Below are 114839 nucleotides of genomic sequence, written 5' to 3' on the forward strand. Positions count from 1 at the left end.
ACAATGACGATTACCGACTTCTGCAGGTACTAGTTCCACCGATTTCTGAGCAGAGAAGAATCGTCGAATACCTCGGTGTTGAGATCGCAAAGATTGACAGACTCATCGAGGAGTCGGAGAGGATTATCAAACTGTCCCGCGAGCGGCGGTCTGTACTGATCACTGCAGCCGTCACCGGTCAGATCGACGTCCGGGACGAGGTAGAGTGAGATGGCGCAGACCAACGAGATCGAGTTCGAGAAGGAGATCGCCGAATACCTCGCTGCGCACGGGTGGGAGTACTCGCCCAACGGGCAGGGCTACGACAAGGAACGTGCGCTGTTCCGCGGCGACGTGCTTGCCTGGCTTGCCGAGACCCAGCCCGATCAGCTCGAGAAAGTGATCAAGCCAGGATCGAAAGACGATGTCAAACAGCAGGATCAGCTACTTGACCGGATAGTGAAGGTTCTCGACACGCCACTGGAGAACAGCGGCGGCACGTTGAACCTGCTGCGTAAGGGCTTCTCTCACCTCTCGGCCAAGTTCTCAATGTGCGTGTTCCGGCCGGAAACCACGCTGAACGAGAAGCGCAACGCCGGCTACGGCGCCGTGAAACTACGGGTGATGCGGCAGGTGTACTTCTCCACTGCCGATAACCGCTCGGTCGACCTCGTCTTCTTCGTCAACGGACTCCCCGTCGCGACCGCGGAACTGAAAACCGACTTCAAGCAGACCGTCGGGGATGCGATGACGCAGTACCGCACCTCGCGGCTGCCGAAGGATCCGAAGACGGGAAACCCGCAGCCGCTGTTCGTCTCCGGCGCCCGCGCACTCGTTCACTTCGCCGTCTCCAACGACGAAGTGTGGATGACCACCAAGCTCGCAGGCGAGAAGACCCACTTCCTGCCCTTCAACCGCGGAGCCGAGGACGGCGGCGCCGGCAACCCCGTGAGCACCCAGGGCTCGCGTTCTGCGTACCTCTGGGAGCGGGTGCTGCAGCGCGACGCCTGGCTCAACATTCTCGGCCGCCTGATGTACATCAAGCACGAGTCGAACACCGACCCCATCAGCGGCAAGACCACCAAGACGTCGTCGCTACGGTTCCCGCGGTTCCACCAGTGGGAAGCAGTCAGCGAACTCACCGCTGCTGTCACAACCGAAGGTGTCGGAAAGCGTTACCTGATCCAGCATTCGGCCGGCTCGGGTAAGACCGACTCCATAGCCTGGACCGCACACCGGATGGCAAGGCTGCAGGTCGAGAACACGAAGGTCTTCGACTCGGTCATCGTCGTCACCGACCGCAACGTCCTCGATGCGCAGCTGCAGGACGCGATCAAACAGATCGACAACGATCAGGGCATCGTCGTCGCCATCGACCGCGACGCAGCCAGCAAGGTCGGCGGGTCGAAATCGGGGATGCTGGCGCAGGCACTCACCGACGGCAAGCTGATCATCGTCGTCACCATCCAGACGTTTCCCTTCGCGATGGAAGAGATCCGGAAGAACAAGGGGTTGAAAGGCAAGACCTTCGCAGTGATTGCCGACGAAGCGCACTCGTCGCAGTCCGGGCAGGTCGCCGGCAAACTCAAGGCCGTTCTCACCGCTGATGAGTTGCAGGAGATCGATGACGGCGGAGAGGTATCCGTCGAGTCGGTGCTCGCGGCCGAGGCCACTGAACGCGCCTCGTCAGCGAACATCTCCTACTTCGCGTTCACCGCGACACCGAAGGGCAAGACGCTCGAGCTGTTCGGCCGCAGACCAACCCCAGACGAGGCACCCGCGCCGTTCCACGTCTACACGATGAAGCAGGCCATCGAAGAGGGCTACATCCTCGACATCCTCACCGGCTACCACTCCTTCAAGCTCGCCTTCCAGATCGGGCAGAACGCCGCCGTCACCGGCGACGAGGTCGATCAGTCCGAGGCCACGAAGGCCGTGATGAAGTGGGTGAAACTGAACCCACAAACCATCGCGCAGAAGGCCGCGATCATCGTCGAGCATTTCCACGCGAACGTGAGCGGCTTGCTCGACGGTCACGCGAAAGCGATGGTGGTCGCCGACTCCCGCAAGGCCGCAGTCCGTTTCAAGCTCGCGATCGACGGTTACATCGCCTCGAAAGGCTATGGGTACGGCACGCTGGCGGCGTTCTCCGGAGCGGTGCAGGATCCCGAGTCCGGCCCCGACGACTTCACCGAGGCCACCATGAACCCGGGCGTGCGAGACCTGCGCAGAGCATTCACCGGAGATCAGTACAAGGTCATGATCGTGGCCAACAAGTTCCAGACCGGTTTCGACCAGCCGCTGCTGTGCGCGATGTACGTTGACCGCCGACTGTCGGGTGTCACTGCGGTCCAGACACTTTCGCGTCTCAACCGCACCTACCGGACGCCGAACGGTACGCCGAAGACCGCAGCGATGACCCAGGTTGTCGATTTCGTCAACGAACCTGCCACCATTCAAGAATCGTTCGAGCCGTACTTCACCGACGCATTCCTCGAAACCGAGACCGACCCGGACCTGGTGCATGACCTGTCGGCAAAGCTCGACACGGCCGCCATCTACACCCAGGCCGAGATTGACGAGTGCGCCAAGCGGTACCTCGAGGGTAAGGGGAACAACTCGCTGGCCGGCGCCGTCGATGCCGGCAAGAAGCGATTCGCCGAGCGGTATCAGGCGGCGCTCATCCACAACGGCGGCGAGGGTGACAAAGCCGCGCTGGCCGAGCTCGACATGTTCCGCAAGGATGTCGGATCCTTTGTGCGGCTGTATGACTTCATGTCGCAGATCATCGACTACGGCGATCCGGAGCTCGAGAAGAAGCAGATCTACCTGCGTGCGCTCGAGGCTGTGATCCGGCCCGACAACTACACGGCGCCGATCGACCTGTCGGGGGTGGTGCTGCAGCACGTCAAGCAAGTCGATCGCGGCCGCGCCGACATCGGATTCGGCACCCGCGTAGGGCTCAAAGGGATCACCGCGGCCGGCTCGGGTGAGAAGCGCGACCCGACCATGGTCGCGTTCCAGGTTGTCCTCGATCGGCTCAACGACCTGTTCGGTTCCGAGGACTTCACCGAGGGCCAGAAGGTGTCGTTTATCGAGTCACTTCTGCGGACTCTCCTCGACAACGAGTCACTTATTCGGCAGGCAAAGGTGAACACGCCCAAGCAGTTCACCGAGTCGCCCGACTTCGACGACGCCGTCACAGGGGCAGTCGCCGACAACCAGGGCGCTCACCAGAAGATGAGCGACTACTTCTTCACCAACAGCCCTGGTCGCGCTCACCTGATCTCCGATATTGCCAAGTGGTTCTACCAAGTTGTCGCAGAGGAGAGCGGAAATGCGTAACCCCCAGTATTGGGACGACCTGATGAACGAGGGACGAGGTCTTACGCAAGAAGCGGAAGGCCAAGCCCGTGACCTACGCGTCCCCCGACATCCTGACGACCGTTCGCGAATTCACGATGTCGCGCAGCAATGGCGCGATTCGATCAAGGACAAGCGTCATCGGGAGCGCGAACGTCCGGAGCATCAACTCCAGGACGTCATCGACGCATACCGCAGCCTGCACCCCCACGCCAGCAGGGTGATCGGGCCGCGGGGCGAGCCTCGGAACTGAACCCGCTGAAACAGCGGCGGAGCTCGTCGAGCAGCGTCAGTCGACGTCGACGCCGAAGTCACGCGCGATGCCTGCCAGCCCGCTCGCGTAGCCCTGGCCCACCGCGCGAAACTTCCACTCGGAGTTGCGTCGATACAGCTCGCCGAAGACCATCGCCGTCTCGGTGGAGGCGTCCTCGCTGAGGTCGTAGCGCGCGAGCTCCACACCGTCGTCGATGTTGACGACGCGGATGAAGGCGTTGACCACCTGACCGAAGGTCTGTCGGCGGTTGTCCGCATCGTGGATGGTGACCGCGAAGATCATCGACTCGACCCGGGGATCGAGCGCCTTGAGGTCGACATTGACCGACTCGTCGTCACCGTCACCCTCGCCGGTGAGATTGTCGCCGGTGTGCACGATCGCCCCGTCGGGTGAGGTGAGGTTGTTGTAGAAGACGAAGTAGCTGTCGGACAGCACCTTTCGATCAGGTCCGACGGCGAGCACACTGGCGTCGAGGTCGAAGTCGGCCCCGGTGGTGGCCCGTACGTCCCATCCCAATCCGACACTCACTGCACGGAGGTCAGGCGCCTGCTTGCTCAGCGAGACGTTTCCACCCTTGGCCAACGACACCGACATCCGTTACCTCCTCCGACCGGTGAGCGCGCCCTCGCTGCGCTCTCTCCCAGGGTATCGACCGCGCTCCGCGGAGCGCGGTCAGGAACGATTGTCGGTGGGTCCCGATACCCGGCCCGCCACGAGCTGGCCAACCCGCCACGTACTGGCGGCGGGTTCGTCAGATTGGGGCGGGTTGGGCCGGTCCGCGGGGTTAACCGGTGCGCGACCTACCGGCCGCCTGGGAATTGCTGACCTTCTCCTCCACACCTGTCCATCGGGCGTCATGACATGAGGCTTGCTGCGAAGTCTCGCGCATGCTCGAGGTCGGCGGAGCTTGGACGTCCCTTGTTGATGCCGCCGATGAGCCCGAAAGGCCCCCAGGTGTCGAGGCCCCGGCAGATGAAGGTCCCCACGACTCGGAACCCGCGTTCCTCCAGTCGTCGGCCGAGCTGGGCCGTGTAGCGACGGAAAGGCGGCTCAGGTAGACCGCTGGTCCCGAACACGAAGCAATCGCGGCTGCCTGCTGGGAACCTGTCGATGGCATCGCCGAGTTGCCGGTCGAACCCGAACCAGTAGATGCCGGATCCGAACCCGACACGATCGGCAGTGTCGATCATGTCCTGGGTCAATTCGTGGGGCGTCACGACCTGAGCGTTCAGAGCTTCGGCAATCGCGTCGGCAACGCGCCGCGTGTTGCTGTGGGGCGATCTGGACGAACTCACCACGATGTCAGTCATGGGTACAGGCTCCGTCTGTCGTGTAAGCGGGTGTGCCTACTGGACACCGGTCGGCAGGAGGATGTGACATCCGGACACGGAGCCGTGAACTTCAGCTCCGTTCCGGCCCGCTCCGCGGAGCGCGGTCAGGAACCACCCATCCACGCGATGATCTCTGCGGCGATCTTCTCGCCGCGATCCTCCTGGAGGAAGTGGGCGGCACCGGTGATGGTGACCTGTTCTCCCGCCGTGGGGATGAGGTCGGTGAACACCTGGCCCGACCGCGGGTGCGGGAACACGGGATCGCTGTCGGAGAACGCCAGCAGCACCGGCTTCTGCCAGCGGCTGAGGTCATCCGAGACGCGTGTGAGGACGTCGGCGCCGACCGAGTCGGCATCGACGGGCACGATCAGCGGGAACTGTGCGGCACCGGCTTTGGACTCGACGGTCGGGAACGGCGCGTCGTAGGCCGCGATCACCTCGGGCGGCACGTCGGTGGCGGTCGCGCCGGAGATGATGGTGCCCACCGGGAGGTCCGGGGTGCGCTCGGCGAAGTCGCGCCACGCCAGGAACCCCTTGCTGACCTTGCCGGTGAACAGGCCGGTGTTCATGATGACCAGTCGCGCGACACGGTCGGGGTGTTCGGTCGCCCAACGCAGGCCGATGGGCCCGCCCCAGTCCTGCACGACGACGGTCGCGTTGTCGACACCGAGTTCGTCGAGCACGTGGTCGGCGACAGCGGAATGCCGGTCGTAGGTGTACCACTGCCGGTCGGTGGGCTTGTCGGAACGCCCGAAACCGATGTGGTCGTAGGCGATCACGCGGTGGCCGGCGTCGACCAGCGGGCCGATCATCGTGCGGTAGAGGTAGCTCCACGTCGGTTCGCCGTGGAACAGCACGATCGGATCGCCCGCGCCCTCGTCGACGTAGTGGACACGCATTCCCTCCCACTCCAGATACCGGGGCTCGTGGTCCCAGCCGGGAAGATTCTCGAAGCGATCGTCAGGGGTGCGGAAGACGTCCATCCGTCGATCATGAACCGGTGGCGCACCGTTCGACGACGAAGTCGCGAAACCGTGCGGACGGGAGCGGCAGGGCGCGGTCACGCTGCCAGATCAGCCCGATCTCGCGAGTGGTCTGCGATCCCGACAGTGGGATGAGCGACACGGTCTCCGGGGTGTGCGCACCGTCCTCGATGGGGAGCACCGCAACCCCGAGACCGGCACCGACGAGACCGGCCATGGTGCCCAGCTCGGTCGACTCGAAGGTGATGTCGGGTCGGAAGTCATTGGCAGCGCACAGCTCGTCGAGGATGCGGCGCATACCGAACCCGGGTGCCATCGCGATGAACGGGTCGGAGGCGACCTCGTCGAACGCGACCTCCGAGCGGGCCGCGAACCGATGGTCCACCGGCACGGCGAGTCCGAGGCGCTGGTGCATCAGCGGTGCCCAGGCGACCTCGGTGCTGCGCGGGCGGGGCGAGACGACGGCGAGATCGGCCTCCCCGGACAGAACTCGGCCGACGACCGTCTCGGCGGCGTCCTGGCTGAGGGTGAACGACACATGGGCGTCGCGCCGGAACGCCCCGATCCATTCGGGCACCAACCGCACACCGAACGAATGCAGGAACGACAGGTGGATCGTGCCCTCGACCGGGTCGACCATATCCGCGATCTGATGGCGCGCGGCCTCCATCTCGGCCCGGGCCCGACGGCAGTGCGTCAGATAGACGCGGCCACGGTCGTTCAACGCGAGCCGCTTGCCACGTCGGTCGAAGAGGGTCGCTCCGACCTCGCGTTCGAGTCGCGCCAACGCCCGCGAGAGCGTCGGCTGCGACACGTGGAGTCGCTGCGCGGCGACGCTGACGTTCTCGGTCTCCGCGAGATCGACGAACCATTCGAAATCCGACTGCACGCCGATCAGGCTATATGCGTGTGACGCATGACAGATGCCGAAACGATTCATTTCCTTTCCAATGCACCACGTGGAAATCTCAGATCAATGAGTTCAGCAGTGCGCACACCCAGCCCAGCTGTGACGGACCTCGACGGCCATCCCGCCGGATCGAGAGAGTTCCGCAAGGCGACGCTGGCGCTGTTCGCGGCCGGCATGGCCGCGTTCATGGCGATGTACCACGTGCAGGCGATGCTTCCGGTCTTCTCCGACCACTTCGGGGTCTCGCCGACGACGTCGGCGCTCACGGTGTCGCTCACCACCGGGCTGCTCGCACTCACCATCATCCCCGCGAGTGTGCTGTCCGAGCGGTACGGACGCGTGCGCGTGATGGTGATCTCGGCGGTCGCGGCTTCGGTGCTGGGACTGGTGTTGCCGTGGTCACCGAACATCGAGCTCTTGCTCGCAGGACGCGCTCTCGTCGGTGTGCTGTGCGCCGGTGTACCCGCCGTCGCCATGGCCTACCTGGCCGAGGAGATCGACGGCCCGTCACTCGGAAAAGCCATGGGCTACTACGTCTCCGGTACCACGATCGGTGGCCTCACCGGGCGTCTCGTGCCGGGGTTGGCCGCCGATGTCGTCGACTGGCGGTGGGCGCTCGAGATCGCCTGCCTGGTGTCGCTCGGCTTCGCGATCGTGTTCATCCGGCTGGTCCCCCCGTCGCGGAACTTCGTGCCGCAGCGGGTCACCGCGCGGATCGTGGTGGGCAACCTCGCCGGGCATCTTCGTGATGTACCCATGCTGTGCCTGTTCGGCCTCGCGTTCGTCCTCATGGGTGGCTTCGTCACCGTCTACAACTTCCTCGCCTACCGACTCCTGGATTCGCCGTTCTCGTTGCCGCAGAGCATCGTCAGCCTGGTGTTCGTCATGTACCTCGCCGGTACGTTCTCGTCGAGCTACGCGGGCCGCATGTCCGACCGGCACGGACGAGGACGGGTCCTGTGGATCTCGATCGCCGTGATGGTGGCGGGACTCGTGATCACCGTGCCCGACTGGCTGCCGAGCACCCTCGTCGGGATCTTCTTCTTCACCGCGGGGTTCTTCGGAGCCCACTCCGTCGCCAGCAGTTGGGTCGGAGCCCGGGCGAGCGATCACCGCGCCGAGGCCTCGTCGCTGTACCTCTTCGGGTACTACCTGGGTAGCTCGGTCGCCGGCGCGCTCGGCGGCTTGGCCTTCACCGCCGCCGGATGGGTCGGTGTCGTCGGCTATGTGGGCGTTCTGATGGTGATCGGTGTCGTGCTGGCCGGGGTCGTCCTCACCCGCACGGCGAACGAGAAGGCCGCCGCCGTCGCTTGATCGTTCGTTCCGGCCACGTCGGATCACGATGTAGTACGCAAAGCTATCAATCCGCCTCGGTGGCGGGGTCACGATGACAAGGTGTCGGAATGGACCGCTTTCTCGGATTCGTCGCGTGACAGAGCTGAAACAGTCGACCACCGTCGCCGTCACGCTGGGAGCCGGCGCGGGTTCCGCGGGGGCCGCTCTCGCCCTCACCTCGGTGACCACCGGGTCGTTCGGCGACGGATGGCACTCGCTCTACGACAGTTCCACCGCCGCGCAGGCTCTCGGTGCGGTGCTCGCGGCGATCGTCGCGTCGGTGCGGATGCGCTCCGCGGCCCGCCTGCTCGTGGTGCTCGGCGCGGCGCTCATCCTGGGCTCGGTGCGGATCGTCGACACCGACGACTCACTGATGCGGGCGTACGTCATCTCGATACTCGCGGGCGTCGTGCTCGGCGGGATCGTCGGATGGGCGGTCGATGCCGCGACCCACATCCGGCTGCTCACGACCGTGGTCGCCGTCGGTGCGATCGTGGGAGTCGTTCTGAACCAACCGCTGTCCAACCCGTTCGTCTACTACCCCGGCGGTGAGCCGACTCAGGTCATCTCCTTGCAGTCGGTGACCGTGGCCCTTCTCGTGATCACGATGACGCTCGCGGCCGGGCTCAATCCGCAGGTACGACAGGCGATGTCATCGTCAATGGTGTCTCCGTCGTCACCCCGCATCGATCGGCGCGCAGCAGTGCTGGGTGTGGGGGTGGCCGTGATGGCGGTAGCGGTAATCGGGTGGAACACCGCGACCGTCGGGGACGACGAGTCGTTTCACGAGTGGTACTTCGGATACGTCCAGGTGGCGATCATTCTCGCGGTGGCAGTGATCCTCGGCGGAACGGGCGGGGCGGCGCTCGCCGCGTTCGCCGCCTGGACGGCGTCACGCGCAGGCGACACCAGCTGGATACCCGACCACCGTGCGTGGCTGATCGTCGCAGTGGCAGCCGTGATCGCCGGTGCATTGTTCGGACGCCGCGTCGGGCGCCCGCTCGTCGGCATCGCCGTGCTCGCCGTGTGCGCGGCGACGTATCTCTTCTACGGCTCGGCGGTCGACGAGGTGTACTCGTTCACCGTTCTTTTCGTCGCACCCGGCGCGGTTGCCTTCACGGTGGGTGCACTCCTGCGGTCGGGGCGGGAACCCGCGGCGGGCGCACTGGCCATCGCACTGGCCGGGCCGGCCTTCTGGATACTTTCGCCGCGCGCCCACGAGTTCTTCTTCACCTACATCGGCAACGAGCGACCGAAGAGCTTCGACGTCAGCGGTTCCTACGGACCGCACACTTTCTCGATGGCCACCGAGACCGCGATCCCGATGATCGTCGCCGTGCTCGTGTGCGGCGCGGTCCTACTGCTGATCCTGCGGCGCGCAGCCGCCGATCGCGCCTGACACGATGAGCGCCATGACACCACGCGAGACGATCGTCATCACCGGCGCCAGCGATGGGATCGGGGCCGCCGCCGCGCGTGCACTCTCCCCGGACCACGACGTCGTACTCGTCGGCCGGTCACCGGAGAAGACCGCGGCGGTGGCGCGCGAACTGGGCGTCCCCCATCACGTCGCCGACTTCGCCGAGCTGGCCCAGGTGCGCGACCTCGCGGCGACCCTGCTGGCTGAGTATCCACGGATCGACGTGCTGGCCAACAATGCGGGCGGCATCATGGGTGATCGCGAAGTGACCGTCGACGGGTTCGAGAAGACCTTCCAGGTCAACCATCTCGCACAGTTCCTGTTGACCGACCTGCTCATCGACCGTCTGGCCGAGAGCAACGCACGCGTGATCCAGTCGGCGAGTGTCGCGGCCAAGCAATGGGGTCGGCTCGACCTCGACGACCTCCAGAACGAGAAGGGGTACTCGCCCGAGAAGGCCTACGGCGACGCCAAACTGGCGAACATCCTGTTCACCCGTGAGCTGCAGAAGCGATACGGCGACCGCGGGATCACCGCGGCCTCGTTCCATCCCGGGATCGTCGGCACCAACTTCGCCAGCGACACCACCCACGTCATGCGATTCGCCTACCACACGCCCGTGATCAAGAACCTCGTCACGATCTCGCCGAGCAAGGGCGCCGACACGCTCGTGTGGCTGGCCACCTCGACACCCGGTTCCGACTGGGAGCCCGGTGGCTACTTCGCCAAACGCAAGCCCGCCACCTCGAGTCGTCAGAGCACGGACATGGCACTGGCAGAACGCCTCTGGGACATCAGCGCCGAACTCGTCGGCCGCTGACCGATGGTGCACCTGGATCGTGTCAGCATCGCGGCGACCGCGAGCGCCGCAATCGTCGGAGCCGTTGCGGGCGCGGTCCTCACAGAGCCCACGGCCGGTGGCGATATGTTCGGGTTCTCTGTCGATCCTCCGGGATTCCCGCTCGATTCGACACCCACGGCGATCGCGGTCGGTGGACTCGTGGCACTGGCTGTGGTGTCGGCGTCCCGGCGGATTCGTGTCGCCATCGTCGGGATGACCCTCGGGGCAGTCATTCTGGTCGGCGCGGCACTCTTCGACGCTGCGGCAGTCGTGGGAACGATCGGGGCCGGCAGTGTCCTCGGCGGCATCGTCGCGATCACCCGGACCGACCCGCGCCGCTCGGCCTTCACGGGCACCGTCGCCGGCTTCGTCCTCGGGTCGTTCGTGGTGCCCGCGCTGGGAACGATCCGGCGCAGGGAGGCACCCACGCCCCGCCGTTACGCGGACTATCTTCCGTCGAGGGGATCGGTCACCGTCTTCGCCGGCGACTGGGTGCTCGTCGTCGGCGCAGCGCTCGTGGTCATCGCCGTGGTCCTCCTGGCCGTCACACTTCGACCCCGCCTGTCCGAATCGATCCGACGGCCACCCGCTCGGCCGGCCGCAATCGCTGCGATGGTGCTCGTGGCCGGGGCACTCGTGTTCTGGTGGTTCCTGCGCTGGATCAGCTCGTCGATGACCAGCGCGACCGGCCTCCACACCTTCCTCGGTGGCTACCTCCTCGTGGCCGTGGCGATCGTCGTCGCCGTGGCGATACCGGGCCGACGCGGCCTCGTGTGGCTCGCGGCCGTGGCGGCAGTCGCATCACACGGCGCCGACGGGGCGTCCGCGAGCGGCGTCGTGGAGGCCGCCGTGATCGCCGGACTCATCGCTCTCGGAGCCACGGTCGCGATCCTCACGAGCGGTCGCGATGATGGTCGGCGGGCACCGGCCGTCGTCTGCGCAGCGCTCATCGCGCTGACGATCCTCACGGCGTCCCAGTTCCTCGACGGCGACACGTCGTCGATGATCCCCGCGTTCGCAGGCATCTTCCTGGTGCCGGTGGTGGTCGGAGCCACGCTGGTGGCGGCAGTTCGTGGCGACGCCCGCCCGCACGGCGCCACGGTCGTCGGTGCCCTCGTCGCACTGCCACTCCTGACGCGGACCACCGGTACCAGCGCGGGATGGACCGCGTACACGCCGCTGACCGATGCCGAGGGCTTCTCCGGTTTCGGAGATCTCAGCTACGCCGCCACCACGACAACGGCGATCGTGAGTGCAGTCATCACCACGTCCGTGTGTGCAGTTTGCGCACTCGTGCTGCTGCGCCGCTCGCCCACGACGGCGGGCTGAGCCTGAGCGCTCAGTGGTCGCTCTCGACCACCGCACCGCTGTCGATGTTGCGTGCGCTGGTGGAGCGGCCGAGGGCCGCGACCTCGGCGTCCATCTTCGGGATGACAGTGGGAGCCTGTGCGAGAGAGGACTTCTCGCCGATCGGCGAGGTGATCACGTTGCGCAGCCATCCGATGGCACCGACCCATCCGGGGACGAACACGCGGCGCTTGCGCTTCTCGAGTCCGGCGACGAAGGCGTCGACGCACTTGTCGACGGTGGTGGTCTTGCTCAGCGGTCCGGGCAGCGCGTCGAGCATCTCGGCGAACGCAGTGAGGTCCTTCTTCGCGTCCTGCACGAGCGGGGTGTCGATCCACGACATGTGCGCCGAGCCGACGTCGACGCCGAGATGCTTGACCTCGAGACGCAGCGCGCTGGCGAAGTTCTCGGCACCGGCCTTGCTCGCGTTGTAGGCGGCGAGGCCGGGCGCGGGGGTGAACGCAGCGAGCGAGGACACCACGAGGATGTATCCCTTGCGTTCGATCACCGAGGGCAACGCCGCACGCACGGTGTGGAAGACGCCGGTGATATTGATGTCGACGACCCGGCGGAACGCGATCGGATCGGTGTTCAGCACCGACCCGTAACTGGCGATCCCGGCGTTCGCGAGGACCATGTCGATGCCGCCGAAGGCCTCGATGCCGGCGGCGACGGCGCGCTCCATGGCCGCCAGATCGGTGACATCGGCGACGACGGTGACCGCGGACGATCCCAGTTCCTCACCGATCAACCCCAGTGGTCCCTCGTCGAGATCGGTGAGGACGACCTTCGCGCCCTTCCCGACCAACGCTCGGGCGGTCTCGCATCCGATCCCGCGAGCACCACCGGTGATGAGGACGACCTTGCCCCGCACAGACGACATCGACTTCTCCTACCCCGACCCGACATCTTCGCGTCGTGGGCGGTTCCAACCTAGCGGTCGATGCCGGGGCCGGCGAAGGGTTGCGCGACGAACCGGATGCCGTCGGGCGCCTCGAGGCTGAACCCCGACCCGCGGCCGGCGGCGACACCGAGCACGATCTCGGCGTCGTGCCACAGTTCGTGGCGCTCGGGCGACACCCACACCTGGGTCGGGGGCAGCGGGCTGGGGAGTGCGATCTCGCCGACCACCACGTCACGAAGGCCGACGCGGAACTCGCGCACCGGGTGACACATGGGGTCCGAACCGGCGCAGGTTCCGCCGGCCTCGTGGATGAGGAGCTGACCGTGGACCTCGGTGAGGGCGGTGAGCACCTCGACGGCGGCACCGGTCGCCAGCACGAGCTCGTGCGAGACAACGGGCAGGTCATCGACGGTCATCGCTCCATCGTGAGCCGCTGCGACGCGCCGCGCGACCCCGGGACGCAGACCGCCCCGGTCGTCTTGGTCACAGACGAACCGGGGCGGCGGTGCAGGTCACGCGGGTGAACCCGCTTCACTCAGGTCGCGAACTCGGCTCCCCGCCGCGGCGGGCATGCGTCGAGCCAGGTGTTCTCGGCCTCGTTGAAGACCCGCGAGCGAGCCAGGAACCGCACTCCCTCGGGTGCCTCGAGGCTGAACCCGGCGCCTCGGCCGGGCACCACGTCGAGGATCAGCTGGGTGTGCTTCCACACCTCGTACTGATCGCCCTGGATCCAGACCCGCACCGCGGGAATGGGTTCGGCGAGGTCGATCTCGCCGAGCAGCACATCGCGCTGCCCGACGCGGAACTCGTTGGCCGGGTAGCACATCGGCGCCGAGCCGTCGCAGCATCCACCGGACTGGTGGATCATGAGGCCGCCGTGGAGCTCCGACAACTTGGTCAAGAGCTCCACGGCGGAGTCAGTGGCGACGACCCTGTCGGTAGCAGCAGTCATCACGGTCTCTTTCGTAGTGCAGGTGGCGCGAGCGGATCAGAAGAATCCCTTCGCTCCCTGGGCGTAGCCGACGAGGAGGTTCTTCGTCTGCTGGTAGTGCTCGAGCATCATCAGGTGGTTCTCGCGCCCGATGCCCGACGCCTTGTAGCCGCCGAAAGCCGCGTGTGCGGGGTAGTCGTGATAGGTGTTCGTCCACACACGACCGGCCTGGATCTCGCGACCCGCGCGGTAGGCGGTGGCACCATCACGCGACCAGACGCCCGCGCCGAGCCCGTAGAGGGTGTCGTTGGCGATCGACATGGCCTCGGCGTAGTCGGAGAACGTCGCGACCGAGAGCACGGGTCCGAAGATCTCCTCCTGGAAGATGCGCATCTTGTTGTTGCCCGCGAACACCGTCGGCTTCACGTAGTAACCGCCGGCGAGATCACCGTCGAGCTTGAGCGGCTCACCGCCGGTGAGCACCTTCGCGCCCTCCTCCTGACCGATGCTCAGGTACGAGACGATCTTCTCGAACTGATCGTTGGAGGCCTGGGCACCCATCATGGTGTCGGTGTCGAGCGGGTTGCCCTGCTTGATCTTCTCGACGCGGGTGACGGCGAGATCGATGAACTCGTCGTAGATCGACTCCTGGATGAGCGCGCGGCTCGGGCAGGTGCACACCTCGCCCTGGTTGAGCGCGAACATCGTGAAGCCCTCGAGCGCGCGATCGCGGAACCCGTCGTCGGAAGCCATCACGTCGGCGAAGAAGATGTTCGGGCTCTTGCCGCCGAGCTCGAGGGTCACCGGGATGATGTTCTCCGAGGCGTACTGCATGATCAGGCGGCCGGTCGTGGTCTCACCGGTGAACGCGATCTTGCGGATGCGGTTGCTCGACGCGAGCGGCTTGCCCGCCTCCACGCCGAAACCGTTGACGATGTTGACGACACCGTCGGGCAGCAGGTCGCCGATGATCGACATGAGGAACAGGATCGACGCGGGGGTCTGCTCGGCCGGCTTGAGTACGACGGCGTTGCCCGCGGCGAGTGCCGGGGCGAGCTTCCAGACCGCCATGAGGATCGGGAAGTTCCACGGGATGATCTGGCCGACGACGCCGAGCGGCTCGTGGAAGTGGTAGGCGACGGTGTCCTCGTCGACCTGTGACAGCGAACCCTCCTGCGCACGAAGCGCTCCCGCGAAGTAGCGGAAGTGGTCGACGGCGAGCGGGATGTCGGCGGCGAGCGTCTCGCGGACGGCCTTGCCGTTGTCCCACGACTCGGCGACGGCGATCTTCTCGAGGTTCGCCTCGATGCGGTCGGCGATCTTCAGCAGCACCAGCGAGCGCTCGGCGACCGAGGTCTTGCCCCACGCGGGGGCGGCGGCGTGGGCGGCGTCGAGGGCGAGGTCGATGTCCTCGGCGGTCGAGCGGGCGACCTCGCAGAACGTCTTGCCGTTGACCGGCGACGGGTTCTCGAAGTACTGACCCTTCACCGGCGGCGTCCACTTGCCACCGATCCAGTTGTCGTAGCGCGACTCGAAGTTCATCACCGCGCCGTCGGTTCCGGGGTTGGCGAACACTGCCATGTCTGGACCTCCCTGTCCTGACCCGCGCATCCTGGGACGACAGCTGTCGTCATCACTGCACGGGGTACTTGTGATGTGCACCACAAACGCTACGCCGAGCGACGTTGCAAGCCCGTTGCATCGTGGGAGCGGATGCGTAGCGTGAGGGACATGAGCAACCCCACTGTGACCTCCGTCGACATCGGTCCGAAGATCGTCGCCCGCCAGGTGCAGGTCAACGCGCCGGCGTCGCAGATCTTCGCCCTCGTCGCCGATCCGCACCGCCACCACGAGCTCGACGGGTCGGGCACCGTGCGCGACAGCGCCGTGAAGGGACCCGACCGCCTGACCACCGGCGCGAAGTTCAGCGTCGGGATGAAGCAGTTCGGCTTCCCCTACAAGATCACCTCGAAGGCGACCGAGATCGTGCCCGACAAGGTCGTCGAGTGGCAGCACCCGATGGGCCACAAGTGGCGCTGGGAACTCGATGAGACGACCCCCGGCGTCACCACGGTGACCGAGTCGTTCAACTACGGCACCGCCAAGGTCCCGGCAGCGCTGACCCTCATGGGCTACGACAAGAAGAACGGCGACGGCATCACCGAGACCCTCAAGCGACTCGCCGCACGCTTCGCCTGATCGTCGGGGCGATCACATCCGCGCGTAGCGGGCCATGACGAAGGCGTACACGCCGTAGGTGGCCACGCCGATGGCGGCGACGAAGAGCAGGATCTGACCGGCCGGGGCGGAGCCGAGCGCCTTCACGGCACCGTCGATGCCGGTGGCCTTCGAGGGATCTGCGCGCACCACGGCCACGCCGACGAGGATGCCCGCGATGGCCAGCACCACCCCCTTCGCGACGTAGCCGATGACCCCGGTGGTGCGGACCGCGGCGTTGTCGGCGATGGACAGGTCGTCCATGAAGTTCCCACTGATGCCTTTGTAGACGTGATAGCAGCCGACGCAGAAGACGACGACACCGACCACCACGAGCGCGAGTTTGCCTGCGCCCGAGCCCATCAACCGCGCACTGAGGCCGGCGTTCTCCTTGCTGCTCGAGGTGCCGTCGCCGAGGGCGAAACGCACCGCCGTCCACGCGAAGGCGAAGTAGATCACCGCGAGGCTCAGTGCTTTGCCGCGGTCGGCCAACCCCGACGCCCCTTTGTCGTCGGGGCCGTTGGGTTCGGTGGCGTGCACACCGACAATGGCCTCGGCCACACGCCAGAACGCCATCGCGACGAACGCGGCCGCGGCTGCCCATAGGGCGACGGTCCCGCCGGTGGTGCTCGCGACGGCCGACAGCGCGCCGGACTGGTCGGCGTTGCCGCCCGCCCCGACCGCGATGCGCACGATGACGTAGGCGATGAGGATGTGGACGATCCCGCTCGTGACGTGACCGGCACGGGCGGCGACCTCGAACCAGGCGTTGCCCGTGGCGTCGTCAGCGGCACGCACCACGCCGCCGGCACCGAACTTCCGCATCCGCTCACCCTAGAAAGTCCGACGTCACCCAAAATTCATCCCGGCGAGTCTTGACTCATTCCAGAAAAGTCGCGCATAGTGGTGGCGTGCACCCGGCGAGCGATCACACGGAGATGTTGCGCGCAGCGTCGCTGCGCGTGACACGTCCGCGCGTGGCGGTCCTCGACGCGGTGGCAGCTCATCCCCACGCCGACACCGACACCGTCTTCACCTCGGTGCGGACTGTTCTGCCCGAGGTGTCGCGTCAGGCGGTCTACGACGTCCTCGGCGCCCTCACGCGCGCCGGACTCGTGCGCCGCATCGAGCCCGCCGGCTCGGTCGCCCGGTACGAATCACGCGTCGGCGACAACCACCACCACGTCGTGTGCCGCTCGTGCGGTGCCATCGCCGACGTCGACTGCGCCGTCGGCGAGGCGCCGTGTCTCACCGCATCGACCAGCAACGGCTTCGAGATCGACGAAGCCGAGGTCATCTACTGGGGCCACTGCCCCCAGTGCACCATCGAACGCCGGGCGCGAACTCAGCACTGATCGCGAACGGCGTCTGCTCTACAGCCAGTTGTCAATCACCGGAAGGAATCTCGTGACCGAAGCCCACGAAACCCGCGAAAAAGAGATGAACGAGGAGCAGCCCGCCGACCACGCGTCGGGCGGATGCCCGGTGGTGCACGGCAACGCCGCACCGGTGGAGGGTGGCAACACCAACCGCGGATGGTGGCCCAACGCCCTCAACCTCGGCATCCTGCAGAAGAACCCGGCCGTCGCCAACCCGCTGGGTGAGGATTTCGACTACGCGAAGGCGTTCAGCGGCCTCGATCTCGCCGCGGTGAAGTCCGACATCACCGAGGTGCTCACCGACTCGAAGGACTGGTGGCCCGCCGACTGGGGCAACTACGGCCCGTTCTTCATCCGCATGGCCTGGCACTCGGCCGGCACCTACCGCGTCCACGACGGTCGCGGCGGCGCCGGAGCCGGCATGCAGCGCTTCGCCCCGCTCAACAGCTGGCCCGACAACGCCAGCCTCGACAAGGCGCGTCGTCTGCTGTGGCCCGTGAAGCAGAAGTACGGCAAGAGCCTGTCGTGGGCCGACCTGATCGTCCTCACCGGCAACGTCGCGCTGGAGTCGATGGGACTCGAGACCTTCGGTTTCGCCGGTGGTCGCGAGGACCGCTGGGAGCCCGAGGAGGACGTCTACTGGGGTCCCGAGCAGACCTGGCTCGGCGATGAGCGCTACAGCGGCGACCGCGAGCTCGAGACGCCGCTGGGCGCCGTGCAGATGGGCCTCATCTACGTCAATCCCGAAGGCCCCAACGGCAACCCGGACCCGCAGCTGTCGGCCAACGACATCCGCGAGACCTTCGGCCGCATGGCCATGAACGACCGTGAGACCGCCGCCCTGGTCGTCGGCGGCCACACGTTCGGCAAGGTGCACGGCGCGGGCGATCCCGAGAAGTACATCGGACCCGAGCCCGAGGGCGCACCGCTGGAGCAGATGGGTCTGGGCTGGAAGAACAGCTTCGGCACCGGCAACGCCGAGTACACGATCACCAGCGGCATCGAGGGCGCCTGGACGGCGACCCCCACCCAGTGGGACAACTCCTACCTCGAGACGCTGTACGGCTACGAGTGGGAGGTCCACAAGGGCCCCGGCGGCGCCTACCAGTGGCGTCCGCAGGACGGTGCCGCCACCGATCTCGTCCCCGACGCCCACGTCGAGGGCAAGAAGAACCCGCCCATGATGCTCACCAGCGACATGGCGATGCGCGTCGATCCGATCTACGAGGAGATCACCCGCGGCTGGCTCGCCGACCCCTCGTCGCTCGCCGACGAGTTCGCGCGCGCCTGGTTCAAGCTGCTCCACCGCGACATGGGACCCGTGGTCCGCTACCTCGGACCCGAGGTGCCCAGCGAAGAACTGCTGTGGCAGGACCCGATCCCCGCGGTCACCGGTGACCTCATCGGCGGCGAGGACATCGCAGCGCTCAAGGCGACGATCCTCGAGTCGGGCCTCACCGTCTCGCAGCTGATCAAGACCTCGTGGGCGGCGGCGTCGTCGTTCCGCGGCAGCGACAAGCGCGGTGGCGCCAACGGTGGCCGCATCCGCCTGCAGCCGCAGGCCGGGTGGGAGGTGAACGAGCCCGACGAGCTGGCCCAGGTGATCCGTTCGCTCGAGTCGATCCAGGAGTCGTTCAACGGCGCCGGTGGCGCGCAGGTCTCGTTCGCCGACCTCGTGGTGCTCGGCGGCGCGGCCGCCTTGGAGAAGGCCGCGAGCAACGCCGGTGTCGAGATCACCGTGCCGTTCACCCCGGGTCGTACCGACGCCACGCAGGAGCAGACCGACGTCGAGTCGTTCTCCTACCTCGAGCCGAAGGTCGACGGGTTCCGCAACTTCCTCGGCAAGGGCGATCGCCTTCCCGCGGAGTTCGCGCTGGTCGATCGGGCCAACCTGCTGACGCTGAGCGCACCGGAGCTGACCGTGCTCGTCGGCGGTCTGCGCGTGCTGGGCGCCAACCACGGCGGCTCGAAGCTGGGCGTGTTCACCGACAAGTCGGAGACGCTGTCGAACGACTTCTTCGTCAACCTCCTCGACATGGAGACCGTGTGGGAGCCCGTCGGTGACGAGCAGGGCACCTACGTCGGCAAGGACCGCTCCAGCGGAGCCGAGAAGTACACCGGCAGCCGCAACGACCTCGTGTTCGGGTCGAACTCGCAGCTGCGTGCGGTCGCCGAGGTCTACGCCGAGAACGACTCGAAGGAGAAGTTCGTGCACGACTTCGTCGCGGCGTGGGACAAGGTCATGATGGCCGATCGCTTCGACGTGAAGGGCTGACGCTCTCAGCTCCACACACCACGACACCCCGTCGACCCTCACCGGTCGGCGGGGTGTCGTCGTGTCAGGACTTCTCGTGCAGCGTCACGTGATAGCCGTCGGGATCGGCGAAGGTGACGGTGCGGCCGAACGGCCCGTCGAACGGTGCGGTGACGATCGGATGGCCGTCGGCGTCGAGGGCGTCGTGGATGGCCTGCACATCGGTGGCGTGCATCCACAGCGCCATCCCGATGCCGGGCTGAGGCACCGACTCCAGATCGGTGCCCGCGACGACCTCGCGCAGGGCGAAGGCGATCGGCGTCGTCGTGAACACCACCGCGTGCGGCGGTCCGGCCGGCGACCGGACCAGGCCGAGGTACTTCTCGTAGAACGCCTGCGACACAGCGAGATCGCGGGCCTGCAGGGAGATGAAATCGGGTCCGGTGACGGGCATGGGGTTCTCCTTCGGTCTGTGTCAGGTTCCTGACACAGACGAAGCTATGTCAGAATACTGACATGAGTCAAGAGGGCATCGATCTCGAGACGTCGATGGGGTATCTGCTCAAGGAGGCGTCGAGTGCGCTGCGCACGGCGATGGAGTCCGCGCTACGCCCACTGGGGCTGACGGTCACGCAGTACTCCTGCCTCGAACTCCTCGCCCAGCGGCCCGGGCTGTCGACGGCCGCGCTGGCGCGGGGAACGTTCGTCACACGGCAGTCGATGAACGTGCTGGTGCAGGCGCTGGAGCGAGACGGGTTCGTGCAACGCCCAGATCAGGCGCCCGTCGGCAAGGTGTTGCCGACCGAGCTCACCGCTCGCGGCCGTCGGAGCCTCGAGAAGGCGACCGTCGCCGTCCGATCGGTCGAGAAGGCCATGCTCGACGGCGTCGCCGACCGCGACCAGGCCACCGCCTTCGGTGTGCTGCGCCGCGTCGTCACCAACCTGGGTGCCGTGCCCGTCGTCGACTGAACGCTGCTGTCAGCCACCGGCGGTGAACGTCCGGCGGTACTGCTCGGGGCTCACGCCGCACGCCTTCCGAAAGGCCGCTCGCGTCGCCGACGGTGATCCGAGCCCGGTGCGCTCACCGAGCTGTTCTATCGGGAGGTCGGTGGTCTCGAGGATCTCGCGCGCGAGATCGATGCGGATGGCGGCGATCCATTGCGCCGGAGTCGAACCGGTCTCCTCGACGAAGGTGCGCACCAGGGTGCGCGGCGAGCACGGCACCCGCGCGGCGAGTTCGGCGATGGTGTGACGCCGGGCGGGGTCGGCGATCATCACCGCTCGCAGGTCGCGCAACCGTTCACCCCGCGGCTCGCGCACCGAGGCGGCGATGAACTGCGCCTGCCCGCCGTCGCGCCGCGGAGCGGCAACGATCGACCGCGCACGCTGGTTGGCCGCGGCCCCACCGAAATCGCGACCCACGATGTGCAGGCAGAGGTCGACGCCGGCCACCACTCCCGCCGAGGTGAGCACGTCACCGTCGTCGATGAACAGCGGTCGGGCGTCGACCGACACCTCCGGGTGCAGATCGCGAAGTCGGTCAGCCTCCTGCCAGTGGGTGGTCACCGTCCTGCCGCGTAGGAGCCCGGCCGCGGCCAGCGCGAAGACCCCGGTGCAGATGGAGACCATCCGCGCACCACGATCGGCTGCCGTTCGCAGGGCCTCGAGGGTCGGCCCCGAGATGGGCGCCGTGGGATCGGCGACACCGGGCACGACGACGGTCTGCGCGTGCGACAGCGCCTCGAGGGGGCGGGTTCCGACGATGGCGACGTCTCCGACCGGTGTCGGCCCCAGTCGCTCGTCGGCGCACACCATCACCGTGTAGCGCGGATCGAGGCCGAACACCTGCATCGGGATGCCGAGGTCGAGCGGCAACACACTCGGAAGTGCGAGCACCGCGACGGAATGGGTCATGCTGACCATTTTCGAGCGAGAGGTGCCCCGATGGCCACTGTTGTGGCCGGCGTGGTCGCGATGGACTACGTGCATGACCACATCACTCGATCTCCCCACCGACCCGATTGCCGTCGCCGCCGCCGCCCTCGCCCGGTCGACCGAGTCGAAATCGGTGTTCCACCACTCTGTCCGCAGCTACCTGTGGGCCACGTTGCTCGCCGAACACGAGAACGTCATGCACGACGCGGACTACGACGCCGGACTGCTCTTCGCCGCGACCGTGATGCACGATCTCGGCGTCGGCACGAGGGCACCGGGTGTCGCGCGGTTCGAGGTGGAGGGTGCCGACCTGGCCGCTGATCTCCTCACGCGGCACGGGGTGGGCGCAGACGACGTGGACCGGGTGTGGGAGGCGATCGCCATCCACACCAGTCCCGGCATCGCCGAACGCCGCGGTCTGCTGGCCTACCTCGTCCGGGAGGGAGTGGGAATCGATTTCGGGCGACAGGCCGAGGTCGTCGCCGACCACGAGGAGGTCGTCCACTCCCGGTTCCCGCGTCTGTCGATGGTGCGGTCGCTGGTCGACGCCATCGTCGACCATGCCGCACGCAACGACGCTGCCGCACCGCGGTATTCGACGCCCGGCGAGCTGCTGCGGGAGAGGCGCGACAACGGCGTCACGCGCATGGAACTCGCCGCAGCCGACTCACCGTGGCGCAGCTGAGCGGTCCCGACCGGTCAGCGGATGCGAGGAGCCCCGAGCACCACGTCGCGATAGGTGATGACGTTGCCGCGATAGGCCCGATCGGGGAACAACCGGCGCAGGGGCTCGCTCCCCGTGGTCGACACGGTCACGGTGGTCTCGGTGGTGGTGATGTCGAAGTCCGGGATGTCGAGGGCGCCGGTGCGGGCACGTGACCCGTCGGCGAACACCTGCTCCATGCCGCTGAGCGCCGGGACGATCACCGACGACAGGATGGGCCACCCGAGCGCCTTCGGGACCGCGAGGGCGCGGGCGGGCGCGGCGTCACCGACGCTCACCCCCACCGACCAGCCGTCGCCGGAGGCGGTGAACTCACTGCGCTCGGCCGGGTCGCCGGAGAACTCGGCGAGGACCTTGGGCAGAGCCCAGTTCTCGCGACCCCCACGCATGGTGGCCGCCGAGTCGACGGGCAGGAACGGGATGTGCCCGAACACGCCGCCGGGGCGCGCGTAGACGATGACGCCGCCGAGCTCGTTGTAGGTGCCGACCGGCGTGTAGCTGTAGCGCACGCCGAACCCGACACGGAGCAGCGGGACCGCGAAGCGGGCCAGGGCCGGTGGGAGGAGGTCGCGGTCGGAGCGACGCGCCTTCGCCGACCAGAACACCCCGCTGCCGGCGATGGACCAGGGTGCGGGGCTGCCCATGTCGGGCAGTGCGTCGTTCATGGCGGGTGTGGCGACACCCTCGGGGATGGTCGACGCCAGGCCTCGCCAGCGCGACTCGCTCGATGCGATGGGGTTCGCGACCACGTCGTCACTTCCTTCCGACGGCGTGACGCCCACGCCGATATGGAACAAACTAACAGAAACGTTCCATTGAGCGGGAGGAGTCGACGGGACTCAGTTCGCCGCCACCGGTGGCACCGGGGGGCGTCGGGGGGTCATGCCCGGGGCGACGACCGCGGCGAGGACCGCGATCGCGGCGAGCGTCCACCATGCGTGCGTGAACGAGGTGTGGGCCGCGGCGTACCCGATCGGCGTCCCGATGACCGCGACGATGATGCTGACGCCGAGCGCCGTGCCGATCTGCCGACTCATGTTGACCACGGCACTGCCGGTCGCGGCCTGTGCGGGCGGCAGGTCGGCGGTCGCCGACGACAGGATCGAGGGCAGTGCCAGACCGATGCCGCTGCCGCCGATGAGCAGGCTGGGCAGCATGTCGCCCACATAGTCCGGTGTCTGGCCCACCGATGCGGCCAGGAGCAACGCGCCGCCCGCCATGAGCGCGCAGCCGACACCGACGATGACGCCGATCGGTACCCGACGGGTGGCCAGCTGGTGTCCGACGACGGTGAACAGCGGGACCATCAACGGCCCGGGCACCACCGCGAAGCCGGTGCGGATCGCCGAGTAGCCCCAGACCTGTTGCATCCACAGGATGTTCACCAGCAGCGAGGCCGCGAACGGGATGGAGAACAGGACCGCGGTCGCGTTGGCGAAGGAGAAGGCGCGGACCCGCAACAGCGCCGCGTCGATCACCGGGGACCGGTGGCGGGCGGAGCTGACGACGAACAGGCCCAGCGTGATCGCCGAGACGATCCATGCGGTCAGGGTGCGTGGGTCGGCCCAGCCCCAGTCGGGGCCCTCGACCAGTCCGAGGGTGAGCGCACCGATCGACACGGCGAGGAGCGCGGCACCGAGCATGTCGGGGAACGGGGTCGGCGAATCGTCACGCGAGCGATCGACCACGATGACCGCCCCCACGAAGGCGATGATCCCGACCGGGATGTTCACGAGGAAGATCCAGCGCCAGGACGCCTCGACCAGCATGCCGCCCAACGCCGGACCGAGGGCAGCGGCCAGCGCGCCGGTGGCCGCCCAGATCCGGACCGCCCGGGCACGGTTGGCCGGGGTGGCCGCCGCGATCACCAGGCCCAGGCTCGAGGGCGTGAGGATCGCCGCGCCGACGGCCTGCACCACGCGCGCGGCGACCAACCACCAGACACCGTCGCTCGCCGCGCACGCGGCACTGGCGACGGTGAACAGCGCGAGGCCGAACAGGAAGCTCTCCTTGCGGCCGAATCGATCCGCGAGACGCCCGGCCGGGACCAGCAACGCGGCGTAGACGATGGTGTACGCGTTGAGGATCCACGACAGCTGCGACAGCGGGATCGACTGCGTCGGATCCGATCCCGCGAAGTCGCGGCCGATGTCGTCGAAGGCGACATTGACGATGAACACGTCGAGGCTGGCCATGAACGCGGCCAACGAGAGGACGAACAGAACGACGCCGGGACGGCGGGTGGCAGTCGTCTCCGACGCCGCAACTCTGGTGTTGACCATAGCGATCAACCTAGGCCCTGACTACACCAGGGTCAATTCAGACACGGTCCGATCAGGTGCGGCGCCCGCGCCGCAGTCGCAGGGCGTCGAGATTCACCTCGTCGCCGGCTGACGTACGGACCGACACACCGACCCGCTCCCCCGCCGCATCCACGACCTCGACCGGCGGGCCCTGCGGTTGGAGGTGACGGTCGCCCCACTCCATCATCGCCAGCACCACCGGGAGCAGATCGCGTCCCTTGTCGGTGAGGACGTACTCGTGACGCGGACGCGATCCCGGCTCCTGATAGGGGCGCTTGGCAAAGATCCCGTCGGACACGAGTTGCTTGAGTCGGGTGGCCGCGGCGGCATCGGTCACGCCGACGCGCTGGGCGAAGTCGGCGAACCGCGTGGTGCCGTAGAACGCCTCACGCAGGAACAACATGGCGGTACGCGATCCGACGACCTCGAGTGCCTTGGCCACCGAACACTCCTCGGCCGTCCACCGACTGCGATCAGCGAGTACCCCGTCGAGATTCATTGCCATGACCCACATCCTACGCTGGCTCTATCGCGATCTGGCCAGAGTCGACGGAGCGGCCTCAGCTGTCGAGCCCGAAGCGTCTGTCCAACAGGGCAACTCGCCCCAACGCCTGCGCATGACCGGGATCGCTCGGACCGATCGCCGACGCGAGTGCCTGCCAGGCCGCGGCGTCGTCACGCCCGTGCACAGAATCGGTCCACGCCTGCAGCGCACGTCGTTCGTGTCCGCGCATCACCGCCGAACGGATATCGGCGGTGATCTCCTCGAACAGTTCCACCACGCCGGGAGCGTGGGACTGGGCGAGCAGCCCGCCGCGACCCAGTTCGTCGATCGCGCCGACCACATCGCCATCGCGGACCCGCTCGGTCATGCGGTGCACGTCGGAGTCGATGTGCACACCGAGCCGGTACGGGCGCGACAACACGACCTCGGCGCCGAGATCGCGTCGCAGCCGGGATATCTCGGCGCGCACGGTCACCGCGTCGACGCCGGTGTCGGACAGTTTCGCGGCCAGCTCCTCGGTACCCAGACCGTGGGGATGGTGGGCCAGCAGCAACAGGATCTCGGCGTGACGCGGACTCAGGCGATGGGTGCGGCCGTCGAGGACCACCTGCAGGCCCGCGACATCGGTCACCGACAACCGCGCACCGGAGGTGTGATCCGACCCGGCGATCTGGCCGAGATCGACTCCGCCGTACCGCATCTGCATCTCGATCGCGGCGACCACCGACCGGACGGTCGACATCGCGAACGGTGCCGCGACCTGTCGTCCACCGGTGATGTCGAGGACACCGATGACGTGCCCGGTCACCGGGTCGTGCACGGGCGCCGCGGCGCAGCTCCACTCCTGCACCGGTTCGGCGAAGTGCTCGCTGCCCACGATCTGCACCCCGCGATCGACCGCGAGGGCCAGGCCGGGGGCGTTCGTACCGACGGTCTCCTCCGACCAGATCGCGCCCTCGACGAAGTCGATGGCGGCTGCGCGGTCGCGGGCGGCGCGGTCCCCCTCGAGCCACAGCAGGCGTCCGACCTCGTCGGTGAGAGCCACCACCACCCCGGCGCCGCCGATGTCGTCGAGCATCAGCGAACGGACCAGCGGACGCATCGCGGTCATCGGGTGTGCGGCCCGGTAGGTGTCGAAGTCCGCCGACGTCATGTCGGCGACGGTGGACCCGGCCGGGTCGACACCGCGCCGCAGGGACCGCATCCAGGAGTCGCGGACCACCGAACGCATCGAGTCCCGCCGCGTGGATCGGTCGGCGAGGAACCGCTCGAAGGCCAACCGGACCTGTTCCGGCTGCTCGAGCGATCGGTTGGATGTTCCCGCCACGGCCGCCATTGTGCCAGGACGAGCGGGCGATGTGTGGCGTGCGCCACAGACCGCCCCGAGGTCAGACGGCCGAGCGCGCGATCAGTTCGTCCGCGGCGTCGGTCGAGACGGCGCCGACGCGTCGCATGAACCGCGCAACCCGCGGCATCACCTCGGCCTGACGGTGGATCGCGGCGTGGATCAGCCAGCGTGCCGCCTCCGACGACGACAGCGCCGGCGCCTCGGTGTACTCGTCGGTCGGCGAGATCATCGGGGTCCGGACCAGCGGGAAGAACACCGTGGTCACCGCGATACCCGTGCCCCGCAGCTCGGCGGCGATGCTGCGGCCGAACGCGGTCAGCGCGGACTTCGAGCCGGCGTACGCGGAGAACTTGGGCATCGCGCCCATCGGGATGCCCCAGGTGGAGACGTTGATGAACTGTCCGCTGCCTCGCTCGCGCATCGCCGGGAGGAAGCCGAGCGTGAGCTGCACCGGGCCGAAGTAGTTGATCGCCATGGTGCGCTGGTAGTCGTGCAGGCGGTCGGTCGAATCGAGCACGTCGCGCCGGATGGAGCGTCCCGCGTTGTTGATGACGATGTCGGGGCACCCGTGGTCGGCGATGACGGCCTCGATGAGGCGGGCGATGTCCTCGGTGTCGGACAGGTCCGCGGGGAGAGGGTGGGCGAGCCCGCCGTCGGCGCGGATGCCGGCCGCCACGGTCTCGAGTTCCTCGGCCCGTCGCGCCACGAGCAACACGTTCGCACCGTGTTTGGCGAACTTGCGCGCGGCCGCCTCGCCGATACCCGACGACGATCCGGTGATGAGGACGGTCTTGCCCTCCAGCCCCTCGGCCGGAGCACGGGTGAGGTCGACGAGGTCGCGCACCGAGCGCGGTCGCTGCATCGCGGTCCGCACCACGCGGTTGGTCAACGAGGTCACTGCGTTCGCCATGGCCAAACGGTAGATCACCGCTGTTCTCGCCGCGACGGCCGGTGATCGGCACACTGGTGTGATGAAGACACTCCTCAACATCATCTGGCTGGTGCTCTGCGGGTTCTGGATGGCCATCGGCTACGTGGTGGCCGGCATCGTGTGTTGCATCCTGATCATCACCATCCCGTTCGGGATCGCCTCGTTCCGCATCGCGGGCTACGCCCTGTGGCCGTTCGGCCGCACGGTCGTGCGCGATCCGTCGGCCGGTGCCGCGTCGGCGGTGGGCAACGTGATCTGGCTGATCTTCGCGGGCATCTGGCTCGCGATCGGCCACATCGGCACCGGTATCGTGCTGTGCCTCACCATCATCGGGATCCCGCTGGGTATCGCCAACTTCAAGATGATCCCCATCTCGCTGCTGCCTCTGGGCTCCCGCATCGTCTCCACCGACGTCCGTCTCGCGCCCCCGGTCACCAACCCTGCGGTCCGGTACTGACGGCACCCGTCAGAGCTGACGTTCCTCGCGCTCGAGCAGGCCGGCGACGAACACGATCGCCGCGATCACCGACGTGATGCCGGCGAACCAGTAGAAGGTCTCGGTGATGCCGAGGTGCGTCGAGACGAGTCCGGCGATGATCGCGGGCACGGAGATGGCGATGTAGGCGATCACGAAATACGCCGCGAGCACCTCACCGCGCTGGGCGTCGGGTGCGACCTGCGTGACGCGACGGGTCCCGGACATGAACGCCAGACCGAATCCCACACCGGTCGCGACGGCCCCTATGAAGAAGACGGCCGAACTCGACGTCGCGAGAGCGATCGAGGCGAGCACCAGACCGACGATGAGTGCGGCCGACCCCACCAGCGCCGACGAGCGTATCGACGCGGTCGGGCGGCTGAGGTTCCACACGAGCTGACCGAGACCACCGACACCCTGGACCGCGAGGATCACCAACCCCGCCACGAGGTGGTTGTTGACGTGCAGGAGCTCCTTGGCGAGGGTGCCGCCGAGGGCGAGGTAGAGCCCACCGACCGACCAGGCGGCGGTCACGCTGAGCCCGCCGATGGCGAACTCCTGCCGGATCCCGGCCGGCAGGCTGAGTCGCTGGAGACGGAACAGGCTGCTGCGCAGCGACTGCCGTGCGGTGACGGTCTCGGGTACCCAGATGGCGATCCCGATGAGGACCAGCACCGACAACCCCGCGACCACGAGGTAGGGCAGCACCAGACGGGCTGGAGCCCACTGCGCGAGCATGCCGGTCAGCACGGCGCCGAACGCGATGCCCGACGCCGTCGCGGTGCTGTTCACCAGCGAGGCGATGCGGTGGTCACGACGAAAGTGCAACTCCGACAGCGCGGCTCCGGCGGCACCGGTGAAGACACCGGTCGCGACACCCTGGATGGCGCGGGCGACGTAGAGCCACCCGACGTTGTCGGCGAACACGAACACCACCATGCTGGCCGCCAGCACACCGATGCTCCCGATCATCACCGGCCGGCGGCCGATGCGGTCGGAGAGGCCGCCCATGGTCAACAGCGCCACCAGAACGCCACCGGCGTAGATCCCGTAGATGAGGGTGACCGTCGTGGCGGAGAACCCCCACTTGGCCTGGTAGTCGACGTACAGCGGCGACGGGGTGCCGCTGGCCGCCAGAGCGAGAGCGGTGGCCGCGGTCACCAACCAGAACGACAGGCGTGAGCGGGTCGGCTCCGGCGCGGCGGTCGGCGTCTCGAGATCGGCCTCGACCAACGCGGATCCGACGACATCGTTCGAGACGGTGGCGCTCGTCGGTGTGGGTGACATGGGTTCTCCGATCGGTGCGGGTCGACAGACGGGTCCGATGGCCATGACGCTATCGCCGGCGGAACGGGAGAGGGTAAGACGCGTTTGCGGTGCGGGCTATAGTCAGATGACTATGACCCTGACAACCGCGCGCCCGCCGCATCGCGCCTGCGACCGGTACCGATGAGCGACCTCGACGAGGTCACGTTCCGCCATCTGCGGTACTTCCTCACCGTGGTGCGCGAGGGCAGCGTCTCGGCGGCCGCCAAAGAGCTCCACCTGGCACAACCGAGTCTGAGCCACCAGCTCCGAAAGCTCGAGGGGCGCGTCGGTGTCGAACTGTTCGCGCGGTCGGCCGGCGGGATGACACTGACCCCGGCCGGGCGACGCTTCCTCGAGGGTGTCGACTCCCTGCCGTCGGCGCTGCGTGCCGCGGTCGACGCCGCGGTGCGGACCAGCCACGCCTGGTCGCTCGGCGTGTGCTCGGGCGTGCCGGCCCACGTCGTCGAGCTGGTGGAGGTGGCGCTCGAGGCGCAGGCGCGCGAGGAGTTCGAGACCTCCGCCCGCATCGAGCTCCGATCGGCGGGGTCGAGCCGTCAGTCGACCCTCCTCGAGCACGGTGAGTTGACCTTCGGGCTGGTCAGGCTCCCGCTGACCTCGCAACGCCTGGTCGGCGCCGAGGTGTGGCGCGAGGAGCTCGGTGCAGTCGTCGGCAGGCACCACCCGTTCGCCGACGTCGACACTGTGCCGTGGGAACGCCTCGTGTCACAGCGTTTGCTGTGGTTCGACACCGCGACCGCGCCGCTCTTCGCGAGTTCGCTGCTCGCCGCCCTGGGCGTGCACGGCTGGGAGCCCGACCTCGTGGTGGCCGACACCAGCAGGCACATCCTGTTCCAGCACGTCCTGCAGACCAACCCCGATCTGGTGTCCCTGCGGCCGCGGTCGGCGATCGAGCCCGATCCCGTCCTGCGATGGAAGCCGATCACCGGCGGACCACCACTCGTCGAGAGGCTCGGTCTCACCGCCACCCGCGGCACCCCGCACGCCGACGTGCTCGCCCGCGCGGCAACGGCCAATCACTGGATCACCCAGCCATAGTCGAAGGACTATGGCCGGACATCCCGGCGTTCGATCCCGACCCGACGCCGAGGGTTCCCAATCGCGTCCTGACCGGTAGGGGACACAGGCGTAGCATTTAGCTATGCGTACGAACAAGGACTCCTGGACCATCACCTCCAGCGTGGGCCGCACCGCCCTGCTCGTCGCCCTCGGACGGGCACTGGAGACCCGACGCCCCGACGCGCTGATCCGAGACCGGTTCGCCGAGGCCTTCGTCCGCGCCGCGGGCGAGGACTCCCTGACGCCGGAGGCGATCGACGAGCTCGTCGACAGCGATCCGTCGGTGGCCGGCTCGGTGACCATGCTGCGGGACATGATGGCTGCGCGCACCCTGCGCATCGACACCGCCGTCGCCGACGCGACCGCATCGGGGTGCGCACAGGCCGTCATCCTCGCCTCTGGTCTCGACGCACGCGCCCATCGACTCCCGTGGGCATCCGGCACACCGGTGTTCGAGGTCGATCAGCCCGCGGTCCTGGAGTTCAAGAACGGGGTCCTCGACCAACTCGACGCGCAGACCGCCGCCCATCGGACGACCGTCGCCTGCGACCTGCGTGACGACTGGCTCGGCGCCCTGCGCGACGCAGGCTTCCGTGACGACATCCCCACGGTGTGGCTCGCGGAGGGACTCCTCCCCTACCTGCGCGCCGAGGACCAGCAGACCCTGCTCACCACCATCGGATCCGCCGCGCCCTCGGGCAGCGTGCTGATCCTCGACGTCCCCCGCGAACCGTTCGAACCCGACCACGCCGACTTCGACGCCTCTGCGTTCGGCGTCACGATGGACGAGCTGTTCTTCGACATCGGCCAGTTCGCCACACAGGACTGGCTCGACGGTCACGGTTGGGCGACGACCTCGGACTCCCTGGTGTCCCTGCTGTCGGAGTACGGTCGGCCCGCGCCCGAGGGTTCGCCGTGGACCCGCATGCAGCAGTCGCTCGATCTGGTTGTGGCGCATCGCCGCTGAGGTGAAGTTACCGAGGGAGTTGTCACGCGCCGTTCACCCGGACGATCACCGGGTGTCATCGGTGACGACCACACTCTTGTGCATGCTAACGACCTCTTCGCGCACCTCACACCGCCGCGTCACCACACGCCTGGCCACCACGCTCGCCGGTCTCGCCACCGCGGGCGCCATCGCCTTCGCGACCCCGGCCACCGCAGACGCAGCGATCTCCAATTGCTACCTGGCGAATCTGCCGGCGCAGGCCACGCAGACCGTGAACCTGATCCAATCCGGCGGTCCGTTCCCCTACCCCAACAACGACGGGGTCGTGTTCTCCAACCGCGAGGGTGTGCTGCCCGCGCAGTCGTCGAGCTACTACCACGAGTACACGGTGCCCACCCCCGGTGCGTCGACCCGGGGAGCTCGTCGGATCGTCACCGGCGGAACGCCGCTCACCTCCCCGCCGCACTACTACTACACCGGTGACCACTACGGCTCGTTCTGCGAGATAGTGGACGCATGACCGATGCCCCCGCCCGTTCCTCGGACCCGGTGCGCTACGAGATCGACGGCAGCGCGATCACGTCACCCGAGGACTTCTACACCGAGATCGGGCGGGCGGTGAACGGTCCCGGCGGCTACTTCGGTGCGAACCTCGATGCGTTGGCCGATTGTCTCCGTGGGGGTTTCGGCACCCCGGACGACCGGCCCTTCGAATTCGAGTGGAGTCACAGCGCCGCCGCCCGAACGCAACTGTCGACGCAGATGCGGGGCGACCGTTCGGTCTTCGACCACATCATCGAGGTGTTCGCCGACTGCGGCGTGCCGCTGCGGCTGAGCTGACGACGATCCGCTGACGCCGTTCGCGCTCAGCCACCCACACGCAGGGCGCGCACGGCGTCGATGGTGTCGGCGTCGGCGGCGTCCTTGTCGGGCCGGTACCGCGACACGCGCGCGAAGCGTAGTGCGACACCACCCGGGTACCGGGTGCTGGTCTGCACCCCGTCGAGCTCGATCTCGACGACGATCTCCGGGTGCAGGTACATCGCGTGGGAGTCACTGTGCGACTCATGTTTCGGGAACTCCTCGGTCTGCCACCGGAGCAGCTCGTCGGTGAGTCCCTTGAACGTCTTGCCGACCATGATCGGTGGACCGCCGTCGGGGTCGCGGGCGCCGAGGTGCAGATTCGACAGCCAGCCGGCGCGTCGGCCGGAGCCCCGTTCCACCCCGATGACGACGAGGTCGAGGGTGTGCTCGGGTTTCACCTTGAGCCAGCTCTTGCCGCGACGGCCCGCGGCGTAGGTGGAGGCGAGCGACTTCACCATCGCGCCCTCGTGTCCCGCGGCGATCGCGGCGTCGAAGTGAGCACGGGCCTGCTCGGCGGTCGGCCGGACCACTGCCGGGATACGGTGCTGCCCGGCAACGGAATCGAGGGCGGCCCTGCGCTTCTCGAGCGGGGCGTCGAGCAGGTCCTCACCATCGAGATGGATGCAGTCGAAGAAGTACGGCGACAACAGCAGTTCGCCCGCGGCGGATCCGAACCGACTCATCGTCTCCTGGAACGGGCGCGGCCGGCCGGAGTCCTCGAGCGCGAGCGTCTCACCGTCGAGCACGACCGAGCGACACGGCAGCGCACGGACCAACTCCACCAGTTCGGGGACGGCGGAGGTGATGTCACGCAGCGTGCGGGTGACGATGAGGACCTCGTCGCCATCGCGATGCACCTGGATGCGCGCGCCGTCGAGCTTGTGTTCGACGACGACGTCGGGCCCGAGTGCGGCGTACGCCGCGTCCATGGACTCGCCGGGTGAGGCGAGCATCGGTCGCACCGGTCGGCCCACGGTGAGGGTGAATCGTGCCAGTTCCTCGGCGCCCCCGGACAGGGCCGCCGCGGCGGTGACGGCGAGGTCACCCGACAACATCGCCGCGCGTCGGACCGCGCTCTGCTCGACATCGAACGCGGCTGCGACGGCATCGGTCGCCACACCCTCCAGAGCACCCTGCCGCAACTCCCCGGTGAGCAACCGGACGAGGAAATCCTGTTCGGGCGCGGTGGCCGCGCCGAAGAGCCCGGCGAGCAGATCGCGACGGCGCGCGGTCGAGCCCGCACCGGAGACGCTGGTCAGATCGGTCAGAGCGGTGTCGACATCGAGGACCGAGAGTCCGGGCTCCGCGCTGGGCTCGGGTCTCGCGGCCGACAACGTGCGCCACCCGACGCCGATCCGTCCCTGCCGGGGACGACCGGTGAGCCAGGCGACCACCGGCAGCACCTCGGCGGCGTCGAGGGAGGCGATGAGTTGGGCCAGCAGGTCGATCTTGGCGCGGCGGCCGGACACGGCGCCGACCGCCTCCGACGTCTCGATGACCTCGTGGAGTCGCATCACCCAGTTCTACCGCGCTGGTACGACGAGCCGGGTCAGAGGGCGAGGCGGATCTGATTGCCGCCGGACTGCTTCGCCTCGTACATCGTGTGGTCGGCGCGGCGTCGTGCGTCGCGGGCCGCCTCCCGTCCCGACCGTGCGGGATGGGCAGCGACGACCCCGATGCTCATCGTGACCGACGGCGCGGCGGCCCCACCGTCGAACTCGGTGGGTATGGTCGCGGCGATCTCACGCACCGTCTCCGCCGGTCCGCTCACCACGAGGGTGAACTCCTCACCCCCGCTGCGGGCCACGAAACCGGCGGTCCCCACGTGCTCGCTGAGTTCGTGGGCGACCCGCACCAACACCTCGTCGCCGATGTCGTGGCCGTGGGCGTCGTTGACCTTCTTGAACCCGTCGATGTCGGCGACCGCGAACGCCACCGAGGTCTCGGCGCCGGCGACCCGCTCGATCATCGGTATCGCCTCCTGCCACATGCCGCGCAGGTTGTGGACGCCGGTCAACGAGTCGGTCGCGGCGAGGTCCGAACGGCGGCGGAAGGTCGACCACGCCAGCTCCATGGTGAGGGTCGGCCCGATCACCACCAGCAGCACGATGATCGTGCGGGCCAGCGTGTAGGCGACGCCCTCGCCGTCGACGAGTGCCCAGACAGTGAACCCGATGGTCGCCGTCGTGGCGAAGGCGATGTGCGCGACCAACCACGCCCGGGAGAGGAAGAACATGAAGAAGGCACCGGTCACCGCGTAGAGCGCGCATCCGAACAAAGCGTCGACCCGGGGGGTGATGGTGAAGACGACCCCGAGGGTCCCGAGATCGGCGAACAGGCCGAACAGGCGTGCCCCTACCCCGTCCACGAAGAAGCGGGTCGTCATCCAGATGACACCGGAGAGGACAGCGAACCCCGCGAGCACCCACACGGCGATCGCGACCGCATCGGTCGGGTCCTGATAGAAGCGCGTGACGATACCGACCACACCGAAGTTCATCGCCGCGAACCCGATGGTGCGGCGCGACACCGCCTCCAGATGCGGCTCGTGCAGGCGCGCGGTCGCCAATCGAGAACGTCTCGCCGCGGCCATGTAGCTCTTCACACCTCATCCGACCCGTGCTCCGAGGACACGCTCGGAGCATTCACGATGGGCACGATCCCACAGATGGGGCGTCGAGGTGACAGTTCACGGTGTCTCGCACGGACGATAGGGCCGAACCCCGACTACAGCGCCTCCAGCGCCGACGTCATCGAACGGACGGTCTCGCCGGCGATCTTCTGGAACACCAGCCACATGATCGGCTCGCCCAGCTTGGCCGCGCCGTTGAGCGACACGTTCGCCCGATAGGTGATCTGCGTACCGCCGTTCCCCGCGTCCGCCAACGCCAGGTCGTCGCTGCTCGTGGCGGTCTTGTTGACGCCCTCGAATCGCAGGTGGTCGGGGTCGTCGCGCACCAGCGTGTAGTCGAGTTCGGTGGTCACCCCGACCAGCTTCGAGGTGTTGTGCCAGACGGTGCCGACCGCGACCGGGCCGGGGGTCGTCTGGACGTTGTCCTGGCTTCCCGGGTCCCACTGCGTCGCATTGGTGAAGTCGCGCAGGTAGGCGGCGACGGCCGCCCGATCCTTGGCGACGGTGAACGTGCGCGATACCTCGACCATGTCGGCTCCTCGTTCGTCTGTGATGGATACGGACGTGGCGCCGATGGTACGTACGCGCCTCAGTCGATCGGCGCGGTGATGCTGCGCTCGCTGGCGGGCACGAAACCCGGCACCGGATCGGGGGTGTCGACCACCGAGTAGGCCGACGCATCGCCGGCCAGCGAGACCGACGGCCGACCGTCGACACCCACGGGGATGTCGCCGGCGAGCGTCACGCGGTTGACCTTGCGGTAGGCGTCGCCGAAATCGGCCACGCCGTAGTGCTGGGTCGACCGGTTGTCCCAGATCGCGATGTCGCCGGGTGACCAATTCCAGCGGAAGGTGTTGTCGGGCCGCTCCACCCGGGCCTGCAGCAGCCGCAGGATGTCGGCCGACTCCGAGGTCTTGAGCCCGGCGAAGCCGGAGACGAAGTGCCCCAGGGTCAGAGCGCGCTCGCCGGTCTCGGGGTGCACCCGCACCACCGGGTGCTCGGTGCGGAACACCGTCTTGGTGAACTCGGCCCGGTACTCGGGGTCGCTCGAGTCCCCGACGGTCAGGTGCTCGGCGTAGTCGTAGTCGTTGGTGTGGATCGCCCGCAGGTTGTCGGCGAGCACCCGCAACGGGGCGGGCAGGGCCGCATAGGCGGCGACGGTCGACGCCCACATGGTTGCGCCGCCGTAGCTGGGCTGGACCACCGCACGCAGCACCGACATCTTCGGGATGCGGTCGACGAAGGTGACGTCGGTGTGCCACGAGTTGGCCGCGCCCTCCAGCGGCAACAGGTCCTCGCCGCGGGACAGCACCGTCGGGTGCGCCTTCGTCGGCGTGCCGAGCAGGCCGGCGAACTCGTACTGCGCGGCGTCGTCGACGTGGTGCTGACCGGTGATGATCACGACCTTGTGCGTCAGCACCGCGCGCCGGATCTCCTCGATCACGCGGGGGTCCAGATCCGGTCGGAGGGTCACGCCGTCGATCCGCGCCCCGAGGTGGTGGCCCAACTTGGTCACCTCGATCGCCGGCCGCGGGCGCGAGGTGATCGGGCCGCTGAGGCGGGAGTGGGTCGGTTCGAGGATCGTGGTCACAGCACAGTGCCTTTCATCGGTAGATCAGGCCGACGCGCCCGCGCCAGACACCGGCGAATCCGACATCAGAGCACCCATACGCACGTGGTCCTACCTGCATGTTCCGTGTGATTGCCGATGGGCGGCAAGGTTTGGCGCATACTGATCCGAACGAGCCACGGCGGGAACACGCTCCGGTACACCCGGTTTGCGAGCCCTCCGGGGCATCCGGTGGCTTCTCGTCAAGACTCGGCGAATCCGGGGCCTTCAGGCACGGTCGCGCGATCTCCCATCGCCGCCGCACCCCTTCCGGGTGGGTAGGAACGAGGCTCGACTCGACGTGAACGACGTGTGGGACTACTTCACCGACCATCGCCGTCAGCTCCTGTTCGACAGCTACCAGCACGTGAGTGCGGTGGTGCAGAGCGTCATCCTGGCCACGCTGATCGCACTCGCGGTCGCCATCGCCACGTATCGCAACCCGGCGGTCGCCGCCCTCGCGAACTCGGTGTCGTCGGTGATCCTGACGATTCCGTCGTTCGCGCTGCTGGGTCTGCTCATCCCGGTGTTCGGACTCGGGGTGATCCCCAGCATCTTCGCCCTGGTCCTGTATTCGCTCCTGCCGATCGTCCGCAACGCCATCGTCGGGTTGTCATCGATCGATCCGGCCCTCGTCGACGCCGCCCGCGGCACCGGGATGTCGCGGTTGCAGATGTTGACTCGCGTCGAGATGCGACTCGCCTGGCCCGCCGTGCTCGCCGGGATGCGGGTCAGCTCGCAGATGGCGATGGGCATCCTCGCGATCGCCGCGTACGCCAAGGGTCCCGGCCTGGGCAACCTGATCTTCACCGGACTCGCGCGGGTCGGCAGCCCCACCGCCATTCCCATGGCGCTCACCGCCACCGTTCTCATCGTCGTGCTGGCACTGCTTCTCGACGCCGTTTACATGATCATCGGACGACTCACGACCTCGAAGGGTCTGCGTGACTGACATGACCACCACCACGAGCAGTACCGGGACATCGACGAGCACACGGGGGTCGGCGGGCGTCGACATCGTGCTCGACCACGTCAGCAAGCGCTACCCCGGGCAGAAGACCGCCGCCGTCGACGACGTGTCGCTCACCGTGAACGCCGGCGAGATCGTCGTGTTCGTCGGGCCCTCGGGCTGTGGCAAGACCACCACGATGCGGATGATCAACCGGCTCATCGAACCCACGTCGGGATCGATCAGCATCGGCGGCCGCGACGCGCTCTCGATCCCGGCCAACGAACTGCGGCGCTCCATCGGCTACTCCATCCAGCAGGCCGGACTGTTCCCGCACATGACGATCGCGCAGAACGTCGCGCTGGTCCCGGGACTCCTGAAGTGGGACAAGAAGCGCGTCACCGCGCGCACCGAGGAGATGCTGCACCTCGTGGGCCTCGACCCGGCGGTCTACCTCCATCGATTCCCGCGCCAGCTCTCCGGCGGACAGCAGCAGCGCGTGGGTGTGGCCCGGGCACTCGCGGCCGATCCGCCGGTGCTGTTGATGGACGAGCCCTTCGGCGCCGTCGACCCGATCACACGGGCGTCGCTGCAGGACGAGTTGATCCGACTGCACGCCGAGATCGGCACCACGATCGTGTTCGTCACCCACGATTTCAGCGAGGCCGTGAAACTCGGCGACCGCATCGCCGTCCTCGGCGAGGCGTCGTCGATCCAGCAGTACGACACCCCCGAGGCGATCCTGGCCAACCCCGCCACCGAGATGGTCGAGGGGTTCGTGGGCAGCGGCGCCCTTCTCCAGCAGCTCGGTCTGGTGCGGGTGCGTGACGTGGCGCTCGAGCACCGACCCACCGCACACGAGAACGATGCGCCCGCCGAGTTCGCCGCCGCGATCGCCCGGACGCCCGACGACTGGGGCGTCATCCTCGACGACCGCGATCGCCCGGTGCGCTGGGTCCGCGATCACCACCTCCGGTCGGCGAGCTCGCTGCGCGACGTGGGTGTCCCCGCCGACCTCGTCTCGATGTCGTCGACTCTGCAGCAGGCGCTCGAGGCCATCCTCTCGACCGGCTGCGTGTCGGCGATCGTCACCGGCAAGAACGGTCGCTACGAGGGCGTCGTCGTGATCGAGACCCTCATGGCGGCCATCCGCGACATGCGGGTCCCCGACGACGTTGCCGCGACGGACCCCGCATGACCACCACCATCGGCTCCGATGTCGATTCCGAACTCGGCGAGGGCCGCCTGCGCCTGCTGATCCAACCGGTGCTGGTGATCGCGGTCGCCGCGGCGGTGCTGATCTGGGCGTTCACCCGCGATCTGACGGCCACGCAGAAGGAGACGATCAACGCCTCGTACGTGTCGTCGCTGGTGTGGCAGCACCTGGTCATCAGTGTCGTGGTCGCAGCGATCGTGGTCGCGATCGCGGTGCCGGTGGGCACACTGCTGAGCCGCCCACGCCTGAAGAGGTTGGCGCCCATCGCCGTCGCGATCGCGAACATCGGCCAGGCGACCCCCGCGATCGGACTTCTGGTGCTGCTGTTCCTGTGGACCGCGACCACCGGGTTCTGGATCGGGGTCATCCCCATCGCCATCTACTCCCTGCTGCCGGTGCTGGCGAACACGCTGCTCGGCTACGCGAGCGTCGATCCCGCGGTGATCGACGCCGGACGCGGGCAGGGCATGTCGAAGACCGGCATCCTCGTGCGCCTCGAGTTCCCGCTCGCCATCCCCTACATCCTCGCCGGCCTGCGTACCTCGCTCGTGCTCGCTGTCGGCACGGCCACGTTGAGCTTCCTCGTCGACGCCGGCGGGCTCGGCATCCTCATCGACACCGGCTACAAGCTGCGCGACTACGTCGCGCTCGTGGTGGGCTCGGTGCTCGCCGCGTGCCTGGCGATGATGGTCGACTGGGTCGGTGCGCTCGCGGAACGCTGGCTCGGGCCGAAGGGGTTGCGAGTATGACGCGACGCGTGAGAACCGTTGTGCTGCTGGCTCTGTCGTCGCTGTTGGTCCTGGCGACCGCCGCCTGCGGTCTGTCCTCGGGCAGCACCCCGCCGTTCACCGTGACGTCGGGATCGATCCAGAAGGTCCCGTCACTCGACGGGGTGAAGATCACCGTGGGCTCCAAGGAGTTCACCGAGCAGGCCATCCTGGGCTACATCATCGAATACGCGCTGATGGCCGCCGGCGCCGATGTCCGCGACCTCACCAGCATCGTCGGATCGCGCTCGACACGGGACGCGGAGATCGCGGGTCAGGTCGACGTCACCTACGAGTACACCGGTACCGGATGGATCAACTACCTCGGCAACGAGAAGCCCGTGATCGGTGAGCGCGCCCAGTTCGAGGCGGTGCGCGATCAGGATCTCAAGGAGAACAAGCTCGTCTGGACCGCACCCGCACCGATGAACAACACCTACGCCCTAGCCACCAGCAAGGCCGTCGGTGACAAGACCGGGGTGAAGACGCTCAGCGACTACGCCGCTCTGGTCAACCGGGACCCGAACGCCGCACGCACGTGCCTGGAGACCGAATTCCGTTCGCGCCAGGACGGTTTCCCGGGTATGGCCCGCGCCTACGGGTTCCCTCCCACGAAGGTGCCGGTGTCGATCCTGCAGGGCGGCATCATCTATCAGGCGACCGCGGGCGGTACCGAGTGTCCCTTCGGCGAGGTGTTCACCACCGACGGTCGGATCAAGTCACTCGGTCTGCAGCTGCTCACCGACGACAAGCAGTTCTTCCCGAACTACAACGCGGCGATCGTGATGCGTGAGGCGTTCGCCAAGGACCACCCGGCCATCGAGCAGGTGATGACGCCGGTGTCGAACAAGCTCACCACCGACGCCATCACGAACCTGAACCTCAAGGTCGACGTCAACGGTCAGGAACCGGCGGTCGTGGCGCGGGACTGGATGATCGCCGAGGGCTTCGTCCGACCCTGAGACACCGAGGGCTTCGTCCGACCTTGAGACATCTGTGAGTCGATCGGGTCGATGCGGATCGTGAGGAGCTCCGCGCCGAGGAGGCGGACGTTCAGCGCGTTGAACGCACGCAACGGGTTCCGGCCGACGATCTGTCGTTGGCCGGCGATGGGGTCGTCGTCGGGGAGCACGGTGCCGACGCCGTCGATCCAGACCTGTCGCCATCCGCGACGGACGCGCACCCGCACGTGGGGTTCGACGATCATGTTGCGCACGTAGTTCGCCCGCATGCCGTGTTCGGCGATCACCCACAGGGTGCCGTCGCGGAAGCCGCTGCCCACCGGGGTGCGTCGACGCCGCCCGCTCACGCGCCCGGTGGTCTCGAGGATGACCAGGCCGAGCGGGTTGAGACCGACGGACATGAGGATCCGCACGGCCGGGTTGACCACGAATCGTTGTGCACAGCGGACCGCGACGACCTTGCCGCCCGGCCACACCACGCCCGACACCGCGAGGGCGACGAAGACCGCTGATTGCACCGCCGCAGAGATCCATCCGCTTCCGGGATCGATGCTCCACGGGATCCACGACAGGGCCAGCGCACCGCACACCGCGGTGATCAATCCTCGAGTTCGCTCAGGCATACATCTGTATGGGTTCATACAGATGTATGTTCCTCGATATGGCCGAGAAGTCAACCCCCGCCGCCGCGGCGTCGATCGTCGACGCGACGCTGCGGGTGGTCACCGATCGTGGGCTCGACCGGGTGACGGTGCGCGAGGTGGCGGCCGAGGCGTCGGTGGCGATCGGCACCGTGCAGCACTGGTTCCGCACGAAGGACGACCTCATCGTGGCCGCGTTCACCGCGGTGGTGACCGGCATCCGTGAGCGCGTCGACGCCGTGGAGCTCGGCGACGACGTGCGCGGCGATCTCATCGGCGCCCTCACCCAGCTGCTCCCCCTCGACGACCGGCGCCGCGACGAGGCACGGGTGCAGCTCGCCTTCGCCGCCCGCGCCGCGGTCTCACCGACGCTGGCGCACCTGCAGCGCGAGGTGCTCGGCGAGGTCCGCGCCGCTCTGACGCAGGCGTTCGTGCGCGCCGGCGTCACCGACCGGCAACGCTGCGCGGACGCCGCGGCGTCGGTGCTCGCCCTCGTCGACGGCCTGGCCATGCATGCGGTCAGTTCCGGTGACCGCCCACGGGCCGTCGATCAGCTCCGCATGGTCACCCTCGTGGTCGACGGTCTGCTGGCCGACCGCGGCTGAGATCCGACGCCGGGGACCTCAGAGATCGAACGAGGCGTGCATCTCCCAGAAGAGGATCTCCGCGTCGGTGACCGCACGCACGGTCAGCGCGGGTTCGTCGACCGAGCGGGCGGCGTCGCCCGCCGCGAGCGGTGTGGGCGATGGCCCCACCAGTTCGACCTCCCCGCGCGCGACGAACAGGTGCCCGAACGGCGCCGCGGGCAGCTCGACGGTGGCGCCCGCACCCGGGCGCGCGATGTTCAGCGCCACGAAGCGGTTGCCGATGCCGAGCGCGTCGGTGTCGCGGTCCCGCGCACGTCCCGACACCACCGTCACCAGCTCGCCCGCAGACAGGTCTTCGGTGAAATCGCGCTCTGCGTAACCCGGTTCGCGTCCGTCGGCGTCAGGTGGCAACCACATCTGGATCACGTGGGCGGTGATGTCGTCCCGCCGCGACGACGCGTTGCGCTCGCTGTGGGTGATCCCGCGTCCCGCCGACATCCGCTGCACCAGCCCGGGTCCGATGAGGCCGCAGTTGCCGTCGGAGTCGCGGTGCTCGATGCTCCCCTCGAGCACCCAGGTGACGATCTCGACGTCGCGGTGGCGGTGCGTGTCGAAGCCGCCGCCCGCGTCGACGATGTCCTCGTTGTGGACCATCAACACGCCGTGGGCGCCCGCCTCGAGGTCGAAGTTGCCCGTCGCGGGGAACGACTGCAGCGACGTCAGCCATGTGTCGTCCCACCGATGACGGCCTGTGCTCGGTAACACCTCGACCGTCAAGTCCGACCTCCTGCACATGAGACGGGGTGATGGGGGCACCATGTCTTGTATATGGTGCGCCCGATAGACCGAGACACCCCGGCTGGGGCCGACGTCGGCGGCGAGGGCGCACCGACCGGTGAGGAGAGAAGAAGATGACTGCAGTGCTGGCGACCGCCCCCACGACCGAGCACGTGCGCATGCTCGGACTCGGCGTCTATCGCCCGAAGCGTGTGGTGCCCAACTCGGAGATCGTCGACGCCATCGACTCGAGCGACGAGTGGATCCAGAGCCGGTCGGGGATCAAGACCCGCGGTTTCGCCGGCGACGACGAGACCATCGTCAGCATGAGCCTCGCGGCTGCTCGGGACGCCATCGCCGCGGCGGGCATCGACGCCGCCGAGATCGGCTGCATCGTGCTCGCGACGTCGTCGATGTTGGTTCTCGGTCCGTCGGCAGGGGCCGTCGTGGCGACCGAGCTCGGTATCGAGAACTGCGCTGCCTTCGACGTGGGCGCCGGTTGCGCCGGGTTCTGTTACTCGCTGGGCACCGCGGCCGGTCTCGTCCGGTCCGGCGCGGCGAAGTACGCGCTCGTGATCGGTGTCGAGCGGCTCACCGATCTGCTCGACCCCACCGACCGTGGCTGCGCCTTCATCTTCGCCGATGGTGCGGGCGCCGTCGTGCTCGGTCCGTCCGACGTCGAGGGTGTCGGCCCGGTCTCCTGGGGCAGCGACGGCTCGCAGACCACGGCGATCAAGCAGGACAAGGACTTCGGGCAGTACTTCGACGAGGTCGCCGAGGCCGAGGCCACCGGCGGCACGTCGGTCCGTCCCTACATCCGCATGAACGGACCCGCGGTCTTCCGCTGGGCGATCACCTTCCTCGAGAAGGCCTGTCGCGACGCCATCGACGTCTCGGGCGTGGCCGTCGACGACATCGACGTCTTCGTCCCGCACCAGGCCAACAGCCGCATCACCGAGGCGCTGGTGAAGGTCCTCGGCTTCGGCGAGAGGACGGTCGTCGCCAACGACATCCGACAGACCGGCAACACCAGCGCCGCGTCGATCCCGATGGCGATGGAGGAGGTGCTGCGCTCCGGTGCGGCACAGCCCGGTCAGACGGCGTTGCTGATGGGCTTCGGTGCCGGCCTCGCCTACGCCGGCCAGGTCGTGACGCTGCCGCCGATCGCGGACTGACCCCACACGGTGGGGTTCGATGTCACCGAGTACACGACGGTCCTCATCACGCTGATCGTGATCATGGACCCTCCCGGTCAGATCCCGATCTTCCTGTCGCTCGTCGGCCACCAGTCCCCGGCCGACCGGCATCGCGCCGCGTGGCAGGCCCCCGCGGTGAGCCTGCTGGTGATCAGCACGTTCGCCCTCGGCGGGAAGTTCATCCTCGCCTACCTCCACATCGGGGTCCCCGCGCTGCAGGGCGCGGGCGGACTGCTGCTGCTGTTGGTGGCGCTGCAGCTGCTGAACGGGGGCGGCGCCTCACGGCCCACGGCGTCCGACGGTGTGAACGTCGCGCTCGTCCCGCTGGGGACACCGCTGCTCGCCGGGCCCGGTGCGATCGCCGCGGTGATCGTCGCGGTGAGCCAGGCCTCGGGAGAGGCCGCGTCCTACCTCGCCATCGCCGCGGCCATCGTCACCGTCCACGTCGTCATCGCGATCGTGTTGCGGTTCTCCACGGTGCTCATCCGCATCCTCGGCGTCGGTGGGGTCACCCTGCTGGCCAAGATCGCCGGACTCCTGCTCGCCGCCATCGCGGTGCAACTCATCGCGAACTCGATCATGGGCTTCATCGACGCCCGATGAGCGCCGGTCGCCCCTGCAACGACAAGAGGTCCCCGCCGAAGCGGGGACCTCTTGTGTGTGTGGGCGAAGGGGGACTTGAACCCCCACGTCCCGAAGGACACTGGCACCTGAAGCCAGCGCGTCTGCCATTCCGCCACTCGCCCGTGGCCTGTCCGCGTTGTGAAGCAAACGGACTGCAAGACGATAGCACGCAGGGCAGTTCGGGTTTAAATCGCTGCTCGGGGCACTCTTTCGCCTGATCGGAGGACACCGGGCGCTGTGACGGGCGGGACGGATGGGGACGCGATGGGACGAATGCCCAGGCGAATCGCTATCATCAAACGGCGTACGGGGCACGGCGACACGCTGATGCGAGCGAAGGGAGGCCCCCGGCATGGGAATTCTGCAGAGAATCGAACGGAAGCTCGAGGGCGCCGTCGACGACGGCTTCGCCCGCGTCTTCGGTGGCAAGGTGGCCCCTCAGGAGGTCGAGGGCGCGTTGCAGCGCGAGGCCGAGGATTCCCTCGAGAACCTCGGCGACGGCGGCAGGCTCGCCCCGAACAGCTACACGGTGGTGGTCAGCTCGACCGATCACGAGCAGATGGCCGCCGAGTACGAACTCAACCGCAAGACGTTCTCGAAGCATCTCGAGCATTTCATCCGCGACAACGGCTGGCAGACCTACGGTGATGTGATCGTCGAGTTCGAACACTCGCCGTCGCTGCACACCGGACAGTTCCGGGCACGCGGTGCGATCGACCCCGACGCCGTCCCCAAGCCGGTGGGATCGCGGGAGGCCCACCCGGCCCCGCCCGCACCACCGCGCCCAACCACAGGCCACCCACCGAACGCGATCGCAGAACCAGGAGCATTCCCGATGACCCAGAACTCAGGACACGACCCGCGCCGGGGATACGACCAGGGGGACCGGGAGCCGGGTCGCGATCGTCCCGCGTCCGACCAGGGCGGCTACGCGCAGCCCGGGTACGGCACCGGCGGCTATGACCAGGCCGGATACGACGACCGCGGCTACGCGCAGCCCGGACACGGCTACGACCAGGGTGGCTACACCCCCAACGATCGGGGCGCCTACGCGCCCGCCGATCAGGGCGGCTACCCGCCGGCCGCCGACTACGGTGACCCGCGCCATCCCGACGCCGGCGCACCCGCGTACGACCGTGGCCCCGGCTACGACCAGGGCGCCTACCGCACCGGTGGCGGCTACCAGCAGGGCGGCTACGGCCAGGCCGGTGGGTACGACCAGGCCGGGTACGACCAGGGGCCCGCGGGCAACGACCGCGGTTACCAGCAGGCCGACGCCGGGTACTACGCCGACGCCGATTACCGCGACGCGGGCTACCAGCAGGGCGGCTACGACCAGGGCGGGTACGCGCCCCGCGGCGGCGGCGCCTACCAGGGTGGCTACGACCAGGGTGCCTACGACCAGGGCAACTACCAGCCCGCCGGATACGAGCAGGGCTACGGAGCGGCCACCGCTGCGCCGACCTACGCCCCCACCGGTGTCACGCTGTGCCTCGAGGACGGCAGCAACCGCACCTTCTCGCTGCGCGACGGGTCGAACGTGATCGGCCGCGGCCAGGACGCACAGTTCCGCCTCCCCGACACCGGCGTCTCGCGCCGCCACGTCGAGATCCGCTGGGACGGGCAGGTCGCGCTGCTGCACGACCTGAACTCCACCAACGGCACCACTGTCAACGACGTCGCCGTGAGCAGCTGGGAACTCGCCGACGGCGACCACATCCGGGTGGGCCATTCCGACATCACCGTCCGCTTCCAGTGACGGCTGCGCCCTAGGCGCTGGTCGGACGCATCGCCCTCGGCAAGCGATGCCAACCTGACACATACAGATACCGATTCACTCGCACCCTGCCCATAGGATGTGAGTCCATGGTCGGTGCGCCGATGTCGCGGGTCGAGACATCGGGGCCGACCCGAAGTGTCCCCACGACGTCGCATCCGGAGGTGAACCGCTGTGCAGGGCATCGTGCTGCAACTGACCCGCATCGGGTTCCTCCTGCTGCTGTGGTTCTTCGTCTGGGCCGTCCTGCGCACGCTGCGGCATGACGTCTACGCCGCGACCGGTCAGCGACCCGTCCCGCGCTACGAGCGCAAGGGGCGGCGATCCGGTGGGGGTGGCGCCGCCCGACCGAAGGGCGCGGCGCGATACCTCGTGGTCACGCACGGGGCACTGGCGAACACGCGCATCACCCTGGGCACCCAACCGGTGCTCATCGGTCGCGCCGCCGACTCGACGCTCGTACTCACCGACGACTACGCCTCCGAACGGCACGCACGGATCTCCCGCCGCGGCGACGACTGGTACGTCGAGGACCTCGGCTCGACGAACGGCACCTATCTCGATCGCGGCAAGGTGACGACGGCGGTGAAGGTCCCCCTCGCCACGCCGGTGCGCATCGGCAAGACCGTGATCGAGTTGCGCCCGTGACCCTGGTGCTGCGCTACATCGCGCGGAGTGACCGCGGACTGGTCCGATCGAACAACGAGGACTCGGTCTACGCGGGCGCGCGCCTGCTCGCCCTGGCCGACGGCATGGGCGGCCACGCGGCCGGCGAGGTCGCCAGCCAACTCGTGATCGAAGCGCTCCAGCCCCTCGACGACGACGAGCCCGGCGGCGATCTCCTCGGCAAACTCGACGACGCGATCCGCAGCGGCAACGCCGCCATCGCCGACCAGGTCGCCCAGTCGCCCGAACTCGACGGGATGGGCACCACGCTCACCGCGATCCTGTTCGCCGGCAACCGCCTCGCCCTGTGCCATATCGGCGACTCCCGCGGTTACCTCCTGCGCGACGGCGACCTGAACCAGATCACCCGCGACGACACCTTCGTGCAGACGCTGGTCGAAGAGGGTCGCATCACCGCCGAGCAGGCCCACACCCATCCGCAGCGGTCGCTCATCATGCGCGCACTCACCGGGACCGAGGTCGAGCCGACGCTGACCATCCGCGAGGCGCGCGACGGTGACCGCTACCTGCTGTGCTCCGACGGCCTCTCCGATGTCGTCACCGAGGAGACCATCGCCGATACGTTGCGGTCGGTCGCCGATCACCGCGACTGCGCCGACCGCCTCATCGAGCTGGCGCTGCGCGGCGGCGGACCCGACAACGTGACCGTGGTGGTCGCCGACGTCGCCGATGTCGACTACGGCGACCACCGTCCGATCCGTGCCGGTGCCGCCGGTGACGACGACGAGGACTACACGCCCGACCCGACCACCGCGGCCGGTCGCGCGGCGGCCCTGCGCCCACCGCGCGAGGCCCCCGCCCGTCCGACCGTCGAGCCCGAGCCGGTCGCGACCCGACGCCCGCGTCGGCGGTGTCTGTTCGCCGCGGCCGCCATCACGCTGATCGTGCTCGTGATCGCCGGCGGCTTCGTCGCGCGGTCGGTGATCCGCTCGAACTACTACGTCGGCGAGAGCGACGGCAACGTCGTGCTCTACCGCGGCATGCAGGGGTCGGTGCTCGGGTTCTCGCTGAACTCGGTGAGCCTGTCGGCCTGCGTGAGCGACCTGCGCGCAGAGACTCCGACGATCACCTTCGCCGACGCCGGCGACGCCTCCTCGTGCACGCGCCTGCCGGTCACCGACCTGTCGCAGCCGAGCCAGAACACGGTGCGCGCGAGCAAGCCCAGCGTGCCGCTCGACGAGGCGAAGCAGAACGTGTCGCTGCTGTCGTTGCTGCCCCTGTGCGGCACCTCCACCCTCGGCGGCAGCGCCGGTTCGTCGGCGGTCCCGACCACGACCGGCGCGCCCACCTCGGCACCCGCCTCGAGCGTCCCGCCGCCTGCGACACCGACACCGACCGGCTCGCCCGCACCGGCGCCCGGCGCGCCGGTGAGCTCCGCCGCCCCGACCACCACGATCGACACGAGCACCGATCGTTTCGACGACAGCGGCCGCAAGGTCTGTCGGGGGCACTGATGTCATCCGAAGCCGTCACCCAGACCCCGACGTCGGGGCCCATCCGCCGACCCACCGGGCGCAACACCGAACTCATGCTGCTCGGTGCGGCCACGGTGGTGGTGTTCGCCGCGATGATCAACGTCGAGGCCGCCCAGGAGCAGCAGCTCACCATCGACCTGCTGAAGTACGCGGGCGCGTTCATCGGACTGTTCGGATTCGCGCACCTCGTGATCCGTCGCTACGCGCCCTACGCCGATCCGCTGATCCTTCCGCTGGTCGCGGTGATCAACGGGTTGGGTCTCGTGCTGATCCACCGCCTCGACCTCGGGTCGGGCCGCAACGGTGAGACGGCCGAGGCGACGACCGTGACCAACAACGCCGATCAGCAGGTGCTGTGGGCGGCGCTCGGGGTGGTCGCGTTCGCCGCGATCCTCATCTTCGTCCGCGACCACCGCACGCTGTCGCGCTACAGCTACATCCTCGGCCTCGGCGGTCTGATCTTCCTCGCGATCCCGGTGATCCTCCCGGCGTCGCTGTCGGAGATCAACGGCTCCAAGAACTGGATCCGCACACCGCTGTTCAACATCCAGCCCGGTGAGTTCTCGAAGATCCTGATCATCATCTTCACGGCGTCGCTGCTGGTGTCCAAGCGTGACCTCTTCACGACGGCGGGCAAGCACTTCCTCGGGATGGACCTGCCGCGCGCCCGCGACATGGGTCCGCTCCTCGCGGCATGGATCGTCACCATCGGGATCTTCGCGCTCGCCAACGATCTCGGCGGACCGCTGCTGATCTTCTCGACCATCCTCGCACTGCTCTACGTCGCGACCGAACGCGCCGGATGGGTGATCATCGGCGTCGCCCTGTTCGCCGTCGGTGCGGTGCTCGCCTACGAACTGTTCCCCCACCTGCAGGTGCGCGTCCAGGTGTGGCAGGACCCGTTCAGCGACTTCTACGGCACCGGGTACCAGGTCGGTCAGGGACTCTTCGGGCTCGCGACCGGCGGACTGTTCGGCACCGGTCTCGGCTCGGGCCGACCCAACATCGTGCCCTTCGCCAACACCGACTTCATCATCGCGACCATCGGCGAGGAACTCGGTCTCGTCGGTCTGGCCGGCATCCTCGGCCTCTACCTGATCCTGGTCGTCCGCGGCCTGCGCACCGGCATCACCGTCCGCGACAGCTTCGGCAAGCTCCTCGCGACGGGACTGTCGTTCTCGATGGCGGTGCAGTTGTTCGTCGTCGTCGGTGGCGTCACGAAGCTCATCCCGCTGACCGGTCTGACGACGCCCTTCATGTCCTACGGCGGGTCGTCGCTGCTGGCGAACTACGTTCTGGTGGCGTTGCTGATCCGGGTGTCGAACGCCGCGCGGGAACCCGACACCACGAAGAAGAAGCAGACCCCGGTGGCGCTCGCGCAGACCCAGGTGGTGAAGCGCGCGTGAACATCCCGATCCGTCGCGTCGTCATCGCCGTCATGGTGATGATCGTCGCCCTGCTGGCCAACGCGACCTATGTCCAGGTGTTCGAGGCCGACGACCTCAAGGCCGATCCGCGCAACCAGCGGGTGCTGCTCGACGAGTACTCGCGGCAGCGCGGCCAGATCACCGCCGGCCAGGAGGTCATCGCACAGTCGGTGCCCACCAACGACCGCCTCAAGTACCTGCGGGTGTACCCGGGCAAGTACGCGGCCGCGTTCGCACCGGTCACCGGTTTCTACTCGTTCCAGTACGGCAGCGCGGGCATCGAGCAGAGCTACGACTCGCTGCTCAACGGCAACGACGACCGGCTGTTCGGTCAGCGGTTCCTCGACATGTTCTCCGGGCGGGACCCGCGCGGCGGCAACGTGGTCACCACGGTGGTCCCGCGTCTGCAGAAGGTGGCCTACGACGCCATGAACGCCGGGTGCTCGGGCGGCTGCCGCGGCTCGGTCGTCGCGATCGCACCCAGCACCGGCGCCATCCTCGCGATGGTCTCGACACCCTCGTACGACCCGAACAAGCTCACGAGCCACGACGCGACGGTCCGTGAGACCAGCTGGGACGCCTGGAATCCCGAGAACCCCAGCGAGACAGCGCAACCCATGCTCAACCGCGCCATCAACCAGACCTACCCCCCGGGGTCGACCTTCAAGGTCGTCACCACCGCCGCGGCCCTGGCGCAGGGCGTGAACCCCGACACCACCCGGCTCACCGCAAACAGCTCCATCACGCTGCCGAACACCGAGACGTCGCTGACCAACTACGCCGGCGAGACCTGCCCGGGATCCAGCGGCGGTCAGGTGACGCTGCGTCAGGCCTTCCAGTACTCGTGCAACACCGCGTTCGTGCAGCTGGCCACCGAGCGCCTCTCGAACCCCATCGCGACGGTGAAGTCGACCGCGAACCGTTTCGGTCTCGACGCCGACACCCCGGATGTGCCGATGTCGGTGTCGGATTCGACGACCGGTCCCATCGACGACCTCGCCGCCCTCGGGCAGAGCGCCATCGGGCAGCGTGACGTGCGGATGACGCCGCTGGAGAACGCGATGATCGCCGCGACGGTGGCCAACGGCGGTGTCCGGATGCAGCCCTACCTCGTCGACAAGCTGCAGGGTCCCGATCTCAAGACGCTGTACACGACGGCGCCGACCTCGATCAACGAGCCGATCTCGGCGACGACGGCGGCGACGCTGACGAGCCTGATGGTCGACTCCGAGCGCAACACCAGCGGGTCGGGTGGCCCGGTCACCATCGCCTCGAAGACCGGTACCGCCGAGCACTCGGCGACGTCGGAGGCCGCCGACACCCCCTACGCCTGGTACATCGCCTTCGGGCCGTCGAGCAACGCCCAGATCGCCGTCGCGGTCATCGTCGAGAACGGTGATCGCGGTGTGCAGTCGACCGGTGGTTCGTCGGCCGCACCCATCGGTCGGGCCGTGATCAACGCGATGGTGGGTGGCGCGCAATGAGTCTCTATGACAGGGGGACCCGATGAGTCTGCAGAGTGGAACCACCATCGCCGACCGCTACCGGCTGATGCGATTGATCGCCACCGGCGGCATGGGTCAGGTGTGGGAGGGTCTCGACACCCGTCTCGACCGCCGGGTGGCGGTGAAGGTGCTCAAGTCGGAGTTCTCCGACGACGCAGAGTTCCTGCGCCGCTTCCGGATCGAGGCCCAGACCACCGCGCGGCTGCACAACCCGGGCATCGCCAGCATCTTCGACTACGGCGAGACCCCCGACCGGTCGGGCGGCCCGGCGCTGGCGTACCTGGTGATGGAGCTCGTCAACGGTGAACCGCTCAACGCCGTCCTCGCGCGGATGGGTCGCCTCTCGCTGACCAACACCCTCGACATGCTCGAGCAGACCGGTCGGGCGCTGCAGGCCGCGCACGTCGCGGGTCTCGTGCACCGCGACGTGAAGCCGGGCAACATCCTCATCACGCCGACCGGTCAGGTGAAGATCACCGACTTCGGTATCGCGAAGGCGGTCGACGCGGCGCCGGTGACCCAGACCGGCATGGTGATGGGCACCGCGCAGTACATCTCGCCCGAGCAGGCCCTCGGTGAGGACGCGACGTCGTCGTCGGACGTCTACTCGCTGGGTGTCGTGGGCTACGAGGCGATCTCGGGCCGCCGGCCGTTCCTCGGCGACGGCGCGATCACCGTCGCGATGAAGCACATCCGCGAGACCGCTCCCCCGCTGCCGAGCGACCTGCCCGGCGGCATCCGGGAGCTCATCGCCATCACCATGGCGAAGGATCCCCAGCAGCGCTACGCCAACGGCGGTGAGTTCGCCGACGCCGTCGCCGCAGTGCGGGCCGGACGACGTCCGCCGCCGCCGCGCGCCGGTGCCGTGGTGGCCGCACCGCCTCCGCACACCCGCGAGATGTCGGCACCCATCCCGCGCCCCGCCGGTCCGCCGCCCCCCACCGCCACCTCGCGGCGCCCGATCCCCGCGGCACCCGCCCCCGACAACGGGAGCTGGACCGGGGGCCAGAAGGCGTTGGCCGCGGTCGCGGTGTTGCTGCTGCTCGCCGCATTGGGCCTCGTCGGTTACTGGCTCGCGACGAACGACAGCGGCAGCGGCACCACCCCGGCGCCGTCGTCCTCGTCGGTGGTCACCACCACCGAGGAGACGACCCCGGAGACGACGACCACCACCGACGAGACCACCACGACAACGACGACGACCACCACGACTACGCCTCCGACCACGACCACCACGACCCCGGAGACGACGACCACGACCACCACGCCGGGTGGACTGCTGCCCGATCTCGGCTCGCTGATCCCCGGTCTGGGCCAGAACTACCATGGCGGCCAGACCCCGGACGGGCTCGATCGCAATGCGCCCACCGACGCGGAGAGGTGACAGATGACGACTCCTCGCCACCTGTCCGACCGCTACGAACTCGGTGAGACCCTGGGGTTCGGCGGTATGTCCGAGGTGCACGGCGCGCGTGATCTGCGTCTTCACCGCGACGTGGCGATCAAGGTGCTCCGTGCCGACCTGGCGCGGGACCCGAGCTTCTATCTGCGCTTCCGCCGCGAGGCGCAGAACGCGGCCGCGCTGAACCATCCGACGATCGTGTCGGTGTTCGACACCGGTGAGGCCGACACCCCCGAGGGGCCCATCCCCTACATCGTGATGGAGTACGTCGACGGCGAGACCCTGCGCGACGTGCTACGCGCGCAGGGCCACGTGTCGCCTCGGCAGGCGATGACCTGGATGGCCGATGTCGCTGCGGCACTGGACTTCTCGCACCAGAACGGCATCGTGCACCGCGACATGAAGCCGGCGAACGTGATGATCGACAAGTCGGGTGCGGTGAAAGTGATGGACTTCGGCATCGCGCGCGCGATGTCGGACGCCAGCAGCGCGATGACCCAGACGTCGGCGGTCATCGGCACCGCGCAGTACCTCTCACCGGAGCAGGCCCGCGGCGAGAGCGTCGACGCACGCAGCGACGTGTACTCCATGGGATGCGTGCTGTTCGAGCTGCTCACCGGAGAACCGCCGTTCACCGGCGACTCCCCCGTCGCCGTCGCCTACCAGCACGTGCGGGAGGACCCGCCGGTCCCCTCCAGCATCCGTCGCGAGATCCCACCGCAGCTCGACTCGGTGATCCTCAAGGCAATGAGCAAGAACCCCGCCAACCGCTACCAGTCGGCGGGCGAGATGCGGTCGGACCTGATGAAGGTCCTCGCCGGTGGCCGACCCAGCGCGCCGATGTTGCTCTCCGACGAGGACAAGACCGGTGTCATCGAGCAGATGCCGCGCGCGCGATCGACGCGGGTCGGTCCCACTTCGCACCGCCGGCCCGAACCCGACGACGAGGACCGCCGTCGCGGTGCGATGCCGAAGATCCTCGCGATCGGCGCCGCCGTGGTCGCGGTGATCGTGCTCGTCGCGCTGCTGCTGACCCGTCCGTGGGCCGACTCGTCCGACGACCAGATCGCCATTCCCGCCGTCACCTCGATGTCGGCCGCCGAGGCGCGCTCGACGCTCGAGGGCCTCGGATTCAAGGTGAACCAGCTCCAGGAGTCGAGCAACGACGTCGCGTCGGGCAGCCCGACCCGCACCGCGCCGTCGGAGGGGGTCCGGGCCGACAAGAACTCGTCGGTGACCCTCTACATCTCGACCGGTCCGGTGCGTCAGGACCTGCCCGACCTCACCGGCAAGACCTATGACGATGCGCGCAAGGCGTTGTCGGATCTCGGTTTCACCGACGTCCGACAGGGCAACGTCGCCTCGACCAACCAGCTCCGCGGCAAGGTCGCCGGGCTGTCACCCGCGGTCGGGACCTCGCAGGCGGTCAACACCCCCGTCACCGTCCAGATCGGCACCGGACCGCGCCGTGTGTCCGTGCCGACGCTCACCGGTCAGACCTCTGACCAGGCCACGAGCACCCTCGAACAGCTCAAGCTGAAGACCCAGATCACCGAGGCCGATTCCGATCAGCCCGAGGGGACCGTGCTCTCCAGCAGCCCCGCGGCGAGCTCGCAGGTCGACGAGGGCAGCACCGTGACGGTGACCGTCTCGCGCGGCAACCAGTTCCGGATGCCCGACCTGACCGGCAAGACGGTGCAGCAGGCCATCGACACCCTGACCGCCGCGGGGTGGCGCGACACCACCCTCAACCAGACACCGCGCAACGTGGGACTCGGGTCACCGGACGCCAACCGCGTCATCTCGCAGCAGCCCGCCGCGAACTCGCTGATCAACAACAACGGTGCGATCAACGTCGTCGTCGGCCAGGCGAGCCTGCTGCCCGGCTGACCCGCGCACGCTCAGGCGCCGATGGCGGCGGCCGCCGTCTCCTCGAGACGCGTGACCAGAGACTCGGAGATCTCGAAACCGCTGAGCCGCAACCAGTTCGCGAGCATCCGGTGCCCGCCCTGGGTCAGCACGCTCTCGGGATGGAACTGCACGCCGTGGATCGGCAGATCCCGATGTGCCATCGCCATCACGATGCCGGTCTCGGTGCGTCCGGTCACGACCAGCTCGTCGGGGATGGTCTCGGGCACCACGGTGAGCGAGTGGTAACGGGTCGCGATGAACGGATCGGGCAGTCCCGCGAGGACACCGGTCGCGGCGTGGAACACCGTCGAGGTCTTGCCGTGCAGCAGCTCCGGTGCGCGGTCGACCGTCGCGCCGAAACTCGCACCGATCGCCTGGTGCCCCAGACACACCCCGAGCAGAGGTGTCCCGGTGCGCGCCGCGACGGCCACGAGCGGCATCGTGGCGCCCGCGCGCTGCGGCGTTCCCGGCCCGGGACTGAGCAGGATCGCGTCGAACTGCTCGGCCACGGCGTCGAGATCGGCCAACCGCTCGTCGTCGTTGCGCCACACCGTCGCCGTCACGCCCAGCTGCCCCAGGTACTGCACGAGGTTGTAGACGAAGCTGTCGTAGTTGTCGACGACCAATACCGACGGGACCAATACCGACGGAACCGAGGCCGACGGTCCACCGTTGCGAGTGCTCACGCCGTCACGGTACCGCTGCAGACAGTCGCGTCTCACATCGGTTTCTCGGCGTGATCGGTCCGAAACGGCCGGTGGGATACCGTGGGGACACCCAATCCGCGAGCACCACCGACCCCCATCGAGTCGCCCCCGATGCGCCCCCGCGAGGGGCGCGGCCGACCGAGGTTTCACAGCGAGGAAGACATGCCGAAGTCCAAAGTCCGGAAGAAGACCGATTACACCATCAACCCGGCGAGCCGTACGCCGGTGAAGGTGAAGGCCGGTCCGTCGAGCCAGATCTACGTGACCGCGATGCTCGGCCTCATGCTGATCGGCCTGGCCTGGCTGATCGTGTTCTACCTCGTCGCGACCCCGTCGAGTCTCGGCGGCGACGGCAAGCTCCTGCACTGGATGTACAACCTCGGTGCCTGGAACTTCCTCATCGGCTTCGGGTTCATGATCACCGGGCTCCTCATGACCATGAAGTGGCGCTGACGTCTCCGACGTCGGAAGTGGCGCTGACGGCTCATCGTCGACAGAGTTATTTGTCCCCAACCTGGGGAATGACATGTGTGTAATTCATCCACATTGGGGATAGAGGCTGTGGACAACTCGTCGTCGTGGGCCACACCCGTGCCCGTGGGCTGTGCGCTGACCGTGGGTGGCGTGGTGCTCCTGGCCGCCGCCGCGCTGTCCGGCTCGGATCCCGCAGGCCTGGTCATCATGGGTGTGGCCGGGCTGCTGCTGGTCGCCCTCGGTGCGTCGTCGTTGCTGATCCGTCCGCGCCTGTCCGCCACGCGGGAGTCGCTCACGATCCGCACCGTCACCGGTCGCCGCACCCATCCGCGGGAGTCGATCGCACGGATCCGTGTCGTCAGCTATCCGCGTTTCGGGCGGCGCGTGCCCAACCTGGAGATCGACATCGTCGACGGGACCGAGGCCGATGGGGACGAGAGACTGGTGATCCTCGGACGCTGGGAGCTGGGCGCGGCACCCGCCGACGTCGCCGAGGCGCTGGCCGATCTCGGCCACGACGTCACCGACAGCAAAGACCTGCGGTACCGCACCGGGGACCCCGAGGACTCGTAGCCGCAGGGTGTCCCGCAGTCAGACGGCCGCGACCGCGACCGCGCTGATCGCGATGGCCAGCAGGGTGAGCACCACGATCGAGACCCATCCCACGCGGCTCGCGGCCGCCGCGGTGCGTCGTCCCTCGGGCAGCACCCATCGGGGCGCCATGAGCACGCCTGCCGTGGCGGCCGCACCGAAGGCGAGGCCCCCGAGGTGCGCCCACAGCGAGATGTTCGGGATCGACAGCGAGATGACGATGTTGATCGCGATCAACGCGACGATCTGGCCGGCGGGCAGCTTCGCGCGCAGCACGGCCACCAGCAGTCCGCCCATGACGCCGTAGATGGCGCCGGATGCTCCGGCCGTCGCCGCGTCGGGGGAGAACACCGAGACCGCCGCACTGCCGCCGAACAACGCGGTGACGTAGATCCCGAGGAAGCGTTTCGAGCCGATCGCCATCTCGAGATCGCGACCGAGGATGTAGAGCGTCAGCATGTTCAGACCGACGTGGATCACCGAGAAGTGCAGGAACCCCGAGGTGAACAGGCGCCAGTACTCGCCCTGCTCGACGAGGGGTCCGAAGAGGACGCCGTCGAAGAAGACGCGGGAGGTCCCGGGTCCGATGTTCGACGCGCTGTGCGCCTGGGCGGCGGTGAGCACGAAGATCACGAGGTTGATCGCGATCAGCCCGTAGGTGACGAGGGGGCGGGTGGCGCCCATCATGCGGGCGGCCGGGACGCTGCCGCCGGCCTGGCGCACGCAGTCGACGCAGTGCTGTCCGACGGCCGCCGGTGTCAGGCACTGCGGACACGCCGGGCGCCCGCACCGGCTGCAGGCGAGGCCTGTCGGACGGTCGGGGTGGCGGACACAGACCGCCGCCGGGGGTTGATACCCCGGCGGCGGTGGGTACTGGTTCAGCTGATCTCGATCTTCTCGATGATCACGTCGTCGAGCGGCTTGTCGCGACGGTCGGTCGACACGGTCGCGATCTTGTCGACGACGGCCTGCGAGTCGGCGTCGGCGACCACACCGAAGATCGTGTGCTTGCGGTTGAGGTGCGGCGTCTTGGTGACGGTGATGAAGAACTGCGAGCCGTTGGTGCCCGGGCCGGCGTTCGCCATGGCCAGCAGGTACGGCTGGTCGAAGGACAGCTCGGGGTGGAACTCGTCACCGAACTGGTAACCGGGGCCGCCGGTGCCGGTGCCGGTGGGGTCGCCGCCCTGCAGCATGAAGCCGTCGATCACGCGGTGGAAGATCGCGCCGTCGTAGAAGGGGCCGCTGTTGCCGCCGGAGGCGTTGGGCTGGCTGTAGTCCTTGCTGCCGGTGGCCAGACCGGTGAAGTTCTCGACGGTCTTCGGCGCGTGGTTGCCGAAGAGGTCGATGACGATGTCGCCCTGGTTCGTGTGCAGGGTCGCGGTCGCGGTTTTCTGTGGTGTGCTCACCCCTCCATGGTGCCACCCGCACCCGTGGCGGCGTCTCGCGGTTCGCACGGGCCTGGCAGGGTGGTGTCACACAGTGTCCGCATCCGCGGGCGGCGACGTAGGTCGACAGCCAGGTCGACGGGAAGAGGTGGCTGCCGTGATCGGTACCTCAGATGATCGAGACAAAGGCCTCGCGCACGCCGCGACCGGCTCGCAGCACCCGGTGCGATCGGCGGTCGGCTCGGCCGCGTTGGGGTACGTGGCGCCGTGGTCGACCCCGGTGCGGATGATCACCTCCCGACTGCTGGTCCGTCGTGCCGCGAAGAAGGACTCGGCGACGACGGGCTCGGGTCCCTCGATCCCGCGCATCTCCGTACCGACGCCGTCGCTGCCGTCGGTACCGACGCCGCGCCTGCCGTCGGTGCGCGCCTCGAAGAGCCCGTCGCGTCGCGCACGTACCGGTCTGATCGTTCTCGGCATCGCCGTGGTGGCCGGTGGCGGTGCCGCCGCTGTCGCCCTGCGGTCGAGCCGACGCACGCCGCCCCCGGTGGCCGCGCACCCGCCGCGGGTGGAGGACGTCCCCACGTCGGCCGGCGACGACTCCGCCCGCGCCGAGTAGCTTGTAGGCGTGCATCCACAGGACGGGCGTTACGACAACGGTCACCCCGACGCCGGCCGGTTCGACCCTCGGCGTCCTGCGTCGCCGGACCAGCCCGACGCGCGACGGGGAGATCAGCGACCGCCCACCGGTCCGCAGCATCGTCAGGCTCCGCCGCCGCCACCGACCGGCGCGGTCCGACCCGGCCCCGCGCGCGGAGCCCCGCAGCGTCCGCCGTTCCGTTCGGACCAGCCGCGCACCGAGCAGCGCCCACCGTTCGACCGCGACCCGTCGCAGACCCGTGCGCAGCCGCCCGGTGTCCTGAGCGGTCCCGGGGCCACCGCGAATGCCGCGTATTCGATGATGTCCGACCAGCGACCGGCCGAGCCGGCACGCGGTCCCCACCCCTCCGAGGCACAGACAGAAGTCCATGACCCGTACCGCCCCGCCGAGTTCATCGAACGCCAACCCGATTCCGGGGCCGATCAGGAGTCCGAGGCGATGAACGCCGCACCGCGCAACTCGACCAACAAGCTGTCGGTGGTCGCACTCATCCTGTCGTTCCTGGGGATCACGTCGGTGTTCGGCGTCATCTGCGCCTACGTGTCGCGCAGGCAGATCCGGGAGAGCAAGGAGCAGGGCTCGTCGCTGGCGACCGCGGCGCTGTGGATCGGCTGGTTCTACATCTTCGCCGCCGTGCTGTGCCTCGTGGTGTACTTCGCCATCGCCGGCCAGGGTTCGTGACGCGCGTCGCGCGGAAAAAGGTTGTGGAGCCTAGGAGATTCGAACTCCTGACATCTGCCTTGCAAAGGCAGCGCTCTACCAACTGAGCTAAGGCCCCGTGCCAGATCGCTCTAGCGGGTGGGGAGGGAATGCCACTCGATCGTGTTCCGCTTCGACTCGGCGACGAGCCCGACGACAATGGTCGCCACCAGCCCGACCACCACGAAAACGACCTTGACCACGTGGGCCTAGGAGGACTTGAACCTCCGACCTCTTCGTTATCAGCGAAGCGCTCTAACCGCCTGAGCTATAGGCCCGTGAACCTCGGAAAGATTACCGACTGACCGCACCAGAAACAAAACCGGCTCGGATCAGTCGCGGTCGGCCAGCGTGATCTCGACGCCGCCCACGAGGTCTGCGCTCATGTTGTAGATGAACGCACCCACCGTGGTGAGGGCGGTGAACACGACGACGTACACCGCACCGATGAGTGCTGCGATGCCGAACACACCGCCCGCGGTGATCTGGAACGAGGTGTCGGTGGTGGTGTCGCTCGACACCAGCGTCCCGAACGAGCTGTTCACCTGATCCCAGACCCCCATGCCGTCGAGGATCACGTAGAGGACGCCGATCGCGATCATCCAGATGAGGAACAGCGCGATCGCGAGGACCGACGAGATCTTGAACGTCGACCACGGATCGATGCGACGCAGCTGTACCGCGGCTCGCAGTGGTCCGCGCGGTCCGGGGGCGACCGACTCGACCGACCGGAACGCCGACGACGACGGTGCCGCCTGTGCGGTAGGAGCCGTGGTCGGGTGGTGGATCGCATCGAGGTCGGGCAGGTCCTCGGGGATGTCGCTGCGGTCGATGTTGCGGGTCGGTCCGTCGATCACCTTGCCGGCCAGCGAGTTCCGACCACGGTTGGCCTGGCCCTGCCCCGACTGGCCCACGTTGCCCTGGGCGTCGAGCTTCGCGATCGGTGCCCGCGCGGTCTGGGCGGCCGACTGCTGATCGGCCGTCTGACCGGCGGGGTTCTGCTGACCGGGCGGCTTGGGCGCCGCGGTCCCCGTCACGAGGGGCCGGTACGGCTTCGGGTTCGCAGCCGGCGACGCCGGCTGGGCGTTCGGGGCCTGCGCGGTGTTCCCCGGGGACTGGTCGGGTCGGTTCGGCTGTACCGGACCACCCGTCGGCGGCAACTGCGAACCGACGCGCTGCCACGGCGGTTTGCCACCGGCACCGGTGCCCGACGACGGACGATGCGCGTCGGGATCCGGAGCACCCTGCGAGGAGCCATTGGCGGCGGCTGCCGCACCGTTGGTGCCGGCGTCGCCCTGCGGGCGGTCGGCCACCGATGCGCCGGGGCGACCGGGGGCACGCGACCACTCACCGTTCGAGGCGGGGCGATCGTCGGAGTTGCGATCGCCGTGGGGGCCACCGGCCTGCGTCGGAGACGCACCTTGTCGAGGGTCGGACCCCGTGGGCTGTCCGTCGGGCTCGTTGGGTGTGGTCACCTGAATTCCTTCACCTCGTGTGTGCGGTGCGGTGTCTGCCGGGAGGAGACGATTGCCCCGCTACTTCCCGTCGGACGCGCCGTCGATCTCATCGGGCTCGTCGGCGTTGCGGGCAATTGCCAAGAGCGTAGTTCCTTCGTCGAGGTTCATCAGGCGGACGCCCTTCGTCTGACGACCGGCCTTGCGCACCTGCTTGGCCAGCGTACGGATCACGCCACCGTTGGAGGTGATGGCGTAGACCTCGCTGTTGTCGTCGACGATGAGCGCACCGACCAGCTCGCCGCGCCTGCGGTCGTACTGGATGGTGAGCACGCCCTTGCCGCCGCGTCCCTGCACCGGGTAGTCGTCCATCGCCGTGCGCTTGGCGTAGCCGCCGGCCGTCGCCACCAACAGGTACGTGCCCTCCACGACCACGTTGAGCGACAGCAGCTGGTCGTCGTCGTTGAACCGCATGCCCTGCACACCGGACGTCTGGCGACCCATGGGGCGCAACGCCTCGTCGGTCGCGCTGAACCGGATCGACTGGCCCTTGGTCGAGACCAACAGCAGGTCGTCGGACGAGCTGCACAGCTGGGCACCGACGAGTTCGTCCTCACCGCGCAGGTTGACCGCGATGATGCCGCCGGAGCGGCTCGAGTCGAAGTCGACCAGACGGGACTTCTTCACCAGACCACCGCGGGTGGCCAGCACGAGATACGGGGCATCCTCGTAGCTCTTGATCTGGATGACCTGCGCGATGCGTTCCTCGGGCTGGAAGGCCAGCAGGTTCGCGACGTGCTGGCCGCGGGCGGTGCGGTTGGCCTCGGGCAGCTCGTAGGCCTTCGCCCGGTAGACCCGGCCCTTCGTGGTGAAGAACAGGATCCAGTCGTGGGTGGAGCAGACGAAGAAGTGCCGGACGATGTCGTCCTGCTTGAGACCCGCGCCCTGGACGCCCTTGCCGCCACGCTTCTGGCTGCGGTAGAGGTCGGTCTTGGTGCGCTTGGCGTACCCGGTCTCGGTGATGGTGACGACGACGTCCTCGCGGGCGATGAGGTCCTCGTCGGTGACGTCGCCGTCGGCGGCGATGATGCGGGTGCGCCGCTCGTCGCCGAACTTCTCGACGACCTCGGTCAACTCGTCGCGCACGATCGCACGCTGGCGCTCGGGCTTGGCGAGGATGTCGAGGTAGTCGGCGATCTCGAGCTCGATCTCGGCGAGGTCGTCGACGATCTTCTGACGCTCCAGCGCCGACAGGCGCCGCAGCTGCATCGCGAGGATGGCGTCGGCCTGGATCTCGTCGATGTCGAGGAGGGTGATCAACCCCGCGCGCGCCTCCTCGGTGTTCGGTGAGGCACGGATCAGCGCGATGACGTCGTCGAGCGCGTCGAGGGCCTTCACCAGACCGCGCAGGATGTGTGCGCGCTCCTCGGCCTTGCGCAGCCGGTAGCGCGTGCGTCGGATGATGACGTCGAGCTGATGCGCCACGTAGAAGCGGATCATCTGGTCGAGACGCAGGGTGCGCGGGACGCCGTCGACGATGGACAGCATGTTCGCGCCGAAGCTGGTCTGCAGCTGACTGTGCTTGTAGAGGTTGTTCAGCACGACCTTCGCGACGGCGTCGCGCTTCAGGGTCACCACGATCCGCATGCCGACGCGGTCCGACGACTGGTCCTCGATGCGGCTGATGCCCTTGAGCTTGCCGTCGTTGACCTGCTCGGCGATCGACACGATCATGCGGTCCGGGTTCACCTGGTAGGGCAGTTCGGTGATCACCAGTGTCGTCGCGCCGGTGCGGGACTCCTCGACGTCGACCACACCGCGCATGCGGATGCTGCCGCGACCGGTGGTGTAGGCGTCGACGATGCCCTGCGAGCCGACGATGAGCCCCGCGGTCGGGAAGTCGGGTCCCTTGATCCGCTCCATGCACGCGGCCAGCGTCGACTCCTCGTCGGCCTCGTGGTTGTCGAGCGCCCAGAACACCGCGTCGGCGACCTCGGTGAGGTTGTGCGGCGGCATGTTCGTCGCCATGCCGACCGCGATGCCGCCCGACCCGTTGATCAACAGGTTGGGGATACGACTCGGGAGGACCGTGGGCTCCATGGTCTTGCCGTCGTAGTTCGGCGTGAAGTCGACGGTCTCCTCGTCGATGTCGCGCAGCATCTCCATCGCCAGCGGCGTGAGGCGGGCCTCGGTGTACCGCATCGCCGCGGCCCCGTCGTCGCCGCGCGAACCGAAGTTGCCCTGGCCGTCGACGAGGGGGTAGCGCATCGACCACGGCTGCGCGAGGCGCACCAGCGCGTCGTAGATCGCGGTGTCGCCGTGGGGGTGGTAGTTGCCCATCGTCTCCGCGACCGGCTTCGCACACTTCACGTAGCTGCGGTCGGGCCGGAATCCCGCGTCTCCCATGGCGTAGAGGAGTCGACGGTGCACGGGCTTGAGGCCGTCGCGGACCTCGGGCAGCGCGCGGCCCACGATGACGCTCATCGCGTAGTCGATGTAGCTGCGCTGCATCTCCTGCTGGATGTCGACCGGCTCGATGCGGTCGCCGCCGTTCTCGTCGGTGGTGCCGCCCGGCGGCAAGGTGGTGTCAGTCATCAGATCACTTTCGTTGTACGGCGCCGTGTTTCACGTGAAACGAAACCGGCGTCGATCACACGTCGAGGAAGCGCACATCCCGTGCGTTGCGGGCGATGAAGCTGCGTCGGGCCACGACGTCCTCGCCCATCAGGACACTGAACAGTTCGTCGGCGGCCGCGGCGTCGTCGAGGGTGACCTGGCGCAGCACGCGCACCGTCGGGTCCATCGTGGTCTCCCACAGCTCCTTGGCGTTCATCTCGCCGAGGCCCTTGTAGCGCTGGATGCCGTCGTCGGTGTTGATCTTCTTGCCCGCGGCGCGGCCGGCCTCGAGCAGTCCGTCGCGCTCACGGTCGGAATACGCGAACTCCGGAGCGGCGCCCTTCTGCCACTTGAGCTTGAACAGCGGCGGCTGCGCGAGGTACACGTGGCCGTGCTCCACCAGGGGCCGCATGAAGCGGAACAGCAGGGTGAGCAGCAGCGTCGAGATGTGCTGGCCGTCGACGTCGGCGTCGGCCATCAGCACGATCTTGTGGTACCGCAGTTTGGCGAGATCGAACTCGTCGTGGATGCCGGTGCCGAAGGCGGTGATGATCGACTGCACCTCGGTGTTCTTGAGAACACGATCGATGCGGGCCTTCTCGACGTTGATGATCTTGCCGCGGATCGGGAGGATCGCCTGGTACATCGAGTCGCGGCCCGACTTGGCGCTGCCGCCGGCCGAGTCGCCCTCCACGATGTAGACCTCGCACTTGGCGGGATCGTTGCTGCGGCAGTCGGCGAGCTTGCCGGGCAGGCCACCGATGTCGGTCGCGCTCTTGCGCCGCACCAACTCTCGAGCCTTCCGCGCGGCCATGCGGGCCTGCGCCGAACCGACCGCCTTGTTGATGATGATCTTCGCCTCGGCGGGATTCGACTCGAACCAGTGCGACAGGTGCTCGTTGGCCACCTTCTGCACGAAGCTCTTCACCTCGGTGTTGCCCAGCTTGGTCTTCGTCTGGCCCTCGAACTGCGGGTCGGAGACCTTCACCGAGATGACGGCGGCGAGACCCTCACGGATGTCCTCACCGGTCAGCTTGCCGTCCTTCTCCTTGAGGAGTTTCTTGTCGAGCGCGTACTTGTTGACCGTGCTGGTCAGCGCCGACCGGAAACCCTCCTCGTGCGTACCGCCCTCGTGGGTGTTGATGGTGTTGGCGAAGGTGTGCACCGACTCGGAGTAGCCGTCGTTCCACTGCATCGCCAGTTCCAGCTCGTGGCCGGTGCCCTTGGCGGTGAAGCTCACGATCGAGGCGTGGATCGGCAGCCGCGACTTGTTGCGGTTGTTCAGGTGCGCGACGTAGTCCTCGAGTCCACCGGGGTAGTGGTAGATCTTCGTGCGCGGCTTGCCCGAGACCTCCTTGCGTACGCTCTCGCCCGCGGTGTCGGCGATCTCGATGACGTCGGAGACCTCGGTCGCGGCCTCGCTGTCGAGTTCGGCCTGGCTCTTGGGTGCCTCGGCCGTCTCGATGTCGTCGCTGTCGTTGCCGATCTGTGCGGGACGCTCGTCGGTGAGGGTGATGGTGAGCCCCTTGTTGAGGAACGCCATCTCCTGCAGACGCCGCGAGATCGTCTCGAAGCTGTAGTCGGTGGTCTCGAAGATCTCCGGATCGGCCCAGAAACGGGTGGTCGTGCCCTTGCGGCGGGTGGCCGACCCCTTCACCAGCTCCGCGGGCTTGGCGTAGTTGTACGTCTGCGACCAGTGGAAGCCGTCGCGGTCGATCTCGAGTTCGACCTTGGTCGACAGGGCGTTGACCACCGAGATGCCGACACCGTGCAGACCACCGGACACCGCGTAGGAATCGGAGTCGAACTTGCCACCGGCGTGGAGCTGGGTCATGACGACCTCGACGGTCGGGACACCGGTCTTGTGCATCTCGACGGGGATGCCGCGGCCGTCGTCGATGACCTCCACTCCCCCGTTGGCCAGGAGCTTCACGTCGACCTTGCTCGCGTGGCCTGCCATCGCCTCGTCGACCGAATTGTCCACGACCTCCCAGATGAGGTGGTGCAGACCGCGCTCACCGGTCGAGCCGATGTACATGCCGGGGCGCTTGCGGACGGCCTCGAGACCTTCGAGAATGGAGATCGAGTCGGCACCGTAACTGCCGCTGCCCGCCTTCTTGGCGGGAGCCTTCTTCGGGGCGGCCTTCTCGGGCTGGGACTTCGGCGGCGTGCTCGCCGAGGAGTTCTCGTTGTCGGGGGTGTCGCTGCTGTCGGCCACGGGTGGGGTCCGCTCCTCAATCGTTCGGGACGTGCGTGTCGAACCCCTCTCGGGGCACTCCCTCCATAGTACTGCCTCAGGCGTCCGAGAACGGCTGTCCATGGTGTCTGACGCGCCCACAGACCGAATTTCTCGACAGTTCCTAGGGGCGATTGTGGGCACACACCGCCACGAACCTCTGAAGGGCTGTTTCAGCCGTAGGTGTCACGCGGTCCGCGACCACGCACGTGTCGCTCCCCCTTGCGCCACGACGGTGCCTTCGGTCCGGTGATGCGTAGCTGCGTGACCACGCCGTTTCCGACCGCTGCGGCGATCTTCGCGATGATCTGACCCTGGATGAGGCGCAACTGCGTCGCCCACGCCGTCGACTCGGCGGTGACATGGAGGATCTTGTCGCGCAGATCGGTCGGCTGCGCGTGCGCCGAGATGTCGGGTCCGACGATCCGGGCCCAGGCCCCGAACACCGTGCCCTCACCGATCTTGTCGCCCCATCCGCGGTCCTGGGAGAGCGATCCGGTGAGCCGACCCAACGGCTGCGGGTCACGCGGATCGGGCCCCGAACCCGAGTAACCGCCCCGACGGCCGCGGGCGCGGCGGCGCACCGGCGAGGACCGACCCTGACCGACCGATTTCCCCGCGGCGCGCGCGGCGTTGCGGGCGTCCTCGAGCGCTTTGCGGGCCATCGCGTGGCCACTGCTCGGCTCCTCCGGGGAGCCACCCGCCTGCGCATCGTCGGTCACCGCTGATCCTCCTCGAGCAGGTACGACTCCCGGCCGCCGGATTCCGGTGACGACTCGCGGACACCGACGGCGACACGGCGACCACCGATGGCCTCGGGGATGTCCTCGGCGACCGCCGCGGTGATGATGACCTGTTCGACCGACGCGGCGAACCGCGACAGCGCCGCACGCCGAGAGGCGTCCAATTCGGCGAACACGTCGTCGAGCATGACCACCGGCTCGGCGCCGTCGGAGCGGATCAACTCCACCGATCCCAGACGCATCGCCAACGCCAACGACCACGATTCACCATGACTGGCAAACCCTTTCGCGACCTGACCGGCGATCACCACGTCGATGTCGTCGCGGTGCGGACCCACCAGACACACCCCCCGCTCGATCTCCTTCTTGCGCGCCTCCGACAACCGGGTCAGCAGCACGGCCTCGATGTACTCGACGTCGGCGGGGGTCCCGTCGACCGGAACGATCTCGTCACCCACGCTGGGTCGGTACCGCAGGTCGACCGGACGCGAATGCGGCGCGAGCGTCGCGTACTCGTCGGCCACCAGAGGCCGCAGCCGCTCCACGACGTCGATCCGTCCGGCGGTCACCTCGGCCCCGAATCGCGCCAGCTGCGTGTCCCACACATCGAGGGTGCTGATCACCGACGACGCCGACTCCCCACCCGAACGCATCGCCGCCGCAGCGGTTTTCAACAGTGCCGAGCGCTGGCGCAACACCCTGTCGTAATCGCTGCGCGCCGCGACCATGCGTGGGCCGGCGAGTGCGGCGAGTTCGTCGGCGAAGCGACGACGGTCGGCCGGTTCGCCCCGCACCAACGCCAGGTCCTCGGGGGCGAAGAGCACGGTGCGGAGGATGCCGACGATGTCGCGTGCCCGCCGCGACGGCGCACCGTTGACCGATGCACGGTTGGCCTTGCCCGGCGTGATCTGTACCTCGGCGGTCAACTCACGACCACCGTTGATCACCGTGGCCGACGCGGTCGCCGACACGGCGCCGGTGCGGACCAATGATGCGTCCGTGCTCACCCGGTGCGAGCGGAGAGTGGACAGGTACTGCAGCGACTCGATCAGGTTGGTCTTCCCGAAACCGTTGCGCCCCACGAAGATCGTCGGTTCGGCGGCGAGATCGATCGACACCTCGCTCCACGAGCGGAAGTCACGCAGCCGCAGGGTGCGGACGAACACCTGCTCTCAGCTACCGGACGGTTTCACCGAGTGGCCGCCGAACTGGTTGCGCAACGCCGAGACGGCCTTGAGCGTCGGTGAACCGCTCTCCTGGCGTGACGCGAAACGGGCGAAGAGCGCCGCGGAGATGACGTTGGCGGGCACCGAATGTCGGATCGCCTCCTCCACCGTCCACCGACCTTCCCCGGAATCGGTTGTGTAGTCGGAGATCTCGGCGAGACCGGGATCCTCCTGCAGCGCCTTGACGAGCAGGTCCAGCAGCCACGAACGGATCACCGTCCCGTGTGTCCACGCCTGCAGGGTGCCGGCGACGTCGGTGATGAGCGGCTCGGCGGTGAGGAGCTCGTAGCCCTCGCCGTAGGCGTGCATGAGCCCGTACTCGATGCCGTTGTGCACCATCTTGGCGTAGTGACCGGCGCCGACCGGTCCGGCGTGGACGAATCCGTCGGCACGGTCACCCTCGGGACGGAGGGCGTCGAAGATCGGCATCGCGCGCTCGATGTGCTCCGCAGCTCCACCGGCCATGAGGCCGTAACCGTTGGCCAGTCCCCACACACCGCCGGACACACCGCAGTCGATGTAGCCGATTCCCTTGGCGTCCAACAACTCCGCGTGCGGTGCATCGTCGGTGTAGCGAGAGTTTCCGCCGTCGATCACGAGATCGCCGGGTGAGAGCGCCTCGGCCAGCTTCTCCACCGTCTCGCGGGTCGGGGCACCGGAGGGGACCATGACCCACACGACACGGGGTGCCTGCAGCGCGGCCGCGAGCTCGTCGAGCGAGGGCACGTCGGTGACCTCGGGCCGTGGGTCGTAGCCGATCACCTCGTGACCTGCGCCCTTGAGGCGCTCACGCATGTTGGCACCCATCTTGCCCAGACCGATCAGGCCGAGTTGCATGGTGCGTCCTCTCGTCGGAAAACGGTGCGACCCCGGCGCATCAGCGGGCCGGCGCGCGAAGTCGATCAGCCCGGAAGGCGAACCGGCATCAGCAGATACGTGAAATCGCTGGACGGTGCGGCGTAGGCGCCGCTGTCGTCCGGCACCGGGGCGTCACCGGTCGACGGACGCAACACCGCGGGGCGGCTGGGGGTGGTGAACCCGAAGTCGACCGACGTCGTGTGCAGGGCGGCGAGACCGTCGAGCAGGTAGGTCGGGTTGAAGGCGATGGTGAGCGGATCGCCGTAGAACGAGACCGCCACCTCCTCCTCGGCCTTGCCGGCGTCGTCGCCGCCGGCGGTGAGCAGCACCGAACCGTCGGTGAACTCCAGACGCACCTGCGCACCCCGCTCGGCGACGAGCGCGACGCGCTTGATGGCATCGGTCAGGGCGCTGATCTCGATCGTCGCCATCGAGGTGTGCGACGGCGGCAGCAATTGGCGGAACTTCGGGAACTCCGCGTCGAGCAGACGTGTGGTGGTCTGGCGGCCCTGGCCCAGGATGCCGAGCAGTCCCTCGCTCCCGATGCTGCCCGCGGAACCGAGTGCCAGCGAGACCGGGGATCCGTCGGACCCCGCGGACTTCGCCGACTCCGACAGCGTCTTCGCCGGGACGAGTACCGCGGCGGTGTCACCGGTGGTGGGTTGCCAGGTGAGTTCGCGGACGGCGAGGCGGAAACGGTCGGTCGCGGCGAGCACGACGGTGTCGTTCTCGATCTCGACGCGGATACCGGTGAGCATCGGCAGGGTGTCGTCCTTGCCGGCCGCGATCGCCACCTGGGTGATCGCCTCGGCGAACACCTCGGCCGGGACGGTGCCGGTCACGGTGGGCACCTCGGGGAGGGTCGGGTAGTCCTCGACCGGCATGGTCGGGAGCGAGAAACGTGAACTGCCGCAGGTGATCGCGACCCGCGACCCGTCGAGGGAGACGTCGACCGGCTTGGCCGGCAAGGCGCGGGTGATGTCGGCCAGCAGCTTGCCCGAGACGAGCACCCGACCCTCGTCGGCGACCTCGGCGGAGATGTCGACCTGGGCGGACACCTCGTAGTCGAAACCCGAGACGGTCAGACCGGTGTCACCGGCGGTCAGGACGACACATCCGAGAACCGGGACGGGCGGTCGGCTGGGCAGACTGCGGGCGACCCACGCCACGGAGTCGGCGAATTCGTCGCGTGTCACACGGAACTTCACAGCGATCGACCCTCCCGATCGGTCCGATCCTCCATAGCGACGAATGCCCTTCCGGTCGGTGGTGACGATGTCGTGCGCGTGACGACGTGGTGCGGACGATGCTTCGTCGGCCAGTGGGCACCACTCTAGAACGGACCGGCGCCGATCGTGGCAAACGGGTGGAGCTTGCACCCGAGCCGATGACGGCGCCCGGGCCGAGGGTGTGGACAGAGGACTCTGTGCACATCGCTTCTTATAAAGAGAAGTGAAAGAGAGTGAATATCAATAGTCATAGGAGCTGTTGAATCTGTGGACCGACCCCGTGCTTCGCAGCTGGGGGGCGGTGGCGGTCTGTGTATGACAGGTGGAGCGTTGCCGGTGGTTGGGTGGCAGGTTGTGCACGTGTTGGTGTTCGTTCACCTCGGTCCACCGTTACTCCACAGTTCGACGAGGTTATCCACCGAGTTATCCACAGCTGGGGAACGACAGAACGGTGCCCCTGCGGAGGTGTCGAAAGGGTCGAACGATCTCGACCCGAGGTCGAGACATGGGTGCCCGGGAGCGGTAACGCGATCAGGTTCGCGAGCGCTGCTTGATGCGCGCGGTGAGTTCCTGTACGTAGTCGTAGACCTTGCGGCGCTCGGCCATCTCCTTGCGGATCTTCTTGTCCGCGTACATGACCGTCGTGTGATCACGATCGAAGGTTTCGCCGATCTTCGGCAGCGAGAGATCGGTCAGTTCGCGGCACAGGTACATCGATATCTGTCGTGCCTGGGCGAGCGACCGTGTCTTGCCGGGCCCACGCAGCTCGTCGACGCTGATGCCGAAGTACTCCGCGGTGATGGCGAGGATGGCCGGGGCGTTGATCTCGACGTTGCCGGTGTCGGGCAGGAGGGCCTGCAGGACGATCTCGGCCAACGCCAGGTTCAGCTCGGCGTTGTTCAGTGATGCGAAGGCGGTCACGCGGATCAGCGCACCCTCGAGTTCACGGATGTTGCGCTCGATCTTCGAGGCGATGAGCTCCAGCACGTCGTCGGGGACCTGCAGGCTGTCCATCTGCGCCTTCTTGCGGAGGATGGCGATGCGGGTCTCGAGCTCGGGTGGCTGGACGTCGGTGATGAGGCCCCACTCGAATCGCGTGCGCAGCCGGTCCTCGAGGGTCGCGAGCTGCTTCGGCGGGCGATCCGACGACACCACGATCTGTTTGTTCGCGTTGTGGAGGGTGTTGAAGGTGTGGAAGAACTCCTCCTGGATGCCCTCTTTGCCGACCAGGAACTGGATGTCGTCGACGAGGAGCACGTCGACGTCGCGGTAGCGACGCTTGAACGCCACCCGACGGTCGTCACGCAGGGAGTTGATGAAGTCGTTGGTGAACTCCTCGGTGGACACGTACTTCACGCGCATCCCCGGGAACAGCCGCTGGGCGTAGTGACCGGCCGCATGCAGCAGGTGGGTCTTGCCGAGTCCCGATTCACCCCAGATGAACAGCGGGTTGTACGCGCGTGCCGGTGCCTCGGAGATCGCGACCGCGGCCGCGTGGGCGAAGCGGTTCGACGCGCCGATGACGAAGGTGTCGAACGTGTACTTGGGGTTCAGGCTGCTGGGCTCACCGGGACCCGGATGGAAGTACGTCGACCAGTCACCGTCGGCGGATCGGCCGTCGGCCGGCGGTAGACCGCTGCCGAGGACGCCATCGATCCGGGGGGTGTCGTGGAGGTAGTCGTTCGCGTCACGGCGATCGGCGAACGTGTCCGGGAGCGTGTTCAATGCGGCGCTCACGTCGAGAGGCGTGTGACTCCCGGTGGAGGACTCCGCGTCGGGATCGATGCGCACACCGAGATCGACCTCCGCGCCGAGGTGGCGGCTCAGTGATGCCCGGATCGGCTCCCGGAGGGTGCGTTCGATCTGCTCCTGGACGAGGGCCGACGGCACCGCCAGCAACGCGAACCCCTCGGCGAGAGTGAGCGGCTGCACCAGCGACAGCCATGCCTTCTGCTGTCGGGTGAGGGAATCACCGAGGGTGTCGTCGGTGGTGAGCTCCACGAGCACCTGTTGCCAGATGTCACCGAAGGTGTCGCGGTCGGAACTCATCGTGACCCCTCCTCGAGGCGGCAATCGTCCAAGGTGGGCCGTACCGCGTGGCCCATCGTCGCCTACCCACCGACGTTTGTCCACACGGTTATCCACAGGTGTGGACAGATACGGAAGAGGCGTCGACCAGGCCGAACCATCTCGGCGCCGACGACATCGGGTGGTCGGTGACGACCACGGCGACCGGTTGTCCCCAGGTCGCGCGATCGGCGATCAACTCTCCGCCGAACGATGTGCTCGTGGAAAGCTAACAGACGTCCGACGGACTCTCAACCGTTTGCCACGCACATTTCGGGCCGCAGATCACGGCACCCGGCGTGTACGGCGTGTCGCCGCAGGTCGGGTCGATTGCACGCGCCCTGGGGCACGGTGCTCGACAGCTCCGCGGCGGTTTGACCGGCTCCGAGACGGTCAGTACTCTCGAACGGTCGCCGAGGTGTGGGTCTCTCGTGCGCGTCGCCTGCTCGGAGGCTCCTCGATCTCATCGTGGTGTGCCGGTCGTGGTGGATGTGCGCGGACACGACCGAACCCGGCATGAGACCACCAGATAAACGGGTGTCGAGGGCGCATGTCCTCTCCGGCGCCCCGACAACGAGGAGTTCCCGTGGCCAAGGGCAAGCGGACCTTTCAGCCGAACAACCGTCGCCGCGCGCGCGTGCACGGCTTCCGTCTGCGCATGCGGACACGTGCCGGCCGTGCCATCGTCAACGGTCGTCGCCGCAAGGGCCGCGCGGGCCTGACTGCCTGATTCGTCACGTCCGTACGCGTCGACTCCGGCGCGTGCGCACTGTCGAATGCACCGGTGCTCGCCCGACATCAGCGGATCTCACAGAGGTCCGACTTCAGTCGCACACTTCGACACGGGGTGCGCGTCCGTCGTCGTGACCTCATGACCTATGTCCTGGTCAGCCCGCAGGCGTGGCCGGACCCCCGTGGTGTCCGCGTCGATGTCGCCGAACCCCGTGGTCCCCGGGTGGGTCTGATCGTCAGCAAGTCGGTCGGCAACGCGGTGGCCAGGCATGCGGTCGCGAGGCGCCTGCGTGCTGCGAGTGCCGACGCACTCGACGGTGTCACCACGCCGGCGACCGTTGTCATCCGCGCCCTGCCGAATGCGGGGAAAGTCCCGGAAAGTGTTCTCGCGGAACAGGTGTCGGCGGCCATCACACGATCAGGTCTGGCGGCGTCGTGAACCCCGGCAGCTGGTTGCGGCGGTCACTGATCTTTCTGGTGCGTGCGTACCAGACGTGGATCTCCCCCACCCGCATGCCGAGCTGCCGCTTCGAACCGACCTGCAGCACCTATGCCGTCGAGGCGCTCACCGAATGGGGTGCGATCCGCGGCGGAGCACTCTCCGTGTGGCGCCTCCTCAAGTGCGGGCCCTGGCACAAACCCGGCTACGACCCCGTCCCCGAGCGGAACAGGCACCATGGACTGGTGACCGGTGCGCAGACCGGCGATGATCCCGACCCCCGCGTCCCCGACGCTGATCTATCGAGCGTCTCCGACGCAGTGAGGAGCAACTGACACCGTGCTCAACTTCATCTACTGGCCGGTCTCGGCGATCATGTGGGTCTGGCACTGGGTCTTCAGCCACATCCTCCCCGACTCCCCCGGCGGCAGCGGCATCGCGTGGGGACTCTCGGTGATCTTCCTCGTGTTCACCCTGCGCGCGATCCTCTACAAGCCGTTCGTGAAGCAGATCCGCACGACGCGGCAGATGCAGGAGATCCAGCCGCAGCTGCAGGCGATCCGCAAGAAGTACGCCAAGGATCGCGTGAAGATGACCGAGGAGATGCAGAAGCTCCAGAAGGAGCACGGGTTCAACCCCCTGCTCGGGTGTCTCCCGATGTTGGCGCAGATCCCGGTGTTCATCGGTCTGTTCCACGTCCTGCGGTCGTTCAACCGCATGGGAACCGGCTTCGGCCAGCTGGGGATGAGTGCCGAGCAGACCCGGTCGATCGGCAATTACGCCTTCAATGCCGACCAGGTCCAGAACTTCCTCGACGCCCGTCTCTTCGGCGTCCCGCTGTCCGCGGCGATCTCACAGCCCAAGTCGGAGTGGGTCGCGTTCAGCGCCGACGGCGTCATCGACTTCACGCGTAACCACATCATCTACCTGGTGATCCCGCTGGTGATCATCTCGTCGATCGCCACGCACATGAACTCGCGGGCGTCGGTCGCCCGTCAGGGCGCAGCAGCTCTGGAGAACCCTCAGACCGCGATCATGAACAAGCTCGCGCTCTATGTGTTCCCCCTCGGCATCCTGGTGTCCGGTGCGTTCTTCCCCGTGGCCATCCTCCTGTACTGGGTGAGCAACAACCTCTGGACCTACGGCCAGCAGCACATCGTCTTCAACCGCATCGAGAAGGAAGACGCGGAGAAGAAGGCGGCCAAGCAGGAGAAGCTCAAGGCCAATGCACCGAAGCCCGGCGCCCGGCCCGACCGCGCGAAGAAGAAGGCAGAGCCCACGACGGCGCATGCCGCTGATGCGAACGGTTCCGCGGTGAACGGAAACGGCACGGGTACGAACGGCAACGGATCGTCACCGAACCTGTCCAAGAGCAACGGCAAAGCGGCGGGCGGCAGTGCCGTGAACGGCAGTGCATCCAACGGCAGCGGTTCGAACGGATCGGGTGGTGGATCGAAGGCCGGCGCGGGAGCGAAGCCGCGTCCGGGTCAGAAGCCGACGTCGACACAGCAACGCAGACGCAAGCGACGCTGACCTCTCCGCGCCATCCTCGCGCGACCGCCACGATCGGTCGCCGAACAGACTTGTACACACACGATTCGAAGGTGAGAACACATGACGGCAGAGACGAGCGACGCCGACGTCGCCGAGATCGAGACCACGGACGACGTCGTCGCCGACGACACGATCACTCCCGAGACTTCACCCGTCGCGGAGATCGCGGAGGGCGACGACTCCGGTGATGGTGAGGACCATCTGGTGGAGGAAGGCGAGGTGGCTGGTGACTACCTCGAGCAGCTGCTCGATCTCCTCGACTTCGACGGCGACATCGATCTCGACGTCGACGGCGACCGCGCCATCGTGAGCATCGACGGTGGACGCGATCTGGTGAAGCTCGTCGGCAAGAACGGTGAGGTCCTCGACGCGCTCCAGGAGCTGACCCGTCTGGCCGTGCAGCAGGCAACCGGCGAGCGTTCACGTCTCATGTTGGACGTCGCCAGCTGGCGTGCCGATCGTCGCCAGCGCCTGTCGGCGCTCGGCTCGGAGGTCGCCCACCGCGTCGCCGAGAACGGTGGCCGCGAGGAGCTGGATCCCATGACTCCGTTCGAGCGGAAGATCGTGCACGATGCGGTCGCCGCTGTCGACAGTGTGATCAGCGAGAGCGAGGGCGTCGAGCCCAAGCGCCGCGTCGTGGTCATCAAGCGCTGACCTCTCCCCCACTCGACACCCACAGGGCCCCGGTTCCGCCGGGGCCCTGTGGCGTTTCTGTCCCACCCCGGAAAGGATGTTTCACGTGAAACACGATGCCGAGTTCGAGAGCCCCGATATCGCCGCCGCGGCCCACACGCTCTTCGGGCGGCGGATCGACGCTGCCGCGACCTACCGCGACTTCCTCGCCGACGCAGGCGTGGTGCGCGGACTGATCGGCCCGCGTGAGGTCGACCAGATGTGGTCCCGGCACGTGTTGAACTGCGCAGCCGCGGGAGAGGCCATCGCCTCCGACGCTCGCGTGGTGGACATCGGGAGTGGTGCCGGTCTTCCGGGCATACCTCTTGCTCTGGCTCGACCGGACCTTCGGATCACGCTCGTGGAACCCCTGCTGCGTCGGCATGAGTTCCTGACGGAGATCGTGGGGATACTCGAGCTCGATGTGCGGGTGGTGCGCGGGCGTGCCGAGGACAAGGACGTCGTCTCTGCCGTAGGCGGCGCCGATGTGGTGACGTCCCGCGCGGTCGCACCGCTGGACCGTCTGGCGCGGTGGTCGCTGCCGCTTCTCCGGGCCGGCGGGGAACTCGTCGCCATCAAGGGTTCCTCTGCCGGAGACGAGATCGAGAAGCATCGCGCCGCGTTGTCGAGGTCCGGGTTGGGCGACCTGCGCGTGGAGTCGTGTGGTGCCGATACTCTTGCCGTGGCGACGACGGTGGTCCGCGGCGAGTATCGCGGCAAGCCCGGTAAGCGCCGATGACGATGGCCGCGTCGAGAGTGCGATCACGTCTGGTCGATGGGATTGGTGTGGTGTGGAGGTTGGGCGCAGAATGTTGAGCAAGCGGGGTCGAAGGAGAGTGGCTGTGGGACAGGTTCCACCCGACGGAGGTGCTCCCTCTGGCGCGGTTGTCTCGGAGGCCCAGCCTCATGTTTCACGTGAAACACCATCGGACGGCGCGAAGGCGACACCGGCGAACGTTTCACGTGAAACCACGGAGAAGTACCACGACACCCCGATTGCCGCGGCGGCCGAGCGCGCGAGTCAGGTCCTCACCAAGGGGATGGCGGGCCGACTCCCCCGGCCCGTCGAACCCCGCATCATCACGGTCGCCAACCAGAAGGGCGGCGTCGGTAAGACGACGACGTCCGTCAACATCGCGGCCGCCCTCGCTCTGCACGGTCTGGGCGTGCTCGTCATCGATCTCGATCCGCAGGGCAACGCGAGTACCGCGCTCGGGATCGACCACCGTGACCCCGAGATCTCCTCTGTCTACGAGTTGCTGCTCGGTGAGATCACGCTGGCGGAGGCCATGCAGAGGTCGCCGGCCCACGAGCGGTTGTTCTGCGTCCCCGCGACGCTGGACCTCGCCGGCGCCGAGATCGAACTGGTGTCGATGGTCGCGCGCGAGACCCGACTGCGCAACGCGATCGACCTCGAGACCATCCGGGCACACGACATCGACTACGTGATCATCGACTGCCCGCCCTCGTTGGGATTGCTGACCGTCAACGCGATGGTGGCAGCCCGGGAGGTCCTCATCCCCATCCAGTGCGAGTACTACGCGCTGGAGGGTGTCGGTCAGTTGCTGTCGAACATCGAGCTCGTCCAGGCGCATCTCAACAAGGACCTCTGGGTGTCGACCGTCCTTCTCACGATGTACGACGGACGCACCAAGCTCGCCGACCAGGTCGCCGACGAGGTGCGTCGACACTTCGGCGACAAGGTCCTCACCACGGTGATCCCCCGCAGTGTGAAGGTGTCGGAGGCTCCCGGTTTCGGGATGACGATCATCGAGTACGACCCGGGTTCACGTGGCGCCATGAGTTATCTGGACGCCGGGCGGGAGCTCGGGATGCGCGCATCGGCGACACGACAGGAGGACGGCACCGCATGACACAGCGCAAGGGCGGCCTCGGTCGAGGACTCGCAGCATTGATCCCCACCGGCCCCGACGAGGGCCCACGCCTGGGAGCCGCAGCCGCAGATGTCGTGCTGGGCGAGGCGCCGCGCAAGGGCGGCGCAGCCCGCACCGCCGCCGCGGTTCCGGCCGCGGAATCGCCCGAGGACGCTGCGTCGGCGGCGGGGGCGGTGTACCGGGAGATCCCACCCACCCACATCCAGCCCAACCCGCAGCAGCCCCGGACGGCCTTTGACGAGGAAGCCCTCGCCGAGTTGGTCCACTCGATCCGTGAGTTCGGGTTGATGCAGCCCATCGTCGTCCGTCGTCTCCCCTCCCCTGTGGGTGATGTCGCCTTCCAGCTGGTGATGGGTGAGCGTCGTTGGCGAGCCAGTCAGGTGGCGGGTCTGACGGCGATCCCGGCGATCGTCCGTGAGACCCAGGACGAGGACATGCTCCGGGATGCACTCCTGGAGAACATCCACCGGGTGCAGTTGAACCCTCTCGAAGAGGCCGCGGCCTATCAACAGCTGCTCGAGGAATTCGGCGTGACGCACGACGAGTTGGCGACGCGGCTGGGACGTTCTCGGCCCGTGGTGACCAACATGATCCGACTGCTGAAGCTGCCGATCCCCGTGCAGCGTCGAGTGGCTGCCGGAGTCCTGTCGGCCGGCCACGCCCGCGCACTGCTGTCGTTGGAAGGTGGAGCCGATCTGCAGGAGGCACTCGCGGCGCGAGTCGTCGCCGAGGGCATGTCGGTCCGCGCCACCGAGGAGGCGGTGACTCTCGCCAATCACGACGGACCGGCGGCAGCGCCGAGTACGCCCACCAAACGCAAGCCGATGCTGATGCCGGGTCTGCAGGACGTGGCCGAGAAGCTCTCCGACCGCCTGGACACCCGCGTGACGGTGTCGCTCGGCAAGCGGAAGGGCAAGATCGTGGTCGAATTCGGCTCGGTCGACGACCTCGAACGCATCGTGGACCTGTTGGCCGAAAACGGTGCGAAGTGACCGTGTCGAACAACGTACTCCGGTCAAGGAGCGAAACGTCACTGTGACGCTGAGGTACCGCCGGACGCCCGCAACGCTCGACAACCGTTGTGCCGCAACGTATTCGCAAGATGATGCCTCTCGCGGTCGCGCCACGTGCGCCCCGGGCGACGGGAGGGGCTGATGAGCGTCTCGATCAGCCCGCTCCGGCTCGACGGCTTCGAGTCGCTGCCGACCCACATCCGCCAATGCATCTTCTGGGAGGTCGATCCGGTCGGGATCCCCGGCCCCGAGAGCGGCTACGTCATCGACAGCGAGTTCGACAAAGAGGCATGGGTCTCGATGGTGATGCTCGACTGGGGCAAGTGCGCTCAGGTGGCGGTCGAGTCGACAACGGGTCGCACCATCGGCACGGCGTTCTACGCACCGCCCGGTCGCGTGCCCCGCGCCCGACTGTTCCCCACCTCCCCCGTCAGCGCCGACGCGGTGCTCCTCACGTCGGTGCGCGTGGACGCCGGCTTCGAGGGAACGGCGGAGTCCTTGGTGGCGGCGGTCGTCGCCGATCTCGTCGAACGCGGCGTACGCGCGGTCGAGTCCTTCGGCATCGTCCGCTCGGCGGGCGACGAACCCGACGACCTCGCGCCTGCGAAGCCCGGCCTCTCCGATCCGTCCTCCACCCTCTGCCCGGGATGCATGACCGACGCACACTTCCTCACCGACGTGGGCTTCGAGCTCGTCGCCCCGCACCACCGCTTCCCGCGGTTCCGTCTGGAACTCGACGAGGGGTTGGGGTGGAAGTCGGCGGTGGAGAGCGCACTGGCAGGGCTGGTCGTGATGGCGACGATCGACGCGACCGGCCGGGAGCGGACCGCGGTACCGGTGGGCTGACGCCGCGGTGCCGCGGCGGGCAACCGCTCAGCGGGCGATGTGCTCCGACGCCAGCAGGTCGGCGAAGGTGTAGGTACCGGTGGGCCGGTCGTTCTCGCCGAGCAGGTAGAGCCGCTTCACCGCGACGAGGATGGCGTCGGCGATGGTGTCGCGGATCTGGGGGTCATGGAGTGCGGCTGCGTCGTGCGGGTTCGTGATGTATCCGATGTCGATCTGCGTGACCGGCATCCGCGTCAGACGCAGGATGTCCCACGTCTTCGGGTGACTCCGACAGTCGCGCAGAGGAGTGCGCGCCACGATCTCGCGTTGGACGAACCCCGACAGGGAGTCGCCGATCGTCGAGACCGAGCCCGCAGGCGTGCCGAAATAGAACGTGGCGACGCCCCCTGCGGTCGGGGACTTGTGGTGCGCACACCGGAGTGCGATCACCAGGTCGGCGTCGAAACTGTTTGCGGTGCGGGCCCGTTGGGCATCGTCAGGGTTGTCCGACACCGATCGCGAGAGGAATGTCTCCACCCCGGCGGCCGCCATGCGACCTTCGAGCCGGTTCGCGAGATCCCACAGGATGCTCGTCTCGAGCGCTGCGGCCTCCGGACCCACGGCGGCGTCGACCACCCCGTTGCCGGGATCGATGACCACACGCTTGCCCGACAGCTGGGGGCCCGAGCGCCGGACCGACTCCTGCTCGCGGATGGCGTGCGGCGAACCGCCGGTGACCTTGGTGCCGAGGTTGTCCAGCGACCGGAGCGTGTCGGGGCCGCAGATGCCGTCGGGGGTCATGCCGTACTCGCTCTGATACGAACACAGCGCCGTGTGCGTGGACTCGCCGAACTGGCCGTCGACGAGACCGGTGTAGTAGCCGAGATTCTGCAGCCGCGACTGCAGGGTCGCGACGTCGTCGCCGTTCATGGGCGCCGACAGGGTGTAGGTGAGAACCCGCGCGCCGAGGCGGTAGGACGCCTCACGCAGTACTCGATAGGTGGCCGGGCCGACGATGCCGTCGGCGATGAGGCCACGATGCTGCTGGAAGGTGCGCACCGCGTGCTCGACCTCGGGGTCGAAGACGGCGGGGCCGTCGAGCGTCCCGGCCTCGGCGCTGTGACGACCGCCCGCGGCGGTGGTGTCGGTGAGGAGACCCTGCGAGGTGAGGATCGAACGGATCTCGGCGACAGCAGACCCCTGATCACCCAGGCGGTACAGCGCCATCACCACAGCCTCTCTCGCACGTCGACGGCTCGGAGTGCACATCGACATCACAGTGTCTCAGGTCGGTGGTCCCCTGACCAACACGCTGCGTCAGGTGCCCACACGCCATCGGGTGCGCGCGACGAATGCCACGCACACCCGATGAACGTAGGTCGGCCGAGCCCGTCGGCCGGTGGATCAGACCGCGGGCTTCTCGGCACCGAGGACGGTGTCGAGCTCGCGCAGCAGCGCGGCCTTGCCCTTGGCCCCGACGATCGTCTTGGTCGGCTGACCCTTCTCGAAGAGGATCATCGTGGGGATCGACATGATCTTGAAATCCCGTGCGACATTGGGGTTCTCGTCGACATCGAGCTTGGCGACGGTGAGCTTCTCACCGTTGTCGGCGGCGATCTCCTCGAGCACCGGGGCGACCATCTTGCACGGGCCGCACCAGGTGGCCCAGAAGTCGACCAGCACCGGCTTGTCGGCGCCGAGAACCTCGGACTTGAAGGTCGCGTCGGTGACGACGACTGTGTTTGCACCCATTGTGTGTTCCTCCTCTAGTGGAAACGTGGCGTGTGGTCCGGAGACGGCGGTGTGCCGATCCGGAGGGATGTGGTCAGGCGAGTGATGCGACCGCGACGTCGGCGGTGACGTGGGTGGTGGCGTCGGCGCGCTCGGCGAGCCACCGCTCCGCGTCGATCGCCGCACTGCACCCGGTACCGGCCGCGGTGATGGCCTGGCGGTACCGGTGGTCGACGAGGTCGCCGGCGGCGAACACACCGTCGACGCTGGTCGCGGTGGTGCCGCCGACGGTGCGGACGTATCCGTCGTCGTCGAGGTCGACCTGCCCGGCGACCAGACCGCTGCGCGGATCGTGGCCGATGGCCACGAACATGCCGGTCACGTCGAGTGTCGACGTCTCACCGGTCACGGTGTCGACGAGTTCGAGGCCGGTGACCGACGTCTCCCCCAGCACGCGGTTGATGCCGGCGTTGGTGACGAAGCGGATCTTCTCGTTGGCCTTGGCGCGCTCGAGCATGATCTTCGACGCACGGAACTCTTCGCGACGGTGGACGAGGGTGACACTGCGGGCGAACTTCGTGAGGAAGGTCGCCTCCTCCATGGCCGAGTCGCCGCCGCCGATGACGGCGATGTCCTGGTCCTTGAAGAAGAAGCCGTCGCAGGTGGCACACGCGGAGACGCCGCGCCCCAGCAGATCCGACTCGCCGGGGACGTCGAGGTAGCGGGCCGCGGCACCCATCGCGAGGACCAGTGCGCGGCTGCGGTACACCTCGCCGCCGACCTCGACCTCCTTGATGTCACCGTCGGCCCGGATGACGTCGACGTCCTCCATCCGCAGGTCGGCACCGAAGCGCAGCGCCTGCTCGCGCATCTCGTCCATCAGCGCCGGGCCCTGGATGCCCTGCTGGAAGCCCGGGAAGTTCTCGACCTCAGTGGTCGTCATGAGCGCACCGCCGAACTGCGTGCCCTCGAAGACGACGGGTGCCAGTTCGGCGCGTGCGGCGTAGACGGCGGCGGTGTATCCGGCCGGTCCGGATCCGACGATGATGAGGTCGTGGATCGTCTCGGTCCCTGTGTCGCTCATCTGTCCTCTTTCCACGTGCGTGATCGGCTGATTCAACACAAGGGTAAGGGGATCTGTTCCCGTCGCCTCACCTCGTCGGTGGGGTGCCCCCGATGCGTTGTCGGCTGATCAGCGCCGGTCGGCCGGTGTCGCAGTCGGTGCCCACGACGAGGGCGTCGAAGCGCCCGGCCTGCCCGGTACCGAGCAGGACGACCGTGCGCCGACCACCGTCGACGGTGAGGGTGCCCGAGCCGAGGACGGGTGTGGACGGTGCGACGCCGTTCGCGGACAGACATCGCCGCAGGCGCGCGGCGTCGGTGGGGCCGTCGAACGACGCCCCCGATCTCCCCAGTACAGACAGCAGGGCCACGGGCGAGGTGGCGGTTCCCGCGGTGTCGCCGGACGATGTCGGGGCGAGCTGGGGCGACGTGACCGACGGCTCGGCGTTGGTGACGGTCCCCTGCGACGACATCGACGCCGTCGAGATCGCCACCACCAGCGTGACCACGGAGATCACGGCAGCCGCGGCCAGCGCGATGAGCAGACCGCGACGCCGGCCGGCATCGCGCAGCCGTGCCCGAGCATCGGCGAGCGACTCGACCTCACCATCGGTTGCGGCGTCGCCCTCCGTGGCCGTCGAGCCCCCCTCGAGGCTGGCGAGTGTCGCCTCGATCGCCGCGCGGACCGCGGCCGGTGGCGGTTCGTCGGCCACCGGGGCGGACGCGAGATCGGCGCGGGTGGCGTCGAGGGCGTCGAGGACGCGTCGGGCGGCGGGATCGGCGCGCACCCGCGGCCACAGGGCGGCCGCCTCGTCCTCGGGAAGGGCGCCCGCGTGCAGATCGGCGACGAGGTCGACGGGGAACGGAGGACCGGGATGCGGGGCGGAGGAGTCGTCGGTCATCGTGCCTCCTGTTCCCTGCTCGCAGTTGTCGGTGTGTCGGCGCCGGTGACCATCCGCATACCCATCAGACGCCGACCGGGATCGATGGGTTCCCGCCGGGTGGCACATCGTCGGGTTCGCGGAGATGACCGAGGGCGACGGCGAGCTTGGCGCGGCCCCGGGCGCATCGACTCTTGATGGTCCCGGTGGGGACACCGAGGATCGCGGCGGCGTCGGTGACCGAGTAGCCCTCGACGTCGACCGCCACGACAGCCTCGCGCTGGTCGGCGGGCAGTGTCGCCAGTGCGCGGTCGACGGCGAGGCGGGTGTCGATCTCGGCGGTCGCGTCCCGCGGATCGGCCAGGGCCGGGATGTCGAACTCCGGGATGGGGACGGTGTGTCGCAGGGTGTTGTGGCGGACGCGGTCGAGCGCGCAGTTGACGACGATGCGGTGCAGCCACGACCGGACCTGCGCGTCGGCCCGGAAGGTCGCGGCGTTGCGGTGCGCCTTCAGCAGGGCCTCTTGCAGAGCGTCGGAGGCGTCCTCGGCGTTGTGGCTGCTCCGGCGGGCGACCGCCCACAGGTAGTTCTGGTGGCGTCGGACGAGGTGGCCGAAAGCCCGCGGGTCCCCGCCGAGATGCGCGGCGAGCAACTGCTCGTCGGTCGGCGTCCGGGCAGCCGACGACGCCGTCGTGTCGGCGCCTGTCCCCGCATCGGTCATGGTCAGCCACGGTAGTGGAGTGCGCATCGTCGCGATCGGCGAGCGTGGCGGCGCCTGTGGATCGATTCCTGTTGTGGATCAGCCGGCGGCGCCGTGATCGAGCGCCGCGCGCCAGAGGTCGGCGATCACGGTGGCCGTCGGCACCGCGCGGGCGGCGGCGAAACCCTCCCCGGCCCACAGCGTGATGGCCTCGGCGTCGTCGGCGGCCGTCGCCGCGCGCCGGATGGGGCCGGTCAGGGTGTTGAGCTCGGGAAACACCGATGGCGCGAGGTGGCCGAGTTCGTGGTGGAACCGGTTGGCGAGTCCACGGGCGGGGCGTCCCGAGAACGCCCTGGTGAGCACGGTGTGCGCCGGCGAACCGGGTTCGGTCGCCGCGGCCAGGGCCCGACGGTACGGGGCGCTGGTGCCCGCCTCGGGGGTCCGCAGCAGCAACGTGCCGATGCCGACGGCCCGGGCGCCGAGCCCGAGGAGCTGTGCGACGTCGGATCCGTCGGCCACTCCCCCGGCGGCGATCACCGGTGTCTCCACGGAATCCACGATCGCCCGGAGGAGGTGGTCCAGTGACTCCTCCGGCGGCGTCTGCGCCACGGTGAAGGTCGAGCGGTGGCCGCCCGCGGCCGGCCCCTGCACCCAGAGGATGTCGGCGCCGCGCTCGACCGCCGCGTGCGCGTCGGCAACGGTGGTGACCGTCACGACGACCGCGGCGTCGACCTCGTGGAGGCGGGCGACCTCGTCGGGGCCGGGCAGCCCGAAGGTGAACGACACCCACGGGACCCGCCGGTCGACGACGACGTCGAGGGCGGTGGTGTACTCCGCGGTCGAGAACGACGGCACCTCGGGCACCGTGACCCCCGCAGCCTGCGCCCAGGGCGTGAGAGCCTCGATGTACCGAGCGACGCCCGCCGGATCGGTCTCGTGCGCTCCCGGGGCATCCGGCACGAAGAGGTTGGCGCCGAAGCGCCGAACGCCGCGCTCGCGGACGGCATCGATCGAGGCCCTGATCTGCTCGGCCGACCGATAGGCGGTGGCGAGGAAGCCCAGCCCGCCTGCCTCGCCGACCGCGACGACGAGATCGTCGGTGGTGGGTCCGCCGGCCATGGGGGCACCGACGAGCGGGACGGGGAGATCGCGCAGTTGTGCACTCACCCCGGCGACGCTACCGCCGTGCCCGCGGGCTGCCATCGGGCGCCCACACCCCGGACGAACCGCGCCGGAACGAGCCCACGAGGTGGGTGTCGACGATGCCCAGCGCCTCCATCAGTGCGTACATCGTGGTCGGACCGACGAACCGAAAACCTCTGCGTCGCAATTCCTTCGACATCGCCACCGACTCGGGCGACGACGTGGGCACCTCGGTGATCGTCTCGGGGGTGGGGGTGCGCTCGGGCCGGAACGACCACAGCAGCGACACCAGTCCCCCGTCGACGGTGTCGCGTAGGGCGATCGTGGCGGCGGCATTACCGATGGTGGCCTCGATCTTGCCGCGGTGGCGGATGATCCGTGCGTCGGTGAGGAGACGCTCGACATCGGTCTCGCCGAACGCTGCGACGGTGTCGACGTCGAAGTCGCAGAACACCTCTCGGAACGCGGGACGCTTGCGCAGGATGGTCGCCCACGACAGCCCCGACTGGAAGCCCTCGAGACAGAGACGTTCGAAGTGGGCCGACTCGCCGTCGACGGGCATGCCCCACTCGGTGTCGTAGTAGTCGCGCATCATGCCCGGCGTCACCGCCCACGGCGGGCGGGCCAGTCCGTCCTCGCAGACGGTCACACCGAGGGGATCGTCGGTCAACTGCCCATGCTGATCTGGCTGATGGTCCCCTGGAACCCACCGCGCGAACTCTGCGGCAGGGAGGTCAGCCACACCAGGACGTACGGGGCCGAGCGCGGCTGGCCGATGGTGATCGTGGTCGTCGGGCGGTCGATCGTCGCGGTGGCGACCTGGGTCGTCTCGTCGAATCCCGCGGACGCCGAGGGCGACATCCGGATCTGCAGTGCGATACCGGGGTTCGGTGTTCGGACCGTCACCGTGCGGACCGCGGCCGCGCGATCGAGCGCGAACATCAACCCGAGGCCGTTCTTGAGATTGCCGAAGCGGGGTCCGCCCCGATAGGTGTCGGTGCTCCACGCCGGACCCTGCCCGGTGATGATGTTGCCGACGTTCGTGCTCGAGTCGGCGGTCTGGTTGGAGTAGTCGACCACCGTGACCGACCGCAGGCTCAGGGCGCCGGCCGGTGCGGCGGCGGCGCCGGACTGACCGGGCTGCTCCGACGAGGTGATGATCGAGTTGATGTCGGTGGGCCCGTTCGACGAACCGACGGTGTCGGTGAGCCAGACGATCAGCGCGATCACGAGCAGCAGGATCACCAGACCGGCCGCGGCGGCGATCGCGAGGACGCGCATCGAACGCGGTGAGCGGTCGGAGAGCGACAGACGTGACCCACCACGCCCCGCGGCCTGGGGCGAGACGTTGGTGGCGGGTGCCGGACGCTCGGTGTCGTCACCGATGACGGGCATGAGGTCGGTCTTCTGGTCGACGACCGTCGCCTGGTCGAGGACGTGTTGGATCGTTGCGGCCGTGCGGATCCCGCTGTTGCCCTCCAACGCCCGTGCCGCGACGGCGGAGATCTCGAACGGTACGTCGGCGCGGACGGCGCGCGGTTCCTTCGGGATGCCCGCGGCCGACGGCTCGGCGACCGGCAGCCCACCGATCGGTTCGCCGGTCGTCGCGCTGGTGATGGCCTTCGCGGCACCGTCGGGATCGAGGGGCCAGTGCGCGAGGAGCAGCGCGTAGAGCACCGCACCGAGTCCGCGCACGTCGGTGGTCTTGTCATCGCCGGCGATGGTGCCGGGGAAGGCCAGCACCGCGTTGCCCTCACGGGAGATACGGATGCGGTCGGGGTGGTCGATCGACAGCGAGCTGCCGGTCCTGTGCGCGGCCTCCGCGGCTGCGGCCAGGGCACGGACGGCGCGTGCGGCGCCGACGGGAGACGGATTGGTCTTGGCGACCTCGGCCAGCGAGGAGCCCGACACCCACTCGGCGACCACGATGCCGCCCGACGATCCGCGGACCACGTCGAGAACACGGGCGATACCGGGCGAGTTGACCCGACCCAGTCGCAGGGTGCGCGACAGCACGGCCTGCGGTCCGTCACCGCGAACACCCTGGGCCGCACCGGGTTCCGGTGGCGGCGAGGTCTGATCGGCGTCGACGAAGGTCAGGGCGACGTCGCGGTCGAGGTTGATGTCGCGAGCCCGCCAGAACTGCAGTCCGCGCGTGCCGCCGTGTGCCTGCAGGAGTCGGTAGCGGCCGCCGGCGACCGCGGCACCCGGCACGAGGCGCGGCCCGCGACGCGGCGGTCCACCCGTCGGTGTCGGAACGCCGGCAGGGCTCGGGCCGGTCGGAGGAGTCGGTGCCGCAGGCGGATTCGCGTCGGCCGGGGCGGCAGGACCGGGAGCACCGACCGCGGGTTGGGCCCGGGCGGCGGTGTCATCGGCGGTCGGGGCGGCGTCGGGTCGCGACGGTGGTCCGTCGGGCCGCAGGGCGCGCAGTCGGGGATCGGTGTTCACCGATCCCGGGAGATCGTGCAGACCACCGTGATCGACATCGCGCTCCGCGCCGCGGTTGACGTCGTGCTCCGCACGGGGATCGACGTCACGCTCCGCGCCGGGGTCGACCTTCTCCGGGTCGACGCGGTTGTCACCCACGAGGCCAACTCCTCTCCGTCGATACCGCAGATCGCGAGGCGCATCGGGCGACGATCCACCCACCGCACCACCGGTGTGTACCGAATATGCCTGCCAGCTGGCTGTACCGCGATCGAATCGCCGCAACACCTGTACCTGCCCAGAATAGGGGAGGCTCTCGTCACCGGTGATCCGCGGGAACGCGACGGTCATCTCGGCGATGGATTCGTCGGCCGCCTGCGAACGCGGCGCGACGGCCGGGATGAACCGGCCCAGCATGCGCCGGACGCTGACGCTGACCGCGATCACGTCGGGGATCCGTAGGAGGACCAGTGCGGTGTAGACGAGCCCGAGGGCGACGATCGCGGTGAAGACGAGGTAGGCCAGCGACCCGATCTTGCCGTGGTCGGAGGCGAATCGGTGCAGGCCCGACGCCTGCGACACGCCCCACACGAGCGCGCACCCCCCGATGGACGCGGCCAGGGTGAGCAGGGTGGTCCGCGAGACGTTGGTCATGCGGATCCGCCCGAGCCGACGTCGGAGCAGCATGTGCCCGACGATCGCCCCGACGACGTATCCGAGGCCGTTGGAGAAGGCGAGCCATCGGACCACGGTCTGACCGTCGTCGAACAGCACGGGCCCGAGGTACGACGACACCGACTTCACGACGGTGATGCCGACCGCGATGGCCGTGGGTGTCCATGCGTCCTCGCGGGCGTAGAAGACACGCAGCTGCACCAGCGTCATCGAGTACGGGATGATCGTGAACGCACCCCAGCTGAGCACCGACCCCAGCTGGTCGGCCGCCGACAGGTCGAACCGCCCGAAATTGAAGATCGCGATGGCGATCGCCGGTCCGAAGAACGTCATGAACGTGATGATCGGCACCAGCGCCACCATGGTCAGACGCGTCGACAGCGACAGGTCGTCGACCACCGAATGGGTGTCCTTCGCCGCGGCGTTGCGCGAGAGCCGCGGCATGATCGCGGTGAGGATCGTGACGCCCAGGACGCCGTAGGGCAGCTGCAGCAACTGCCAGTGGGTCGCGTAGACGCTCACGCCGGAGGCATCGGCGTGCGATGCGATCCGGTAGGTGATGAAGAACCCGACCTGCAGCACCGCGACGTAGAGGACGATTGCCGCGGCCATCCGTCCGAACGCCCGCAGGCGGGCGTCGAGCCCCCACCGCAACCGCAGCCGCACCCCGGCGCGACGAAGTGCAGGCAGGAGGATCGCAGCCTGGCACACGACGCCGAGCGTGGTGCCGACACCGAGGACGAGCAGCTTCGCGTCGCCCATCCGGACGGGGTCGAGTGAGATCTCGCCGGGCATCAGGGCGAACACGATGAGGGTGGCGATCTGGACGACGTTGTTGCAGACGGGCGCCCAGGCCCCCGGACGGAACGCGCCCTTCATGTTGAGGATGGCGGTGAACAACGCCGACATCCCGTAGAACAGGATCTCCGGCAGCAGCAGATAGGCCAGTGCGGTCGCGAGATCGCGGTTGACCTCGCCGTCGCCGAGGTTGAGATAGGTCAGCAGTGGCGCGGCCACCAGCGCGACGACCGTCGCGACGCCGAGGGTGGTGAGGGCGAGGGTGAAGATCCGGTTGACGAAATCCTCACCGCCGTCGGGATCCTCGGCCTCGGCACGCACGAGGACCGGGATCACGATCGCGGTCAGCACCGCGCCGAGAACCACCTCGGCGACGATGCTGGGCAACACATAGGCGGCCTGGAACGACGACGCCGTCGCGGCGCCGAGCGACGCCAACACCAGGATGGTGCGGACGAAACCGCTGATCCGACTGATCAGGGTGGCCAGCGCGATCGACCCACTCGTCCGCAACACGCTCGCGTCGGAGTCGTCCGGCCGAGGGCGGGCGTCGCGCTGCGCCGACGCGCCGGCGGCGGATTTCCGGGCCCGGATCGTCTCGTCGCTGATCTCGACCTCGCCGATGTCGCCCGGGTCGGCGTGCGGTGGGGCCGAGATCGCCATCCGGCGGGTCGGCGGGTCGACGGTGTCGTCCCACTCGGTCCCGTCCCATCCCGTCCGGCGACCGGCCACCTCGAACGGCGGTGGTCGACGCCGCGTGCCGGTCGTCGGGGAGGCGTTGCGGGGTGCGGACTCGGGCTGTGGGTACTGCGATCCGGGGGGCGCGTATCCGGCCGGGCGGCGTCGCGGCGGCGGGGGTTCGGTGCGCGTGCGTCGACGCGACCGGGTCGACTCCGGCTCGTCGAGCGCGCCGGGGTCCGAGAGACGTTGTCCGGCAGGTCGGATGGAGCGCGGCGCGGCCCGGCCGTAGGCGGGATCGCCCAGCGGCTCGCCGGTCGCGGGGATGCGCCGCGGCGCTGCCCGCGAACCGGTGTCGGTACTCTCGCCGTCCCGATCCTGCGGGGTGCCGTCGGGGCCGTCAGTCATCGCGGCCGCCGGGACGCTCGGGATCGTGGGGACGGTCACTGTCGCCGGCCGAACGGATCCGGGGGAACGGGTGCTCGAGGGTGTCCGCACCGGCGCCCGCGTGCCCGCCGTGCAGGTAGCGGCTGTCGGCCATCAGGCGTTCACGCTCATCGGGTTCGGGCCGGTCGAAGTCGGCCGGGTCGGGCTGTCCCCGGAATCGGTGCCAGAGCCGTCGGCCCGCCAGCAGGACCAACAGCACGCCGGCACAGATCGTGATGATGAACAACGCCTTCCCATATGCGTTGGAATGTACTGACAACTCGATCGGACTGCCCATCGCGACACCGCTCGAGGTCACCAGGGCGATGGTGACCGTCATCGACGACGACGACCGCGCCTCGGTCGGCAGCTGGATCTGTCGCGTGCCCTTGGGCGGGATCTCGATCACGCCGATGTCGCCGACGTCGAGATCCGGCGGTGCCGAGGTGTCGAGGCGGACGCGGATCGACAGGGGCAGGTCGTTGCGCACCACCAGCAGCAACGGACTGCGCTCGGAGGCGAGCGTGTACTTCCCCCCCGGATCGAGGATGCTGACCGAATCACGCATCCGGTCGACGGCGCGATCGACCGCCGCGACGCGGGCCCGGGCGGTCGCCACCATCGAACGCCGGTCCGCGGCGTCGTCGACCGGCGCCGACCGCATCGCGCGGATCAGGTCCTCCACCAGCGGGGCGACGTAGGCGCGCGGGGACATCGCGACGTCGTTGCGCGCCACCATCGAGGCCTCGATCTGGAAGATCATCGACGTCGCCCGCGTGATCATCCCGGTGGTGTCGGCGTCGAGGGTGGTCAGACCGACGGTGGTGTCGGGAAGCGTCTGGAGTTCGGCGGTGGTGGAGGTGTCGGTGAGGTCGGCGGCCACGGTCCCGAGCGGCCGGGGTGCGGCGAGACCGGTGTCGAGCAGCAGTGTGGCGGTGTCGAGTACGGCGCGGGCGTCGTCGGCCGAGGCCGACCAGACCGCCGGCGGCACGACGACCTCGCTGCGCCCCACCACGGGGGTGTCGACCGGTGCCCCGATCCGCGCCGCCGCCGACCCGGTGGTCGGTGCGATGGCCGAGTAGGTCAGCGCCGACGTGGCCGCGACGCGTCGACTGTCCTGAGACTCCGACTCGAGGTCGAACCGCTGATCGGTGGGCGTGATCGCCGGGGTCGACGGCGCTGCGCCCATCGCGGCCAACGCGGTGGTGACCGACGGGTCGTAGGTCGCGACGCCGACGTCGGCCGCGCGGTACTGGCCGGTCCCCGACGGCGTCGCGGTGCGTATCGACGACGACGCGACGAGCGCGCGGTCGAGTCGGTTCGCGGTGAGCAGTCTCGCGGCGGTGGCATCGAGCGCACCGCTGGTGGGCACCACGAGGTTGCGCAGGCTGGTGACGCCCAGGATCGTGTCGACGATCTCCGCCGGTGACGTGAGACCGGTGCGCGTCAGGGCCGGGTCGGCAGCGGCAGCGAGGGTGTCGATGTCGACCTGACCGAAGGGCAGCGCCACCACGCACAGTCGTGACGCCATCGTCCGCAACCGTTCCAGCCACGCCCGCGCCGCGGCCGAGCCCGTTCCCTCGCGGGTGGCCGAGCGTGGATCGGTGGGATCGCGCGACACCACGTACCCGGTGGTCATCGCCTGCACCGTCACGAGCAGATCGGGGTCGACGGCGATGCAGGTGCTGCGGGTCAGGGGCGCGTCCGCGGTGGACGTCGCGTCGTCGAGGGTGGTGAGCAGTCCGTCGAGCCGTCCGCCCGACTTCAGCGAGGTGGCGAGATCGTCGCTGACGAGGCGGACATCGGAGTCACCGCCGCCGGGGACGCCGGGGGCGAGTTGACCCGGCGCGGCCAGCGGCCACAGCAAGGTGAACTGCGTGGGCGTGGAGACCGTCGGCGCGACCGAACCGTCGGTCCCCACACCCGGTGCACCGGTCGATCCGGCGGCCATGGCTCCCGCGGCGGTCGTCGCGCGACCCCGGTCGGGCGGCAGGCCCAGCACCGAGAGCAGCGTGCGGGAGTCGTCGAGGCGGGCGGCCTCGCCGTAATCGGGGGTGCCGTTGAGGTTGACCAGCAGGGGGTAGACGCCCGGGGTGTCGACACCGAGTCCTGCTGTGCCGCCGCCGGACTGGGGTTCGGCGGGCGCCGACAGCGGGACGGTCAGCGAGAAACTCCGACGCTGTCCGGGGTCGAGCTCGGACGCGACGTCGCGGAACGGCGTCGTGACCTCGTACTGCGCGGTGTCGCGGGTGAGCGACGACCGCAGGCCCGTCGACGACTGCACCGCGTCGCCACGCTGCAGTCGCATCACCAGATCGCGCACCGGTCGGTCCCCGACGTTGGAGAGCGTGCCCGTGACGGTCACCGTGGACGGGCTCGACGTGGTCACGGTCGACGGAGACACCGAGTCGATGGCGACGTTGACGAACTCGGCGGGTTCGGGGAACGGTGCCGCGCCCACGGGGCCCGTCCCCGCGATCCACATCGCCGCCACGATCGCGGCGAGCAGTGTCGCGACGGCACGTGCACCGGTGCGCCGGTGGCCTCGTACCGGCGGTCGATGCCGGGTCATCCGTCGTGACGCGGCTCGTGGGCGCCCCGCGTCGGCTCGGGCTGCGTCCGTGTCGATTCCGGCTGCGTCCGTCTCGATTCCGGCTGCGCAGGGGCCGACGCCGTGCCCGGGGTGCCATCGGCTGCGGCGGGACGTCGGGGGCCGCGGCGACGTCGGCGCGGACGCGGCGCCCGCACCGGCTCCTTGCGGCGCTGGTTGCGTGCGGCCGCGGCCTTCTCGTACTCGTTGGGCTCGGTGCGCACGTTGTCGGCCTCGGAGCGGGCGAGGAGTTCGGGGTCGGAGGTCAGGGAGTCCAGGACGTCGGCGGCGGCGCGGGCGAGACGTCGTTCGTCGGAGTAGGTCAACTTCTTCGGCAGGTCCGACAGCGGGACCCAGGCCACCTCGGCGACCTCGTAGTCGGCGTCGGAGAGCTCACCGCCGATCGACCGCATCAGGTAGTGGTGCACGGTTTTGTGGATCCGCTTGCCCTCGCTGACGAACCAGTAGTCGATTTTGCCCAGCGAGGCGACGACGGTGCCCTCGATGCCGGTCTCCTCGGCGACCTCGCGCATCGCGGTCTGCTCGACGGTCTCCCCGGTTTCGATGTGTCCCTTGGGAAGTGACCACATCATCCGTCCCCGTCGGTCGACGCGGCCGATGAGTGCGGCGCATCGATCGTCGGCGGGACCGTCGATGTTCGACACGACCAGACCACCGGCCGAGGTCTCGCGCACGGTGCGCAGGCGCGGGCCCGCGTCGGCGTTGGGATCGGCCGGCGTCGAACGCGGCGCGCGGCCCGCCGGACGGACGGCGGCACGCAGATCAGAGGGTTTGACCGCGACGGTGACGTCGCCGTCGCGAGAGCCGCCGACGGCGTTGTCGGGGGTGTCGGAGGTGGGGCGGCTGGGCTTGCGACGCCGGCCGCGACGGCCGCGTCGTGATCCGCCGGCGGGGGTGTCGGACCGGGATGGCGACGGTGCCTCGGCGGCGATGTCGGGGGTCTCGGTCGAGCCGGTGGTGGTGGGGGCGTCGTCCGTTGTACGGGGGTCCGTCGTACGGGTGTTCGGGACCGCGACGATGCCCGTCGCCGCCGCGGAACCCCGCCTGCGACCGCCGCGCCTCTTGCCGCGCCGACGACGCGGATGTCCTGCGACATCGCGATTCGGCTCGGTGGGTTCGGCTGACACCCCACGATGCTAGCCGCCTGTAACCCCCCGTTCGGGGAACGGTGAGGGTGCCCGTTCGGAGAACGGTGGGTGTGACAGTTCGGAGAACGGTGGGTGTGACAGTTCGGAGAACGTGCGAGGTCGGCGAGTCGACGACGCCGGATCGGGTGGATCCGGGGGTCGGTAGGCTGTCACCTCGTGACAGCATCGGCCGGCCAGTCCTCCGACGAGCGCCGCACCCGTCTGCTGACGAACGCGGCGGTCTCGCTGCGTCAGTTCTCCGACGTCCTCACGCCCCTCGGTGACCGTTTCGCCGAGCGCGGTTTCTCCTTGTTCCTCGTGGGTGGCTCGGTCCGCGACGCGGTCCTGGGCCGTCTGGGGACCGATCTGGACTTCACGACCGACGCCCGACCGGCCGATGTGCAGGCGCTGCTCCGCGGGTGGGCCGACGCCGTGTGGGACACCGGTATCGAGTTCGGCACGGTCAGCGCGTCGCGCGCAGGCCACCAGATCGAGATCACGACGTTCCGCGCCGACACCTACGACCAGGTGACGCGCAATCCGTTGGTCGAGTTCGGCGACACCCTCGAGGGTGATCTCGTGCGCCGGGATTTCACGGTCAACGCGATGGCGGTGCGTGTCGGGGCGGGCGGTGAGCAGGAGTTCATCGACCCCCTGGACGGGATGGCCGACCTGGTCCGCGGTGTGCTCGACACCCCGTCGCTGCCGGAGGTGTCGTTCACCGACGACCCGTTGCGGATGTTGCGAGCGGTGCGGTTCGTCGCGCAGTTGGGATTCACCCCGGTTCCGCGGGTGGTCACGGCGATCACCGAGATGGCCGATCAGATCCAGCGCATCACCGTCGAGCGTGTCGCGGCCGAGCTCGACAAGTTGATCCTGGGTGAGCACGCGGTCGAGGGTGTCGTGGCCCTCACCGACACCGGTCTCGCCGAGCGGGTGCTGCCCGAGATCCCCGGGATGAAGCTGGCGATCGACGAGCACCACCAACACAAGGACGTCTACTGGCATTCGCTGACGGTGCTGCAGCAGGCGATCGATCTCGAGGAGAGTGATCCCGATCTCGTCCTGCGGTGGGCGGCACTGCTGCACGACATCGGTAAACCGGCCACTCGCAAGCACGAACCCGACGGTGGGGTGAGCTTCCATCACCACGAGGTCGTCGGCGCGAAGATGGTGCGCAAGCGGCTCAAGGCATTGAAGTATCCGAAGGCGGTGATCGAGGAGATCGCCACCCTGGTGTTCCTCCATCTGCGCTTCCACGGGTACGACGAGGGCAAGTGGACCGATTCCGCGGTCCGGCGCTACGTCACCGACGCCGGTGATCTGCTTCCCCGTCTGCACAAGTTGGTGCGCGCCGACTGCACGACGCGGAACAAACGCCGAGCTCAGCGGCTGCAGCGCACGTACGACGACCTCGAGCGGCGCATCGCCGTCCTGGCCGAGCAGGAGGACCTGCAGCGGGTGCGGCCCGATCTCGACGGCAACGCGATCATGGAACTGCTCGGTGTGCCCGCGGGCCCGGTGGTCGGCCGCGCGTGGCGCCACCTCAAGGAGGTGCGCCTCGACCGCGGTCCGCTCGACCGCGACGAGGCCGAGGCGGCCCTGCTGGCGTGGTGGCAGGAGCAGCCCGATCGACCGGGTTCCTGACCCCTGTCGCCGTCGTTATCATTCCGTTACCTGGTGGTGCGGTCGGTTACCGGGCCGTGACGTACGGGCCGGATCCGGCTACTCTGGGGTCAGGTCGAGACACTGGCCTCGCGAACGACTACTCCCCTCCTCCTCCGTGACCCGCACGATCGACCCTCCGGACACCCCGGATCAGATCTGACGCAGCGTGAACCGATCCGCTGCCGGTGTGGCTGCGAAACGGCGAGGGCAAGACGGGACACGCACGATGGCCTTCTCTCCCGGGACCGCTCCCACGGTCTCCACCTGCACACTGTCGACCTTGGGTCGGTGAGGCGTATTTCCACCGACTCACGACCGGTACGCTCGAGTCACGACGAGGATTCCTTCGTCGGGGCGTTGGAGGTGTCTGTGCAGTTCGCGCCTGTACGACGTCTCACCGACGGTGCTCTCGCCGCCGCTGAGCTCCAGGTGCGCGGCCCCGCGGGGTCCGCACTGAGCACCGCGGAATCTCTCCGGCACGCTGCCCGCCTCATGCAGCAGGAACACATCCTCGATCACCACAAGTTCGCGTTCGCGGCCACCGAGCAGGCGCAGACGATCGCCGACATCCTCCCGTTGCTGGTCACGGTCGACCTCGATTCGGTCGACGACGACGATCTCGAGCCCTCCCTGGAGCGGCTCGCGGTCTCGGTCCAGCCCGACGAGATGCTGCACAGCCCTCAGCGGACGATGGCGAAGGTCGCCGCGGCACGTCGTGCTGGCCGGGTGATCTGTGTCGACGGCCTCGGGGTGAGCGAATACGCGATCACGATGCTGGCGCTCATCGAGCCCGACGTGATCATCACCGGACCCGAACTCCTGACCCGCACCACCGAGCCCGACATGGCCCGTCTCGCCCATGCCCTGGCGGCGCACGTGGAGCGCAGCCACGCCGTGGTCATCGCCGAGGGTGTCGACTCGGTGGCGCTCAAGATGGCGGCGCTGACCGTCGGTGCGACCTACGGGCTGGGTGACCTGTATCCCCCGGTGAAAGACCCCGCGGAGTTCGGCGACGAGGCGATCGTGCCTCTGCCCGAGGCCCCGGTGTGGTCGACGCCCGAGACCGGACCGACCACGCCCTACGCCATCGGGTCCGCGGTGCACCGCCCCCGCCGCGGCACCAAACACCTGCTCATCGAGATGAGCAAGTCGCTGGAGGCGCAGGCATCGGCGGCCGGTGCGGCGGTCGTGGTCCTCGGTACCTTCCAGCACGCGAAGTTCTTCACGCTGCTCACCGCGAAGCGGTGGAAGGAACTGGCCGAGAACGCCGGTCTGGCCGGTGTCTACGGCGTCGGTCTGGTCAACATGATCGACGGGAACGTGCAGCACGCGCCGCTCGATCCCGACGATCCCCTGGCCGACGAATGGAACGTGGCCGTCCTCGGGCCCCACTTCTGCGCCCTGCTCGCCGCGCGCGATCTCCACGACGAGGGCCCCGATCTCGAGCGCACCTTCGATTTCGTGCAGACCTACGACCGCATGACCGTCACCCAGGCCGTGCACTCGATCCTGAGCCGGTTCACCGTTGTCTGATCGGCCCGGGGCCGACAACGCAGACGACCTGCCGGTCGACGACGAACACCGTCGTCCCGCCGGGGTGTCCGACGCCACCGTCGAAGCGGCCGGCAAGGTCACCGAGGCCCTCGAGTGGGTCGAGCGCGTCCGGGGTCACCTCTACGAGGCCCACCAGATGTCCGGTCACGCCGATCTCCTGTTCGGTGAGGCCGCGGACATGCTGTCCGACGCCGGACACGATGGCCTCGCGGCCGACATGCGGCGAGAGGTCGTCGGCGCCAACACCTTTCCGGGTCGATGGACCTTTCAGCTCGTGGAGGAGTTCGACGACGGCTACTACACCACGGTGAAGGGCTTCGAGAAGCGCACGCGCGACGAGCTCCTGGACGGCCGACGCCATGTCATGGAGTCGGAGATGAAGGAGCGCCGCCGCACCCACGGCCGTACCGGTCACGAGGCACGACCCAGCTGACCCGCGTCGACCGTCGCGATCGCTAATTCAGCAGATCGCGGCGCTTGGTGGGGTGGTCGGCGTCGATGAGCTTGCGTGCCAGTTCGGCGACCTTGATGTTGGCGTCCTGGGAGAGTTTCCGCATCAGCTCCCACGCCTGTACCGCGTCGACGTCGAATCGCTCCATGACGATCCCCTTGGCCTGCCCGATGGTGTCGCGACTGGCCAGCGCGCTGGCGAACTGGTCGTCCCGTCGCGCCGCGAAGATCGCCAGCGCAGCGTGGGTGGCGACCGCCAGACCCAGTTCCTCCGATTCGGCGTCGAAGGCATTCGCGTTGTGTGCGTACAGGTTCAGCGCTCCCATGGTGGATTCACCGCGGTAGAGCTGAAACGCCACCGTCGAGCGCACGGGGGTCTCCGTGCGGACCGCGGACACGAACGAGGGCCACCGGGTCTCGGTGTCGTAGTCGGGGACACGGACTATGTGATCCGCCCATGCGGCATCGAGACAGGGACCTTCGCGGCGTTCGTGCTGGATGGCGTCGACGCGGGCGGCGACATCGTCGGTGGGAGCCACCGAGGTGAACTCCCCCTTGTCGACCAAGGTGATCCCGCAGTGGTCGGTGCCGGGGACCAGAGCGACCGCGCTGTCGGTGATCGATTGCAGCAGTGCGTCTTCCCCGGCCGGGTCGTCCTGCTCGTGCAGGGAGCGTGCGAGCTGCGCCAGCGCGAGGAGCGTACTCGTATCGGTCATCTCATCCACGGTCATGCCTCCTCACCTGCTCATGGTCTCACGGACGAGGGTTCGTCGGTGTTGACAGGCCCCCCGGCCTGGATACACTCGGGCTACGTGCCTGAAGTCCTCGGGTGGTTCGTCGCACATCCTCGAGCCCTCGGAAGGCCGTTCCCTCATGCTGTTCGCATATCTGCAATTCCCTGTCTGCGCAATGCAATCGGTGCTCGCCTCGGCGCGCGATCACGCGTGAGCGAGCCACGGGCGGCCCTGTTCGACATCGACGGCACCCTCGTCGACTCGGTGTACACGCATGTCGCCGCGTGGCGGCAGGCGTTCGCCGAGAGCGATCTGACGTTGCCGCACTGGGAGATTCACCGACGTATCGGTGAAGACGGTGCGTTGCTGGTGTCGGAGCTCATCGAGGTCGCCACCGGCGACACCGGATCCGACGATCTCGAATCCCGTCTGTCCGACGCGCACGACCGTGCGTACACCGAGCGTTCCTCGCAGCTCACGGTTCTGCCCGGTGCGCGCGAACTCGTGCGGGAGGCCAAGCGACTGAACATGCGCGTCGTCCTGGCGACCTCGGCCCCCGACCATGAACTGGCCCTGCTGCGAGAACTCCTCGACGTCGACGATCTCGTCGACGCCGTCACCTCGGGTGCAGACGTCGACACCGCGAAACCTGACTCGACGATCGTCGGCATCGCACTCGACCGTGCCGGTGTGCGGGCCGCCGATGCGGTGATGATCGGCGACGCCACATGGGATTTCGTCGCGGCATCCGACCGTGGCGTTCCCGGGATCGGCGTCCTGACCGGCGGTGTGGGTCGCGGTGAGCTCCTGCAGGCGGGTGCCGGTGCGGTGTACCGCGACGCCGCCGAGGTCGTCGCGAGCGGCATCCTGGACTCCGGTGATCGGCGGTGACCGCGGTGTCGCGGTGCGTTGTGGTGGTGCCCGCACACAACGAGCGCGACGACCTGCCCGAGGCCCTGGCCGCCATCGACCGCGCCGCGGCGCAGGTGTCGGTGCCGGTCCACGTGGTGGTCGTCGCCGACGCGTGTGACGACGGATCCGAGACCGTCGTGGGACGGCACGTAGAGGTGCTCACCATCGGCGCGCGCAACGTCGGTGTCGCGCGGGCCACGGGGTTCTCCGGCTTCCCGTGCACCGCGGACGTCTGGTTCGCGAACACCGATGCCGATTCACGGGTTCCGGCCGATTGGCTCGTGCATCACCTGCGTCTGGCCGACGCCGGAGCCGATGCCGTTCTCGGCACCATCGTCCCCGAGAACTGGGAGCGGTGGCCGCGCGACGCCGCGCAGCGGTTCGCCGCGCAGTACGTCGACCGCGACGGCCATCGCCACATCCACGGCGCGAACCTGGGCGTGCGCGCATCGGTGTACGGCGCCCTCGGCGGGTTCGCGCCGCTGACCCACGACGAGGACGTCGACCTGGTGCGCCGGCTCCGGGCACACCGGTATGCGATGGAGTGGAGCGCGCAGGCCCCGGTGGTCACCTCCACCCGGGCCCGCGGCCGGGTGCCGGCCGGATTCGCGACCTCGCTGCCCGCGCTCCTCGACACCCCCGTCACCGCCACTCCGAGCGTGGTGGCCGGATGACCCCGGTGATCACGGGGATCGGCCCCACCCTCCCGTTGCCCGGCCATGGGCACACGGCAGAGCGGTGGCGAGCCCTGACCGAGGCGGCGCGCGCCGACATCTCCACCGGGCGCCTGCTGGAGGCGCACGTCGATGCCGAGGCGATCCTGCACGAGCTGGGTGCCAGGGCACCCGGACCCGGCGAACGATGGGGCGTGTGGGCGGCGGAGGGTCCGCCGCCCACGCTCGCGGCCCATCCGGACCCCGCGTCCACGGACACCTCCACCTGGTCTCTGCGCGGGACGAAGCCCTGGTGCTCGGGCTCCCGCGGCTGCACACACGCGCTCGTGACGGCCTGGCACGAGGGCCGACGCGTCCTGCTCGCCGTCGCCCTCGACGCACCGGGCATCACCGTGGGGAACGACGACTGGCACGCCGCGGGGATGCGGGCCACCGAGACCCACGCCGTCGCCTTCGACGCGACTCCCGCCACGTTCATCGCCGACGCCGAGGACTACTTCGGGCGCCCGGGCTTCTGGCACGGCGCCATCGGGGTCGCGGCATGTTGGTTCGGCGGCGCGCAACGCGTGGCGCAGGCCGTGCTCGCTCACCCTCGCGACGACGATGTCGCGCTCATGCATCGCGGTGCGGTGGACGTGGCCCTGTTCTCGGGCGAGGCCGTGCTCGCCTCCGCCGCGGCCGCGATCGACGATGCGCCCGACGACGGAGTGGCCGCCCAGGTGCTCGCGTTGCGGGTGCGGGCGCACATCGAGTCGGTGGCCTGCGAGATCATCGATCGCGTGGGCCGCAGCCGTGGACCGGGACCGCTGGTCGCCGACGCGTCACACGCAGGTGCGGTCGCCGATCTCACCGTCTACATCCGGCAGTCGCACGCCGAACGCGACCTGATCGCGCTCGGACGACTGTGCACCGAGATCGACGCGAGAAAGGCACCATGACCGCAGCCGATGTCACCAGTGAGGACGCAGAGGGGTTCAACGCAGAGGGGTTCGGTGCCGAGGGGCTCGCGACCGCCGAACAGTGGCGGGACTGGCTGTCGACCCACCGGCTGCCCGCCCTGGAACTTACCGAGCCCACGCGGATGTTGGTGGTGTCGGCCCATCCCGACGACGAGGTCCTCGGTGCGGGTGGCCTCATCGCCGAGCGGATCGCCGCCGGGGGCGGGGTGACGGTGCTCTGCCTGTCCGACGGTGCCGCCTCGCATCCCGGATCACCGACGGTGTCCCCTGCCGACCTGGCGCGTATCCGTCGCGCCGAGCTGGAGGCCTCCCTGGCCGAGGTGGGGGTCGAGCACGTCAGGCACGTGGGTCTGCCCGACGGGGAGCTGGCCGACCACGCCGCCGAGATGGAGGAGGCGGTGGCCGAGGCGATGGAGACGTTCGGTGGCCACGATCTGGTTCTCGCGCCCTGGCGCGGCGACCGTCATCCCGATCACGAGGCCGCCGGCCGCGCCGCGGTCGCCGCGGCACAGCGCACGGGGTCGGTGTTCGCCGAGTATCCCGTGTGGATGTGGCACTGGGCCGCCCCCGGCGATCCCGCGGTTCCGTGGGAACGCGCGAGCGCACACCCCCTCTCCGAGGGAGCACACGCGGCGAAGATGCGGGCGGTCGCCGCGTTCGTCAGCCAGATCACCGACCTGTCCCCCGACCCCGCCGACCGCGCGGTGTTGCCGCCGCGGATCCTCGACCGTCTCACCGGCCGCACCGAGGTGTTCTTCACGTGACCGACCCGGCCTACTTCGAGCGGATGTACGCGCGGTCGGATGACCCGTGGGGCTTCGACGACCACTTCTACGAGCGCCGCAAGCGCGAGCTCACCGTGGCCGCGCTCCCGCGGGCGCGTTTCGTCAGCGCGCTCGAGCTGGGGTCGTCGACCGGTGCACTCACCGAGCAGCTGCTCGCGCGGGTGGATCGCATCCACTGCGTCGAACTGCACCCCCGAGGCGTCGAGATCGCACGGCGACGACTGGTCGCCGACTCCGACCGCGTGCGGTTCGAGGTCGCGGACCTCATCACGTGGACCCCTGGCGAGACCTACGACCTCGTCGTCGCCAGCGAGGTCCTCTACTACCTCGACGCCGAACCGCTGGCGCGGGCGTTGGGGTGGATCCGCGATCAGCACCTCGCCGGGGCCACGGTCGTCGCCGTGGACTGGCGGCATCCGGTGGACGAGCACCGGTGGTCGGGAGACGAGATCCATCGTCGGCTCACCGAGGTGCTCTCCACCGCGTCGGGTGGCTACCGCGACACAGATGTGACCATCGAGATATTCGAGCCGGCAGGGGTCGAGTCGGTGGCCGTGCGCGACGGTCTGGCGCCGAGCGCGACCGATGGCCCGTCCGGCGAATAGGGGCCGTCAGTCCTGCACGCGGGACAGCACGAAGATGGTGGCGAGGCCCGCGCCGGTGAAGAGTCCGAGCACGGCGCCGGCGAGCGCCAGTGACCCCAGCATCGGCAGCGCGATCACGAACAGGCAGGTCAGCAGGGCGAGCACCATCACGACGGCGTTCACCGACCGCCATTCGCGGCGGTCATCGTCGCGGCTGTCGATCTCGTCGACCATGGTGGTCTGCTCGTCCATGACCCCTACGCTGACAGACGCAGGTAGCGGCCCCGCACCCCGGATCATCACGGTGTGGTCTCGCGGCGGTAACGCTGGAGTCACGGCTTGCCGTTACCATTTCGTGATCGTCGAATCGGTCTGGTTGCGATCTCCGCCAGCGGTGGGCAAGCCCCCGGTGGCGACCTACCGTCGAAGACATGGCTCCTTTCACCACACCCGGACTGACCGCAGACAGCGCTGCGACCGTCGTCGCGACGCTGCAGGAACGACTGAGCGCGCTCAACGACCTGCATCTGACCCTCAAGCACGTTCACTGGAACGTCGTCGGCACGAACTTCATCGGCGTCCACGAGATGATCGACCCGCAGGTCGAGCTGGTGCGCGGCTACGCCGACACCCTGGCCGAGCGCATCGCCACCCTCGGCGAGTCGCCCAAGGGCACCGCCAAGGCCATCGAGGACAGCCGCAGCTGGGATGACTACAGCCTCGGCCGCGACACCGTCCAGGCGCATCTCGGTGCCCTCGACCTGGTCTATGTCGGCTTCATCACCTCGCACCGCGACGCGATCGAGACCACCGGCAAGCTCGACCCGGTCACCGAGGACATCCTCATCGGCCAGACCGCCGAACTCGAGAAGTTCCACTGGTTCGTCCGCGCGCATCTCGAGAGCTACACCGGTGAGCTCGCCACCGCCGGCGCGACCAGTGAGAAGGCCGCTGCAGATCAGGCTCGCTGATCTGCGACGACGCTGTCGCTGACCTCGCCACCCGTGCGCCGTCGGTGCACGGCCCACAGACGCCCCGACATCGGTCGGGGGAGACAACAGGAGATTCTCATGGGGATTGTTGACAAGGCCAAGAACGCCGCCGAAGACGCCATCGGCAAGGCAAAAGAGGTCGTCGGTGACGCCACCGACAACAAGGACCTCGAGGCCGAGGGCAAGAAGGACCAGGGTTCGGCCGGCGTGAAGAAGGTCGGCGAGAACATCAAGGACAAGCTCAGCTGAGACCAGCTGCCCGCGGAGCCCGAATCGTCTGTGACGGTTCGGGTTTCGTCGTTTGTCGATCGAAATCGTTGGCGGCCAGCACGAATCACGACTTATCCACAGAACACCTGTGGACAGTGGGGATAAATGGCTTTCACCCCTGTGGAGAACCCGTGGATCGTGGGCTGAGGAAATCCATTGCGGATGCGTCGATCTCAATTGTGACCGGCGTCACCCCGAGGAGTTCCCCGTCGGCGGAGACCGGCGTCGGCTCGGCCGTCTCGATCGTCACGGTGCTCGCCCGCAGCGAGTGCACGCCGCGGCGGGAGACGTGCGTCCCGCGGTAGATCGTCGGGAACAGGCCCAGCAGGCGCAGCCGGGAGGTGTGCTCGACGAGGGTCACGTCCAGCAGACCGTCGTCGATGCGTGCGTGCGGGCAGATCCGCATGCCGCCGCCGTAGCTCGGGGTGTTGCCCACCGAGGCCATCACCAGATCCATCTCGTGGACGATCCCGTCGACCGTCACCCGGAACCGGCGGGGCCTCAGCGCCGCGATCTCGGCGATGGCGGCCAGTGCGTACCGGGACTGCCCCCGAGGGCGCGTCATACCCACCGCACGTTCGGTGACGGCGGCGTCGAGCCCGATCGCCGCGACCGTGCCGAAGGTGGTGGTGCGGTCGCCGACGGTGAGCCGCGCGAGGTCGCACCGAAGCGTGTGACCTGCGACGATGATGTCTACCGCCCCGTCGATGTCCGTGGTGGGGATCCCCAGGGCACGCGCGTGGTCGTTGCCCGTCCCGGCCGGGATGAGGCCGACGCGCACCTGCGTACCGCGCGCCGCGGCGATTACCGGGCCGATGGTGCCGTCGCCGCCGATGACCACCACCGCGTCGAGACCCGACGCCGGGTCGCCCGCCCGGGCCACCGCTTCGCGCGCGATCAGCGCGGCATCGGCAGCCGACGACCCCGACCGCGCGTCGACGGTCACACCGCGCGCGGTCAGGGCGGCGATCGCCTGCCGGGCCGTGACCATCGCCGCGCCGTTGCGCGACGTCGGGTTCACCAGCGCCACGACCGATGAGACCGGTCCGCGGTCGGAGTTGCTCACGGGATCAGCGTTCCGGGATTGAGCACGCCCGCGGGGTCCAGCGCGTCCTTCACGGCCCGCAGCATCTCGACCCCGACCTCGCCGATCTCCGCCGACAAATACGGCCTGTGGTCGGCCCCGACGGCGTGATGGTGGGTGATGGTGGCGCCCTCGGCGACGATGGCGGCGCATGCATCGGCCTTCGCCGCCGCCCACTGCGCCAGCGGGTCGTCTCCCATCCGGTAGACGACCGTGAAGTAGAGCGACGCACCGGTCGGATAGGTGTGCGAGATGTGGCACATCACCAGCGCAGGCGAGCCGTCCGGCAGGCCGTCGGCGGGACGGGACAGTGCGGTGGTCAACGCCGCGGCCACCGCGTCGCGCAGCGCGGGGACCCCTGCCCAGGTGGTCGCGGTCTCGAGGGTCTCGCATCCCACACCGATGGCCAGCAGCGCGTCACGCAGGTAGGGCGCGCGGAAGCGCCCGTGCTCCCAGGCGTCGGCCGGCGCGGCACCCAACGAGGTGCCGCCCGCGGCCAGCAGCGTCTCCGCGGTGAGGTCGCGCCGCGTCGCACACAGCGACTCGTCGCCCTCGAAGCGGGTGATCGCGAGGACACCGCCGGCCATGGCGTCGTCGCTGACCCCGATCGCGCCGGGGCTGGCCAGGTTCACGCCGGTCTCGACCTCGTCGGACAGTCGCAGCACCGTCGGACCGGTCCCCCGCTGGACGACCGCGCGGACCGCGGCCGCGCCCTCGGCGAAGCTCGCGAAGTGCCACGCCTCGTTCACGGCGTGCGGCGGCGTCGGATGCACCCGCAGCGCCACGGCGGTGATGATCCCGAGGGTGCCCTCCGAGCCGAGCACCATCTGCCGTAGGTCGGGCCCGGCCGCCGACTTGGCCACGGGGCCGAGGCGGAGCGTCCCGCGCGGGGTGATCGCCGTGAGCCCGACGACCATGTCGTCGAAGCGTCCGTAACCGGCCGAGTCCTGACCCGACGAGCGGGTCGCCGCGAACCCGCCGATGGTGGCGAACTCGAAGCTCTGGGGGAAATGGCCGAGGGAGAATCCGCGTTCGGTGAGCAGCTTCTCGGCGCGTGGCCCGGAGACGCCGGCACCGAGCACCGCGATCCCCGATGTCGCGTCGAGATCGACCAGGGAGTCGAACCGGTGCAGATCGAGCGAGATGACGGCACGGTGACGCCCGGCATCTGGATCGAGCCCGCCGACGACACCGGTTCCGCCGCCGAAGGCGACCACCGCGACCCCCGCGTGCGCGCACCAGGTGAGGATCGCGGCGATCTCGTCCTCGGTCCCGGGAGCCACGACCGCGTCGGGCGCGTCCTGCTCTGTCGCGGTCCGACGCAGCAGGTCGGGTGTGCTCTTCCCGCCGGCACGGCGCAGACGGTCCTGCGGATCCACCGAGACGCAGTCCGACCCGACGATGTCGGCCAGCGCGGCGCGGTCGTCGTCGGCCAGGCGGGTCGGTGCGACGGTCACCTCGTCGATCGTGGGCGCCGGTCGCGGGTCGCCGCTCACCCCGAGTGCGCTGCGCACGAGGTCGAGGATCGCCGGCGAGAGGGTGGTCGCCTCCTCGGCGATCCCCCAGGCGTTCCACTGCATCGGCGGCAGACCGATCCGGGCTGATCCGTGGGCACGAGCGGCGGACGGCGGGGCAATCATGCGTTACAGTTTTACACAACATGTCAACCAGGAACGACGTCCTCGACGCGGCACGGCGCTGCCTCGTCCGCGGATCCGGACGCAAGCTGACCCTCGCCGAGGTCGCCCGTGAGGCCGGCGTGAGCCGACCGACCGTCTACCGACGATGGCCCGAGGTGAGCGCGGTGATCCGCGACCTCCTGACCCGCGACATGACGAGCCTGATGACCGAGCACGTCGCCGCGGTCGACGCCGCGATCGCCTCCGCACCCGAATCGAGTCCCCCGGAGGTGCTCGCCGCTCTCGTGGACGGCATCGTGGGCGCGGCGATCGGCCTCAGCGACGACCTCCTGTTCTCCTCGCTGCTGCGACGACAGCCAGATCTCATGGCGCCGTACGTGTTCCAACGACTGGGAGCGAGCCAGCGCGGAGTCCTCGACGTCCTCGACAGCCGCATCACCCAGGCCCAGCAGGTGGGCGCCGTCCGCGCGGGTGACCCGATGCGTCTCGGCGCGATGGTCCTGCTCATCACCCAGTCGGCGATCCAGTCGCGATCGGTGGTGGCCCCGGTACTCGGCGGCGACTGGTCGCAGGAACTGACGCGTGCCCTGTGCGGCTACCTGACCCCGGTCGAGCCGGTGTCGGTGCCGAGGCCCCCCGCGGACCCGACCGGCGACGGTGACCGGCAAGAGGAACGACCATGACCACACCACCGCATCCCTTCAGCGCCGACCTCGGCCCCGAACGGACACGACGCGACCGCGCGAGCCTGCAGTCCCGGCGCAGACCATGGGACGTCCTCGTGATCGGCGGCGGCGTCACCGGCGTCGGCGTGGCGCTCGACGCCGCCTCGCGGGGCCTCACCGTCGTCCTCGTCGAGGCCGAGGACCTGGCCTTCGGCACGAGCCGGTGGAGCAGCAAACTGGTCCACGGCGGACTTCGCTACCTCGCCTCGGGCAACGTCCGGATCGCGTGGGAGAGCGCCGTCGAGCGGCACAACCTCATGACCACGATCGCGCCACACCTGGTCTCCCCCGTCGCCCAGGTCGTCCCGTCCTACTCCGCGGGCCACGGCACCGCCGGACCGGGAATGCGCGGTCGCGTCGACGCGGCCATCGGGAGTGCACTCGTGGGAACGGGTTTCGCCGTGGGCGACCTGCTGCGTCGCGGCGCACGCACCCCGGCCGATGTGCTGGCGCATCCCGCCCGGATCTCGGCGGCCGAGGTGATCGCTGCGTGTCCCGCCGTCGAGACCGAGGGACTGCGCGGTGGATGGCGCTCCTACGACGGCCGGCTGATCGACGACGCACGACTCGTGGTCGCGATCGCGCGGACCGCGGCCGCGCACGGTGCGGCGATCTGCACCAGGATGCGTGCCACCGAGGTGACCTGTCAGGGCGCCACCGTGATCGACGGGATCACCGGTGACCACCTCGACATCCGTGCGCGCACGGTGATCAACGCGACCGGTGTGTGGGCGGGCACCGTCGACGACTCCATCACGGTGCGCCCGAGCCGCGGAACACATCTCGTGTTCGACGCCGCGACACTGGGATACCCCACCGGTGCCCTCACCGTCCCGATCCCCGGCGCCCGCAACCGGTTCGTGTTCGCGCTGCCCGAACAGCTCGGCCGCGTCTACGCCGGCCTCACCGACGTCGACGCGCCGGGCCCGGTGCCCGCCGTCCCGCAGGCCTCCGACGACGAGATCGACTCGATCATCGCGACCCTGAACACGGCCCTCGCACGGCCGGTGTCGCGCGAGGACGTGATCGGGACGTTCGCCGGTCTGCGACCGCTGCTGCAGGGCGACGGCGAGACGGCCGACCTCTCCCGGGAGCATTCGGTCACCGTCGGTGACGACGGGCTCGTGACCGTGGTCGGTGGAAAGCTCACCACCTACCGCACGATGGCCGCCGATGCGGTCGACGCCGCCGTCGCCCGTGCGCGTCTCGACGCCTATCCCTGTGTCACCGAGTCGATCCCGCTCGTCGGGGCGCACGGTACGCGCAACCGTCGACTACCTGCGTCGCTCATCGCGCGCTTCGGCGGTGAGTCCGATCGCGTGGTGCAGGGTGCCACGATCAGTGCGCCCCTCGGGCCGATCGCCCCCGGCATCGACGTGACGCGGGCAGAGGTCGAGTTCGCCATCACCGCCGAGGGCGCTGTCGATGCCGACGACATCCTGCACCGCCGCACGCGCATCGGGTTGGTCGCCGCCGACGCCGATCGTGCGCGTCCGGCCGTCACCCACCTGCTCGATCAGGTCCTCGCGGCGCACATCGGCTGATCGACCCCCGGGCAGGACCGACCCCCGGACCGGGCGCCGAACCCGGTGTGACGCAGCGGGCGGCGACCTACGCTGGACCGATGACGACAACGAAGGTCGGCCCCACCATCGACGGCCCCGGAGCCGGTGACCTCGCCGTCGCGGGCGCCGAGGTCGACGCCGAGGAACTCGGACAGATCCTCGCCACCACCGAGGAGTTCATCCGCACGAAGGTGATCCCCCGTGAGCAGGAGATCGCCGACGGCAACGAGATCCCCGCCGATCTGCGGCAGGCCGCGCGTGATCTCGGACTGTTCGGGTTCGCGATCCCCCAGCAGTGGGGAGGCCTGGGTCTGGACCTCGCGCAGGAGGTGCGTCTGGCCGAGGTGCTCGGGTACACCAGCCTCGCGCTGCGATCGATGTTCGGGACGAACAACGGCATCGCCGGGCAGGTGCTGGTGCAGTTCGGCACCGATGAGCAGAAGAGGACATGGCTCGAGAAGATCGCCTCCGGCGAGGTGGTCGCGTCGTTCGCACTCACCGAGGACGGCGCCGGATCGAACCCGGCCGGACTGCGCACGAAGGCCGTCGCCGATGGTGACGAGTGGGTGCTCACCGGCGAGAAGCGGTACATCACCAATGCCCCCACCGCCGACCTGTTCGTCGTGTTCGCGCGCTACCGCGACGCTGACTCCGACGGGCCGGGGATCGCGGTGTTCCTGGTGCCCGCCGACGCCGAGGGGGTGAGCGTGGCGCCGGCCGACAAGAAGATGGGCCAGGAGGGTTCCCTCACGGCGACGGTGCATCTCGACGAGGTGCGGGTGTCGGCGGAGGCGTTGGTCGGTGGTGATGCCGACGTGGGCTATCGGGCTGCGATGACCATCCTCGCGCGGGGCCGCATCCACATCGCCGCGGTCGCGGTGGGCCAGGCGCAGCGTGCGCTCGACGAGTCGGTGACCTCGGCGGCGGTCAGCACGCAGGGCGGCACACCCGTCGGGAGCAATCAGGCGGTGCAGGCGATGATCGCCGACATGGCCACGCAGGTGATGGCCGGGCGAACGATCGTGCGGGAGGCCGCACGACAGTGGGTGGCCGAGACCGACCGGCGGATCGCACCCTCGATGGCGAAACTGTTCTGCACCGAGATGCTCGGCACCGTGGCCGACACCGCCGTGCAGGTGCACGGCGGTGCCGGATACATGCGGGGCGTCGTCGTCGAACGGATCTTCCGCGACGCCCGGCTGCTGCGCCTCTACGAGGGCACCAGCGAGATCCAACGCCTCATCATCGGCGGCGGACTGGTCAAGCAGGCCGCGAGGCGCCTGCAGTAGGAGCTACTTGCGGAGACGCTTGACGATGAAGAGCAGGATCACCGAGCCGAGGAGTGCGGTGAGGAACGTGAAGAACCACCCGCCGCTCGCGGTGTCGAAGGCGAAACTCAGCAGGAACCCGCCGAGGAACGCGCCGATGACACCGACGACCACGTTGAGGACGATGCCCATCTGAGCGTCGGTGCCCATGAACTTGCTGGCGATCCAGCCGGCGAGTCCGCCGATGATGATGTAGCCGATGATGCCGACGCTGGTCGTGGTGGTGGAACGTTCCGCCAAGATCTCGACGGCGACTGCGGTTGTGCTGATGGTGACTCCTCGGTCTGATGTTCACGGATGGAGCGGACGCGCGTGCGGTGGTGATGCACGGGCGGAGAAGTGCTCATGGTTTGAACGCTCGGTCTCACGGTACGGGTCGTCGACGTGCGCGATGCCCTTTTGGCCGCGCGCCCCGAGGTCCGAAGTGTCCGTATCGTAGCGACCACGATGTCCAATCTGCCGCTCGTCGGGATCATCCTCGCCCTCGTCACCGTTGTGCTGCACCTGCGATTCGTCCGTGCCACCCGCCTGCCGCGTCGCGCCGCGATCGGCGCCGACGTGGTCCTCGTGATCGCCGGAGCCCTCGCGCTGATCGGGTTCGGCTCCGGTTCGGTGTTCGACCCGGCGTGGTCTCGGTGGCCTGCCTTCGCGGGATGGACGTGGATGGCGGTCGTTCTCTATCTGCTGCTCGGCACCATCGTCCTCGGTGTCGTCACTCTGGGCGTGCGACTCGTACACATCGGCCGCACAGGTGACAGCACGTCGATGCGGTTGCGCGCCAACCGCATCGGCTCGGCCGTGGTGGTGGTCGCATCGGTGGCGACCGTCGCCTACGGCCTGGTCGAGGCGGCGCATCCGCGCGTCACCCGGACGACGATCGCCCTCGACCGCCTACCGGCGGGCTTCGCCGGCACGTCGGTGGCGCTGGTGTCGGATCTGCACGCCGGACCGTCGCGCGGGGTGGGTTTCGTCCGCGAGGTCGTCGATCGCATCAACAGCCTGCGTCCGGACATGGTGGTCCTCGGCGGCGACCTCGTCGACGGGACCGTCGAGCACGTCGGGGGTGACCTCACGCCGCTGCGTGACCTCTCCGCGCCACTCGGTGTGTTCGCCGTGAGCGGCAACCACGAGTTCTACGCCGACGACGGCGGACGCTGGCTCGACCTGTGGGAGACGTTGGGGGTCACCGTCCTCCGCAACGAGCGGACCACGGTGACGCGCGACGGTGCGCAGATCGACGTCGCCGGCATCAACGACGCGACCGCGCCGCGCCCCTACGAACCCGACCTCGCCGCCGCACTCGCCGGACGCGACCCGAACCGCTTCGTCCTGCTCCTCGCCCATCAGCCCCTGCAGGCGCGCGAGGCGTCGGCCGCCGATGTCGACATGCAGGTGTCGGGTCACACGCATGCCGGGCAGATCTGGCCGCTGCGGTATCTCGTGCCGCTGCAGCAGCCCACGGTCGAGGGCCTCGACACCATCGGCGACACGACGATCTACACGACGCGCGGAGCAGGTGCGTGGGGTCCGCCGGTGCGCGTGGGTGCTCCGCCGGAGATCTCGATGCTGGGGCTGACACCGGCCTGATACCGGGCCGGCGCGGGGCAGGTGCGTCGGAGCGATACGTTCGGACGATGGAATCGCGCCATGGTCAGTTCGCCGAACCTGTTGTGCTGTCCGATTTGTCGGCTGCGGAGCGATGACGGTCCCGCTCTCGCTGAGCCGGTGGCTCCGGACCGAGCGCGCGGCCCTCGTCCCGCTCGCGGTCGTCATCGGTCTCGGCACCGGTCTGGGCAGTGTGGCCTTCCGGTGGCTCATCACCTCGATCACGTGGCTGTTCACCGGGACCGATGACTTCTCCGCCGCGGGTCGCGTCGGCAGCCCGCACTTCCCGGGGCTGGGGATGTGGTTCCTGCTCCTCGCGCCGATGATCGCGGGTGCCGTCTACGGGCCGCTCGTCTACCGCTTCGCCCCGGAGGCCAAGGGGCACGGTGTCCCCGAGGTCATGTACGCCGTGGCCCAACGCGGCGGTCGGATCGCGCCGCGCGTGGCGCTGGTCAAAGCGCTCGCCTCCGCCCTGTGCATCGGCGGCGGTGGATCGGTGGGCCGGGAGGGACCCATCGTCCAGATCGGTTCGGCCATCGGCTCCGGCCTCGGCCAGTGGACGCGCGTGGACTCCGACCGCCTCAAGGTGCTCGTCGCGTGCGGAGCCGCCGGTGGCATCTCCGCCACCTTCAACGCTCCCCTGGCCGGTCCCTTCTTCGCGCTCGAACTGATCCTTCGGGACTTCGCCGCGGAATCGTTTGGCGCGGTGGTGCTCTCGAGCGTGACGGCGAGTCTGCTCGCCCGCGCGGTGCTGGGTGACGACCCGTTCCTGTCGCTGCCGGCGTTCACCGTGCACAACCCGGCCGAGTACGGGCTGTACATCGTGCTCGGCGTGGTCGTCGGCGCCGTCGGCGTGCTGTTCTCGAAGGTTCTCTACCTCGTGGAGGATCTCTGCGACTGGGTGTGGCGGTGGCCGGAGTGGGCGCGGCCGGCGGTGGGGGGCGTGGTGCTCGGGGCCGTGCTGCTGGCGGTGCCCCAGATGTACGGCGTCGGCTACCCGATCCTGCAGAACGCCGTGGAGGGCAAGTACGTCGTCGGGTTCCTCCTTCTGTTGCTGGTCGCGAAGATCGCGGCCACCAGCCTCACCATCGGCATCGGCGGCTCCGGAGGGGTGTTCGCGCCGACGTTGTTCATCGGGGCCATGGCGGGCAGCGCCTTCGGTGCCATCGGACACGACATCGCGCCCGGCGTCGTGGTCAGCGCAGGCGCATACGGTCTGGTCGCCATGGGTGCGGCGCTCGGCGGGGCCACGCGGGCACCCATCACGGCCGTCATCATCCTGTTCGAGCTGACCGGCGAGTACAGCATCATCCTGCCGCTGATGCTGGCCGTGGCGATGTCGGCAGGGGTCAGTCAGCTCATCTCGAAGGACACCATCTACACGCGAAAGCTGTTGCGTCGCGGCATCGACATCGACAAGGCGGTCCATCCCGACCCGTACGAGGGACAGACCATCGGGCGTGCCGTCGGACCGGCCCCCGATCCCGTTCCCGACGACACCGATCTCAAGGCCGCGGCCCGCATCCTGGCCGACTCCGACCGGTCCCTGATCCCGGTGGTCGATCAGGGTGGTCTCTACCGCGGGTGCGTGAGCGCCCGGGGCATCGCCGAGGCGATGCAGCTCCCCTCCGCGCGTGCGGTCACCGTCGCGCAGATCGCCGAACTGCCGGAGGCCGTCACCGCCGACAGCACGCTCGACGAGGCGCTCGAGGCCATGGCCGATCACGCGGGAACCGGACTACCGGTGCTCGACGCCGAGCACGACCACGTCATCGGGTGGATCACCCACCGGGATGTGTTGACCACCCTGCGATCCCGCTGAGAAGGGTCCGCCGAGAAGCGCGTTCAGTAGCCCATGCCGCGCAGCTCGGTGGCGAGGGTGTCGAGGTGCTCTCGCCGTACGTCGAGATGCGGACTGATCCGCAGCACGGACTGTTCGGTGAACAGCGGCGCCCGCCACGATTCGGCACAGGTCGTGAGGATCCCCAAGGAGCGCAGTCGTTCTCGTGCCGCGGCGACATCACCGGATCCCCACCCCGGCGGCGGTGCCAGGGTGACGATCGCCGAGGGCTCGTCGATGGGTTCGAGCAGCTCCCAACTGCCGACGCCGTGGAGCCGTTCCCGCGTGTGCCTGCCGATGGCCGCGAGTTCGCGGCGCACCCGCTCGAGGCCGAAGCTGGCGAGCTCCTGCACCGCGACACCCAGGCCGATACGGCCGGCGATGAACGCCTCGGAGCTCTCGATCTCGACCGGCCGCAACGAATCGGCGCGGACGGCGAGGAAGCCGACGCCGCGCGGGCCGGCGATCCACTTGCGGCTGGTGCCGTAGACGATGTCGGCGCCGGTCACGCAGTCGACCTGGCCGAGGGCCTGGGCGGCGTCGACGACCACGGGAACACCCGCGCGGTGCGCCAACTCGACGATCTTCGCGGCCGGCTGCACGATCCCGCTGTGCGACCCGACATGGCAGACGTGGATGACGTCGGGTTGTTCGAACTGCAGCATGTTCTCGAGCGCGTCGAGATCGACCCGGCCGTACACGTCGGTCGACGGCATCGTGTGGACCGCGTACCCGCGTCGCTCGAACTGGTCGAGGTTCGGGCCGTACTCGTTGGGGCAGACCCACACCGTCGCCGACATCGGCAGATTCCAGTAGGTGAGCAGCGCGCGCAACGCCGCGAGAGCGCTCTCGCGGAAGGCGAGTTCGTCGGCGTCGTGGCCGACCATCGCGGCGATGTCGCGGCGACACCGCGCGACCTGATCGGCGGCCTCCTCGGCGGCGATGTAGGCGCCGCGTTCGGATTCCCGCCACAGATGCGCGGTCACCGCCTCGATCACGGCGTTCGAGGATCGTGACGCCGCCGCGGAGTCCAGATGTACCGTGCGCGGCTCCACGCGGGCGCGATGCCACATCTCGCCCAGTTCGCTGATGTACATGAGGGCCTTTCGCCGACGAAGCGAGTGTCACGCTACCCGTCCGGACCGAGGCGATCGGCGGGCCCGTCTCGGCCGGAACCGATGTCTCGACGGGAACGGTGGAACCGGCGGCCGGCCACGAACGTCATAGCGCCATGGACTTCCTCGGCGCCCCAGACCATCTCACTGCAGACGATCTCGCGTTCGACGACCCGACCGATCCCGCGGCCCACGGTGCCGATGCGTCGGCGCAGCACGCACACCCCCTGCTCACCTACTCGTTCGGGACGGGGGACGGTGCCGCCACCGAGTGGTCGTCGCCGGCCGACCGCGACCTGTCGGGCGACGGCGTGGTCGATGCGGTCACCATCGACTTCGACGGCGACGGTCATCGAGACGACGCGATGTGGGATTCCGACGGAGACGGTCGCGTGGATCTCGCGGCCCTCGACGTCGACGGCGACGATCCCGACCGGTTCTACTCCGACACCGGTCGCGGGCTGTGGGACCACCGTGTCCACGACGTCCACGTCGGGACCGAACCCGCGGCACCGACGAGCGAGACGGCCGTGCGGTCGACCCCGCCCGCGTCGGTGACCGTGCCGGAGCCCGAGCGGGCCGAGGCCGTGCCCGACGACCGTCGCGATCTCGACGGAGACGGCCGGTCCGACGACCGGATCGTCGACCCGGATGCGTCCGGCCGATCGACGGTGGGACTGGTGTTCGCCGGCTCCGACGACCCGCAACCGGTACGGGTGCTGATCGACCTCGACGGCGACCGTCAGTTCGACGGGGTGGTGATCGACGCCGACGCCGACGGTGTCGCCGACACCTGGGCACTGCGCGGGCAGTCCGGGTTCGAGGGCTCGTCCGCCTCGGCGGCGGCACGGTGAGCTGCAGGGTCGTCGGCGAACAGGCGCCGCGGCGAGTAGACGGCCCGGACCGCGACGAGCGCGACAAGGTAGATCACCGCGCCTGCGGCGGGCAGTCCGGGTGAGTGCCCGTTGTCGGAGATCACCAGCGCCCCCACGGTCACCGCGGCCACGTAGGCGACGTTGAAGACCGCGTCCTGGAACGAGAACACCTGCCCGCGCACGGCGTCGTCGGTGTCCATCTGCATGGCCGCGTCGCCGCACAACTTGGCCATCTGTCCGATCAACCCGAGTACGAGTGCCGCGGCGCAGATCACGATGCCGTTGAACGTCAGCAGGGTCAGTTCGGCGACCACGCCGACCGACAACGCCACGTACAGCGTGGTGCGTCGACCCCATCGCGCCACCGATATGGGGGTGAGGATGGCGGCGAAGAACATGCCGACCGCGGTCATCGCCGCGACGAGACCGACACCGGCGATCCCGCCGCCGAGGGTGGAGTGCCGCGTGAGCACGAGCAGCATCAATGTGTTCAGCCCAAAGACGAGTCGATGCGCACCGATCGCCGTCAGCGCGCCCGACACCCCGCGTGCCCGGGCGACGGCGCGCGCTCCGTGGACGAGTCCGACGGCGACCGCACGCATCGCCGGACCGCGCGGGTGTTCGGCGCTGACCGGGGCACCTTCGGTGTCGGGATGGTCGGGGCCGAGGGCGAGGTGCGCGAAGCCTGCAGCGAGCGCCGCGCCGAGCAGCGCGATCACCACCGCGCCCATGGTGGTCGCGGCGCTACCGGAGTTGTCGGATCCGAAGATCGCGCGCAGCGCGAGAGCGAGTCCGGCGCCGACGGCGAGAGCACCCGAGCCGATGGTGGTGAAGAAGGCGTTCATCCCGATGAGTGCCTCGCGGTCCACCACGTGCGGCAGTGCGGCGGACAGTCCGCTGGCCACGAACCGGCTCGCTCCGGTCACCACGAGCGCGGCGATCAACACGACGGTGTCGGGGGCGCCGACCGCGATGGACGTCGCCACCGCGGTGATGAGGACGGCGCGCGCGATGTTGGCCCAGATGAGCACCGTCCGGCGATCCCAGTGATCGAGGAGCGCGCCGGCGAAAGGACCGATCACCGAATACGGGAGCAACAGCACCGCGAGCC

At 68.7% G+C, this 114839-nt stretch carries 110 protein-coding genes and 3 tRNA genes (2 of these 113 running past the window's edge); 59 read left to right on the forward strand and 54 right to left on the reverse strand.

The genetic code is table 11. The features are described 5' to 3' along the window. Together OG579_RS11850 and OG579_RS11855 are read left to right on the forward strand one after the other, a co-directional pair. Positions 1-209, forward strand: partial view of a restriction endonuclease subunit S domain-containing protein gene (locus tag OG579_RS11850; RefSeq protein WP_328856089.1) — the final stretch only. It extends 1051 nt beyond the left edge of the window; the window shows 209 of its 1260 coding nt (coding positions 1052-1260); its start codon lies beyond the left edge, outside the window; its stop codon occupies positions 207-209. 1 nt (position 210) lies between these two features. After that, positions 211-3324: a type I restriction endonuclease subunit R gene (locus OG579_RS11855; protein ID WP_328856090.1), complete on the forward strand. Its 3114-nt coding sequence runs from the start codon at positions 211-213 to the stop codon at positions 3322-3324. A gap of 307 nt (positions 3325-3631) precedes the next feature. Here the strand turns inward: OG579_RS11855 and OG579_RS11860 are convergent, their stop codons facing one another. From OG579_RS11860 to OG579_RS11875, 4 genes are all read right to left on the reverse strand, one after another. After that, positions 3632-4210, reverse strand: coding sequence for a TerD family protein (locus OG579_RS11860; protein ID WP_045820934.1), 579 nt, complete (start codon positions 4208-4210; stop codon positions 3632-3634). Between the two features lie 260 nt (positions 4211-4470). Continuing rightward, entirely contained in the window at positions 4471-4926 is a 456-nt protein-coding gene (locus OG579_RS11865) for an NADPH-dependent FMN reductase family protein (protein ID WP_328856091.1), read from the reverse strand. A 125-nt stretch (positions 4927-5051) separates the two neighbouring features. Next, the gene (locus OG579_RS11870) at positions 5052-5930 is read right to left on the reverse strand and encodes a haloalkane dehalogenase (protein WP_328856092.1); all 879 of its coding nucleotides are present in this window, start codon (positions 5928-5930) and stop codon (positions 5052-5054) included. A 7-nt stretch (positions 5931-5937) separates the two neighbouring features. Next, positions 5938-6819 (reverse strand): LysR family transcriptional regulator, encoded by an 882-nt coding sequence (locus OG579_RS11875; RefSeq protein ID WP_328856093.1) that lies wholly within the window; start codon positions 6817-6819, stop codon positions 5938-5940. An 87-nt stretch (positions 6820-6906) separates the two neighbouring features. On the opposite strand from OG579_RS11875, the gene OG579_RS11880 reads away from it, so the two are divergent. From OG579_RS11880 to OG579_RS11895, 4 genes are all read left to right on the forward strand, one after another. After that, positions 6907-8154: an MFS transporter gene (locus OG579_RS11880; protein WP_328856094.1), complete on the forward strand. Its 1248-nt coding sequence runs from the start codon at positions 6907-6909 to the stop codon at positions 8152-8154. A 115-nt stretch (positions 8155-8269) separates the two neighbouring features. Next, a complete protein-coding gene (locus OG579_RS11885) occupies positions 8270-9574 on the forward strand; it encodes a hypothetical protein (protein ID WP_328856095.1) in 1305 nt (434 codons plus the stop codon). Between the two features lie 13 nt (positions 9575-9587). Then, complete coding sequence (locus OG579_RS11890) at positions 9588-10415, forward strand: SDR family NAD(P)-dependent oxidoreductase (RefSeq protein WP_328856096.1); 828 nt, start codon at positions 9588-9590, stop codon at positions 10413-10415. A 105-nt stretch (positions 10416-10520) separates the two neighbouring features. Continuing rightward, on the forward strand, positions 10521-11765 hold the full coding sequence (locus OG579_RS11895; protein WP_328856097.1) for a hypothetical protein: 1245 nt from the start codon (positions 10521-10523) through the stop codon (positions 11763-11765). A gap of 10 nt (positions 11766-11775) precedes the next feature. Here OG579_RS11895 and OG579_RS11900 read toward each other — a convergent pair whose 3' ends face one another. From OG579_RS11900 to exaC, 4 genes are all read right to left on the reverse strand, one after another. After that, positions 11776-12666 (reverse strand): SDR family oxidoreductase, encoded by an 891-nt coding sequence (locus OG579_RS11900; protein ID WP_045820929.1) that lies wholly within the window; start codon positions 12664-12666, stop codon positions 11776-11778. A gap of 50 nt (positions 12667-12716) precedes the next feature. Next, positions 12717-13103: a DUF779 domain-containing protein gene (locus OG579_RS11905; RefSeq protein WP_328856098.1), complete on the reverse strand. Its 387-nt coding sequence runs from the start codon at positions 13101-13103 to the stop codon at positions 12717-12719. Between the two features lie 119 nt (positions 13104-13222). Next, a complete protein-coding gene (locus OG579_RS11910; RefSeq protein ID WP_045820927.1) occupies positions 13223-13639 on the reverse strand; it encodes a DUF779 domain-containing protein in 417 nt (138 codons plus the stop codon). 36 nt (positions 13640-13675) lie between these two features. Further along, positions 13676-15199 carry an acetaldehyde dehydrogenase ExaC gene (gene exaC, locus OG579_RS11915; RefSeq protein ID WP_045820926.1) on the reverse strand — a complete coding sequence of 508 codons (1524 nt, stop codon included), beginning with the start codon at positions 15197-15199 and terminating at the stop codon, positions 13676-13678. Between the two features lie 150 nt (positions 15200-15349). Between exaC and OG579_RS11920 the strand changes: the two genes are divergently transcribed. Beyond that, entirely contained in the window at positions 15350-15817 is a 468-nt protein-coding gene (locus OG579_RS11920; protein ID WP_328856099.1) for an SRPBCC family protein, read from the forward strand. Between the two features lie 12 nt (positions 15818-15829). On the opposite strand, the gene OG579_RS11925 is transcribed toward OG579_RS11920, so the two are convergent. After that, positions 15830-16660 carry a DUF1206 domain-containing protein gene (locus OG579_RS11925; RefSeq protein WP_328856100.1) on the reverse strand — a complete coding sequence of 277 codons (831 nt, stop codon included), beginning with the start codon at positions 16658-16660 and terminating at the stop codon, positions 15830-15832. Between the two features lie 113 nt (positions 16661-16773). On the opposite strand from OG579_RS11925, the gene OG579_RS11930 reads away from it, so the two are divergent. Both OG579_RS11930 and katG read left to right on the forward strand, forming a co-directional pair. Then, on the forward strand, positions 16774-17190 hold the full coding sequence (locus tag OG579_RS11930; RefSeq protein ID WP_045820991.1) for a Fur family transcriptional regulator: 417 nt from the start codon (positions 16774-16776) through the stop codon (positions 17188-17190). 85 nt (positions 17191-17275) lie between these two features. After that, positions 17276-19489 (forward strand): catalase/peroxidase HPI, encoded by a 2214-nt coding sequence (katG, locus tag OG579_RS11935; RefSeq protein WP_328856101.1) that lies wholly within the window; start codon positions 17276-17278, stop codon positions 19487-19489. 64 nt (positions 19490-19553) lie between these two features. On the opposite strand, the gene OG579_RS11940 is transcribed toward katG, so the two are convergent. After that, on the reverse strand, positions 19554-19922 hold the full coding sequence (locus tag OG579_RS11940) for a VOC family protein (RefSeq protein ID WP_328856102.1): 369 nt from the start codon (positions 19920-19922) through the stop codon (positions 19554-19556). A 62-nt stretch (positions 19923-19984) separates the two neighbouring features. Between OG579_RS11940 and OG579_RS11945 the strand changes: the two genes are divergently transcribed. Next, on the forward strand, positions 19985-20437 hold the full coding sequence (locus tag OG579_RS11945) for a MarR family winged helix-turn-helix transcriptional regulator (protein ID WP_328856103.1): 453 nt from the start codon (positions 19985-19987) through the stop codon (positions 20435-20437). A 9-nt stretch (positions 20438-20446) separates the two neighbouring features. Here the strand turns inward: OG579_RS11945 and OG579_RS11950 are convergent, their stop codons facing one another. Next, on the reverse strand, positions 20447-21382 hold the full coding sequence (locus OG579_RS11950; protein ID WP_328856104.1) for a GlxA family transcriptional regulator: 936 nt from the start codon (positions 21380-21382) through the stop codon (positions 20447-20449). A gap of 73 nt (positions 21383-21455) precedes the next feature. Here OG579_RS11950 and OG579_RS11955 point away from each other — a divergent pair, with 73 nt between their 5' ends. Further along, positions 21456-22088, forward strand: coding sequence for an HD domain-containing protein (locus OG579_RS11955; protein ID WP_328856105.1), 633 nt, complete (start codon positions 21456-21458; stop codon positions 22086-22088). Between the two features lie 14 nt (positions 22089-22102). Here the strand turns inward: OG579_RS11955 and OG579_RS11960 are convergent, their stop codons facing one another. The 5 genes from OG579_RS11960 to OG579_RS11980 all read right to left on the reverse strand — a co-directional run bounded on the left by OG579_RS11960 (position 22103) and on the right by OG579_RS11980 (position 27193). Beyond that, positions 22103-22876: an acetoacetate decarboxylase family protein gene (locus OG579_RS11960; RefSeq protein ID WP_328856106.1), complete on the reverse strand. Its 774-nt coding sequence runs from the start codon at positions 22874-22876 to the stop codon at positions 22103-22105. Positions 22877-22966: 90 nt separating this feature from the next. Further along, positions 22967-24409: an MFS transporter gene (locus OG579_RS11965; protein WP_328856107.1), complete on the reverse strand. Its 1443-nt coding sequence runs from the start codon at positions 24407-24409 to the stop codon at positions 22967-22969. A 52-nt stretch (positions 24410-24461) separates the two neighbouring features. Continuing rightward, positions 24462-24935, reverse strand: coding sequence for a winged helix-turn-helix transcriptional regulator (locus OG579_RS11970; protein WP_328856108.1), 474 nt, complete (start codon positions 24933-24935; stop codon positions 24462-24464). A gap of 55 nt (positions 24936-24990) precedes the next feature. Next, positions 24991-26271 carry a GAF domain-containing protein gene (locus OG579_RS11975; RefSeq protein WP_408068668.1) on the reverse strand — a complete coding sequence of 427 codons (1281 nt, stop codon included), beginning with the start codon at positions 26269-26271 and terminating at the stop codon, positions 24991-24993. 52 nt (positions 26272-26323) lie between these two features. Beyond that, positions 26324-27193: an SDR family NAD(P)-dependent oxidoreductase gene (locus OG579_RS11980; RefSeq protein WP_328856109.1), complete on the reverse strand. Its 870-nt coding sequence runs from the start codon at positions 27191-27193 to the stop codon at positions 26324-26326. A 61-nt stretch (positions 27194-27254) separates the two neighbouring features. Here OG579_RS11980 and OG579_RS11985 point away from each other — a divergent pair, with 61 nt between their 5' ends. Beyond that, on the forward strand, positions 27255-27671 hold the full coding sequence (locus OG579_RS11985) for a YccF domain-containing protein (RefSeq protein WP_045820917.1): 417 nt from the start codon (positions 27255-27257) through the stop codon (positions 27669-27671). Between the two features lie 9 nt (positions 27672-27680). On the opposite strand, the gene OG579_RS11990 is transcribed toward OG579_RS11985, so the two are convergent. Then, positions 27681-28979: an MFS transporter gene (locus OG579_RS11990; protein ID WP_328856110.1), complete on the reverse strand. Its 1299-nt coding sequence runs from the start codon at positions 28977-28979 to the stop codon at positions 27681-27683. Positions 28980-29141: 162 nt separating this feature from the next. On the opposite strand from OG579_RS11990, the gene OG579_RS11995 reads away from it, so the two are divergent. The 4 genes from OG579_RS11995 (at position 29142) to OG579_RS12010 (ending at position 31866) form a co-directional block, all read left to right on the forward strand. Next, positions 29142-30056 carry a LysR family transcriptional regulator gene (locus OG579_RS11995; protein ID WP_328856111.1) on the forward strand — a complete coding sequence of 305 codons (915 nt, stop codon included), beginning with the start codon at positions 29142-29144 and terminating at the stop codon, positions 30054-30056. Positions 30057-30159: 103 nt separating this feature from the next. Next, positions 30160-31044, forward strand: a complete 885-nt coding sequence (locus OG579_RS12000; RefSeq protein ID WP_328856112.1) for an SAM-dependent methyltransferase — start codon at positions 30160-30162, stop codon at positions 31042-31044. Positions 31045-31126: 82 nt separating this feature from the next. Next, a complete protein-coding gene (locus tag OG579_RS12005) occupies positions 31127-31546 on the forward strand; it encodes a ribonuclease domain-containing protein (RefSeq protein ID WP_328856113.1) in 420 nt (139 codons plus the stop codon). Further along, positions 31543-31866 carry a barstar family protein gene (locus OG579_RS12010; protein WP_328856114.1) on the forward strand — a complete coding sequence of 108 codons (324 nt, stop codon included), beginning with the start codon at positions 31543-31545 and terminating at the stop codon, positions 31864-31866. Before OG579_RS12005 ends, OG579_RS12010 begins: the two co-directional genes overlap by 4 nt. A 26-nt stretch (positions 31867-31892) precedes the next feature. Here the strand turns inward: OG579_RS12010 and OG579_RS12015 are convergent, their stop codons facing one another. The 4 genes from OG579_RS12015 to OG579_RS12030 all read right to left on the reverse strand — a co-directional run bounded on the left by OG579_RS12015 (position 31893) and on the right by OG579_RS12030 (position 36104). Beyond that, positions 31893-33404 carry an ATP-dependent DNA ligase gene (locus tag OG579_RS12015; RefSeq protein WP_328856115.1) on the reverse strand — a complete coding sequence of 504 codons (1512 nt, stop codon included), beginning with the start codon at positions 33402-33404 and terminating at the stop codon, positions 31893-31895. Positions 33405-33439: 35 nt separating this feature from the next. Further along, positions 33440-34483, reverse strand: coding sequence for a GGDEF domain-containing protein (locus OG579_RS12020; RefSeq protein WP_328856116.1), 1044 nt, complete (start codon positions 34481-34483; stop codon positions 33440-33442). Between the two features lie 134 nt (positions 34484-34617). Beyond that, the gene (locus OG579_RS12025) at positions 34618-35052 is read right to left on the reverse strand and encodes an SRPBCC family protein (protein ID WP_055784369.1); all 435 of its coding nucleotides are present in this window, start codon (positions 35050-35052) and stop codon (positions 34618-34620) included. A gap of 59 nt (positions 35053-35111) precedes the next feature. Then, entirely contained in the window at positions 35112-36104 is a 993-nt protein-coding gene (locus OG579_RS12030) for a TauD/TfdA dioxygenase family protein (protein ID WP_408068821.1), read from the reverse strand. A 328-nt stretch (positions 36105-36432) separates the two neighbouring features. On the opposite strand from OG579_RS12030, the gene OG579_RS12035 reads away from it, so the two are divergent. Genes OG579_RS12035 through OG579_RS12050 form a run of 4 tightly spaced genes read left to right on the forward strand, consistent with a single transcriptional unit; the run spans position 36433 to position 40025 of the window. Further along, positions 36433-37083, forward strand: a complete 651-nt coding sequence (locus OG579_RS12035; RefSeq protein WP_045820911.1) for an ABC transporter permease — start codon at positions 36433-36435, stop codon at positions 37081-37083. Continuing rightward, a complete protein-coding gene (locus OG579_RS12040) occupies positions 37076-38278 on the forward strand; it encodes an ABC transporter ATP-binding protein (protein WP_408068669.1) in 1203 nt (400 codons plus the stop codon). The genes OG579_RS12035 and OG579_RS12040 overlap by 8 nt, the downstream gene beginning before the upstream one ends. Continuing rightward, positions 38275-39045: an ABC transporter permease gene (locus OG579_RS12045; protein ID WP_328856118.1), complete on the forward strand. Its 771-nt coding sequence runs from the start codon at positions 38275-38277 to the stop codon at positions 39043-39045. The genes OG579_RS12040 and OG579_RS12045 overlap by 4 nt, the downstream gene beginning before the upstream one ends. Continuing rightward, positions 39042-40025, forward strand: coding sequence for a glycine betaine ABC transporter substrate-binding protein (locus OG579_RS12050; protein WP_328856119.1), 984 nt, complete (start codon positions 39042-39044; stop codon positions 40023-40025). The genes OG579_RS12045 and OG579_RS12050 overlap by 4 nt, the downstream gene beginning before the upstream one ends. Here OG579_RS12050 and OG579_RS12055 read toward each other — a convergent pair. After that, a complete protein-coding gene (locus OG579_RS12055; protein WP_328856120.1) occupies positions 39965-40648 on the reverse strand; it encodes a nitroreductase/quinone reductase family protein in 684 nt (227 codons plus the stop codon). The genes OG579_RS12050 and OG579_RS12055 overlap by 61 nt on opposite strands. A gap of 38 nt (positions 40649-40686) precedes the next feature. Between OG579_RS12055 and OG579_RS12060 the strand changes: the two genes are divergently transcribed. Beyond that, the gene (locus tag OG579_RS12060) at positions 40687-41271 is read left to right on the forward strand and encodes a TetR/AcrR family transcriptional regulator (RefSeq protein ID WP_328856121.1); all 585 of its coding nucleotides are present in this window, start codon (positions 40687-40689) and stop codon (positions 41269-41271) included. Between the two features lie 18 nt (positions 41272-41289). On the opposite strand, the gene OG579_RS12065 is transcribed toward OG579_RS12060, so the two are convergent. Beyond that, positions 41290-42030 carry a pirin family protein gene (locus OG579_RS12065; protein ID WP_328856122.1) on the reverse strand — a complete coding sequence of 247 codons (741 nt, stop codon included), beginning with the start codon at positions 42028-42030 and terminating at the stop codon, positions 41290-41292. 134 nt (positions 42031-42164) lie between these two features. On the opposite strand from OG579_RS12065, the gene OG579_RS12070 reads away from it, so the two are divergent. Both OG579_RS12070 and OG579_RS12075 read left to right on the forward strand, forming a co-directional pair. After that, positions 42165-43205: a beta-ketoacyl-ACP synthase 3 gene (locus tag OG579_RS12070; protein ID WP_328856123.1), complete on the forward strand. Its 1041-nt coding sequence runs from the start codon at positions 42165-42167 to the stop codon at positions 43203-43205. A 9-nt stretch (positions 43206-43214) separates the two neighbouring features. Beyond that, positions 43215-43829: a MarC family protein gene (locus OG579_RS12075; protein ID WP_328856124.1), complete on the forward strand. Its 615-nt coding sequence runs from the start codon at positions 43215-43217 to the stop codon at positions 43827-43829. A 60-nt stretch (positions 43830-43889) separates the two neighbouring features. Here the strand turns inward: OG579_RS12075 and OG579_RS12080 are convergent. Next, positions 43890-43972, reverse strand: a tRNA-Leu gene (locus OG579_RS12080). 230 nt (positions 43973-44202) lie between these two features. On the opposite strand from OG579_RS12080, the gene OG579_RS12085 reads away from it, so the two are divergent. The 7 genes from OG579_RS12085 (at position 44203) to pknB (ending at position 54013) form a co-directional block, all read left to right on the forward strand. Beyond that, entirely contained in the window at positions 44203-45609 is a 1407-nt protein-coding gene (locus OG579_RS12085; protein ID WP_328856125.1) for a DUF3662 and FHA domain-containing protein, read from the forward strand. A 192-nt stretch (positions 45610-45801) separates the two neighbouring features. After that, the gene (locus OG579_RS12090) at positions 45802-46275 is read left to right on the forward strand and encodes an FHA domain-containing protein FhaB/FipA (RefSeq protein ID WP_045820902.1); all 474 of its coding nucleotides are present in this window, start codon (positions 45802-45804) and stop codon (positions 46273-46275) included. Beyond that, the gene (locus OG579_RS12095; RefSeq protein ID WP_328856126.1) at positions 46272-47768 is read left to right on the forward strand and encodes a protein phosphatase 2C domain-containing protein; all 1497 of its coding nucleotides are present in this window, start codon (positions 46272-46274) and stop codon (positions 47766-47768) included. The genes OG579_RS12090 and OG579_RS12095 overlap by 4 nt, the downstream gene beginning before the upstream one ends. Beyond that, on the forward strand, positions 47768-49195 hold the full coding sequence (locus OG579_RS12100) for an FtsW/RodA/SpoVE family cell cycle protein (RefSeq protein ID WP_328856127.1): 1428 nt from the start codon (positions 47768-47770) through the stop codon (positions 49193-49195). The genes OG579_RS12095 and OG579_RS12100 overlap by 1 nt, the downstream gene beginning before the upstream one ends. After that, positions 49192-50700, forward strand: coding sequence for a penicillin-binding protein 2 (locus OG579_RS12105; RefSeq protein ID WP_328856128.1), 1509 nt, complete (start codon positions 49192-49194; stop codon positions 50698-50700). Before OG579_RS12100 ends, OG579_RS12105 begins: the two co-directional genes overlap by 4 nt. A gap of 22 nt (positions 50701-50722) precedes the next feature. Further along, entirely contained in the window at positions 50723-52105 is a 1383-nt protein-coding gene (locus OG579_RS12110; protein ID WP_328856129.1) for a serine/threonine-protein kinase, read from the forward strand. A 3-nt stretch (positions 52106-52108) separates the two neighbouring features. Continuing rightward, the gene (pknB, locus tag OG579_RS12115) at positions 52109-54013 is read left to right on the forward strand and encodes a Stk1 family PASTA domain-containing Ser/Thr kinase (protein ID WP_328856130.1); all 1905 of its coding nucleotides are present in this window, start codon (positions 52109-52111) and stop codon (positions 54011-54013) included. An 11-nt stretch (positions 54014-54024) separates the two neighbouring features. Here the strand turns inward: pknB and OG579_RS12120 are convergent, their stop codons facing one another. Beyond that, positions 54025-54720, reverse strand: coding sequence for an aminodeoxychorismate/anthranilate synthase component II (locus OG579_RS12120; RefSeq protein ID WP_328856131.1), 696 nt, complete (start codon positions 54718-54720; stop codon positions 54025-54027). 183 nt (positions 54721-54903) lie between these two features. Here OG579_RS12120 and crgA point away from each other — a divergent pair, with 183 nt between their 5' ends. Together crgA and OG579_RS12130 are read left to right on the forward strand one after the other, a co-directional pair. Further along, on the forward strand, positions 54904-55194 hold the full coding sequence (crgA, locus tag OG579_RS12125; RefSeq protein ID WP_045824948.1) for a cell division protein CrgA: 291 nt from the start codon (positions 54904-54906) through the stop codon (positions 55192-55194). A 108-nt stretch (positions 55195-55302) separates the two neighbouring features. Continuing rightward, the gene (locus OG579_RS12130) at positions 55303-55788 is read left to right on the forward strand and encodes a PH domain-containing protein (RefSeq protein ID WP_328856132.1); all 486 of its coding nucleotides are present in this window, start codon (positions 55303-55305) and stop codon (positions 55786-55788) included. 18 nt (positions 55789-55806) lie between these two features. Here the strand turns inward: OG579_RS12130 and OG579_RS12135 are convergent, their stop codons facing one another. Continuing rightward, positions 55807-56529 carry a rhomboid family intramembrane serine protease gene (locus tag OG579_RS12135; protein WP_328856133.1) on the reverse strand — a complete coding sequence of 241 codons (723 nt, stop codon included), beginning with the start codon at positions 56527-56529 and terminating at the stop codon, positions 55807-55809. A 155-nt stretch (positions 56530-56684) separates the two neighbouring features. Beyond that, the gene (locus OG579_RS12140; RefSeq protein ID WP_328856134.1) at positions 56685-57212 is read right to left on the reverse strand and encodes a peptidylprolyl isomerase; all 528 of its coding nucleotides are present in this window, start codon (positions 57210-57212) and stop codon (positions 56685-56687) included. Between the two features lie 136 nt (positions 57213-57348). Here OG579_RS12140 and OG579_RS12145 point away from each other — a divergent pair, with 136 nt between their 5' ends. Both OG579_RS12145 and OG579_RS12150 read left to right on the forward strand, forming a co-directional pair. Beyond that, positions 57349-57810, forward strand: a complete 462-nt coding sequence (locus OG579_RS12145) for a hypothetical protein (RefSeq protein WP_328856135.1) — start codon at positions 57349-57351, stop codon at positions 57808-57810. 9 nt (positions 57811-57819) lie between these two features. Next, entirely contained in the window at positions 57820-58533 is a 714-nt protein-coding gene (locus OG579_RS12150) for a DUF4190 domain-containing protein (protein WP_328856136.1), read from the forward strand. A 24-nt stretch (positions 58534-58557) separates the two neighbouring features. Here the strand turns inward: OG579_RS12150 and OG579_RS12155 are convergent. The 10 genes from OG579_RS12155 to dnaA form a co-directional block, all read right to left on the reverse strand. Continuing rightward, positions 58558-58630: transfer RNA gene (locus OG579_RS12155), tRNA-Ala, on the reverse strand. Positions 58631-58755: 125 nt separating this feature from the next. Continuing rightward, a tRNA-Ile gene (locus OG579_RS12160) sits at positions 58756-58829 on the reverse strand. Positions 58830-58883: 54 nt separating this feature from the next. Further along, positions 58884-60026 (reverse strand): DUF3566 domain-containing protein, encoded by a 1143-nt coding sequence (locus OG579_RS12165; RefSeq protein WP_328856137.1) that lies wholly within the window; start codon positions 60024-60026, stop codon positions 58884-58886. Between the two features lie 60 nt (positions 60027-60086). Further along, positions 60087-62600: a DNA gyrase subunit A gene (gene gyrA, locus OG579_RS12170; protein ID WP_045824944.1), complete on the reverse strand. Its 2514-nt coding sequence runs from the start codon at positions 62598-62600 to the stop codon at positions 60087-60089. Between the two features lie 55 nt (positions 62601-62655). After that, on the reverse strand, positions 62656-64704 hold the full coding sequence (gene gyrB, locus OG579_RS12175) for a DNA topoisomerase (ATP-hydrolyzing) subunit B (RefSeq protein ID WP_045824969.1): 2049 nt from the start codon (positions 64702-64704) through the stop codon (positions 62656-62658). Between the two features lie 326 nt (positions 64705-65030). After that, positions 65031-65579: a DUF721 family protein gene (locus tag OG579_RS12180; protein ID WP_328856138.1), complete on the reverse strand. Its 549-nt coding sequence runs from the start codon at positions 65577-65579 to the stop codon at positions 65031-65033. Further along, positions 65576-66766, reverse strand: a complete 1191-nt coding sequence (recF, locus tag OG579_RS12185) for a DNA replication/repair protein RecF (protein WP_045824942.1) — start codon at positions 66764-66766, stop codon at positions 65576-65578. The genes OG579_RS12180 and recF overlap by 4 nt, the downstream gene beginning before the upstream one ends. A 6-nt stretch (positions 66767-66772) precedes the next feature. Further along, a complete protein-coding gene (gene gnd, locus OG579_RS12190) occupies positions 66773-67663 on the reverse strand; it encodes a phosphogluconate dehydrogenase (NAD(+)-dependent, decarboxylating) (protein ID WP_045824941.1) in 891 nt (296 codons plus the stop codon). Between the two features lie 65 nt (positions 67664-67728). After that, positions 67729-68892, reverse strand: coding sequence for a DNA polymerase III subunit beta (gene dnaN / locus OG579_RS12195; protein ID WP_055784418.1), 1164 nt, complete (start codon positions 68890-68892; stop codon positions 67729-67731). A gap of 552 nt (positions 68893-69444) precedes the next feature. Continuing rightward, on the reverse strand, positions 69445-70962 hold the full coding sequence (dnaA, locus tag OG579_RS12200) for a chromosomal replication initiator protein DnaA (RefSeq protein WP_045824939.1): 1518 nt from the start codon (positions 70960-70962) through the stop codon (positions 69445-69447). Between the two features lie 604 nt (positions 70963-71566). Between dnaA and rpmH the strand changes: the two genes are divergently transcribed. The 9 genes from rpmH to OG579_RS12245 all read left to right on the forward strand — a co-directional run bounded on the left by rpmH (position 71567) and on the right by OG579_RS12245 (position 78131). Next, positions 71567-71710, forward strand: a complete 144-nt coding sequence (gene rpmH / locus OG579_RS12205) for a 50S ribosomal protein L34 (RefSeq protein ID WP_045824938.1) — start codon at positions 71567-71569, stop codon at positions 71708-71710. A gap of 54 nt (positions 71711-71764) precedes the next feature. Beyond that, complete coding sequence (rnpA, locus tag OG579_RS12210; protein WP_045824937.1) at positions 71765-72151, forward strand: ribonuclease P protein component; 387 nt, start codon at positions 71765-71767, stop codon at positions 72149-72151. Beyond that, positions 72148-72486: a membrane protein insertion efficiency factor YidD gene (yidD, locus tag OG579_RS12215; RefSeq protein ID WP_328856139.1), complete on the forward strand. Its 339-nt coding sequence runs from the start codon at positions 72148-72150 to the stop codon at positions 72484-72486. Before rnpA ends, yidD begins: the two co-directional genes overlap by 4 nt. Positions 72487-72490: 4 nt before the next feature. Further along, on the forward strand, positions 72491-73684 hold the full coding sequence (yidC, locus tag OG579_RS12220) for a membrane protein insertase YidC (protein ID WP_328856140.1): 1194 nt from the start codon (positions 72491-72493) through the stop codon (positions 73682-73684). Between the two features lie 81 nt (positions 73685-73765). Beyond that, positions 73766-74359, forward strand: a complete 594-nt coding sequence (locus OG579_RS12225; RefSeq protein ID WP_328856141.1) for a Jag family protein — start codon at positions 73766-73768, stop codon at positions 74357-74359. Positions 74360-74435: 76 nt separating this feature from the next. After that, positions 74436-75116 (forward strand): 16S rRNA (guanine(527)-N(7))-methyltransferase RsmG, encoded by a 681-nt coding sequence (gene rsmG / locus OG579_RS12230; protein ID WP_328856142.1) that lies wholly within the window; start codon positions 74436-74438, stop codon positions 75114-75116. 301 nt (positions 75117-75417) lie between these two features. After that, positions 75418-76251: a ParA family protein gene (locus tag OG579_RS12235; RefSeq protein WP_408068670.1), complete on the forward strand. Its 834-nt coding sequence runs from the start codon at positions 75418-75420 to the stop codon at positions 76249-76251. After that, positions 76248-77264 carry a ParB/RepB/Spo0J family partition protein gene (locus OG579_RS12240; protein ID WP_328856143.1) on the forward strand — a complete coding sequence of 339 codons (1017 nt, stop codon included), beginning with the start codon at positions 76248-76250 and terminating at the stop codon, positions 77262-77264. The genes OG579_RS12235 and OG579_RS12240 overlap by 4 nt, the downstream gene beginning before the upstream one ends. A gap of 162 nt (positions 77265-77426) precedes the next feature. Further along, positions 77427-78131 (forward strand): hypothetical protein, encoded by a 705-nt coding sequence (locus tag OG579_RS12245; RefSeq protein WP_328856144.1) that lies wholly within the window; start codon positions 77427-77429, stop codon positions 78129-78131. 27 nt (positions 78132-78158) lie between these two features. On the opposite strand, the gene OG579_RS12250 is transcribed toward OG579_RS12245, so the two are convergent. The 10 genes from OG579_RS12250 to OG579_RS12295 form a co-directional block, all read right to left on the reverse strand. Next, positions 78159-79337, reverse strand: coding sequence for an N-acetylmuramoyl-L-alanine amidase (locus OG579_RS12250; protein WP_328856145.1), 1179 nt, complete (start codon positions 79335-79337; stop codon positions 78159-78161). A gap of 177 nt (positions 79338-79514) precedes the next feature. Next, positions 79515-79862 carry a thioredoxin gene (trxA, locus tag OG579_RS12255; protein ID WP_328856146.1) on the reverse strand — a complete coding sequence of 116 codons (348 nt, stop codon included), beginning with the start codon at positions 79860-79862 and terminating at the stop codon, positions 79515-79517. Positions 79863-79935: 73 nt separating this feature from the next. Continuing rightward, the gene (gene trxB / locus OG579_RS12260; protein WP_045824929.1) at positions 79936-80925 is read right to left on the reverse strand and encodes a thioredoxin-disulfide reductase; all 990 of its coding nucleotides are present in this window, start codon (positions 80923-80925) and stop codon (positions 79936-79938) included. A 67-nt stretch (positions 80926-80992) separates the two neighbouring features. Further along, the gene (locus tag OG579_RS12265; RefSeq protein WP_328856147.1) at positions 80993-81805 is read right to left on the reverse strand and encodes an anti-sigma factor family protein; all 813 of its coding nucleotides are present in this window, start codon (positions 81803-81805) and stop codon (positions 80993-80995) included. Positions 81806-81869: 64 nt separating this feature from the next. Next, on the reverse strand, positions 81870-82505 hold the full coding sequence (sigM, locus tag OG579_RS12270; RefSeq protein ID WP_328856148.1) for an RNA polymerase sigma factor SigM: 636 nt from the start codon (positions 82503-82505) through the stop codon (positions 81870-81872). 78 nt (positions 82506-82583) lie between these two features. After that, the gene (locus OG579_RS12275) at positions 82584-83651 is read right to left on the reverse strand and encodes a nitronate monooxygenase (RefSeq protein WP_328856149.1); all 1068 of its coding nucleotides are present in this window, start codon (positions 83649-83651) and stop codon (positions 82584-82586) included. Between the two features lie 10 nt (positions 83652-83661). Next, positions 83662-84297 (reverse strand): DNA-3-methyladenine glycosylase I, encoded by a 636-nt coding sequence (locus OG579_RS12280; RefSeq protein WP_328856150.1) that lies wholly within the window; start codon positions 84295-84297, stop codon positions 83662-83664. Then, on the reverse strand, positions 84294-88190 hold the full coding sequence (gene murJ, locus OG579_RS12285; RefSeq protein WP_408068822.1) for a murein biosynthesis integral membrane protein MurJ: 3897 nt from the start codon (positions 88188-88190) through the stop codon (positions 84294-84296). The genes OG579_RS12280 and murJ overlap by 4 nt, the downstream gene beginning before the upstream one ends. 415 nt (positions 88191-88605) lie before the next feature. After that, the gene (locus OG579_RS12290; protein ID WP_328856152.1) at positions 88606-91203 is read right to left on the reverse strand and encodes a DUF6049 family protein; all 2598 of its coding nucleotides are present in this window, start codon (positions 91201-91203) and stop codon (positions 88606-88608) included. After that, the gene (locus tag OG579_RS12295) at positions 91200-92369 is read right to left on the reverse strand and encodes an NUDIX hydrolase (RefSeq protein WP_328856153.1); all 1170 of its coding nucleotides are present in this window, start codon (positions 92367-92369) and stop codon (positions 91200-91202) included. Before OG579_RS12295 ends, OG579_RS12290 begins: the two co-directional genes overlap by 4 nt. 177 nt (positions 92370-92546) lie before the next feature. Between OG579_RS12295 and OG579_RS12300 the strand changes: the two genes are divergently transcribed. From OG579_RS12300 to OG579_RS12310, 3 genes are all read left to right on the forward strand, one after another. Further along, positions 92547-94016: a CCA tRNA nucleotidyltransferase gene (locus OG579_RS12300; RefSeq protein ID WP_328856154.1), complete on the forward strand. Its 1470-nt coding sequence runs from the start codon at positions 92547-92549 to the stop codon at positions 94014-94016. A 390-nt stretch (positions 94017-94406) separates the two neighbouring features. Then, complete coding sequence (locus OG579_RS12305) at positions 94407-95570, forward strand: DICT sensory domain-containing protein (RefSeq protein WP_328856155.1); 1164 nt, start codon at positions 94407-94409, stop codon at positions 95568-95570. Further along, positions 95563-96024 carry a hypothetical protein gene (locus tag OG579_RS12310; RefSeq protein ID WP_328856156.1) on the forward strand — a complete coding sequence of 154 codons (462 nt, stop codon included), beginning with the start codon at positions 95563-95565 and terminating at the stop codon, positions 96022-96024. The genes OG579_RS12305 and OG579_RS12310 overlap by 8 nt, the downstream gene beginning before the upstream one ends. 22 nt (positions 96025-96046) lie before the next feature. On the opposite strand, the gene OG579_RS12315 is transcribed toward OG579_RS12310, so the two are convergent. Further along, positions 96047-96757, reverse strand: a complete 711-nt coding sequence (locus OG579_RS12315; RefSeq protein WP_328856157.1) for a GAF and ANTAR domain-containing protein — start codon at positions 96755-96757, stop codon at positions 96047-96049. A 228-nt stretch (positions 96758-96985) separates the two neighbouring features. On the opposite strand from OG579_RS12315, the gene OG579_RS12320 reads away from it, so the two are divergent. The 5 genes from OG579_RS12320 to OG579_RS12340 are packed head-to-tail and all read left to right on the forward strand — an operon-like array spanning position 96986 to position 100710. Beyond that, positions 96986-97666 carry an HAD family hydrolase gene (locus OG579_RS12320; protein WP_328856158.1) on the forward strand — a complete coding sequence of 227 codons (681 nt, stop codon included), beginning with the start codon at positions 96986-96988 and terminating at the stop codon, positions 97664-97666. 23 nt (positions 97667-97689) lie between these two features. Beyond that, positions 97690-98361 (forward strand): glycosyltransferase, encoded by a 672-nt coding sequence (locus tag OG579_RS12325; protein ID WP_328856159.1) that lies wholly within the window; start codon positions 97690-97692, stop codon positions 98359-98361. Continuing rightward, positions 98358-99299 (forward strand): acyl-CoA dehydrogenase family protein, encoded by a 942-nt coding sequence (locus tag OG579_RS12330; protein ID WP_328856160.1) that lies wholly within the window; start codon positions 98358-98360, stop codon positions 99297-99299. Before OG579_RS12325 ends, OG579_RS12330 begins: the two co-directional genes overlap by 4 nt. Then, positions 99296-100084 carry a PIG-L deacetylase family protein gene (locus tag OG579_RS12335; protein ID WP_328856161.1) on the forward strand — a complete coding sequence of 263 codons (789 nt, stop codon included), beginning with the start codon at positions 99296-99298 and terminating at the stop codon, positions 100082-100084. The genes OG579_RS12330 and OG579_RS12335 overlap by 4 nt, the downstream gene beginning before the upstream one ends. Then, positions 100081-100710, forward strand: a complete 630-nt coding sequence (locus OG579_RS12340; protein WP_328856162.1) for a class I SAM-dependent DNA methyltransferase — start codon at positions 100081-100083, stop codon at positions 100708-100710. Before OG579_RS12335 ends, OG579_RS12340 begins: the two co-directional genes overlap by 4 nt. 6 nt (positions 100711-100716) lie before the next feature. Here OG579_RS12340 and OG579_RS12345 read toward each other — a convergent pair whose 3' ends face one another. Then, complete coding sequence (locus tag OG579_RS12345; protein WP_045824917.1) at positions 100717-100941, reverse strand: hypothetical protein; 225 nt, start codon at positions 100939-100941, stop codon at positions 100717-100719. Between the two features lie 179 nt (positions 100942-101120). Between OG579_RS12345 and OG579_RS12350 the strand changes: the two genes are divergently transcribed. Together OG579_RS12350 and OG579_RS12355 are read left to right on the forward strand one after the other, a co-directional pair. Next, the gene (locus tag OG579_RS12350; protein WP_045824916.1) at positions 101121-101660 is read left to right on the forward strand and encodes a Dps family protein; all 540 of its coding nucleotides are present in this window, start codon (positions 101121-101123) and stop codon (positions 101658-101660) included. A 99-nt stretch (positions 101661-101759) separates the two neighbouring features. After that, entirely contained in the window at positions 101760-101930 is a 171-nt protein-coding gene (locus OG579_RS12355) for a CsbD family protein (RefSeq protein ID WP_045824915.1), read from the forward strand. A gap of 133 nt (positions 101931-102063) precedes the next feature. Here OG579_RS12355 and OG579_RS12360 read toward each other — a convergent pair whose 3' ends face one another. After that, on the reverse strand, positions 102064-103017 hold the full coding sequence (locus tag OG579_RS12360) for a diacylglycerol/lipid kinase family protein (protein ID WP_328856163.1): 954 nt from the start codon (positions 103015-103017) through the stop codon (positions 102064-102066). Beyond that, entirely contained in the window at positions 103014-104675 is a 1662-nt protein-coding gene (locus OG579_RS12365; protein ID WP_328856164.1) for an FAD-binding oxidoreductase, read from the reverse strand. Before OG579_RS12365 ends, OG579_RS12360 begins: the two co-directional genes overlap by 4 nt. Before the next feature lie 20 nt (positions 104676-104695). Between OG579_RS12365 and OG579_RS12370 the strand changes: the two genes are divergently transcribed. The 3 genes from OG579_RS12370 (at position 104696) to OG579_RS12380 (ending at position 108254) form a co-directional block, all read left to right on the forward strand. Continuing rightward, positions 104696-105358 carry a TetR/AcrR family transcriptional regulator gene (locus OG579_RS12370; RefSeq protein ID WP_328856165.1) on the forward strand — a complete coding sequence of 221 codons (663 nt, stop codon included), beginning with the start codon at positions 104696-104698 and terminating at the stop codon, positions 105356-105358. Then, positions 105355-106944 carry a glycerol-3-phosphate dehydrogenase/oxidase gene (locus tag OG579_RS12375; protein WP_328856166.1) on the forward strand — a complete coding sequence of 530 codons (1590 nt, stop codon included), beginning with the start codon at positions 105355-105357 and terminating at the stop codon, positions 106942-106944. Before OG579_RS12370 ends, OG579_RS12375 begins: the two co-directional genes overlap by 4 nt. Positions 106945-107024: 80 nt before the next feature. Next, positions 107025-108254 (forward strand): acyl-CoA dehydrogenase family protein, encoded by a 1230-nt coding sequence (locus OG579_RS12380; RefSeq protein WP_328856167.1) that lies wholly within the window; start codon positions 107025-107027, stop codon positions 108252-108254. 3 nt (positions 108255-108257) lie between these two features. Here the strand turns inward: OG579_RS12380 and OG579_RS12385 are convergent, their stop codons facing one another. Next, positions 108258-108533 (reverse strand): GlsB/YeaQ/YmgE family stress response membrane protein, encoded by a 276-nt coding sequence (locus OG579_RS12385; RefSeq protein WP_408068671.1) that lies wholly within the window; start codon positions 108531-108533, stop codon positions 108258-108260. A gap of 207 nt (positions 108534-108740) precedes the next feature. On the opposite strand from OG579_RS12385, the gene OG579_RS12390 reads away from it, so the two are divergent. After that, positions 108741-109880: a metallophosphoesterase gene (locus OG579_RS12390; RefSeq protein ID WP_328856168.1), complete on the forward strand. Its 1140-nt coding sequence runs from the start codon at positions 108741-108743 to the stop codon at positions 109878-109880. A 112-nt stretch (positions 109881-109992) separates the two neighbouring features. Beyond that, on the forward strand, positions 109993-111720 hold the full coding sequence (locus OG579_RS12395; RefSeq protein WP_328856169.1) for a chloride channel protein: 1728 nt from the start codon (positions 109993-109995) through the stop codon (positions 111718-111720). A 23-nt stretch (positions 111721-111743) separates the two neighbouring features. On the opposite strand, the gene OG579_RS12400 is transcribed toward OG579_RS12395, so the two are convergent. Beyond that, positions 111744-112835, reverse strand: a complete 1092-nt coding sequence (locus tag OG579_RS12400; protein WP_328856170.1) for an aminotransferase class V-fold PLP-dependent enzyme — start codon at positions 112833-112835, stop codon at positions 111744-111746. Between the two features lie 134 nt (positions 112836-112969). Between OG579_RS12400 and OG579_RS12405 the strand changes: the two genes are divergently transcribed. Then, positions 112970-113707 (forward strand): hypothetical protein, encoded by a 738-nt coding sequence (locus OG579_RS12405; protein WP_328856171.1) that lies wholly within the window; start codon positions 112970-112972, stop codon positions 113705-113707. On the opposite strand, the gene OG579_RS12410 is transcribed toward OG579_RS12405, so the two are convergent. Then, positions 113596-114839, reverse strand: the 3' portion of a protein-coding gene (locus tag OG579_RS12410; protein WP_408068672.1) for an MFS transporter. It continues 181 nt past the right edge of the window; the window shows 1244 of its 1425 coding nt (coding positions 182-1425); its start codon lies off the right edge, out of view — the gene reads right to left on this strand; it ends in the stop codon at positions 113596-113598. The two genes, OG579_RS12405 and OG579_RS12410, sit on opposite strands and share 112 nt — an antisense overlap.

The sequence above is a fragment of the Williamsia herbipolensis genome (assembly GCF_036153515.1).
GTDB classification, from domain to species: Bacteria; Actinomycetota; Actinomycetes; order Mycobacteriales; family Mycobacteriaceae; genus Williamsia_A; species Williamsia_A herbipolensis.

Coding starts and splice junctions, on each gene's coding strand:
- OG579_RS11985 (WP_045820917.1), top strand. CDS start 27,255: ATGAAGACACTCCTCAACATCATCTGGCTGGTGCTCTGCGGGTTCTGG.
- OG579_RS11890 (WP_328856096.1), top strand. CDS start 9,588: ATGACACCACGCGAGACGATCGTCATCACCGGCGCCAGCGATGGGATC.
- OG579_RS12225 (WP_328856141.1), top strand. CDS start 73,766: ATGACGGCAGAGACGAGCGACGCCGACGTCGCCGAGATCGAGACCACG.
- OG579_RS12355 (WP_045824915.1), top strand. CDS start 101,760: ATGGGGATTGTTGACAAGGCCAAGAACGCCGCCGAAGACGCCATCGGC.
- dnaA (WP_045824939.1), bottom strand. CDS start 70,962: ATGAGTTCCGACCGCGACACCTTCGGTGACATCTGGCAACAGGTGCTC.
- OG579_RS12250 (WP_328856145.1), bottom strand. CDS start 79,337: ATGGCGCTGTACCGCCTGGGTGATCAGGGGTCTGCTGTCGCCGAGATC.
- OG579_RS11990 (WP_328856110.1), bottom strand. CDS start 28,979: ATGTCACCCACACCGACGAGCGCCACCGTCTCGAACGATGTCGTCGGA.
- OG579_RS12000 (WP_328856112.1), top strand. CDS start 30,160: ATGCGTACGAACAAGGACTCCTGGACCATCACCTCCAGCGTGGGCCGC.
- OG579_RS11930 (WP_045820991.1), top strand. CDS start 16,774: ATGTTGCGCGCAGCGTCGCTGCGCGTGACACGTCCGCGCGTGGCGGTC.
- OG579_RS11955 (WP_328856105.1), top strand. CDS start 21,456: ATGACCACATCACTCGATCTCCCCACCGACCCGATTGCCGTCGCCGCC.
- OG579_RS12375 (WP_328856166.1), top strand. CDS start 105,355: ATGACCACACCACCGCATCCCTTCAGCGCCGACCTCGGCCCCGAACGG.
- OG579_RS11975 (WP_408068668.1), bottom strand. CDS start 26,271: ATGGCGGCCGTGGCGGGAACATCCAACCGATCGCTCGAGCAGCCGGAA.
- OG579_RS12330 (WP_328856160.1), top strand. CDS start 98,358: ATGACCCCGGTGATCACGGGGATCGGCCCCACCCTCCCGTTGCCCGGC.
- OG579_RS11950 (WP_328856104.1), bottom strand. CDS start 21,382: ATGACCCATTCCGTCGCGGTGCTCGCACTTCCGAGTGTGTTGCCGCTC.
- OG579_RS12050 (WP_328856119.1), top strand. CDS start 39,042: ATGACGCGACGCGTGAGAACCGTTGTGCTGCTGGCTCTGTCGTCGCTG.
- OG579_RS12390 (WP_328856168.1), top strand. CDS start 108,741: ATGTCCAATCTGCCGCTCGTCGGGATCATCCTCGCCCTCGTCACCGTT.
- OG579_RS12335 (WP_328856161.1), top strand. CDS start 99,296: ATGACCGCAGCCGATGTCACCAGTGAGGACGCAGAGGGGTTCAACGCA.
- OG579_RS12395 (WP_328856169.1), top strand. CDS start 109,993: ATGACGGTCCCGCTCTCGCTGAGCCGGTGGCTCCGGACCGAGCGCGCG.
- OG579_RS11945 (WP_328856103.1), top strand. CDS start 19,985: ATGAGTCAAGAGGGCATCGATCTCGAGACGTCGATGGGGTATCTGCTC.
- OG579_RS11880 (WP_328856094.1), top strand. CDS start 6,907: ATGAGTTCAGCAGTGCGCACACCCAGCCCAGCTGTGACGGACCTCGAC.
- OG579_RS11995 (WP_328856111.1), top strand. CDS start 29,142: ATGAGCGACCTCGACGAGGTCACGTTCCGCCATCTGCGGTACTTCCTC.
- OG579_RS11970 (WP_328856108.1), bottom strand. CDS start 24,935: ATGGCAATGAATCTCGACGGGGTACTCGCTGATCGCAGTCGGTGGACG.
- OG579_RS12060 (WP_328856121.1), top strand. CDS start 40,687: ATGGCCGAGAAGTCAACCCCCGCCGCCGCGGCGTCGATCGTCGACGCG.
- OG579_RS12070 (WP_328856123.1), top strand. CDS start 42,165: ATGACTGCAGTGCTGGCGACCGCCCCCACGACCGAGCACGTGCGCATG.
- rsmG (WP_328856142.1), top strand. CDS start 74,436: ATGTTTCACGTGAAACACGATGCCGAGTTCGAGAGCCCCGATATCGCC.
- OG579_RS12055 (WP_328856120.1), bottom strand. CDS start 40,648: ATGCCTGAGCGAACTCGAGGATTGATCACCGCGGTGTGCGGTGCGCTG.
- OG579_RS12290 (WP_328856152.1), bottom strand. CDS start 91,203: ATGACCCGGCATCGACCGCCGGTACGAGGCCACCGGCGCACCGGTGCA.
- OG579_RS11865 (WP_328856091.1), bottom strand. CDS start 4,926: ATGACTGACATCGTGGTGAGTTCGTCCAGATCGCCCCACAGCAACACG.
- OG579_RS12240 (WP_328856143.1), top strand. CDS start 76,248: ATGACACAGCGCAAGGGCGGCCTCGGTCGAGGACTCGCAGCATTGATC.
- OG579_RS11860 (WP_045820934.1), bottom strand. CDS start 4,210: ATGTCGGTGTCGTTGGCCAAGGGTGGAAACGTCTCGCTGAGCAAGCAG.
- trxB (WP_045824929.1), bottom strand. CDS start 80,925: ATGAGCGACACAGGGACCGAGACGATCCACGACCTCATCATCGTCGGA.
- OG579_RS12365 (WP_328856164.1), bottom strand. CDS start 104,675: ATGATTGCCCCGCCGTCCGCCGCTCGTGCCCACGGATCAGCCCGGATC.
- OG579_RS12265 (WP_328856147.1), bottom strand. CDS start 81,805: ATGACCGACGACTCCTCCGCCCCGCATCCCGGTCCTCCGTTCCCCGTC.
- OG579_RS12085 (WP_328856125.1), top strand. CDS start 44,203: ATGGGAATTCTGCAGAGAATCGAACGGAAGCTCGAGGGCGCCGTCGAC.
- OG579_RS12010 (WP_328856114.1), top strand. CDS start 31,543: ATGACCGATGCCCCCGCCCGTTCCTCGGACCCGGTGCGCTACGAGATC.
- OG579_RS11965 (WP_328856107.1), bottom strand. CDS start 24,409: ATGGTCAACACCAGAGTTGCGGCGTCGGAGACGACTGCCACCCGCCGT.
- OG579_RS11910 (WP_045820927.1), bottom strand. CDS start 13,639: ATGACTGCTGCTACCGACAGGGTCGTCGCCACTGACTCCGCCGTGGAG.
- gnd (WP_045824941.1), bottom strand. CDS start 67,663: ATGCAACTCGGCCTGATCGGTCTGGGCAAGATGGGTGCCAACATGCGT.
- murJ (WP_408068822.1), bottom strand. CDS start 88,190: ATGGCGATCTCGGCCCCACCGCACGCCGACCCGGGCGACATCGGCGAG.
- OG579_RS12380 (WP_328856167.1), top strand. CDS start 107,025: ATGACGACAACGAAGGTCGGCCCCACCATCGACGGCCCCGGAGCCGGT.
- OG579_RS11925 (WP_328856100.1), bottom strand. CDS start 16,660: ATGCGGAAGTTCGGTGCCGGCGGCGTGGTGCGTGCCGCTGACGACGCC.
- OG579_RS12315 (WP_328856157.1), bottom strand. CDS start 96,757: ATGACCGATACGAGTACGCTCCTCGCGCTGGCGCAGCTCGCACGCTCC.
- OG579_RS11940 (WP_328856102.1), bottom strand. CDS start 19,922: ATGCCCGTCACCGGACCCGATTTCATCTCCCTGCAGGCCCGCGATCTC.
- OG579_RS12400 (WP_328856170.1), bottom strand. CDS start 112,835: ATGTACATCAGCGAACTGGGCGAGATGTGGCATCGCGCCCGCGTGGAG.
- OG579_RS11855 (WP_328856090.1), top strand. CDS start 211: ATGGCGCAGACCAACGAGATCGAGTTCGAGAAGGAGATCGCCGAATAC.
- OG579_RS12350 (WP_045824916.1), top strand. CDS start 101,121: ATGGCTCCTTTCACCACACCCGGACTGACCGCAGACAGCGCTGCGACC.
- katG (WP_328856101.1), top strand. CDS start 17,276: ATGAACGAGGAGCAGCCCGCCGACCACGCGTCGGGCGGATGCCCGGTG.
- OG579_RS12045 (WP_328856118.1), top strand. CDS start 38,275: ATGACCACCACCATCGGCTCCGATGTCGATTCCGAACTCGGCGAGGGC.
- OG579_RS11900 (WP_045820929.1), bottom strand. CDS start 12,666: ATGTCGTCTGTGCGGGGCAAGGTCGTCCTCATCACCGGTGGTGCTCGC.
- OG579_RS11870 (WP_328856092.1), bottom strand. CDS start 5,930: ATGGACGTCTTCCGCACCCCTGACGATCGCTTCGAGAATCTTCCCGGC.
- OG579_RS12110 (WP_328856129.1), top strand. CDS start 50,723: ATGAGTCTGCAGAGTGGAACCACCATCGCCGACCGCTACCGGCTGATG.
- OG579_RS11905 (WP_328856098.1), bottom strand. CDS start 13,103: ATGACCGTCGATGACCTGCCCGTTGTCTCGCACGAGCTCGTGCTGGCG.
- OG579_RS12370 (WP_328856165.1), top strand. CDS start 104,696: ATGTCAACCAGGAACGACGTCCTCGACGCGGCACGGCGCTGCCTCGTC.
- OG579_RS11920 (WP_328856099.1), top strand. CDS start 15,350: ATGAGCAACCCCACTGTGACCTCCGTCGACATCGGTCCGAAGATCGTC.
- gyrA (WP_045824944.1), bottom strand. CDS start 62,600: ATGACTGACACCACCTTGCCGCCGGGCGGCACCACCGACGAGAACGGC.
- OG579_RS12005 (WP_328856113.1), top strand. CDS start 31,127: ATGCTAACGACCTCTTCGCGCACCTCACACCGCCGCGTCACCACACGC.
- crgA (WP_045824948.1), top strand. CDS start 54,904: ATGCCGAAGTCCAAAGTCCGGAAGAAGACCGATTACACCATCAACCCG.
- OG579_RS12025 (WP_055784369.1), bottom strand. CDS start 35,052: ATGGTCGAGGTATCGCGCACGTTCACCGTCGCCAAGGATCGGGCGGCC.
- exaC (WP_045820926.1), bottom strand. CDS start 15,199: ATGGCAGTGTTCGCCAACCCCGGAACCGACGGCGCGGTGATGAACTTC.
- OG579_RS12345 (WP_045824917.1), bottom strand. CDS start 100,941: ATGGACGAGCAGACCACCATGGTCGACGAGATCGACAGCCGCGACGAT.
- pknB (WP_328856130.1), top strand. CDS start 52,109: ATGACGACTCCTCGCCACCTGTCCGACCGCTACGAACTCGGTGAGACC.
- OG579_RS12015 (WP_328856115.1), bottom strand. CDS start 33,404: ATGCGACTCCACGAGGTCATCGAGACGTCGGAGGCGGTCGGCGCCGTG.
- sigM (WP_328856148.1), bottom strand. CDS start 82,505: ATGACCGATGCGGGGACAGGCGCCGACACGACGGCGTCGTCGGCTGCC.
- OG579_RS12245 (WP_328856144.1), top strand. CDS start 77,427: ATGAGCGTCTCGATCAGCCCGCTCCGGCTCGACGGCTTCGAGTCGCTG.
- OG579_RS11980 (WP_328856109.1), bottom strand. CDS start 27,193: ATGGCGAACGCAGTGACCTCGTTGACCAACCGCGTGGTGCGGACCGCG.
- OG579_RS12235 (WP_408068670.1), top strand. CDS start 75,418: ATGGCGGGCCGACTCCCCCGGCCCGTCGAACCCCGCATCATCACGGTC.
- trxA (WP_328856146.1), bottom strand. CDS start 79,862: ATGGGTGCAAACACAGTCGTCGTCACCGACGCGACCTTCAAGTCCGAG.
- OG579_RS11895 (WP_328856097.1), top strand. CDS start 10,521: ATGTTCGGGTTCTCTGTCGATCCTCCGGGATTCCCGCTCGATTCGACA.
- OG579_RS12405 (WP_328856171.1), top strand. CDS start 112,970: ATGGACTTCCTCGGCGCCCCAGACCATCTCACTGCAGACGATCTCGCG.
- OG579_RS12020 (WP_328856116.1), bottom strand. CDS start 34,483: ATGGCCGCGGCGAGACGTTCTCGATTGGCGACCGCGCGCCTGCACGAG.
- OG579_RS12100 (WP_328856127.1), top strand. CDS start 47,768: ATGTCATCCGAAGCCGTCACCCAGACCCCGACGTCGGGGCCCATCCGC.